This is a genomic window from Methylobacterium currus (genome assembly GCF_003058325.1).
GTDB classification, from domain to species: domain Bacteria; phylum Pseudomonadota; class Alphaproteobacteria; order Rhizobiales; family Beijerinckiaceae; genus Methylobacterium; species Methylobacterium currus.
This window is the reverse complement of record NZ_CP028843.1, coordinates 4190001-4304366: the sequence shown is the minus strand read 5'-3', so window position 1 is coordinate 4304366 and position 114366 is coordinate 4190001. Positions and strand designations below refer to the sequence as shown.

At 71.5% G+C, this 114366-nt stretch carries 98 protein-coding genes and 1 CRISPR repeat array (1 of these 99 cut by a window edge); of the genes, 59 read left to right on the top strand and 39 right to left on the bottom strand.

Annotation, left to right across the window (positions count from 1 at the left end):
* From DA075_RS20010 to DA075_RS20000, 3 genes are all read right to left on the bottom strand, one after another.
* A protein-coding gene (locus DA075_RS20010) for an ABC transporter ATP-binding protein (RefSeq protein WP_099954706.1) crosses the window boundary here: on the bottom strand, positions 1–408 show its 5' end (the start). The gene continues 699 nt to the left of window position 1, outside the view; 408 of the gene's 1107 nt are visible here — the first part of the coding sequence; it begins with the start codon at positions 406–408; its stop codon lies off the left edge, out of view.
* Between the two features lie 393 nt (positions 409–801).
* Positions 802–2364 (bottom strand): DHA2 family efflux MFS transporter permease subunit, encoded by a 1563-nt coding sequence (locus DA075_RS20005; RefSeq protein ID WP_099954705.1) that lies wholly within the window; start codon positions 2362–2364, stop codon positions 802–804.
* A 174-nt stretch (positions 2365–2538) separates the two neighbouring features.
* Complete coding sequence (locus DA075_RS20000; protein WP_420813063.1) at positions 2539–3717, bottom strand: HlyD family secretion protein; 1179 nt, start codon at positions 3715–3717, stop codon at positions 2539–2541.
* A 266-nt stretch (positions 3718–3983) separates the two neighbouring features.
* On the opposite strand from DA075_RS20000, the gene DA075_RS19995 reads away from it, so the two are divergent.
* Entirely contained in the window at positions 3984–4616 is a 633-nt protein-coding gene (locus DA075_RS19995) for a TetR/AcrR family transcriptional regulator (RefSeq protein ID WP_244936236.1), read from the top strand.
* Here the strand turns inward: DA075_RS19995 and DA075_RS19990 are convergent.
* The 3 genes from DA075_RS19990 to DA075_RS19985 form a co-directional block, all read right to left on the bottom strand.
* Positions 4595–5290, bottom strand: a complete 696-nt coding sequence (locus DA075_RS19990; RefSeq protein ID WP_244936234.1) for a Rossmann-fold NAD(P)-binding domain-containing protein — start codon at positions 5288–5290, stop codon at positions 4595–4597. The genes DA075_RS19995 and DA075_RS19990 overlap by 22 nt on opposite strands.
* A 6-nt stretch (positions 5291–5296) precedes the next feature.
* Complete coding sequence (locus tag DA075_RS37615) at positions 5297–5566, bottom strand: Rossmann-fold NAD(P)-binding domain-containing protein (RefSeq protein WP_244936232.1); 270 nt, start codon at positions 5564–5566, stop codon at positions 5297–5299.
* Positions 5567–5665: 99 nt separating this feature from the next.
* On the bottom strand, positions 5666–6121 hold the full coding sequence (locus DA075_RS19985) for an Lrp/AsnC family transcriptional regulator (RefSeq protein ID WP_099954702.1): 456 nt from the start codon (positions 6119–6121) through the stop codon (positions 5666–5668).
* An 84-nt stretch (positions 6122–6205) separates the two neighbouring features.
* Here DA075_RS19985 and DA075_RS19980 point away from each other — a divergent pair, with 84 nt between their 5' ends.
* Genes DA075_RS19980 through DA075_RS19970 form a run of 3 tightly spaced genes read left to right on the top strand, consistent with a single transcriptional unit; the run spans position 6206 to position 9682 of the window.
* The gene (locus DA075_RS19980) at positions 6206–7279 is read left to right on the top strand and encodes a pyridoxal-phosphate dependent enzyme (protein ID WP_099954701.1); all 1074 of its coding nucleotides are present in this window, start codon (positions 6206–6208) and stop codon (positions 7277–7279) included.
* A complete protein-coding gene (locus tag DA075_RS19975; RefSeq protein WP_099954700.1) occupies positions 7276–8448 on the top strand; it encodes an amidohydrolase in 1173 nt (390 codons plus the stop codon). The genes DA075_RS19980 and DA075_RS19975 overlap by 4 nt, the downstream gene beginning before the upstream one ends.
* Before the next feature lie 7 nt (positions 8449–8455).
* Positions 8456–9682 (top strand): Zn-dependent hydrolase, encoded by a 1227-nt coding sequence (locus DA075_RS19970; RefSeq protein WP_099954699.1) that lies wholly within the window; start codon positions 8456–8458, stop codon positions 9680–9682.
* Positions 9683–9716: 34 nt separating this feature from the next.
* Here DA075_RS19970 and DA075_RS19965 read toward each other — a convergent pair whose 3' ends face one another.
* Together DA075_RS19965 and DA075_RS19960 are read right to left on the bottom strand one after the other, a co-directional pair.
* Positions 9717–10403, bottom strand: coding sequence for a Crp/Fnr family transcriptional regulator (locus tag DA075_RS19965; RefSeq protein ID WP_099954698.1), 687 nt, complete (start codon positions 10401–10403; stop codon positions 9717–9719).
* A 143-nt stretch (positions 10404–10546) separates the two neighbouring features.
* Entirely contained in the window at positions 10547–11923 is a 1377-nt protein-coding gene (locus tag DA075_RS19960; RefSeq protein WP_099954697.1) for a nucleotide sugar dehydrogenase, read from the bottom strand.
* 122 nt (positions 11924–12045) lie between these two features.
* Here DA075_RS19960 and DA075_RS19955 point away from each other — a divergent pair, with 122 nt between their 5' ends.
* The 10 genes from DA075_RS19955 to DA075_RS19910 all read left to right on the top strand — a co-directional run bounded on the left by DA075_RS19955 (position 12046) and on the right by DA075_RS19910 (position 23096).
* Positions 12046–13914, top strand: coding sequence for an ABC-F family ATP-binding cassette domain-containing protein (locus DA075_RS19955; protein WP_099954696.1), 1869 nt, complete (start codon positions 12046–12048; stop codon positions 13912–13914).
* On the top strand, positions 13911–14564 hold the full coding sequence (locus DA075_RS19950) for a class I SAM-dependent methyltransferase (RefSeq protein WP_099954695.1): 654 nt from the start codon (positions 13911–13913) through the stop codon (positions 14562–14564). The genes DA075_RS19955 and DA075_RS19950 overlap by 4 nt, the downstream gene beginning before the upstream one ends.
* Before the next feature lie 36 nt (positions 14565–14600).
* Positions 14601–15464, top strand: coding sequence for a formyltetrahydrofolate deformylase (gene purU / locus DA075_RS19945; protein WP_099954694.1), 864 nt, complete (start codon positions 14601–14603; stop codon positions 15462–15464).
* 212 nt (positions 15465–15676) lie between these two features.
* On the top strand, positions 15677–16111 hold the full coding sequence (locus DA075_RS19940) for a GlcG/HbpS family heme-binding protein (protein WP_099956687.1): 435 nt from the start codon (positions 15677–15679) through the stop codon (positions 16109–16111).
* 8 nt (positions 16112–16119) lie between these two features.
* On the top strand, positions 16120–17730 hold the full coding sequence (locus DA075_RS19935; RefSeq protein ID WP_174800103.1) for a peptide ABC transporter substrate-binding protein: 1611 nt from the start codon (positions 16120–16122) through the stop codon (positions 17728–17730).
* The gene (locus DA075_RS19930) at positions 17727–18650 is read left to right on the top strand and encodes an ABC transporter permease (protein ID WP_099954693.1); all 924 of its coding nucleotides are present in this window, start codon (positions 17727–17729) and stop codon (positions 18648–18650) included. The genes DA075_RS19935 and DA075_RS19930 overlap by 4 nt, the downstream gene beginning before the upstream one ends.
* A complete protein-coding gene (locus DA075_RS19925; RefSeq protein WP_099954692.1) occupies positions 18647–19774 on the top strand; it encodes an ABC transporter permease in 1128 nt (375 codons plus the stop codon). Before DA075_RS19930 ends, DA075_RS19925 begins: the two co-directional genes overlap by 4 nt.
* 11 nt (positions 19775–19785) lie before the next feature.
* The gene (locus DA075_RS19920; RefSeq protein ID WP_244936230.1) at positions 19786–21384 is read left to right on the top strand and encodes an ABC transporter ATP-binding protein; all 1599 of its coding nucleotides are present in this window, start codon (positions 19786–19788) and stop codon (positions 21382–21384) included.
* An 80-nt stretch (positions 21385–21464) separates the two neighbouring features.
* A complete protein-coding gene (locus DA075_RS19915; RefSeq protein ID WP_099954690.1) occupies positions 21465–21971 on the top strand; it encodes a hypothetical protein in 507 nt (168 codons plus the stop codon).
* Positions 21972–22379: 408 nt separating this feature from the next.
* Positions 22380–23096, top strand: coding sequence for a ribonuclease activity regulator RraA (locus DA075_RS19910; protein WP_210206994.1), 717 nt, complete (start codon positions 22380–22382; stop codon positions 23094–23096).
* 10 nt (positions 23097–23106) lie between these two features.
* Here DA075_RS19910 and DA075_RS19905 read toward each other — a convergent pair whose 3' ends face one another.
* From DA075_RS19905 to ada, 3 genes are all read right to left on the bottom strand, one after another.
* Positions 23107–23337 carry a hypothetical protein gene (locus DA075_RS19905; protein WP_123834367.1) on the bottom strand — a complete coding sequence of 77 codons (231 nt, stop codon included), beginning with the start codon at positions 23335–23337 and terminating at the stop codon, positions 23107–23109.
* A gap of 178 nt (positions 23338–23515) precedes the next feature.
* A complete protein-coding gene (locus DA075_RS19900) occupies positions 23516–24220 on the bottom strand; it encodes a DUF4142 domain-containing protein (RefSeq protein WP_099954688.1) in 705 nt (234 codons plus the stop codon).
* A gap of 122 nt (positions 24221–24342) precedes the next feature.
* Positions 24343–25437, bottom strand: coding sequence for a bifunctional DNA-binding transcriptional regulator/O6-methylguanine-DNA methyltransferase Ada (gene ada / locus DA075_RS19895; protein ID WP_414468109.1), 1095 nt, complete (start codon positions 25435–25437; stop codon positions 24343–24345).
* Positions 25438–25933: 496 nt separating this feature from the next.
* On the opposite strand from ada, the gene DA075_RS19890 reads away from it, so the two are divergent.
* The 3 genes from DA075_RS19890 (at position 25934) to DA075_RS19880 (ending at position 29145) form a co-directional block, all read left to right on the top strand.
* Entirely contained in the window at positions 25934–26827 is an 894-nt protein-coding gene (locus DA075_RS19890) for a 3'-5' exonuclease (protein WP_099954687.1), read from the top strand.
* A gap of 318 nt (positions 26828–27145) precedes the next feature.
* Positions 27146–28684 (top strand): UbiA family prenyltransferase, encoded by a 1539-nt coding sequence (locus tag DA075_RS19885; RefSeq protein ID WP_099954686.1) that lies wholly within the window; start codon positions 27146–27148, stop codon positions 28682–28684.
* Positions 28684–29145, top strand: a complete 462-nt coding sequence (locus DA075_RS19880; RefSeq protein WP_099954685.1) for a GtrA family protein — start codon at positions 28684–28686, stop codon at positions 29143–29145. Before DA075_RS19885 ends, DA075_RS19880 begins: the two co-directional genes overlap by 1 nt.
* On the opposite strand, the gene DA075_RS19875 is transcribed toward DA075_RS19880, so the two are convergent.
* A complete protein-coding gene (locus tag DA075_RS19875) occupies positions 29114–30364 on the bottom strand; it encodes a hypothetical protein (RefSeq protein WP_099954684.1) in 1251 nt (416 codons plus the stop codon). The genes DA075_RS19880 and DA075_RS19875 overlap by 32 nt on opposite strands.
* A 273-nt stretch (positions 30365–30637) precedes the next feature.
* Between DA075_RS19875 and DA075_RS19870 the strand changes: the two genes are divergently transcribed.
* Positions 30638–31393, top strand: a complete 756-nt coding sequence (locus tag DA075_RS19870; RefSeq protein WP_099954683.1) for a phosphorylase — start codon at positions 30638–30640, stop codon at positions 31391–31393.
* On the opposite strand, the gene hpnH is transcribed toward DA075_RS19870, so the two are convergent.
* Positions 31316–32470 carry an adenosyl-hopene transferase HpnH gene (gene hpnH, locus DA075_RS19865; protein ID WP_099954682.1) on the bottom strand — a complete coding sequence of 385 codons (1155 nt, stop codon included), beginning with the start codon at positions 32468–32470 and terminating at the stop codon, positions 31316–31318. The two genes, DA075_RS19870 and hpnH, sit on opposite strands and share 78 nt — an antisense overlap.
* Positions 32471–32592: 122 nt before the next feature.
* Positions 32593–33543, bottom strand: coding sequence for a 4-hydroxy-3-methylbut-2-enyl diphosphate reductase (gene ispH, locus DA075_RS19860; RefSeq protein WP_099954681.1), 951 nt, complete (start codon positions 33541–33543; stop codon positions 32593–32595).
* 411 nt (positions 33544–33954) lie between these two features.
* Here ispH and DA075_RS19855 point away from each other — a divergent pair, with 411 nt between their 5' ends.
* Both DA075_RS19855 and DA075_RS19850 read left to right on the top strand, forming a co-directional pair.
* A complete protein-coding gene (locus DA075_RS19855; RefSeq protein ID WP_099954680.1) occupies positions 33955–36600 on the top strand; it encodes an MMPL family transporter in 2646 nt (881 codons plus the stop codon).
* A 364-nt stretch (positions 36601–36964) separates the two neighbouring features.
* Positions 36965–38440, top strand: coding sequence for a SulP family inorganic anion transporter (locus tag DA075_RS19850; RefSeq protein ID WP_099954679.1), 1476 nt, complete (start codon positions 36965–36967; stop codon positions 38438–38440).
* 217 nt (positions 38441–38657) lie between these two features.
* On the opposite strand, the gene DA075_RS19845 is transcribed toward DA075_RS19850, so the two are convergent.
* Both DA075_RS19845 and hemH read right to left on the bottom strand, forming a co-directional pair.
* Positions 38658–39221, bottom strand: coding sequence for a methylated-DNA--[protein]-cysteine S-methyltransferase (locus DA075_RS19845; RefSeq protein ID WP_099956684.1), 564 nt, complete (start codon positions 39219–39221; stop codon positions 38658–38660).
* A 63-nt stretch (positions 39222–39284) separates the two neighbouring features.
* Positions 39285–40409: a ferrochelatase gene (gene hemH / locus DA075_RS19840; protein WP_099954678.1), complete on the bottom strand. Its 1125-nt coding sequence runs from the start codon at positions 40407–40409 to the stop codon at positions 39285–39287.
* A gap of 212 nt (positions 40410–40621) precedes the next feature.
* Between hemH and DA075_RS19835 the strand changes: the two genes are divergently transcribed.
* On the top strand, positions 40622–42127 hold the full coding sequence (locus DA075_RS19835; protein ID WP_099954677.1) for a bifunctional metallophosphatase/5'-nucleotidase: 1506 nt from the start codon (positions 40622–40624) through the stop codon (positions 42125–42127).
* Between the two features lie 26 nt (positions 42128–42153).
* Positions 42154–42858: a uracil-DNA glycosylase gene (ung, locus tag DA075_RS19830; RefSeq protein WP_099954676.1), complete on the top strand. Its 705-nt coding sequence runs from the start codon at positions 42154–42156 to the stop codon at positions 42856–42858.
* A gap of 133 nt (positions 42859–42991) precedes the next feature.
* Here ung and DA075_RS19825 read toward each other — a convergent pair whose 3' ends face one another.
* The 3 genes from DA075_RS19825 to DA075_RS19815 form a co-directional block, all read right to left on the bottom strand.
* On the bottom strand, positions 42992–43558 hold the full coding sequence (locus DA075_RS19825; protein ID WP_099954675.1) for a hypothetical protein: 567 nt from the start codon (positions 43556–43558) through the stop codon (positions 42992–42994).
* A 169-nt stretch (positions 43559–43727) separates the two neighbouring features.
* Positions 43728–44381: a DUF2155 domain-containing protein gene (locus DA075_RS19820; RefSeq protein WP_099954674.1), complete on the bottom strand. Its 654-nt coding sequence runs from the start codon at positions 44379–44381 to the stop codon at positions 43728–43730.
* A 142-nt stretch (positions 44382–44523) separates the two neighbouring features.
* Complete coding sequence (locus DA075_RS19815; protein WP_099954673.1) at positions 44524–44940, bottom strand: NADH:ubiquinone oxidoreductase subunit NDUFA12; 417 nt, start codon at positions 44938–44940, stop codon at positions 44524–44526.
* 506 nt (positions 44941–45446) lie between these two features.
* Between DA075_RS19815 and DA075_RS19810 the strand changes: the two genes are divergently transcribed.
* Positions 45447–49187: a vitamin B12-dependent ribonucleotide reductase gene (locus tag DA075_RS19810; protein WP_099954672.1), complete on the top strand. Its 3741-nt coding sequence runs from the start codon at positions 45447–45449 to the stop codon at positions 49185–49187.
* 220 nt (positions 49188–49407) lie between these two features.
* On the opposite strand, the gene DA075_RS19805 is transcribed toward DA075_RS19810, so the two are convergent.
* Entirely contained in the window at positions 49408–50073 is a 666-nt protein-coding gene (locus DA075_RS19805; protein WP_099956683.1) for a hypothetical protein, read from the bottom strand.
* Between the two features lie 215 nt (positions 50074–50288).
* Here DA075_RS19805 and DA075_RS19800 point away from each other — a divergent pair, with 215 nt between their 5' ends.
* The 8 genes from DA075_RS19800 to DA075_RS19765 all read left to right on the top strand — a co-directional run bounded on the left by DA075_RS19800 (position 50289) and on the right by DA075_RS19765 (position 60658).
* Positions 50289–51809 carry a sensor histidine kinase gene (locus DA075_RS19800; protein ID WP_099954671.1) on the top strand — a complete coding sequence of 507 codons (1521 nt, stop codon included), beginning with the start codon at positions 50289–50291 and terminating at the stop codon, positions 51807–51809.
* Positions 51752–53185, top strand: a complete 1434-nt coding sequence (locus DA075_RS19795) for a sigma-54-dependent transcriptional regulator (RefSeq protein WP_099954670.1) — start codon at positions 51752–51754, stop codon at positions 53183–53185. Before DA075_RS19800 ends, DA075_RS19795 begins: the two co-directional genes overlap by 58 nt.
* 99 nt (positions 53186–53284) lie before the next feature.
* Positions 53285–54040: an OB-fold nucleic acid binding domain-containing protein gene (locus DA075_RS19790; protein WP_099954669.1), complete on the top strand. Its 756-nt coding sequence runs from the start codon at positions 53285–53287 to the stop codon at positions 54038–54040.
* Positions 54041–54175: 135 nt separating this feature from the next.
* Complete coding sequence (locus tag DA075_RS19785; protein WP_099954668.1) at positions 54176–55501, top strand: MFS transporter; 1326 nt, start codon at positions 54176–54178, stop codon at positions 55499–55501.
* A gap of 11 nt (positions 55502–55512) precedes the next feature.
* Positions 55513–56649 carry a metallophosphoesterase family protein gene (locus tag DA075_RS19780; RefSeq protein WP_099954667.1) on the top strand — a complete coding sequence of 379 codons (1137 nt, stop codon included), beginning with the start codon at positions 55513–55515 and terminating at the stop codon, positions 56647–56649.
* A 376-nt stretch (positions 56650–57025) separates the two neighbouring features.
* Positions 57026–58297, top strand: a complete 1272-nt coding sequence (locus DA075_RS19775; RefSeq protein ID WP_099954666.1) for an arsenic transporter — start codon at positions 57026–57028, stop codon at positions 58295–58297.
* Between the two features lie 26 nt (positions 58298–58323).
* Positions 58324–59250 (top strand): DMT family transporter, encoded by a 927-nt coding sequence (locus tag DA075_RS19770; RefSeq protein WP_244936228.1) that lies wholly within the window; start codon positions 58324–58326, stop codon positions 59248–59250.
* Between the two features lie 19 nt (positions 59251–59269).
* Positions 59270–60658 carry a TAXI family TRAP transporter solute-binding subunit gene (locus DA075_RS19765; RefSeq protein WP_099954665.1) on the top strand — a complete coding sequence of 463 codons (1389 nt, stop codon included), beginning with the start codon at positions 59270–59272 and terminating at the stop codon, positions 60656–60658.
* Positions 60659–60768: 110 nt separating this feature from the next.
* Here the strand turns inward: DA075_RS19765 and glcF are convergent, their stop codons facing one another.
* Positions 60769–62112, bottom strand: coding sequence for a glycolate oxidase subunit GlcF (glcF, locus tag DA075_RS19760; RefSeq protein ID WP_099954664.1), 1344 nt, complete (start codon positions 62110–62112; stop codon positions 60769–60771).
* Between the two features lie 128 nt (positions 62113–62240).
* Positions 62241–63209 (bottom strand): iron exporter MbfA, encoded by a 969-nt coding sequence (gene mbfA / locus DA075_RS19755; protein ID WP_099954663.1) that lies wholly within the window; start codon positions 63207–63209, stop codon positions 62241–62243.
* A 244-nt stretch (positions 63210–63453) separates the two neighbouring features.
* Positions 63454–65556: a CRISPR direct-repeat array (repeat unit 29 nt; unit sequence GGCTCCCCCGCCTACGCGGGGATCGACCC).
* Between the two features lie 231 nt (positions 65557–65787).
* Between mbfA and DA075_RS19750 the strand changes: the two genes are divergently transcribed.
* From DA075_RS19750 to lpxK, 3 genes are read left to right on the top strand one after another with little or no spacing between them, the layout of a single operon-like run.
* Complete coding sequence (locus DA075_RS19750; protein WP_099954662.1) at positions 65788–66519, top strand: lysophospholipid acyltransferase family protein; 732 nt, start codon at positions 65788–65790, stop codon at positions 66517–66519.
* Positions 66516–67820, top strand: a complete 1305-nt coding sequence (locus tag DA075_RS19745; protein ID WP_099954661.1) for a 3-deoxy-D-manno-octulosonic acid transferase — start codon at positions 66516–66518, stop codon at positions 67818–67820. Before DA075_RS19750 ends, DA075_RS19745 begins: the two co-directional genes overlap by 4 nt.
* Positions 67820–68791 carry a tetraacyldisaccharide 4'-kinase gene (gene lpxK, locus DA075_RS19740; protein ID WP_099956681.1) on the top strand — a complete coding sequence of 324 codons (972 nt, stop codon included), beginning with the start codon at positions 67820–67822 and terminating at the stop codon, positions 68789–68791. Before DA075_RS19745 ends, lpxK begins: the two co-directional genes overlap by 1 nt.
* On the opposite strand, the gene DA075_RS19735 is transcribed toward lpxK, so the two are convergent.
* The gene (locus DA075_RS19735) at positions 68777–69013 is read right to left on the bottom strand and encodes a DUF2093 domain-containing protein (RefSeq protein WP_099954660.1); all 237 of its coding nucleotides are present in this window, start codon (positions 69011–69013) and stop codon (positions 68777–68779) included. The two genes, lpxK and DA075_RS19735, sit on opposite strands and share 15 nt — an antisense overlap.
* A 128-nt stretch (positions 69014–69141) precedes the next feature.
* Here DA075_RS19735 and cdd point away from each other — a divergent pair, with 128 nt between their 5' ends.
* Genes cdd through deoA form a run of 3 tightly spaced genes read left to right on the top strand, consistent with a single transcriptional unit; the run spans position 69142 to position 71724 of the window.
* The gene (cdd, locus tag DA075_RS19730) at positions 69142–69555 is read left to right on the top strand and encodes a cytidine deaminase (RefSeq protein WP_099956680.1); all 414 of its coding nucleotides are present in this window, start codon (positions 69142–69144) and stop codon (positions 69553–69555) included.
* Positions 69552–70388 (top strand): purine-nucleoside phosphorylase, encoded by an 837-nt coding sequence (locus tag DA075_RS19725; RefSeq protein WP_099954659.1) that lies wholly within the window; start codon positions 69552–69554, stop codon positions 70386–70388. The genes cdd and DA075_RS19725 overlap by 4 nt, the downstream gene beginning before the upstream one ends.
* A gap of 22 nt (positions 70389–70410) precedes the next feature.
* Positions 70411–71724 (top strand): thymidine phosphorylase, encoded by a 1314-nt coding sequence (gene deoA / locus DA075_RS19720; protein ID WP_099954658.1) that lies wholly within the window; start codon positions 70411–70413, stop codon positions 71722–71724.
* A gap of 142 nt (positions 71725–71866) precedes the next feature.
* Here deoA and DA075_RS19715 read toward each other — a convergent pair whose 3' ends face one another.
* Complete coding sequence (locus DA075_RS19715; RefSeq protein ID WP_099954657.1) at positions 71867–72079, bottom strand: hypothetical protein; 213 nt, start codon at positions 72077–72079, stop codon at positions 71867–71869.
* Positions 72080–72418: 339 nt separating this feature from the next.
* Between DA075_RS19715 and DA075_RS19710 the strand changes: the two genes are divergently transcribed.
* The 4 genes from DA075_RS19710 (at position 72419) to DA075_RS19695 (ending at position 76304) form a co-directional block, all read left to right on the top strand.
* A complete protein-coding gene (locus DA075_RS19710) occupies positions 72419–73852 on the top strand; it encodes a homospermidine synthase (RefSeq protein ID WP_099954656.1) in 1434 nt (477 codons plus the stop codon).
* A gap of 110 nt (positions 73853–73962) precedes the next feature.
* Positions 73963–74529: a Uma2 family endonuclease gene (locus tag DA075_RS19705; RefSeq protein WP_099954655.1), complete on the top strand. Its 567-nt coding sequence runs from the start codon at positions 73963–73965 to the stop codon at positions 74527–74529.
* 13 nt (positions 74530–74542) lie between these two features.
* Positions 74543–74890 (top strand): hypothetical protein, encoded by a 348-nt coding sequence (locus tag DA075_RS19700; RefSeq protein ID WP_099954654.1) that lies wholly within the window; start codon positions 74543–74545, stop codon positions 74888–74890.
* A gap of 4 nt (positions 74891–74894) precedes the next feature.
* Positions 74895–76304 carry an amidase gene (locus DA075_RS19695; protein WP_099954653.1) on the top strand — a complete coding sequence of 470 codons (1410 nt, stop codon included), beginning with the start codon at positions 74895–74897 and terminating at the stop codon, positions 76302–76304.
* Between the two features lie 166 nt (positions 76305–76470).
* Here the strand turns inward: DA075_RS19695 and gltX are convergent, their stop codons facing one another.
* Positions 76471–77817, bottom strand: coding sequence for a glutamate--tRNA ligase (gene gltX / locus DA075_RS19690; protein WP_099954652.1), 1347 nt, complete (start codon positions 77815–77817; stop codon positions 76471–76473).
* Between the two features lie 84 nt (positions 77818–77901).
* On the opposite strand from gltX, the gene DA075_RS19685 reads away from it, so the two are divergent.
* The 8 genes from DA075_RS19685 (at position 77902) to DA075_RS19650 (ending at position 86673) form a co-directional block, all read left to right on the top strand.
* A complete protein-coding gene (locus DA075_RS19685; protein WP_244936226.1) occupies positions 77902–78924 on the top strand; it encodes a mitochondrial fission ELM1 family protein in 1023 nt (340 codons plus the stop codon).
* 31 nt (positions 78925–78955) lie between these two features.
* Entirely contained in the window at positions 78956–79948 is a 993-nt protein-coding gene (trxB, locus tag DA075_RS19680) for a thioredoxin-disulfide reductase (protein WP_099954650.1), read from the top strand.
* A 112-nt stretch (positions 79949–80060) separates the two neighbouring features.
* On the top strand, positions 80061–80951 hold the full coding sequence (locus tag DA075_RS19675; protein WP_099956679.1) for a LysR family transcriptional regulator: 891 nt from the start codon (positions 80061–80063) through the stop codon (positions 80949–80951).
* A 172-nt stretch (positions 80952–81123) separates the two neighbouring features.
* Positions 81124–81603 carry a nucleoside deaminase gene (locus tag DA075_RS19670; protein WP_099954649.1) on the top strand — a complete coding sequence of 160 codons (480 nt, stop codon included), beginning with the start codon at positions 81124–81126 and terminating at the stop codon, positions 81601–81603.
* A 340-nt stretch (positions 81604–81943) separates the two neighbouring features.
* A complete protein-coding gene (locus tag DA075_RS19665; protein WP_099954648.1) occupies positions 81944–82210 on the top strand; it encodes a hypothetical protein in 267 nt (88 codons plus the stop codon).
* Positions 82211–82357: 147 nt separating this feature from the next.
* Positions 82358–84307 (top strand): acetate--CoA ligase, encoded by a 1950-nt coding sequence (acs, locus tag DA075_RS19660; RefSeq protein WP_099954647.1) that lies wholly within the window; start codon positions 82358–82360, stop codon positions 84305–84307.
* Positions 84308–84649: 342 nt separating this feature from the next.
* The gene (locus DA075_RS19655) at positions 84650–84955 is read left to right on the top strand and encodes a DUF485 domain-containing protein (RefSeq protein ID WP_099954646.1); all 306 of its coding nucleotides are present in this window, start codon (positions 84650–84652) and stop codon (positions 84953–84955) included.
* A gap of 11 nt (positions 84956–84966) precedes the next feature.
* Entirely contained in the window at positions 84967–86673 is a 1707-nt protein-coding gene (locus DA075_RS19650; RefSeq protein ID WP_164712552.1) for a cation acetate symporter, read from the top strand.
* A 359-nt stretch (positions 86674–87032) separates the two neighbouring features.
* On the opposite strand, the gene DA075_RS19645 is transcribed toward DA075_RS19650, so the two are convergent.
* Together DA075_RS19645 and purH are read right to left on the bottom strand one after the other, a co-directional pair.
* Positions 87033–88316 carry a DUF3422 family protein gene (locus tag DA075_RS19645; protein ID WP_099954645.1) on the bottom strand — a complete coding sequence of 428 codons (1284 nt, stop codon included), beginning with the start codon at positions 88314–88316 and terminating at the stop codon, positions 87033–87035.
* 152 nt (positions 88317–88468) lie between these two features.
* On the bottom strand, positions 88469–90085 hold the full coding sequence (gene purH, locus DA075_RS19640) for a bifunctional phosphoribosylaminoimidazolecarboxamide formyltransferase/IMP cyclohydrolase (protein WP_099954644.1): 1617 nt from the start codon (positions 90083–90085) through the stop codon (positions 88469–88471).
* 383 nt (positions 90086–90468) lie between these two features.
* Here purH and DA075_RS19635 point away from each other — a divergent pair, with 383 nt between their 5' ends.
* Both DA075_RS19635 and DA075_RS19630 read left to right on the top strand, forming a co-directional pair.
* Entirely contained in the window at positions 90469–91791 is a 1323-nt protein-coding gene (locus DA075_RS19635; RefSeq protein WP_099954643.1) for a hemolysin family protein, read from the top strand.
* A 164-nt stretch (positions 91792–91955) separates the two neighbouring features.
* Positions 91956–92363: a penta-EF hand family protein gene (locus tag DA075_RS19630; RefSeq protein ID WP_099954642.1), complete on the top strand. Its 408-nt coding sequence runs from the start codon at positions 91956–91958 to the stop codon at positions 92361–92363.
* Positions 92364–92415: 52 nt separating this feature from the next.
* Here DA075_RS19630 and DA075_RS19625 read toward each other — a convergent pair whose 3' ends face one another.
* Positions 92416–92649, bottom strand: coding sequence for a hypothetical protein (locus tag DA075_RS19625; RefSeq protein ID WP_099954641.1), 234 nt, complete (start codon positions 92647–92649; stop codon positions 92416–92418).
* Between the two features lie 337 nt (positions 92650–92986).
* Between DA075_RS19625 and DA075_RS19620 the strand changes: the two genes are divergently transcribed.
* Together DA075_RS19620 and DA075_RS19615 are read left to right on the top strand one after the other, a co-directional pair.
* Positions 92987–94027, top strand: a complete 1041-nt coding sequence (locus tag DA075_RS19620) for an adenylate/guanylate cyclase domain-containing protein (RefSeq protein WP_232388563.1) — start codon at positions 92987–92989, stop codon at positions 94025–94027.
* Between the two features lie 662 nt (positions 94028–94689).
* Positions 94690–95148: a Ros/MucR family transcriptional regulator gene (locus DA075_RS19615; protein ID WP_099956677.1), complete on the top strand. Its 459-nt coding sequence runs from the start codon at positions 94690–94692 to the stop codon at positions 95146–95148.
* A 60-nt stretch (positions 95149–95208) separates the two neighbouring features.
* Here the strand turns inward: DA075_RS19615 and DA075_RS19610 are convergent, their stop codons facing one another.
* Complete coding sequence (locus DA075_RS19610; RefSeq protein ID WP_099954639.1) at positions 95209–96003, bottom strand: DUF1194 domain-containing protein; 795 nt, start codon at positions 96001–96003, stop codon at positions 95209–95211.
* 275 nt (positions 96004–96278) lie between these two features.
* Here DA075_RS19610 and DA075_RS19605 point away from each other — a divergent pair, with 275 nt between their 5' ends.
* Both DA075_RS19605 and DA075_RS19600 read left to right on the top strand, forming a co-directional pair.
* Complete coding sequence (locus DA075_RS19605) at positions 96279–97049, top strand: restriction endonuclease (protein WP_099954638.1); 771 nt, start codon at positions 96279–96281, stop codon at positions 97047–97049.
* A gap of 519 nt (positions 97050–97568) precedes the next feature.
* Positions 97569–98405, top strand: a complete 837-nt coding sequence (locus DA075_RS19600; RefSeq protein ID WP_099954637.1) for a ComF family protein — start codon at positions 97569–97571, stop codon at positions 98403–98405.
* Position 98406: 1 nt separating this feature from the next.
* Here DA075_RS19600 and DA075_RS19595 read toward each other — a convergent pair whose 3' ends face one another.
* The 10 genes from DA075_RS19595 to DA075_RS19550 all read right to left on the bottom strand — a co-directional run bounded on the left by DA075_RS19595 (position 98407) and on the right by DA075_RS19550 (position 111401).
* Positions 98407–99672 carry an MFS transporter gene (locus tag DA075_RS19595; protein ID WP_099954636.1) on the bottom strand — a complete coding sequence of 422 codons (1266 nt, stop codon included), beginning with the start codon at positions 99670–99672 and terminating at the stop codon, positions 98407–98409.
* A gap of 365 nt (positions 99673–100037) precedes the next feature.
* Positions 100038–100244, bottom strand: a complete 207-nt coding sequence (locus DA075_RS19590; RefSeq protein ID WP_099954635.1) for a hypothetical protein — start codon at positions 100242–100244, stop codon at positions 100038–100040.
* 42 nt (positions 100245–100286) lie between these two features.
* Positions 100287–100952: an invasion associated locus B family protein gene (locus DA075_RS19585; RefSeq protein WP_099954634.1), complete on the bottom strand. Its 666-nt coding sequence runs from the start codon at positions 100950–100952 to the stop codon at positions 100287–100289.
* A gap of 189 nt (positions 100953–101141) precedes the next feature.
* Positions 101142–102617, bottom strand: coding sequence for a glucose-6-phosphate dehydrogenase (gene zwf / locus DA075_RS19580; RefSeq protein WP_099954633.1), 1476 nt, complete (start codon positions 102615–102617; stop codon positions 101142–101144).
* A gap of 324 nt (positions 102618–102941) precedes the next feature.
* Positions 102942–103859 (bottom strand): SDR family NAD(P)-dependent oxidoreductase, encoded by a 918-nt coding sequence (locus DA075_RS19575; protein WP_099954632.1) that lies wholly within the window; start codon positions 103857–103859, stop codon positions 102942–102944.
* Between the two features lie 169 nt (positions 103860–104028).
* Complete coding sequence (locus DA075_RS19570) at positions 104029–105093, bottom strand: DUF4167 domain-containing protein (RefSeq protein WP_099954631.1); 1065 nt, start codon at positions 105091–105093, stop codon at positions 104029–104031.
* A 463-nt stretch (positions 105094–105556) separates the two neighbouring features.
* Positions 105557–106423, bottom strand: a complete 867-nt coding sequence (gene prmC, locus DA075_RS19565; RefSeq protein WP_099954630.1) for a peptide chain release factor N(5)-glutamine methyltransferase — start codon at positions 106421–106423, stop codon at positions 105557–105559.
* Positions 106420–107499: a peptide chain release factor 1 gene (prfA, locus tag DA075_RS19560; RefSeq protein ID WP_099954629.1), complete on the bottom strand. Its 1080-nt coding sequence runs from the start codon at positions 107497–107499 to the stop codon at positions 106420–106422. Before prfA ends, prmC begins: the two co-directional genes overlap by 4 nt.
* Before the next feature lie 156 nt (positions 107500–107655).
* Entirely contained in the window at positions 107656–109917 is a 2262-nt protein-coding gene (gene ptsP / locus DA075_RS19555) for a phosphoenolpyruvate--protein phosphotransferase (RefSeq protein WP_099954628.1), read from the bottom strand.
* 248 nt (positions 109918–110165) lie between these two features.
* On the bottom strand, positions 110166–111401 hold the full coding sequence (locus DA075_RS19550; protein ID WP_099954627.1) for an aspartate kinase: 1236 nt from the start codon (positions 111399–111401) through the stop codon (positions 110166–110168).
* Positions 111402–111623: 222 nt separating this feature from the next.
* Here DA075_RS19550 and ubiG point away from each other — a divergent pair, with 222 nt between their 5' ends.
* The 4 genes from ubiG to DA075_RS19530 all read left to right on the top strand — a co-directional run bounded on the left by ubiG (position 111624) and on the right by DA075_RS19530 (position 114350).
* Positions 111624–112373, top strand: coding sequence for a bifunctional 2-polyprenyl-6-hydroxyphenol methylase/3-demethylubiquinol 3-O-methyltransferase UbiG (ubiG, locus tag DA075_RS19545; RefSeq protein ID WP_099954626.1), 750 nt, complete (start codon positions 111624–111626; stop codon positions 112371–112373).
* Positions 112374–112433: 60 nt separating this feature from the next.
* Positions 112434–113006 (top strand): YbhB/YbcL family Raf kinase inhibitor-like protein, encoded by a 573-nt coding sequence (locus DA075_RS19540; RefSeq protein ID WP_099954625.1) that lies wholly within the window; start codon positions 112434–112436, stop codon positions 113004–113006.
* Positions 113007–113090: 84 nt separating this feature from the next.
* On the top strand, positions 113091–114065 hold the full coding sequence (locus DA075_RS19535) for an NADPH:quinone oxidoreductase family protein (protein ID WP_099954624.1): 975 nt from the start codon (positions 113091–113093) through the stop codon (positions 114063–114065).
* A gap of 117 nt (positions 114066–114182) precedes the next feature.
* Entirely contained in the window at positions 114183–114350 is a 168-nt protein-coding gene (locus tag DA075_RS19530; protein ID WP_099954623.1) for a YqaE/Pmp3 family membrane protein, read from the top strand.
* Positions 114351–114366 lie beyond the last annotated feature (16 nt).

Below are 114366 nucleotides of genomic sequence, written 5' to 3'. Positions count from 1 at the left end.
GTCGAGCTGCACCAGGCGCAGCATCTTGGCGACACGGGCGGCGACCTCGGATTTGGCCAAGCCTTCCCGCTCCAGCCCGTAGGCGACGTTCCCCGCCACGTCCCGGTGCGGAAACAGGGCGTAGGACTGGAACATCATGTTGATTGGCCGGCGATGCGGCGGCACCCCGGCGAGGTCCTGCCCGTCGAGCAGGATGCGTCCGGTGCTCGGCTCCTCGAATCCGGCGGTCATGCGCAGGAGCGTGGATTTGCCGCAGCCGGAGGGCCCGAGCAGGCAGAACACCGCGCCGGGCGCGAGATCGAGGTCGACGCCGTCGACGGCGAGATGGTCGCCGAAGCGCTTCGACACCGCCTCGAAGCGGAGGCGGCCGGTGGCGGGCGGGGTCGTGGAGGGAACGGGCGTCGTCACGTCGTCCGGGCGGCGCGGGCGGGCGGGAGGCCGACATCTAGCCCGGGAAGGCCATGCCCGGGAAGGGCTTCGCGCGGGGCGGCATGCGTCCCGGGCGGGGCGGGACTGGCCCGGTGCCCGGGACCGCTCTTTTTACCGCAAGCGATCGGTTCGTACCCGAGATGTCCTTGGACCAACGTCGATGACGCAGGGTCTTGGAGATGTCGGCGACCGCGTGTATTGTTCTCGACGACACGCGTGATGCCGTCCGCCGCGTCCATCGACCCGGATGGCGTCCGCATCTCCTCCCGAGACGTGTCGCAGACTTGGCGTCTCTCTCCATCCGGAGGGAGGCGCTTTTCTGTGTGGCGGGTGCGAGCCTCTGCCCCGCAGCCTGGGAGCGCGCGAGGCTCCTCAATGCGCGTCGGCTCCCGCCCCGCCCGGGCGCGGCCGGCGGATCATCGGCGTGGCGCAGGCCATCAGGACGAACAGCACCGTCAGGATCAGGAACACGTCGGAGAAGCTCATCAGCAGCCCCTGCACGCGCACGGTGTTCATCATCGCCTTCAGAGCCATGGCGTCCGGGTTGCCGGCAAGCCCCGAGAAGCCCTTGGCCATGCTGTCGAGGCGCTCCAGCACCATCGGGTTGGTCCAGGTGAAGCGCTCGTGCAGGCGCGCGAGATGCAGGTCCCAGCGGTCGTTCAACGCCGTGTTGATCAGCGCCAGGCCCACCGCGCCGCCGAGGTTGCGGGTGAGGTTGTAGAGGCCCGAGGCGTTCTTCATCCGGGCCGGCGGCAGGGTGCCGAGCGCGATGTTGTTGATCGGGATCATGCACAGCATCAGCGAGCAGCCGCGCAGAACCTGCGGCAGCAGGAGCTCGTAGAAATCCCAGTCCTTGGTGATGCCGGTCACGATCCAGGTGCCGGCGGCGAAGCCCGTGAAGCCGATCGCCATCATGATCCGCGGATCGACCTTGGCCGAGAGGCGCCCGGCGATGGGAGCGGTGGCGAACATGCACAGGCCGGAGACGAACATCGTCTCGCCGATCTGCAGGGCCGAGTAGCCGCGCACCCGGCCGAGATAGACCGGATAGAGGTAGGTCAGGCCGTAGAGGCCGATGCCCATGACGAAGCTGAACAGGCAGCCGCCGGCGAAGTTGCGGTCCGAGAAGGCGCGCAGGTCGACGATCGGCTGCTCGGCGGTGAAGGCCCGCCAGAAGAAGCCGATGCAGGCGATGCCGCACACGATCGCGGCGGCGAAGATCGCCTCCTCCTGGAACCAGTCGTGGGTCGGTCCCTCCTCCAGCACGTATTCGAGGCAGCCGAGGAACGCCGCCATCAGGCCGAGGCCGGTCCAGTCGAAGCGCTTGAGCAGGTCGAGGTTCGGCTTGTCGAAATCGACCAGCAGGTAGGTTGAGATCGTGACGAAGATGCCCGGCACGATGTTGACGAGAAAGAGCCAGTGCCAGTCGAACAGGTCGGTGAGGTAGCCGCCGACCGTCGGGCCGATGGTGGGGGCGAGCGTCGCCACGAGGCCGATCATCGGCGAGACGATGCTGCGCTTGGAGGCCGGGAAGATCGTGAAGGCCGAGGCGAACACCGTCGGGATCATGCCGCCACCGATGAAGCCTTGGGCGGCGCGCCAGACGATCATCTCGCCGATCGACGACGAGGTGGCGCACATCAAGCTCATCAGGGTGAAGCCGCCGGCCGAGATCACGAACATCCAGCGGGTCGAGAGCACCCGCGACAGGGTGCCCGAGAGCGGGATCGAGATCACCTCGGCGATGAGGTAGCTCGTCTGCACCCACGGGATCTCGTCGGCCGAGGCCGAGAGGCCGGCCTGGATCTCGGCGAGGGAAGCCGAGACGATCTGGATGTCCAGGATCGCCATGAACATCCCGAACACCATGCAGACGAACGCCACCATGCGGCGGCGGTCGATCGGTGCGTCGGCGGGCGCGGGGGTCGCGGCCATGTCTTCGGTGCCTGCGTCAGGGAGAGATGGACGAGTCTGCGTGGCTCGTCCCGACGATGCTGAAGCGCCTCTCCCCTCCCCCACATCGGAGAGGGAATCCCGCGCTCGGATCCTGTCAGGATGGATCAGCGTAATCGTTGCGAGCCGGCCCGAGGGCCCGCAGTCACGTCGGCCTCAACGGCCCGCCGTGCGCACCGACGCCGGGGCGGCCCTCTCCGACACCGCCTGGTGCGGCTCGATCGGGGCCGGCGGCTGCGACTCGTCGAGGCCGCGGGTGTCGACCCGCACCACCACCGAGAGGCCCGGCCGCAGCAGGCCCTCGCGGGCGACCGCCTCCGGCACCCGCACCCGGACGGGGAGGCGCTGGACGATCTTGGTGAAGTTGCCGGTGGCGTTGTCCGGCGGCAGCAGGCTGAACACCGAGCCGGAGGCCGGCGACAGGCTCTCGACCGTGCCGACGATGTCGCGGTCGGGCCAGGCATCGACCCGGATATGGACCGGCTGGCCGACCCGGACCCGGCCGAGCTGGGTCTCCTTGAAGTTGGCGTCGACCCGGGCGCTCTGGAGCGGCACCAGCGCGGCGATGCGCGAGCCCGGCGCCACATAGGCCCCGGCCTCCGTCGCCTTGTTGCCGATCACCCCGTCGAAGGGCGCGCGCAGGACCGTGAAGGACAGGTCGCGCTTCGCCCGGTCGACCGCGGTGCGCAATTCGGCGGCCAGGTTCTCGGCCTCCTTCGTCTGCGCCTCCAGCACCGCGACGTTGGCCTGGAGGGCGATCAGGTTGGCCTCGGCGCCCTTCACGGTGGCGTCCGAGCGGTCGCGGTCGGCGCGCGACTGCTCCAGCCGCGCCTTGGCGGCGAACTCGGACTGCGCCAGCTGCTGCTGACGCTGGTAGTCGGCCGCGGCCCGGACCTGATCGGCCTTGGCGGCGTCGATCTGGGCCCGGCCCTGGAGCACCTGGGCACGGGCGGCCTCCGCCTGCCGGGCGATGCGCGCGATGGTGCTGGCTTGGGTCGCCAGCTTGTCCTCGGCGGCCTTCAAGGCGAGGCGGTAATCGCCGTCTTCGATCCGCGCGATGACGTCCCCGGCCTTGACCGCCTGACCGTTCACCACCGGCACCGCCTCGAGATAGCCCGAAACCTTGGCGGCGAGCGTCGAGATGTCGGCCTGGACGTAGGCATCGTCGGTCGAGACGAAGAAGCGGCCGGTCGTCCACCATTCATGGCCCGCGTAAGCCCCGTAGGCGCCGCCGCCGAGGACGAGCGCAGCCAGGATCAGACGGCGCAAGGGGCGCTTGCGCTTGGCGGAGGGAGCGGCCGGAGGGGCGCTGACGGGCGGCGCGGCTTCGGCCATGGGGGCGCCCTTCGCAGGACCTGCCTTCTGGGGCGCCTCACCGGCGGGCCGGCCCTGCGCGTAATCGTCTCGGAACGCCATCGTCAGTCACCCGTCCTCGGGGATCCCCCCGCCACCATCGACCGAATCGGTTGACGGCTCTCGAACAGCCGGGATACTACGTTGACCGAACCGTTCGGTCAATCGATCCTGTGTGCGATGCACAAGCCCGATTGATCGCCGCCGCCGCACTCCCCACATTGGCCTTCGACCCTATGGCCCCGACGATGAGCGACGCTTCCCTGAGCCCCCCGCCCGCCGACACCGACAAGCGCCGCCAGATCCTGGACGGGGCCCGCGAGGTCTTTCTCGCCAGCGGCTTCGACGGGGCCAGCATGGGGGCGATCGCCAAGGCGGCGGGCGTCTCGAAGGGCACGCTCTACGTCTATTTCGAGAGCAAGGAGGCCCTGTTCGAGGCGCTGACGATCGAGGAGAAGCGGACGCTCGCCGAGAACATCTGCCGGCTCGACCACGACGACCCCGACGTCGCCGCCGTGCTGCGCCGCCTCGGCACCAGCCTGATGGAGGCCATGGTGCGGCCCGACCACATCGCCTCGGTGCGGATGGTGATCGGCGCGGCGGAGAAGTTTCCGCGCTTCGGCCGGGCCTTCTACGAGGCGGGACCGCTGCTCGGCCGGGCGCGCTTGCGCGCCTATCTCGACGCCCAGGTCGACGCCGGCCGCCTGCGCCCGATGGATTCCGACCTCGCCGCCCGCCACTTCTTCGACCTCTGCGCCGCCACCACGATGCGCCGGCTGCTGTTCTCCGTCGGCGACCCGCCGACCGAGGCCGAGACGACCTACTGGATCGCCGAGGCGGTGCGGGTGTTTCTCGCGGCCTACGGGCCGGAGGGGCGGTAGCCCCGCTCCGCGTGCCAGGCGGCCAGCAGCGCCGCTTCCTCGCCGATCGCCAGGCCGGTGACCGGGCCACCGCCGGCCTCCAGCCCGCGCAGCGTGTCGCGGGCGGTCGCCTCCAGCGGCCGCACCGTCAGCCCTGCCGCGAGCGTCGCCGAGACGTCGCGGGAGGCCTCGCCGATCGTGTCCGGCAGCGGAAGCGGCAGGGAGAACGGACCGGGGTCACGACCGACGCCGTGACGGCCGAGGACATCCGGATCGACCCAGGTCGCGGTGTATGGTGCGCCGAGGGCGGCGGCGCAGCGATCGAGGAAGGCGCGGCGGGTGCAGTCAGGGCCGACGGCGTCGAACCGCCCGACGAGGCCGGTTTTCGCCGCGCGGACGATCCAGCCCGCGAGGTCGCGCCCATCGATGACCTGCACCGGGTCCCCGGGCTCGGCCGGCGCCAGCGCCTCGCCGCCCCGGGAGAGCCGCGCGATCCAGTACGAGAACCGCCCGGTCGGATCGCCCGGGCCGACGATCAGCCCGGCGCGGCAGATCAGGGCGTCGCGGCCGAAGGCCCGCTCGCAGGCGACCGTGGCGGCGCCATAGGGGCCGTCTTCCGCAGGTGCCAGGAGCGGCGCCGTATCGGTCCGCTGTCCCCTCGTCGTGGTGTCGGCGTAGACGCTGGTCGTCGACACGGAGGTTCAGTGTCCGACGTGCCCGTCGAGCGCCGCCCGCGCCCGCCGGACCTGATCGGGACGGCGCGCCACGTCCACGGCCGCGTCGAACCGCTCCCGCCCGAGCCCTGCCACTCCGTCCGGCCGGTCGCGGTCGATGGCGACGAAGCGGGCGCCCGGCGGAGCCGATCCCGAGAGGCCGCGCGCGGCGCAGGTCACGGCGTGGCCGAGCCCGGTCGCGGACGCGGCGATCGCCCGTCCGAGGAACTGCGTGCCGCCGAGCACCAGCAACCGCATCCGCCGCGCCCATCCGGCCACCCGGGCCGTCGGACCCCGATCGTCAGACCCCGATCGTCAGGCCCCGATCGTCAGACCCCGATCGTCAGGCCCCGATCGTCAGACCCCGATCACCTGCCGCATCGCCACCAGCGTCCGGAACGCGCGCACGTTCGGGTCGTCGTGGAACACCGCCCGGGTGAAGGCCTCGTACTCCGCCATGTCCCGCAGGCGCAGCTCCAGCACGAAATCGGCCTCGCCGGTCACGTACCACGCCGCCCGGACCTCCGGACGCTCGCGCAGGCGGCGCACGAACGCGTCGAGCCGGTCGGAGGTCTCGCGCTCCAGCGAGACGAGCACGTGCAGGCAGAGCGGGGTGCCGAGGATTGCCGGATGCACCAATGCCACGTCGGCGACGATGACGCCGTCCTGGCGGAGCCGCCGCAGGCGCCGCAGCACCGCGCTCTCCGACAGGCCGACGCGCTCGGCCAGGATTCGCGCCGGCGTCAGGTTGTCGGCCTGGACCGCCGCGAGCAGGGCGTGGTCGAACCGGTCGAGGGTGGCGCTTTCCGGCATGGATCGCTCGCGAATGGCGAAAACCGCCGCACGCTAGCACGATTTCGGCGCCAATCGTCGTGCGGTTCCGGCATCCTCCCGGTCATGACGAACTCCGCCCCTCCCCTGCCCGCCGCGGCGATCGCCTCCGCCCTGCGCGATCTTGATCCGGCCTATGCGCCGACGCCCCTCCTCGCGCTGCCGGCCCTGGCGCAGCGGCTCGGCGTCGCGCAGGTCCTCGCCAAGGACGAGGGGCGCCGGATGCTCGGCAGCTTCAAGTCGCTGGGTGGCACCTATGCGGGCCTGACGGCGCTCGCCCGCGCCGCCGGGATGGACCTGCCCGCGCTGCTGGCGGCCCGGCCTTCCGGCCTTCCGGCCCTGGTCTGCGCCAGCGACGGCAATCACGGCCTGGCGGTGGCCGCGGCGGCGCGGTTCGCCGGCGCGCCGGCGCGGGTCTTCCTGCATGCGGGCGTGCCGCCGGCGCGGGCGCGGCGCATCGCCGACGAGGGCGCCGAGATCGTCCGGATCGCCGGCACCTACGACGACGCGGTCGAGGCCGCGGCGGCGGCGGCCCGGGCGGGCGCCGGCCTGCTCGTCGCCGACACCACCGACGATCCCGAGGACGGCATCGTGCGCGACGTCATGGCCGGCTACGGCGTGATGGCGGCGGAGATCCGCGACCAGACTGGGGCCCGATCGCGCCCGACCCATCTCTTCGTCCAGGCCGGCGTCGGCGGCCTCGCCGCCGCGATGGCCGAGGGGCTGGCCGGCTGGCTCGAGCCCCCCGGCCTCGTCGTGGCGGTGGAGCCCGAGCGGGCGGCCTGTCTCGCCCCGGCGCTGGCCGCCGGCCGGCCGGTCCGGGTGCCGGGGGACCTCCACACGGCCGCCGAGATGCTGTCCTGCGGCGAGGCCAGCGCTCCGGCGCTCACGGTCTTGCGGCGCCACGGCGTCCGGGTCGCGACCGTGACCGAGGCCGAGCTGATGGATGCCCCGCAGGTTCTCGCCGAGGCGGGCGGCCCCGCGACGACGCCCTCCGGCGCCGCGGGCCTCGCCGGTGCCCTGGCGATCCTCGCCGATCCGGCCCGGGCGGCGGAGTTCCACCTCGATCGGGACAGTCGTCTCCTCGTCCTCGTCACAGAGGGCACCCTGCCGGAGGATGCGTCGGAGGAGCCGCGATGACGACCGATTCCGCCCACTCGCCCCCCCTCTTGCATGATGTGGTCGCCTGGCGGCGCGACCTGCACGCCCATCCCGAATTCGGCTTCGAGGAGCGGCGCACCAGCGCCTTCGTGGCGGCAAAGCTGCGGGACTTCGGCCTCGACGAGGTCGTCGAGGGAATCGGTGGGACGGGCGTCGTCGGCACGCTCCGGCGCGGCAGCGGCAAACGGTCGATCGCGTTGCGCGCCGACATGGACGCCTTGCGCATCCTCGAGCAAGGTGCGCACCCCCACCGCTCGCGCAACCCAGGCACCATGCATGCCTGCGGCCATGACGGCCACACGGCGATGCTGCTCGCCGCCGCCCGGCAGCTCGCCACGGAGGGCGGCTTCGACGGCACGGTGCGCTTCCTGTTCCAGCCCGCCGAGGAATGGGGCCGCGGCGCCCTTGCGATGCTCGAGGACGGGCTGATGGAGCGGTTCCCCTTCGACGAGATCCACGGTCTCCACAATCTGCCGGGTCTCGGGCTCGGCCGTCTCGAGACGCGTCCCGGCCCGATCATGTCGGCGGAGGACAATTTCGAGATCGTCCTGCGGGGCGTCGGCGGTCACGCCGCCCGGCCGCATGCGGCCAACGAGGTGCTGGTCGCGGCCTGCGCCACCGTCATGAGCCTCCAGACCATCGTGTCGCGCCGCCTCGATCCGACGGAGATCGGGATCGTCTCGGTGACGGAGCTGATCACCGACGGCACCCGCAACGCCCTGCCGGGGCAGGCGCGCATCCTCGGCGACGCGCGCAGCTTCCGGCCCGATATCAGCACCGAGATCGAGCGGCAGATGCGTGTGGTCGCGGAGGGCACCGCCCGGGCCTATGGCGTCGCAGCCGAGGTCGCCTATACCCGCGAATTCGTGCCCCTCCTGAACGATCCGGCCCTCACGGAAGAGGCCCTGGCCGCCGCCGCCGCCGCGCTCGGGGCGAAAGCCGTCGCCGTCGCGGGGGCGCCGATGACCGGATCGGAGGATTTCGCCCGCTTCCTCGCCCATGTGCCCGGCTGCTTCGTCTTCCTCGGCAACGGCGAGGCCTCGGCGCCGCTCCACAACCCGACCTACGATTTCGACGATGCCGCCCTGCCCTTCGGTGTGGCCTACCACGTCGCCCTCGTCCGCCGCCGCCTGCCCGTTTCTCCCTGAGGCCCCGATGCTGTCCATCGACGCCGCCCGCTTCCTCGGCCGCCTCGCCGCCCTCGCCGAAATCGGCCGCGACGGGCAGGGCCGGCGGACCCGCCTCGCCGCCTCGGACGCGGACCGGGCCGGGCGCGACCTCGTCACGGGCTGGATGCGCGAGGCCGGGCTCGACGTGCGGGTCGACCGGATCGGCAACCTGATCGGCCTGTGGGACCCGTCCGGCACCGGCTCGGGCCCGGTGATGATGGGCTCGCACATCGACACGGTGATCGATGCGGGAGCCTATGACGGCTGCACCGGGGTGCTCGCCGGCCTCGCGGTGATCGAGGCCCTGCGCGCGGCGGGCGACGTCCCGACGCGCCCCCTGGCGCTCGCCGCCTTCACCAACGAGGAGGGCGTGCGCTACGCCCCCGACATGCTGGGCTCGCTGGTCTATGCCGGCGGCCTCTCCGTCGAGGCGGCGCTCGCGACCGTGGGCACCGACGGCACGGTGCTCGGCGAGGAGCTGGCGCGGATCGGCTATGCCGGCTCCGAGGCGCCGGGGACCTTGCGCCCGCACGCCTATCTCGAGCTCCATGTCGAGCAGGGGCCGGTGCTGGAGCGGGAGGGCGTCGCGATCGGCGCGGTCGAGGACCTGCAGGGCATCTCCTGGCAGGAGGTCACGATCGAGGGGGCGGCGAACCATGCCGGCACCACGCCGATGGACTTGCGCCGGGATGCCGGCGTCGCCGCGGCGCTCCTGGTGGCGTGGCTGCGCGAGCGCGCAGGAGCCGGCAACGGCCGCAGCGTCGCCACGGTCGGGCGCCTGCGCCTGGAGCCCGACGCGATCAACGTCATCCCGGCCCGCGCCGTCCTCACGATCGACCTGCGCGATCCGGATGCGGGCCGCCTCGCCGCCTTCGAGGCCGATCTCAGGCAGCGGCTCGACGGCCTGGCGCGTCGCGAGAACGTGACCGTGACGGTCCGGCGGCTCGCCCGGTTCGACCCGGTGACCTTCGATTCCGGGATCGTCCGGAGGATCGAGGCGGCGGCGCGGGCCCGTGGCCTGTCGGTCCGGCGCATGACCTCCGGCGCCGGCCACGACGCCCAGATGATGGCCCGGCTCTGCCCCGCCGCGATGATCTTCGTGCCGAGCATCGGAGGGATCAGCCACAGCCCGGCCGAGCGCACGGCGGATGCCGACCTCGTGGCGGGCGCCGCGGTGATGCTCGACGTGGTACGGGACTTGTGCGGGACCTGAGCGTCAGCAGGACGCCGCTACGCGTCCGCGGCGCTCACGCGTCCTCCCTCAGCGCCTCCGCCACCCGGGCCTCCAGGATGTCGGGCCGGCGCAGGATGAGGGCGCCGCGGGTGCGGTCGACGAGGCCTTCCTGGGCCATCACGGTGAATTCCCGCGTCACCTGCTCGCGGCGGCAGCCGATGCGGGCGGCGAGCACGTGGTGGTAGGGCGGCGGGCTCACCGCGCGCTCGCCGTCGGTGCCGGGCCGGGGCGCGGAGAGGCGCAGGAGCTCGGCGTAGAGGCGGTGGCGCAGGTCGAGGACCGCGTGCTCCATCAGCCGGGCGTTGAGCATCCGCACCCGCTTGGCGAGGAGCCGCAGCAGCCGGTCGGCGATCGGCGGTGCCGCGAACACGATCTCGCGGAAGACCGCCGCCGGCACCACGCAGAGTTCGCCCCGGGTGAGCGCCGTGACGTTGGCCGAGCGGCTGACCCCGTCGATCGCCGCGAGCTCGCCGAAGAACTCCCCGGCCCGCATCTCGCCCAGGATCACCTCCTTGCCCGACTGGGTCCGGTTGAGGATCCGCACCTCGCCGGAGGCGAGCAGGTAGACGTCGGTCGAGGCGTCGTCGAAATCGACCAGGATCTCGTTGGCGTCGAAACGGCGCCAGATGCAGCGCGATTCGTACGAGATCAGGTCGATGCCCGCGTCCTTGAAGAAGGGAAACCCTGCGAGCCGACCCATCTGCTGCCCTCGACCCCGCGCGTGCGGGACTGCCAACCCAAAATCCCGCCCGCGCGTTCTTAGCCCGGCGCGGCCGCGCTCGCCAGGGTGCGGCAGGGCTTGCGCGCGGTCATGTGTCAGTCGGCCCGCGATTTTCTCGGGTTTTACGCCTTCACGATCGTCGCACCTGTTAGTCCATGCCGCGCCATCACGTTGCGGGTGTCGACCACCAGCCGGGTATGCCTCGCAACCAGGGCATAATCGACGCCGTCATGGTCTGTGGCGATCAGCACCGCGTCGACGGCCCGCAGGGTCTCGGGCGTCAGGGGCTCCGAACGCCGCCCGGCGAGCTCCGGATGCTCGCGGGTCGCCGGCAGGACCGGCACCAGGGGGTCGTGGTAGAGCGCGGCCGCACCGCGCGCCTCGATCAGCCGGATCAGCTTCAGGGCCGGACTCTCGCGGGTATCCTCGACGTTGCGCTTGTAGGAGAGCCCCAGCACCAGCACCCGGGCGCCCGAGAAGGCGCGCCCGGTGCGATCGACGGCGGCGGCCAGGCGCTCGACCACGTGGTAGGGCATGCGCGTGTTGACCTCGCCGGCCAGTTCCACGAAGCGGGCCGGCACGTCGAATTCCCGCGCCTTCCAGGCGAGATAGAATGGGTCGATCGGGATGCAGTGGCCCCCGAGACCCGGGCCGGGCTGGAACGGCATGAAGCCGAAGGGCTTGGTGGCCGCCGCCTGGATCACCTCCCAGACGTCGATGCCCATCGCGTCGTAGACGAGCTTCAACTCGTTCACGAGGGCGATGTTGACCGAGCGGAAGATGTTTTCCGTGAGCTTCACCGCCTCGGCGGCGGCGGCCGACGAGACCGGCACCGTGCGCACCACCAGCGCCCCGTACAGCGCTTCCGCCAGGCTCCGGGCGGCGGCGTCGTCCGCCCCCACCACCTTGGGGATGCGGGCGGTGTCGAACTCCCCGTTGCCCGGATCCTCGCGCTCCGGCGAGTAGGCGAGGAAGAAGTCGCGTCCGGAGCGCAGGCCGCCGGCCTCCAGGATCGGCCGCATCACCTCGGCGGTGGTACCCGGATAGGTGGTCGATTCGAGCACCACGAGCTGGCCCGGCCGCAAGGCCGCGGCGACGGCCCGCGCCGTGGCCTCGACATAGGACAGGTCGGGCTCGCGGTGGCGGGTGAGTGGCGTCGGCACGCAGATCAGCACCGCGTCGGGCTCGTTCAGCCGCGCCATGTCGCCGGTGGCCGCGAAGGTGCCCGCCGCCAGCGCCGGACCCAGAGCCTCGCCCGGGATGTGGTGAAACGCCCCCTCGCCCCGGTTCAAGGCCGCGACGCGGCCGGGATCGACGTCGAAGCCGAGCACGGAGAAGCCGGCCCGGAGCGCGGCGAGCGCCAGCGGCAGCCCGACATAGCCGAGGCCGACGATGCCGATCAGCGCCCGCCGCTCGGAGAGGAGCCGGCCAAGCGTCCCGGAGGGGAGCGTCTCGGAGGGAAGCGTCTCTGAGGCGAGCGTCGCGGAGGGGGACGTCATGGCGGGTCCGGGCTCGGCTGTCATCGCTCCGCTTACACGGTGCGGCGGCCCGCGCTGTCAACACGCGCCGTCCCGCTTCCCCGCCCCTTGCCTCCCGGTCGCGCCGCCCCCACAACGCCGCCATGCTCCGCGTGAACGACCTCACCTACCGGATCGGCGACCGCCTGATCCTCGACCAAGCCGGCTTCGCCTTGCCCGAACGGGCGCGGGTCGGGATCGTCGGCCGCAACGGCGCCGGCAAGACCACCCTGTTCCGCATCATCCAGGGCGAGATCCCCACGGAAGGCGGCACGATCGGGCTGCCGAAGGGCACGCGGATCGGCGGCGTGGCGCAGGAGGCGCCGGCCGGCCCCGAGACCCTGCACGCGGTGGTGCTCGCCGCCGATACCGAGCGGGCGCGGCTGCTCGCCGAGGCCGAGACCGCGGACGGCCTGCGCCGGGCCGAGATCGAGACCCGCCTCGTCGACATCGACGCCCACTCGGCCCCGGCCCGCGCCGCCGCGATCCTGCACGGCCTCGGCTTCGACGCCGAGGCGCAAGCGCGGCCCTGCTCCGACTTCTCCGGCGGCTGGCGGATGCGGGTGGCGCTCGCCGCCGTGCTCTTCTCCGAGCCGGACCTGCTCCTCCTCGACGAGCCGACCAACTACCTCGACATCGAGGGCACGCTCTGGCTCTACGACTATCTTGAGCGCTATCCCCGCACCGCGCTGATCATCAGCCACGACCGGGACCTCCTCGACACCTCGGTCGACCACATCCTCCACCTCGACCGCGGCAAGCTCACGCTCTATCGCGGCGGCTACACGTCCTTCGCCCGCCAGCTCGCCGAGAAGCGCACGCTCCAGGCCAAGGCGCGGGTGAAGCAGGAGGCCGAGCGCGCCCATCTCCAGAGCTTCGTCGATCGCTTCAAGGCCAAGGCGACCAAGGCGCGCCAGGCCCAGTCGCGGATGAAGCGGCTGGCCAAGATGGAGCCGATCGCGGCGCTCATCGAGGACGACGTGCCGGTGATCCACCTGCCGAGCCCGGAGCGCGCCCTCTCCCCGCCCCTCGTCGCGATGGAGCGGGTCCAGGCCGGCTATCCCGACCGCACGGTGCTGACGGGCCTCAACCTCACGCTCGCCCCCGACGACCGGGTGGCCCTGTTAGGGGCCAACGGCAACGGCAAGTCGACCTTCTGCAAGCTCATCGGCGGGCGGCTCGAGCCCCTGTCGGGCGAGGTGCGGCGCTGGGGCAAGATGAACGTCGCCTATTTCGCCCAGCACCAGCTCGACGAGCTGCGGCCGGCCGAGAGCGCCTATGCGCATGTCCGCGACCTGATGCCGGACGTGCCGGAGGCGAAGGCCCGGGCGGCTGCCGCCCGCCTCGGTTTCCCCGGACACAAGGCCGACACCCCGGTCTCGCAGCTCTCCGGCGGCGAGAAGGCGCGGCTGCTCATGGGCCTCGCCGCCTTCAACGGGCCGCACCTCCTGATCCTCGACGAGCCGACCAACCACCTCGATATCGAGAGCCGGCAGGCGCTGGTCGAGGCGATCAACGACTACGAGGGCGCGGTGATCCTGGTGAGCCACGACCGGTTCCTGGTCGAGGCCTGCGCCGACCGCCTCTGGCTCGTCCGCAACGGCACCGTGAAGCCCTTCGACGGCGACATGGACGATTACCGCCGCCTGGTGCTCGCCGGCCCGGAGACGGATGCCGCGAAGACCCAGGAATCCACCGGCGGCGCGAAGGCGGTGGAGCGCCGCTCCAATGCCGAGCGCCGGGCGGCCCTGGCGCCGTTGCGCCGCAAGCTCGAGACGGTGGAGGCGCGGATGGCGAAGCTCTCGGCCGCCATCGCCAAGATCGACGCCGCGCTCGCCGACGGCACCGCCTTCCGCACCGACGCCGCCAAGGCCGGCGAGCTCGCCCGCATGCGCGCGGAGGCCGCGTCGGCCTTGGGCGCCGCGGAGGAGGAGTGGCTGATGGTGAGCGGGGAACTGGAGGCGGAGGGATGACGGGCGCGAGCAGCACGGCCGGCTACGCCGCCGAGGCCGAAGCGCTGGTCTCGCGCTACGAGAGCATCGCCTTCCCGGACATCCATGCCGCGATCCTGCCGCTCCTGCCCGCGCCGCCGGCCGATCTCCTCGATATCGGCGCCGGAACCGGGCGCGACGCGGCGGGCTTCGCCGCCCTCGGCTACCGGGTGACCGCCGTCGAGCCGACGACCGAGCTGCGCCTTCGGGCAATCGCCCTGCATCCCTCGCCGCAGATCGAATGGCTGGACGACGGCCTGCCGGACCTGCCCGCGCTCGCCCGGCACGGTGAGGCCTTCGATGTCGTGATGCTCACCGCCGTCTGGATGCATCTCGACGAGGCCGAGCGGCGGCGCGCGATGCCGCGCCTCGTGGCGTTGATGCGGGCCGGGGGCGTGATGGCGCTGTCGCTGCGCCACGGTCCCGTGCCGCCCGGGCGCCGGATGTTCGACGTGTCCGCGTCCGAGACGATCGACCTCGCCCGGGAGCACGGCCTGCGCTGCATCCTGTGCCGGACGGACGAGGATGCCCAGCTCGGCCGGCCCGGCGTGACGTGGGATCGGATCGCTTTCGTGAAGGACGGCCCCGGTGCGGGCATTCCGGGGCTTCACGCGCCTGAGACGATCGCCTAGGGCGGGAGCGACTCCCGTTCCCGACCTGAAATTCCCATGACCACTCCCTCCTACGTCCTCTCCCTCTCCTGCACCAACGTCCCGGGGATCGTGGCCGGCGTGTCGGCCTACCTGTTCGAGGCCGGCTGCAACATCCTCGACGCGCAGCAATTCGACGACGTCGAGACCGGCCGCTTCTTCATGCGGATCGTGTTCAACCCCGTGCGGGCTCAGCCGGGGCGGGACGCGCTGGCCGCGGGCTTCGAGGCGGTGGCGCAGCGCTTCGGCATGGACTGGACCCTGCGCGACCGGGCCGAGCGGCGGCGCGTGATGATCCTCGTCTCGCGCTTCGACCATTGCCTCAACGACCTGCTCTATCGCTGGCGCATCGGCGAACTGGCGATGGACATCTGCGCGGTGGTGTCGAACTACCCGCGGGAGATCTACGGCGCGGCCGACCTCGCCGGGGTGCCGTTCCACCACCTGCCGATCACCCCCGACACCAAGCCGCAGCAGGAGGCCGCCCTGTGGCGGCTCGTCGAGGAGACCGGGGCCGAGCTGGTGGTGCTCGCCCGCTACATGCAGATCCTGTCGGACGACCTCTCGCACAAGCTCTCGGGGCGCTGCATCAATATCCACCACTCGTTCCTGCCGGGCTTCAAGGGCGCCAGGCCCTACCACCAGGCCCACGAGCGCGGCGTGAAGCTGATCGGCGCCACGTCTCACCTCGTCACCGGCGACCTCGACGAGGGGCCGATCATCGAGCAGGATGTCGAGCGCATCTCGCACCGGGACACCCCCGACGACCTCGTGCGCAAGGGCCGCGACATCGAGCGCCGGGTGCTGGCCCGTGCCGTGCGCTACGTGCTGGAGGACCGGGTGATCGCCAACGGCCGCAAGACGGTGGTGTTCACCGATTGAAGCGGGCGACGGGCCGCTCGCGATGACTCGCTCGGCCGCTATGGACCGCTTGGCCTCTCCCCGCCCGGCGGAGTAAGTGCACCTCACGCAACCCTCGGTGCGCCGGCGCTCCCATGTCGAGCGACGGCGGCGATCGGGAGTTGCGAGAGTGACACCAAGCCGTCCCGACCCGCGCGGGCGGCCCGCGCGACGACCCGGAGTTCAGAGAAGCCATGTCCGACCTCACCCTCGACGCCGCCTCGACGATCGTCGCGAGCGCCCTCAAGGCCGGCCGCGAGCTCGGGCTGAAGCCCCTGGCGGTGGTGGTGCTCGACGCCCGCGGCGCCCTCAAGGCGGCTTCCGTCGAGGACGGCACCAGCCTCAAGCGCGCCGAGATCGCCATGGGCAAGGCCAACGGCGCTCTCGCGCTCGGCATCGGCTCGCGGGCCATCGCCAAGCGGGCCGAGGAACAGGCCTATTTCGTCGCCGCCGTGACCCATGTGGCGGGCCCGGCCGGCCTGATCCCGGTGCCGGGCGGCGTGCTGATCAAGCGCGAGGGCAAGCTCCTCGGCGCCGTCGGCATCTCGGGCGACACCTCCGACAACGACGAGAAGGCGGCGCTCGCCGGGATCGCGGCCGCCGGGCTCCAGGCCGAGACCGGCGCCTGAGACCGGCGATGCGGCGCCGCGACCTCCTGGCAGGCCTCGGCGCCGCAGGGCTCGGTGCCGCGAGCCTGGTGCGCCCCGCCCGGGCCGCCGGCCCCCAAGTCCATCCCCAAGCCTACCGGCGGGGCAATGGCGCCGACCCGGAGACCCTCGATCCGCACAAGACCTCGACCCTGGCCGAGGCGACGATCCTCCTCGACCTCTACGAGGGCCTGAGCGCCTACGGCCCCGACGGCAGCCTGGGGCCGGGCGCCGCCGAGGGCTGGACCACCTCCGCCGACGGCCTGACCTGGACCTTCCGGTTGCGCCCCGACGGGCGCTGGTCGAACGGCGACGCGGTCGTCGCCGACGACTTCGTCCACGGCTTCCGGCGCATGCTCGACCCGGCGACGGGGGCGAAATACGCCAGCGTGCTCGCGCCGGTCCGCAACGCTCAAGCCGTCAATCGCGGGGCGATGCCGGTGGATGCGGTCGGCGTCGCCGCCCCCGACCCGCTCACCGTGGTGATCCAGCTGGAGCAGCCGACGCCCTACTTCGTCGAGCTGATGACCCACCAGGCGAGCACGCCCGTGCACCGCCCCTCGCTCGCGCGCTTCGGCGAGGCCTTCACCCGGCCCGGCAACCTCGTCTCGAACGGCGCCTATCTCCTCAGGGACTTCTCGCCGAACGACCGCATCACGGCGATCCGCAACCCGCATTACCGCGAGGCCGGCCGGGTCGCGATTCCGCAGGTCGAGTACATCCCGACCCCGGATCTCGCCGCCGCGGTGCGCCGCTTCGCCGCCGGCGAGATCGATTCCCTCGACGATCTGCCCGCCGATCAGGTGCGGAGCCTGAAATCCCGCTTCGGCGACGCCGTGGTGCTCAATCCCGCCCTCGGCGTGCTCGCGCTGATGGTGAACGTGCGAAAGCGCCCCCTCGACGATGCACGGGTGCGCCGCGCCCTGTCGCTCGCCCTCGACCGCGAGTTCCTGGCCGAGGCGGTATGGGGCGAGACGATGCTGCCGGCCTATTCCCTTACCCCCGCCGGGCTCGACAACGCGCTGCCGCCGCCGACGATGCCGGGCCGGGACCTCTCGCCGCTGGAGCGCGAGGACGCGGCGGTCGCGCTCCTGCGCGAGGCCGGTTACGGCCCCGGAGCTAAGCCGCTCGCGGTCGAGCTGCGCACCAACATCACCGACAACAACCGGAACACCATGGTGGCGATCGCCGACCTATGGCGCCCGCTCAACGTCACGACGTCGTTCGCCGCCACCGATGCCAAGACCCATTTCGCCTACCTGCGCGACGGCGGCCCGTTCGACCTCGCCCGGATGAGCTGGATCGCCGACTATGCCGATCCGCAGAACTTCCTGTTCCTGGTCGAGAGCGACAACGACGGCTTCAATTCCGGCCGCTACGCCAGCCCGGCCTACGACGCCCTGATGCGAGAGGCCGCCCGCGAGACCGACCTCGAGGCCCGGGCCCGGATCCTGTATCGGGCGGAAGAACTCTTCCTCGCCGACCTGCCCTGGATCCCGCTGCTGCATTACCGGCACAAGCACCTGATCGGGCCGCGCCTGCGCGGCTTCGTGCCGAACCTGCGCGGCGTCTCGCCGACCCGCTGGCTGTCGCTGGCATGATCCCGTTCGTCCTGCGCCGCCTCGCTCAAGGCATCCCGACGCTCTTCCTCGTCGTCACCCTGTCGTTCTTCCTGGTGCGGCTCGCGCCCGGCGGGCCGTTCGACCTGGAACGGCCGCTGCCGGCCGCCGCGATGGAGAACCTGCGCCGGGTCTACGGCCTCGACCAGCCGCTCCTCGTCCAGTACGGCCGCTACCTCGCGGCCCTGGCGCGGGGCGATCTCGGTCCCTCTTTCTCGGTGCGCGACCTCTCGGTGGCGGAACTCTTCGGCCGCGGCCTGCCGGTCTCGATGACGCTCGGCGCCCTCGCGCTGGCCGTAGCGCTCGTCCTCGGCACGCTCCTCGGCGGCCTCGCGGCCCTGCGGCGGGGCTCCGGTCTCGACCATGCCGTCACCACGTTCGGCACCTTCGCGCTGACCGTGCCGGGCTTCGTGGTGGCGCCGCTGCTCCAGATCGCCTTCGGGCTGTCCCTGCGCTGGCTGCCCGTCGGCGGCTGGGACGATGGCGCCCCGAAGAACCTCGTCCTGCCGGTCGTCACCCTGGCGTTGCCGCAGGTCGCGGTGGTGGCCCGCCTCGCCCGGGCCGGCCTCGTCGAGGTGTTCGACCGGCCGCACTGGCGCACCCTGCGGGCGCTCGGCCTGCCGCCCCGGATCCTGGCGCTCCATGCGCTTCGCGGCGCCGCTTTGCCGGTGGTGTCCTATCTCGGTCCCGCGGCGGCGGGGCTGCTGACCGGCTCGGTCGTGGTCGAGACGGTGTTCGGCCTGCCCGGAATCGGGCGCTACTTCGTCGACGGCGCCATCAACCGCGACTACACGCTGGTGCTGGGCACGGTGGTGCTGATCGCGGTGTTCGTCCTCGTGCTCAACATCCTGTCGGACCTCGCCTGCGCCCTCATCGATCCGCGTCTCAGGGATGTCGGGTGAGCCGGCCCGCTTCGAGCCACCGCCTCGCCTGGGCGGGGGCCTCGCTCCTCGGCCGCGCCCGCCGGCGCCTCCTCGGCGACCGCGTCGCGCGGGCCTGCGCGGCGCTCCTCGCCCTCGTGGCGCTCGCCTGCACCCTCGGGCCGTTCCTCACCGGCCACCCCTACGACCGGCTCTATTACGACTATCCCGGCACCCCGCCCTCGCTCTCCCTCTACCCGACCACGGACTCGGTGCGCCCGGCCCTCGACCGGCTGGCCTTCCGCATGCGGGTGCGGGCCGAAGACGTGACCGTGACGCCCGAGGCGGTCCGCCTGACGCTGGCCGCCGACCGGCCTCTGGACCCGCGGGTGCTGACCTTCTTCGCCCGCTCCGACGTCTTCGGGGAGGCCCGTCTCCTCGGGCGCTCCGAGGACGGGCGGCGGCTGACCGTCGAGGCGCCGTTGCGGCGCCTGCGCTTCCTCGCCGGCACCGACGCGCTCGGCCGCGACCTCCTCACCCGCACCCTCGTCGCCGGGCGCCTGTCCTTGGCATTGGGCCTGATGGCGAGTGCGGTGGCCCTCGGCATCGGGGTGATCTACGGGGCGCTTGCCGGCACGCTCGGCGGGCGGGTCGACGCGGCGATGATGCGCCTCGTCGACATCCTGTACTCCCTGCCCTTCGTGTTCTTCGTCATCATGCTGGTGGTGTTCTTCGGCCGCTCGGTGGCGCTGATCTTCGTCGCGGTCGGCGCCGTCGAATGGCTCGACATGGCCCGCATCGTCCGGGCCGAGGCGCAAGCGATCCGCCGGCGCGACTACGTCCGGGCGGCCGAGGCCCTCGGTCTCTCCACCGCGGCGATCCTGCGTCGGCACGTCGTGCCGAACCTGCTCGGACCCGTTGTCGCCTTCGCGGCCCTGATGGTGCCCCGCGTGATCCTGCTCGAGAGCTTCCTGTCGTTCTTGGGCCTCGGCGTGCAGGAGCCGGCGACGAGCTGGGGCGTATTGATCGCCGACGGCGCCCGCAGCCTCGAGACCACGCCGTGGATGCTGGTGGTGCCCGCCGCCTTCCTGGTCGCGACGCTCGTCGCCCTGACCTTGCTGGGCGAGCGCCTGCGCGACGCCTTCGATCCGCAAGACCGCGCATGAATCCGGGGAGCATGAGCCTCCTGTCCCTGCGCGGCCTGACGGTGCGGTACCCGCAAGCCGGCGTCACCGCGCTCGACGGCCTCGACCTCGAGCTTGCCCGCGGCGAGACCCTGGCCCTCGTCGGCGAATCCGGCTCGGGCAAGAGCCAGGTGGCCCTCGCCGTGATGGGCCTCCTGCCGCCGCAGGCGCGGGTCTCGGGATCGGTGCGCTTCGACGGGACCGAGCTGACCGGATTGAGGCGCCCCGCCCTCGACCGGGTCCGCGGCGCCCGGATCGGCCTGGTGTTCCAGGAACCGATGACCGCCCTCGACCCGCTCTTCACCATCGGCCACCAGATCGCCCTGGCGCTCCGCGCCCATCGCCGCATGGGCCGGCGCCAGGCGACGGCGCGGGTCCGCGAGCTCCTGGGCCTCGTCGGCCTGCGCGACGCCGGCTCGCGGCTCTCGGCCTATCCGCACGAACTCTCGGGCGGCGAGCGCCAGCGGGTGATGATCGCGATGGCGCTCGCCTGCGAGCCGGATCTCCTCATCGCCGACGAACCGACGACGGCCCTCGACGTCACCGTCCAGGCCCAGATCCTGGCGCTGCTCGCCGACCTCAAGGCGCGGCTCGGGCTGGCGCTCCTGTTCATCACCCACGACCTGCGGCTGGTGCGCCGCATTGCCGAGCGCACGGCGGTGCTGCGGGACGGCCGCCTCGTCGAGGCCGGGCCGACCGAGGACCTGTTTCGCGCACCCCAGGCGCCCGAGACCCGCGACCTCCTCGCCGCCGAGCCCGCCGGCCGAAAGGCGCCGGTGCCGGAGAGCGCCCCCGTGGTGCTGGAGGCGCGGGGCGTGTCGGTCGCCTATCCCGGCCGGCGGCATTTCCTGCGCGCGGAGGCTCCCCGCCTCGCCGTCGCCGGCATCGACCTGACCCTGCGGGCCGGCCAGACGCTCGGCGTCGTCGGCGAATCGGGCTCGGGCAAGTCGAGCCTCGGCCGGGCGCTCATCCGCCTCGAACCCGCCGCCCACGGCCTGGTGCGGTTCGAGGACCGCGACCTCACGGCGCTCGACCGGGCCGCCTTGCGGCCCCTGCGCCGGGGCTTCCAGCCGGTGTTCCAGGATCCGATGGGCTCGCTCTCGCCCCGCCTCACCGCCGGCGAGATCGTCACCGAGGGGTTGCGGGTCCACGCCCCCCATCTGAGCGCGTCCGAGCGCGACGCCCGGGCCGCGGAGGGGTTCCGCGAGGTGCGCCTCGATCCCGCTTGGCGCCATCGCTTCCCGCACGCCTTCTCGGGCGGGCAGCGCCAGCGCATCGCCATCGCCCGGGCGCTGGCGTTGCGCCCGCGCCTCGTCGTCCTCGACGAGCCGACCTCCGCCCTCGACCGCACGGTGCAGCGCGACATCGTCGCCCTGCTGCGCGAGCTGCAGGCGTCGCACGGCCTCGCCTACCTGTTCATCTCCCACGACCTCGCGGTGGTGCGGGCGCTGGCCGACACGGTGCTGGTCCTGCGCCACGGCCGCGAGGTCGAGCGCGGCCCGACGAGCGCCGTGCTGGAGCGCCCGCGCGAGGCCTATACGCGGGCGCTCGTGGCGGCGGCCGGACTCGATGGCGGCCTCGCGCAGGCGTGAGCCGTCCCGAGCCTTGAAGCCCCCCGGGCGCCGTGCCACTTCGCGTCGTCCGATCGGGCAATTCCTGGAGACCGAGACCCATGCGCTCTGCGCTCGCCTTCACGCTGCTCGCGCTCACGGCCGCGTTCCCGGCCGCCGCCCAGCCGGCCCCGAAGGGTCCGCCCCCGAAGGCGCCCAAGGAGGCCCCTAAGGAGGTCCCCTTGCCCAAGGAGGCTCCCGCGCCGCAGCCCGACCCGGTCGCCGCGATGCTCTTCCCCTGCCGCAACCCGGAGGAGACCTGCTATGTCGGCGTGGTCAAGAACGGCAAGGTCACGGTGCTGTTCACCAACGACCGCAAGGCCGACGAGATCGCCGGCAAGCCGGTGGCGGTGTCGGGCGACGGGCTCGACCTCGCCAAGACCGAGAACCGGACCGTGATGCTGGTCGGCGCCTTCGACCCGAAGGACGGCCTGACCAAGGCGGAATTGGTCGACGTTGCGAGCCCGCTCGTCGCCTTCGCCCTCAAGTCGACCATCGGCGGCGGCGAGGCCGACGAGGGTGGGGACGAGCCCCCGGCCCCCCCGCCGCCGGCGCCGCGCAAGAAGTGAGGCGGGCCTCCCGTCCCGGCTGAGGCTCAAGGCAACACCCTCCCCCCTCTGCGGGGGAGGGTGCCCCGCGGAATGGGGCGGGAGAGGGGACGACGCTGCCGGATGAAGCGGAACCGTCCTGTCGGGCGCCTGCCGGATCGGCGTCGCGCTGCCCTCTTGCGAACGACGCCATAGGCCACCCTTCCTCGCAGAGGGGGAGGGTCCAATTGCGCCACGTCCTGCACCATCCTGGTTGATGTACTAAAACATTAGTGCTTCAATGCGCGCGTCAACAGGCCGCCGCATGGGCGGCCGCGGAGCGGCGAAGCCGTCCGGTGCGGTTAGGGAGGAAGCGGAAGCGGGCGGCATCGCCCGCAACGGCCGGCTTCTCCCGCCGCCCCCGGCCGCGCCCCCGACCGGAGAGCCCCGATGCCCCTGAGCCCCGAGACCCGCGCGACGCTGAAGACCGTCAGCACCGCCACCCTGGCCACCGCCCTGTTCAAGCGCGGCCTGCGCAACCAGTTCATCCAGGACGTGCGCCCCCTCAACCCGAATGCCGGGACGATGGTCGGCGAGGCCTATACCCTGCGCTACATCCCGGCCCGCGAGGACCTGAACACCCTGGCGGTGTTCCGTGATCCGACCCACCCGCAACGCGTCGCCGTCGACCAGTGCCCGGAAGGTGCGGTGCTGGTGATGGACAGCCGCAAGAACCCCCGCGCGGCCTCCGCCGGCGCGATCCTGGTGACCCGGCTGATGAAGCGCGGCGCGGCGGGCGTCGTCACCGATGGGGGTTTTCGCGATTCGCCCGAGATCGGCGCCCTGCCCTTCCCGGCTTACCACAACCGCCCCTCCGCCCCGACCAACCTGACCCTGCATCAGGCCCTCGACATCAACGTGCCGATCGGCTGCGGCGACGTCGCGGTCTGGCCCGGGGACGTGGTGGTGGGCGACGCCGAGGGCGTGATCGTCATTCCGGCGGACATCGCCGACGAGATCGCCGCGGAAGCGGCCGAGATGACGGTGTTCGAGGATTTCGTGCTGGAGGAGGTCCAGAACGGCCGCGGCGTGATCGGCCTCTATCCGCTGATCGACGAGCAGGCCAAGGCCGATTTCGCGGCTTGGCGGCAGAAGACCGGTCGCTGAAGGACACGCCTCACACGATCATCCCGACGAGCAACACCGCCACCATCGTGGCGGTGGCGCCGAGCGCCGCAGCCCAGAGCCCGGCCTCGGCGGCGCTGCCCGGGCGGACGTTGTCGTTGGCCGCCTGCGGCAGCATGCGCGGGAAGCGGCGCCACTTGCGCAGGTGGGACGGCGCCGTCGCGATCAGGTGCGGCAGGGGGGCGACGGCGTTCTGGCGGCACGACATAAGGTTGCGCTCCAAGGGGGGAGGCTCGCGCGTTTGTGATGGCCTCGCCCTGCCGCAAACCTTTGCGGCAGGGACCAATGGATGAACGCGGGTCGCGGCCTCTCGATCCGTGGCCGGCGCAAATTCCGTGACGTCTTCCTTAAAGGAAGGCTGAGGCCCGCCCTCCGGGCCGTCCCGCGCTATGGCCGGCCGATCAGAACAGCGAGTCGCCGTCCGAGTAGCGGTCGGCCAGGCGGTCGGCCGCGCCGGCATCGCCGCGCAGCATCGGCTTGGCTTCGTTGGCGAAGGTGCGGCCGACCGTGCTGTCGCCGTAGCGCGAATAGGTCTCGTAGAGCTGCACCGTGTCGCCCTGCGCACGCGCCTGGTCGGCGGCGTAGAGCGCGTCGAAGCGCTTGCCGCCGGGGGCGGCCTGCAGGCGTGCCAGGCGCTGCTCACGGACCGGATCGAGGGCGACGCGGCGGCCCGGGCTGGCCGGGTTGTTGTCGATGATCGGGATGTCCGTGACCGGACGGCCCTGGAGCACGTTGCCGAAAGCCGCGATCGGCGCGGTCGCCAGCGCCAGGGGCGCGGTCAGCAGGTTGCCGGTGCCGGCATCGCCCACCACCGTGCCGGCGGGGCTGAGCGAGGTGCCGCGCGGCAGCAGCGCGTCGGTGGTCGCCCGACGGTTGACGATCGTCTGCTCGGCGTAGGTGCGGACGGCGCGGTTGTTCGACTTCTGCAGCGCGAGGCGGCTCGTCTCGATGTTGTAGGCGTCGCTGCGCAGCGCCTCGGCGCGAAACGCCTCGGTCGACTCGGCCGCCGGACGGTCGGTGGGAAAGATCACCAGGTTCTGGGCCGCCGCCGGCAGGCTGCCGGCGATCGTCAATCCGACCACGGCCAGAAGAGCAGTGCGAGACATGTCGTGAGTTCCATAGACTATCGCCTCGCCGCGCCGGATGAGGCGCTGCGCGAGGCAGGACGCCCCTTCGGCCCCATAACCTGTCCCTTGCGCGAAAGTTCCTGACGGAGAGATCTCTTCCGTTAGGTTCTGTCCCGCCGCTCCCGGTCGAGGAGCGCCCGCTTGCGGTCGACGCCCCAGCGATAGCCCGAGAGGCTACCGTCCTGCCGCACCACCCGGTGGCAGGGAATCGCCACCGCGATCGGGTTGGCGCCGCAGGCGAGCGCCACCGCCCGGGCCGCCGAGGGTGCGCCGATCGCCTGGGCGATCTCGGCATAGGTCGCCGTACGCCCCGGCGGGATCGCCCGCAGGGCCTGCCACACCCGCTGCTGGAAGGCGGTGCCGCCGATGTCGAGGGGCAGGGCCGCGCCCTGGCCGGGCGCCTCGACGAGGCCGACGACCTGCGCCACCACCGCCTCGAAATCCCGGTCGCCTCCGGTCAGCGCCGCCTTCGGGAAGCGGTCCTGGAGGTCGCGCAGGAGGGCGTCCGGATCGTCGCCGAGCAGGATTGCGCAGACTCCGGTCCCGGTCGCCGCCACCAGGACGTGGCCGAGCGAGCAGGCGCCGACCGCGAAGCGGATCGCCGCGCCCTCCCCGCCCCGGCGGTAGGCCGTGGGCGTCATGCCGAGGCGCGCCGGTGCCGCGGCGTAGAACCGGCTCGCCGCGCCGTAGCCGGCCTCGTAGAGGGCCGCGGTCACCGTTCCGGCCTGCCGCAACCCCTCCGCCGCCCGCGCCGCGCGGTGCGCCGCCGCATAGGCTCGCGGCGTCACCCCGGTGACCTGCTTGAACACACGGTGGAAGTGGTAGGGGCTCAAGGACGCCGCCGCCGCGAGGTCGGAGAGCGCGGGTGCAGTCTCCGCCGCCTCGATCATCCGGCAGGCCCGGGCCACCGCGTCGGCCTGGCGTTCGGCCAGGCTCGCCTCGTTCGGCCGGCAGCGCCGGCAGGCCCGGAAGCCCGCGGCTTCCGCCGCGGCGCAGCTCGCGTGGAAGCTGACATTCTGAGGGAGGGCCGGCCGGGCGGCGCAGCTCGGCCGGCAATACACGCCGGTGCTGCGCACCGCGTAGACGAACAGGCCGTCCGCCGACCGGTCGCGGCGGGCGATGGCGGCAAAGCGCGCGGCGTCGTCGAGCGGCGGAGGACCCCCCATGGCCGCGAGGTCGGAATCCGGGTTGCGCATGATCGTCTGCCTCCCTGTCGGGCGATGGCCCCATCCTCGCCCCGCTTGGCCTGCCCGCGCATCCCGGCGCTTGCGGCCGAATTCGCTGCTGACGGATGTCCGGCTGACGGATGTCTGGCGGCCGAATTCCGGTCGCTTCTTGCCGCAGGTTTACTCCGGATGCGTTTCCGGCGCCGCCCCCTAAACCGGGCCGGCCGCGGGATGTTGGGCTCCCGGTCGGGCGGCAGGGGCCGGCCCACCCGCCGGCTCTCTCCTCCCGTGCCGGTGCGGCGCTCCTCTCCCGGATCTCATCCATGTCCCCGCTGCCTCACGGCCGCGGGGCCTTTCGTCGTGGGCCGCCAGGCGCGGCGGCGGCCACGGTTCGTTTGCCGGATGCGAATACGGTGGAGCGTGGCGGCGGGGCTCTTGGCCCGGCGGCCGGGCCGGGGTTAATCCGGCTCTCAAGCAACGACACGCGCCGCCGCCGCGCGGCCCGCTTGGCCAGGGTGACCGCCGCTTGACCGACGCGCTCGACGACATCGCCGCCATCCTGGAGCGTACCGGCGACTACCGCGTGCTGCGGCGCTTGAGCCCCTTCGTGCCCCCGGCCGAGACGCCCGACGAGCCGACCTTCACCGGGCTGATCCTCGACACCGAGACCACCGGCATCGACGTCACCGCCGACGAGGTGATCGAGCTCGGCATCATCTCGTTCGAGTACGGCGCCAGCGGCCGGATCTACCGGGTGCTGGAGCGCTTCAACCAGCTCCACCAGCCCTCCGGGCCGATCCCCGAGGCGGTGGTGCGGCTCACCGGCATCACTGACGCCGACGTTGCCGGCCAGCGCATCGACGACGAGGCGGTCGCGGCGCTCGCCGCCGAGGCCCGCGTCGTCATCGCCCACAATGCCCGCTTCGACCGGCAGATGTGCGAGCGGCGCTGGCCGATCTTCGTCTCGCGCAACTGGGCCTGCTCCTGCCATCAGATCCCCTGGCGGGCGGAAGGCCACGAGGGGATGCGGCTCGGCCACCTGCTCGCCGATCACGGCCATTTCCACAACGGCCACCGGGCGATCGACGATTGCGAGGCGCTGCTGGCGATCCTCGCCCGCCCCTTGCGCGGCTCGGGGCGCGTGGCGCTCGGTGCCCTCCTCGAGGCGGCGCGGCGGCCGACGGTGCGGCTCTGGGCCTCCGACGCGCCGATCGCCCTCAAGGATCGGCTCAAGGACCGCAACTACCGCTGGTCGCCCCGGCGCCGCTGCTGGTACGTCGACCTCGACGAGGAGCAGATCGAGATCGAGCGCTCGTTCCTGTCGCGGGAAATCTACCGCGGCACCCTGCCCTCCGGCCTGCCGGCCGACCGCTTCACCGCCCGCGACCGCTTCTCGACCCGCGCCGACCCGGAATCGTAAGAGCCTGTTTGAGGCGGTGGACCGGGTTGCAAACCTCTTGGTCATCCCGGGCCCGCGAAAGCGGAACCCGGGATGACACGGAGAGATCGCGGCCTGTGCGGCAGATTGATCGATGCAGCTGCTCGAACAGGCTCTGAGGCGACGTCCGGCGTCATGATGACCGGAGCCTTGGCGGAGATCCGCGCAATCGTCGCGATCGCTTCAACCCGCCGGTCATCCTGACGCGCGAAGGGCCGTCGGTCTCCGATCGTTTTAAGACTTGCACCGCCCGCCCCATCGTAGCCTGCGCCGCAATCACAGCAGCGCGGGCCGCAGACGATGTCCCTGGCGAGTTCCTCTCTGGCCAGTTCCTCCCTGGCAAGCTCACCCCGGCACGAGCCCGATCCGGCTCTGGCCATCCCGGGCCGTGACGAGGGCCCGCTGGTGCCCCTCGTCGTCGACCTCGACGGGACGCTCCTGCGCACCGACCTGCTGCTCGAGGGCGTTGTGGCGATCCTGCGCCGCAACGTCCTGATGCTGTTTTCGATGCTGGCTTGGCTGCCCCGGGGCCGTGCCACCTTCAAGCGCCGGGTCGCCGAGCACGCCGCCCTCGACTTCGCCACCCTGCCGGCGAACGAGGAGCTGCTCGCCTATATCGAGCTGCAGAAGACGTTGGGGCGCGAGATCGTGCTCGCCACCGCGGCCGACGCGCTGATGGCGCGCGGCATCGTCGAGCGCTTTCCCCTGTTCGACCGGGCGGTGTCGAGCGACGGGCTCGTCAACCTGAAGGGCGAGGTCAAGGCTCAAGCCCTCGCCGCCCTGTTCCCGCGCGGGTTCGATTACGCGGGCAACGCCGCGGTCGATCTGCCGATCTGGGCCCGGGCGCAGCGGGTGATCCTGGTCGAGACCCCGGCGAGCGTCGCCCGCGCCGCCCGGGCCGGTGGGCGTCCTTCCGAGGAATTCGCCGCCGCGCCCCGCCTGCGGGCGCTCGCCAAGGGCTTGCGGCTGCACCAATGGGCCAAGAACGGCCTCGTCTTCGTGCCGCTGGTGCTCGGCGGGCTCGCCGGCAGCGCGGCCGCCTGGCTTGATGCGGCCCTCGCCTTCCTGGCGCTCGGCCTCGTCGCCTCGGCGAGCTATCTCCTCAACGACCTCTGGGACCTGCCGCACGACCGGGCGCATTGGTCGAAGCGCCACCGGCCTCTGGCGAGCGGCCGGCTGCCCCTCGCGACCGGGATCGCCGCAACCCTGGGCGGCCTCGCCCTGGGCCTCGGCCTCGCGGCGGCCGGTGGGCCGGCCCTGCTCGCCGCGATCCTGGCCTACCTCATCGGCACCCTCGCCTACTCGTTCTCGCTGAAGCGCGTGCCGATGCTCGATGCGCTGATCCTCGGCGGCCTGTTCAGCCTGCGGCTCGTCATCGGGGTCGCGGCAGTCGGCGTCGCCTGGTCGCCGTGGCTCCTCACCTTCTCGATGTTCCTGTTCACCTCGCTCTCCTTCGCCAAGCGCCACACCGAGCTGCGCGGGGCGGTGAAGCGCGGGCGCACCGGCCAGATTTCCGGCCGCGGCTACCGCCCGGCGGACGAGCCTGTGGTGCTCGCCTTCGGGATCGCGTCGGGGCTCGCCAGCATCGTCATCTTCATCCTCTACCTCGCCAACGAGGCGTTCCGGCACGCGGTGCTGTCGGCGCCGCTGGCCCTGTGGACCTTCCCGCTGGTGCTGGTGCTGTTCATGGGCCGGATCTGGCTGCTGGCAGGCCGCGACGAACTCAACGACGATCCGGTCGCCTTCGCGGTCAGGGACAGGCCCTCCTTGAGCCTCGCCGCCATCGCCGGCCTCTCCTTCGCGGTCGCGGCCTTCGGGCTACCGGGCTGGGGCGGCTGATGCGCGCCGAGGTCGCCCGTTTCCTGATCGCGGGCGGCTCGGCCGCCGCGATCAACTGGCTCGCCCGCATCCTGCTCTCGGGGGTGATGCCGTACTGGGCCTCGATGCTGGCCGCCTACGGGATCGGCATGGTGGCGGGGTTCTGGCTCTACCGGACCTTCGTGTTCCGGGGCGCCGCTACCGGCCGGCTCCCCCGCCAGGCGGCGGTCTTCCTCGCCGTCAACGCCGTCGGGGCCGGCGTGGTGCTGGGAGTGAGCATGGGGATCCTCGCAGGCCTCACCGCCCTGATCCCGGCGCTGCCCGTGCCGGTGGCGGAGGCGCTCGGCCACGGCGCCGGCATCGCGGCCGGCGCGGTGTCGAACTATTTCGGCCACCAGATCCTCACTTTCGGGATGCGCCGCACCCCGGTCGAGGCTGCGCGGCCGGAACTCACAGCCTGTGGAGGCTCGCCAGCAGCGTGACCGCCGCGTTGGCGAGGATGCCCCAGGTGACGAGGAGCGGCAGCGCCGCGAAGGCCCGGGGCCGTTCGCCGCGCAGCATCAGCACGATCAGGATCGGCAGCCAGTCCAGGGTGTATCGCTGCGTGGCGGTCTGGTCGGCGCCGTTCGAGTGATAGAACAGGGTGATGCCGGCGATGATCGCGATCACGACGGCGCCCGCCGCGAAGGCGCGGTCGAGGCGGGCGTAGAAGGCCAGCAGCAGCCACGGGCTCATCACCAGCAGGGCCGAACCCGAGCGGTCGAGGCCGGTCAGCTGCGTCAGGTACGGCCCGCCGAACTCGAAGTGGACGCCCTGCAGGAACAGGTAGAGGGTGTTGAACAGGAGGTAGTCGCGCGAGAACAGCCCGACCTCGGTGATGCGCCGCCAGATGAAGCCCGCGCTGCCGGGATTGTGGATGAAGGCGTAGCCGGTCTCGGCCGGGCTGCCGAAGCGGGCGTAGTTGTACACGAAGTAGACGATCAGCCCGACGATCACCGGGATCCCGGCGAGCAGCACCGGGCGAACGAGGTCCCGCGCGGTGTCGCGCCAGCTCTCGTGCCAGCCCTCTTGCGCATCCTGGCGCCGCGGCATCGCCAGCACGAGCAGGAACAGCGGATAGAAGATCGCCATCTGCCGGCACAGGAAGGCGAGCGCCACGAACAGCCCGGCGAGCGGCAGCGAGCGCCGGCAGATCACCGCCCACAGGCTCAGGGTGGTCATCAGGAAGCCGACCGACTGGGCGTAGAACCACACGCCCTCCGACCGCAGGGTGACCTGGAACAGCGGGCTCGCGAAGGCGATGGCCGCGAGCAGCCAGAGCGCGTCCGCATCCTCGACATCGAGCGCCCGGAAGATCCGGTGCCAGGCCCACAGGCTGAGTGCGCCGAGGGCCATCGCCAGCAGCACGAAGCCCTTGAAGCCCGGGAACCCGAACAGGGCGACGAAGGGCAGCGCCACCAGGGCCGGCAGCGGCGGGAAGATCACGTAGGTGCGGCCCTGGAACAGGGCGCAGTCGATCTCCGGGCAGCTCTCGATCCAGAGCCGCCCGTGCAGGAACGCATCGGCGAGCGCCCCGTGCGAGTTGAGGCCGGAATCGCGCAGGGTGCCGCGCAGGATCAGGAGGCCGACAAGCGCGAGGGCGCCGAGCCCGGCGAGGATGGCGAGCGCCCGGTTGCGGGTGTCCTCGGAACTGCGGTGCATGGCATCGGCCCGGTCTTCAGGTGAGAGTGTGCCGTGACCGGCGACCCTTTCTTCACGGTCAAGCTTAACCGGGTCTTTCGCGGCGGGATATCTGCATTCCCGCTCCCGCTTCCGATCGTTCTGGGACAGGTGACGAGTGACGCGGGCGGCGTCTCTCGCATCGATCGAGGTCTCGCCGCCCCCCGTGACACCCGTGCCACAGGACCGCCCCATCCGCTCTGGTATGAGGGGTGCTTCACCGCCCCTTCCCCAACGCGACTCCCCGAGCCCCGCATGATCGTCGTCGAGGACACCACCGGTCCGAACGGGCCTCATCCCGTGCTGGCCGTGACCGGCCTGGCCCGCGAGGCGCGGCTCGCCGCCGGGCCGGGCGTGGCGACGGTGGGAGCCGGGGGCAACCCGGAGCGGCTGCGGAATCTCCTGAAGGGGCGCAGCGGCCCGGGCTGCCGGGCGGTGATGAGCATCGGCATCGCCGGCGGGCTCGATCCCGACCTGGTGCCGGGCGACGTCGTGGTGGCGACCGGGGTCGTCGTGACCGGAAGCCTGGCGGGCGGGCAGCGCCTGACGGCGCACCCACAGGTCGTCGCAGCCCTCGCGCAGAGGCTGGCGGACGCGCCGTCGCGGGTGATCCAGGCCGATGTTGCGGGGGTGGAGGCGGCGGTGCTGTCGCCGCACGCCAAGGCGGTGCTCCGCGCCGAGACCGGCGCCGCGGCGGTCGACATGGAATCGCAGGTCGCGGCCGCCTTCGCCGAGGCGCACGGCCTGCCGTTCTGCGCCGTCCGGGTGGTGTGCGACCCGGCCGACCGCGCCCTGCCGGCGGCGATCGCCAAGGCCCTCAAGCCGGACGGCGAGCCCGATATCCTCGCCGTCCTGTCGGCTCTGGCGCGCCGCTCGGCCACGTTGGGCGGGCTGGTGCGCCTCGCCCGTGACTCGTCGGCGGCCTTCGACTCCCTAGGCCGCTGTCGCGCGCTTCTTGGCGTCGGCCTTGGCGTCCCGGATCTCGGAGAGCTTCTGCGCGACGTTGCGTGAGAACACGAACTCGGCCGGGCGCTGGTTCTCAAGGGAGATCTCGGGAGCCATCTCGCCCTCGGTCTTGATGCCCCGCATCGCGTAGACCAGCGGCTTCCACGGCTTCTTCACCGAGTCGACCACCGAAGAGGCCTCGTAGCCCGAGTGCACCATGCAGTCGGCGCACTTCTCGTAGTTGCCGGTGCCGTAGGCGTCCCAGTCCGTGGTCTCCATCAGCTCCTTGAAGGTCTTGGCGTAGCCCTCGCCGAGCAGGTAGCACGGCTTCTGCCAGCCGAAGACCGTCCGGGTCGGGTTGCCCCACGGCGTGCAGTGGTAGGTCTGGTTGCCGGCCAGGAAGTCCAGGAACAGGCCGGACTGCTGGAAGGTCCACTTCTCGCGGCCCTTCTCCTTGCCGAGACGGAACACGCCGCGGAACAGGTCCTTGGTGGCCCGGCGGTTGAGGAAGTGCTGCTGGTCCGGGGCGCGCTCGTAGGCGTAGCCGGGGGAGACGGTGATGCCGTCGATGCCCATCCGGGTCACGCTGTCGAAGAAGTCGGCGATCTTGTCGGCCGAGGAGTTGTTGAAGAAGGTGCAGTTGATCGTGACCCGGAAGCCCATCTCCTTGGCCTTCTGGATCGCCGCCACCGCCTTGTCGTAGACGCCGCGCTGGCAGACCGACTGGTCGTGCATCTCCTTGTCGCCATCGAGATGGATCGACCAGGTGAAATACGGGCTCGGCTTGTACTGCGCGATCTTCTTTTCGAGCAGCAGCGCGTTGGTGCAGACGATCGCAAATTTCTTCTGGGCGATGATGCCCTCGACGATCTGCGGCAGGTCCTTGTGCAGCAGCGGCTCGCCGCCTGCGATGACCACGACGGGCGCACCGCACTCACGGACCGACTCGAGAGCTTCGTCGACCGGAAGGCGCTTGTTGAGGATCTCGTCCGGATAGTCGATCTTGCCGCAGCCTGCGCAAGCGAGATTGCACCGGAACAACGGCTCCATCATCATGACAAGCGGGTAACGCTTGCGGCCGGTGAGGTGCTGCTTGAGGATGTAGCCGCCGATCTTCGCGACGTACCGTAGAGGAATGCCCAAGACCAAGGCTCCTTGTGTCGTGGTTCGTGTCGTACGCTGTGCCAAGCGGGCTGATTAGCCCGAAAAGTGGCGGATTTCCAGCAAGCTAGGTTCGAAAGGGTCCAAGCTGCGTTCGGAAGGGACTAGGTGTGGCCCAAACTCGACGGGAGCGGGAAGCTCGCGCTCTCGATAATGCCAGGAAGGGTGGAGATCCGCAGGGGGGTGCGACGCTGCAGCGCAGCAATCACCTCCGCGATCACCACCTCGGGAGTCGAGGCGCCGGCGGTGAGGCCGAGGGTGCGGGCCGCGCCGAGATCGATCCCCGCCAGATCCTCCGCCCCCTCGACGAGGTGGCTCGGCCGGCCGGCCTCGGCGGCGATCTCGCGCAGGCGGTTGCAGTTCGAGGAGTTGCGCGCCCCCACCACCAGGATCAGGTCGGCGACCTCCGCGAGGGCCCGCACGGCGGCCTGGCGGTTCTGGGTCGCGTAGCAGATGTCCCGGGTCTCGGGCCCGACGAGGTCGCGGAAGCGCCGGCTCAAGGCGGCGATGATCGCCCGCGTGTCGTCGACGCTGAGCGTCGTCTGGGTGATGTAGGCGAGCGGCGTGTCGGCGGAGAGGTCGAGGCTCTCCGCCTCGGCCACGCTGCCGACGAGGTGGACCTCGCCGTCGATCTGCCCCAGCGTCCCCTCGACCTCGGCGTGGCCGGCATGCCCCACCAGGATCACCGTGCGCCCTTGCGCGGCGTAGCGCCTCCCTTGCGCGTGCACCTTGGCGACCAGCGGGCAGGTGGCGTCGATTACGGGCAAGCCCCGGCGCGCCGCCTCCGCCTCGACCGCCCGCGACACGCCATGGGCCGAGAAGATCGTGGTGGCCCCGTCCGGCACCGCGTCGAGGCTGTCGACGAACCGTGCGCCCTTGGCCTTGAGGTCGGCGACGACGCGGCCGTTATGGACGATCTCGTGGCGGACATAGACCGGGCCGTCGCGCCGGGCGAGCACGCGCTCGACGATGTCGACCGCCCGCACCACCCCGGCGCAGAAGCCCCTGGGCTGGGCCAGCACGAGGTCGAGCCCGTTCTCCCGCGTTCCCGCCACCGGCCCTCCGTCCCTCTCGCGGCGATCCCGGTCCGGGCTCCGCCCCGGCCGGGCAAAACCCTTCCCGGTCCGTGGTGTAAGGCGCGGGCGCCGGTGGCGTAAAGCCGAGCTTGCGCGGCGGCTGTGGGCGGCGCGGACCGTCCGGATCAGGGATCCGTGTCGGCTCAATGCGTTGCAATCGCGCCTGCGGGTCATTACCTAGCGCGCCACGGAGGCGCTCCTGACGAGCGTTGCCGTGACGCATGTGCACACCGCGACCATGGGCGCCGCTGCCCCGCGCGCTAGTTTGGTCCCGGCCGGTGCGGGCTCTTCACGGGATGTCGCCGTCCCGGCGGGGCCGTCGGGCCGATCTTCAGGATTTCACCGGGCCGCCCCGTGGCCGGCCCGCGAGCTAGAGGCAGGCTTCGCATCGTGATCGAACGGCTCGTGGCGTTTTCCGTACACCGGCGCTGGCTCGTCCTCGTGGCGGCGCTGCTGCTCACCGTCGCGAGCGCCGTCACGGCGGCGCACCTCTTCCGGATCAACACCGACGTCGAGCGCCTGATCACGCCGGACGTGCCCTGGCGCCAGGACGAGATCCAGTTCGAGAAGACCTTTCCGCAGCGCAGCAACCTGCTCGTCGCCGTCATCGACGGCCGCACGCCGGAACAGGCCGAGGAAGCGGCGAACCGCCTGACCCAGGCCCTGTCCTCGCGCAAGGACCTGCTGCCGGTGGTCTACCGGCCGGATGGCGGCCCGTTCTTCGACAAGAACGGTCTGCTGCTGATGCCCCAGAAGGAGCTGGAGCAGACCACCGAGCGGCTGATCCAGCAGCAGGGCCTGCTCGGGCCGCTCGCCGCCGACCCGTCCTTGCGCGGCATCATGCAGGCGATGGTGATGGGGGCCCAGGGGGTGAAGGCCGGCCAGGCCAAGCCCGACGACCTCGTCGGCCCGATGGGCCAGATGAAGGACGTGTTCGACAAGGTTCTGAAGGGCGAGCCGGCCCAGCTCTCGTGGCAATTGCTGCTGGCGGGCGGCAAGGCGGAGCCAAGCGACCTGCGCCGCTTCGTCATCGCCCAGCCGGTGCTCGACTACGACGCCCTTCAGCCCGGCGAGAAGGCGTCCGCGCTGATCCGCGAGACCGCCCGCAACCTCGGCCTGACCGAGGCCCACGGGGTGCGGCTGCGCCTGACCGGCCAGGTCGCGGTGGCCGACGACGAATTCGCGACGCTCGCCGACGACGCGGCCCTGAACTACTCGGTCACCGGCGGCGCCATCGTGCTGTTCCTGTGGCTGGCCCTGCGCTCGGGCAGCCTCGTCGTGGCGGTGCTCGTCACCACCTTCGCGGGGCTCATCGTCACCGCCGCGCTCGGCCTCCTGATGGTGGGGGAGCTGAACCCGATCTCGGTCGCCTTCGCGGCCCTGTTCGTCGGCCTCGGCATCGATTTCGGTATCCAGTTCGCGGTGCGCTACCGCGCCGACCGCTTCGTCGAGGCAGACCTCGTCCGGGCGATCCGCTCGGCGGCCCGCGGCGTCGGCTGGTCGCTGACGCTGGCGGCGGTGTCGCTGCTCGCCGGCTTCTTCTCGTTCCTGCCGACCGATTTCCGCGGCGTGTCCGAGCTCGGCCTGATCGCCGGCGTCGGCATGATCGTCGCCTACCTGTTCTCTCTCACCGTTCTGCCGGCGCTGATCGCCGTGCTGCGGCCGCCGGGCGAGAAGCAGGAGGTCGGCACCGCCAGCATGGCCTCGGTCGACCACTGGATTCTCGCCAACCGCAAGCTGGTCCTGGTGCTCACCGGCCTCGTCACGGTGGCGGGCCTGCCCCTGCTCTACTGGCTGCCCTTCGACTCGAATCCGATGCACCTGCGCAGTGCGAAGGTGGAATCGGTCGCGACCTATCTCGACCTGACCAAGGATCCGAAGACCAGCCCCAACACCATCGACGTGGTCGTCCCGAACCGCGACGCCATCGCCCCGATGGTCAAGAAGCTGACCGAATTGCCGAGCGTCGCCGGGGCGATCGACATCGACACCTTCGTGCCCGCCGACCAGGACCAGAAGCTCGCGACCATCGAGGACGCCGCGCAGGTCCTGGGGCCGGTGCTGAGCCCGCCCCGCGTCGCGCCGGCGCCGAACGACCGCGAGGTGGTGACGGCGATCCGCAATGCGGTGACCGCGCTGCGGGGCATCTCGCAGGGCGCGCAGGGGCAAGGGCCCGCCTCCGGCCCGCTCGCGACGATCCAGGGCTTCACCGACACCCTCGACCGCCTCGCCGGCGCCGAGCCCTCGGTGCGCGAGGCCGCCGCCGCCGCTGTGGTGCCGAACCTCAAGGCCCTGCTCACCCGCCTGCGCAGCCTGCTCGCGCCGGCGAAGATCACGCTGGAGAACCTGCCGGCGCAGATCCGCTCAGACTGGATCGCCGCCGACGGCCGCGCCCGGATCGAGGTCCAGCCGAAGGGCAACTCGAACGACAACACGGTGCTGCGGCGCTTCTCCAAGGAAGTGCTCAGCGTCGCACCCCACGCCACCGGCGCGCCGGTCGCCACCACCCGGTCGAGCCACACCATCCTGGGCGCCTTCATCGAGGCGGGCCTGCTGGCGCTGGCCTCGATCTTCATCATCCTGTCGGTGGCCCTGCGCCGGCCCTGGGACGTCGCCATGGCCCTCGGGCCGCTGGTGCTCGCCACCCTGTGGACGCTCGAGGCGCTCTACCTCATCGGCATGCCGCTGAACTTCGCCAACATCATCGCGCTGCCGCTGATGCTGGCGGTGGGCGTGGCCTTCCACATCTACTACGTGATCGCCTGGCGGGCCGGCGTCGCCGACATGCTGGCCTCGAGCCTGACCCGGGCGATCTTCTTCTCGGCGCTCACCACCGGCACCGCCTTCGGCTCGCTGGTGCTGTCGAGCCACCCGGGCACCGCCAGCATGGGCAAGCTGCTGGCCCTGTCGCTGTTCTTCACCCTCGTCGCCGCCTTCTTCATCGTCCCGGCCTTCCTTGGCCCGCCGCCGAGGCAGAAGGCAAAGGACGGGGTGCCCGAGGCGGCGGCCCGGCGCGATCCGCTGATCCCGGCCTGAACGCGGATAAGCCCGGCATCGAAAAAGACCCGCTCCTCGACCGAGGGGCGGGTCTTTTCGTCGATCCATCGGGCTCCTCGCCCCGCCCCAATCGTCCTCGGCGTCGTCCCCGCCGTTCGGGAAAGGCGGTGCGTGCCTCACATCGCGACATGAAATCCACGCCGCCCGGTTGCGGTGCAGCGAAGGCCCGTGCTAAGGGGCGAGCCATGATGCAGGATCGAGCCTTACTGGTCTCGCGGCTCACGCCGCCGTAGCGCCCCGCTCTCCCGCGTCCTCTTCGCACGTCCGTTCTTCCGTGCCCGTCCGCTGCCTGCGGCCGGCCGTCCTCGCGCGCCTCGTCGCGCCTCCCTGAAAGCTCTCCCTCATGAACCTCGTCCGCCTGCGGCGCGAATGGGCGCCCGACGTCACGCGCGAAATCCTGGCCGGCACCGTCGTGGCGCTCGCCCTCATTCCGGAGGCGATCGCGTTCTCGATCATCGCCGGGGTCGACCCGAAGGTCGGGCTCTATGCCTCGTTCTGCATCGCGGTGGTCACCGCGATCGCGGGCGGGCGCCCGGCGATGATCTCGGCCGCCACCGGCGCGATGGCGCTGGTGATGACGACACTGGTCAAGGATCACGGCCTCGGCCACCTCTTCGCCGCCACGATCCTCACCGGCCTGATCCAGATCGCCGCCGGGGCCCTCAAGCTCGGCAACCTGATGCGCTTCGTCTCGCGCTCGGTCGTCACCGGCTTCGTCAACGCGCTCGCGATCCTGATCTTCCTCGCCCAGATGCCGGAGCTGATCGGCCGCGGGCCGGTCGTCTACGCTATGACCGCCGCCGGCCTCGCGCTGATCTACGGCCTGCCCTACCTGACCAAGGCCGTGCCCTCGGCGCTGGTCACCATCGTGCTGCTCACTGCAATCTCAATCGGATTCGGTCTCGGCATCCGCACCGTCGGCGACATGGGAGCCCTGCCGAGCGAGCTGCCGAGCTTCGCCCTGCCCTCCGTGCCGCTCACCCTCGAGACCCTGCGGATCATCCTGCCGTATTCGCTGACGCTGGCCATGGTCGGCCTGCTCGAGAGCCTGATGACCGCCGCGATCGTCGACGAGCGCACCGACACCACCTCGAACAAGAACCGCGAATGTGCCGGCCAGGGCCTGGCCAACGTCACGGCCGGCCTGTTCGGCGGCATGGCCGGGTGCGCGATGATCGGCCAGTCGGTGATCAACGTCTCATCGGGCGGCCGCGGCCGGCTCTCGACCCTGTGGGCCGGCGCCTTCCTGCTGTTCCTGATCGTGGTGCTCGGGCCTTACGTCGCGCGGATCCCGATGGCGGCCCTCGTCGCGGTGATGGTCATGGTGTCGATCAACACTTTCCAGTGGCGCTCGATCCGCACCCTCGTCACCCATCCGACCACGTCGAGCATCGTGATGCTCGGCACCGTTGCGGTGGTGGTCGCGACCCACGACCTCGCCAAGGGCGTGCTGTTCGGCGTGGTCCTGAGCGGGCTGTTCTTCGCCCACAAGGTCACCCGGTTCTTCTCCGTCGCGTCGGCGCGCGAGGGTTCCGTCCGGACCTACCGGGTCACCGGCCAGATCTTCTTCGCGACGGCCGAGGCCTTCCATGCCGGCTTCGACTTCCGCGAGGAGGATCTGACGGGCGTGGTGATCGACCTGACGCAGGCCCATTTCTGGGATCTGACCGCCGTCAACGCCCTCGACCGCGTGGTCCTGAAGTTCCGCCATCACGGCGTGCCGGTGGAGATCGCCGGGCTCAACGCGGCCTCGGCCACCCTGGTCGAGACGCTCGGCACCCACGACAAGCCGGGCGCGGCGCTCGCTTCGGGACATTGAGAGCGCGCTCGACCGGGAAACCCTGAAGGGGTCGGCGATCGGAGATCGACTGGACGCGAAGGCCGACGCCGCTCCGCTCCGGTGCGATCGTCGATCGCCGGTACCCAGGATGGAACCAAAGGTGGGGGGACGCCGATACGCTGCGCCTGCTGTCACGCTTGCGGATGATCGGCCAAGCCGGCCGTGACGGGAAGGCGCGTCCGTCGGCCAACTCGCCTCACCCGAGATCCAGCATTCCCTGCCGGCCCCCGACCGCTCCCCTTTCAAGCGCCACCCCCTCATGGGCGAGGAGCCAGCGCTTGCGTTCGAGGCCGCCGCCGTAGCCTGTGAGGCTCGCATTCGCCCCGATCACCCGATGGCACGGCACCACGAGGCCGACCGGGTTGGCACCGTTGGCGAGCCCGACCGCCCGCACCGCCTTGTCCCGCCCGAGACGCTGCGCGAGGGCGCCGTAGCTCAGTGTGGTGCCGGCCGGGATGTGCCGCAGCGCGGCCCAGACCTCGCGCTGGAAGACGGTGCCGTTGTGACGGACCGCAACGCCGTCGATGGCCCCGAGATCGCCGGCGAAATAGGCGTCGATCGGATCACGAAGCACCGCCGGCGGCGGGGCTTCGTGGAGAGCGAAGGCGGTGCCGTAATGCAGCCGCAGCAGGCGCCGCATCCGGTCCTCGTGGTCCGACCAGTCGAGGGCGCGCAAGGCCGCGTCCTCGTCGAAGACCAGCAGCATCGTGCCGATCGGGGTCGGGAGGGTGCCGAGGAGGAAGGGGACGGGCGCGGGCATGACGGCCAGAGGATAGGCCGGGGACGGGGCCGGCGGGATGGCCGCGTCGGCCCCGTCCACCGCTCAGTCGAGCCAGCCCTTCAGCTCGCGGGCGACGACGTGCTCGATCACCCGCATCCCCTCCGGGCCGTCATTGAGGCAGGGCAGGTAGGCGAAATGCTCGCCGCCGCCTTCCTCGAAATAGTGCCGGTTCTCGCCGTCGAGCTCTTCCAGCGTCTCGAGGCAGTCGGCGGTGAAGCCCGGTGCCACGATGGCGAGGCGCTTCACGCCCTTAGCCGCCAGCTCCTTCACGGTCTCGTCGGTATAGGGCTTCAGCCATTCCTCGTTGCCGAAACGCGACTGGAACGTCACCCGCATCCGCTCCGGCGAGTAGCCCAGAGCCTCGCGGATCAGCCGACCGGTCTTCACGCACTGGCAGTGATAGGGGTCGCCCTTCAGCAGGTAGGATTTCGGCACGCCGTGGAACGAGGTGAGAATGACCTCGGGCTCGAAGTCGAGGGCGGCGAGGTCGCGCCGGATCGCGCTCGCCACCGCCTCGATATAGACCGGGTCGTCGTGATAGGGCGGCGAGACGCGCACGGTGGGCTGCCAGCGCATCTTCATCAGCGCACGGAACGCCTGGTCGCAGGCGGTGGCCGAGGTCGCGGCGGCGTATTGCGGATAGAGCGGCACCAGCAGGATGCGGTCGCAGCCCTGCTCGAGCAGGGCCTGGATGCGCTGGTCGACCTCGGGCTTGCCGTAGCGCATCGCCCAGTCGACCACGACCTTGTCACCCATCGCCGCCTGGAGCTTCTCGGCCTGGCCGCGGGTGATAGTCTTGAGCGGGCCCTCGTCGCGCTCGGTGTTCCAGACCGAGGCGTAATCGCGCCCCTTGGGGCCCGGGCGCTTGGTCAGGATCACCAGATTGAGGAGCGGCCACCAGATCGCGCGCGGCACCTCGATCACCCGCCGGTCGGACAGGAACTCCTTGAGGTAGCGGCGCATCGGCCAGTAGCTCGTGCCCTCCGGCGTGCCGAGATTCATCAGGAGCACGCCGATCCGGCCCCAGCGCACGGCCGGGTGGTCGGCCGGCAAGGTACCGGCTCCGCCGACGGACTTGGCTCCGGCCTGGCCGGCGGCGCTGGCGCCCGCTTGTCCGACAGGAGTGGCGCCGCGGGCGAGCGCGGCGTTCGGAGTCACCTCGTTCATGGTCGTCCGGTCTGCTGGTCGGCCCGGAGGATGGCGCGCCCGGGCCCGTCTGTCTTCGCGTCGGGTGGCCGTCTACATAGCGCAAAGGCAGCCCGAACCAACGCGTCGTGACGCTGCACCGCTTTGCGCGCGAGACATTCACCGGTCAAGAAGCCCGTGTGACATTGGCGTCCTCGATCCCAGGGCGCCGTCGACGCCCGCCGGAGCTCCGCATGACCTCGCCCAGCCGCCGCCAGACCCTCGCCCTCGGCCTCGGGGCCGGACTTGCCGGCCTGGCGGGAGGACAGGCCGGCGCGCGGGCGCCGGACGTCGACTTCACCCTGGTCCTCGTCAACGACATCTACCGGATGGGCGCGGTCGACGGCCGCGGCGGCTTCCCGAAGCTCGCCGCCGTGGTCAAGGCCGAGCGGGCGAGGGGCCGGCCGGTCCTGGTCTGCCACGCCGGCGACACCCTCTCGCCCTCGCTGATGTCGGGCATCGACAAGGGGCGCCACATCATCGAGCTGACCAACCTGATCAAGCCCGACGTGTTCGTGCCGGGCAACCACGAGTTCGATTTCGGGCAGGACATCTATCTGGAGCGGATGCGGGCCGCGACTTTTCCGGTCTTCGCCGCCAACCTGCGCCGGCCCGACGGCACGCCGGTGCCGGGCACGAGCGAGTCGACGATCCTCACCCTCGGCGGGATCAAGCTCGGCGTGGTCGGCATCGCGCTGCCCGAGACGCCGGCCAAGTCGCAATCGGGCGACTGGCGGTTCGGGCCGGCCGTCGCCACGCTCGCCCGGGAGGCGACGGCCCTGCGAGCGGCGGGCGCCGAGATGGTGCTGGCGGTCTGCCACACCGACCGGGCGACCGACGAGGCCCTGGTGGCGAGCCGCCACGCCGACATCGTCCTTTCGGGCCACGACCACGACCTGGCGCTCCGCTACGACGGCCGCACGGCCTTCGCCGAATCCGGCCACGATGCCGAATACGTCACCGCCATCGACGTGAAGGCGGAAGGGACCGGCAAGGCCCTGACCTGGACCGCCGCCTTCCGCATCCACGACACCGCCGAGGTCGAGCCGGACCCGGAGGTGCTGGCGGTGGTCGAGCGCCAGGAGGGCGACCTCGCCCGCGAGCTGGACGTGCCGCTCGGCCGGGTGACCAACGCCCTCGACACCCGCACGGAGGCGGTGCGCCGGAGCGAGACTGCCTTCGGCGACCTCGTCGCCGATGCCCTGCGATCCGCCGCCGGGGCCGAGATCGGCCTGATGAATGGCGGCGGCATCCGCGGCAACCGGACCTACCCGGCCGATACCGCGCTGACCCGCCGCGACGTGCTGACCGAGCTGCCCTTCGGCAACACCTCGGTGCTGGTCAGGATCACCGGTGCCCAGGTGCTCGCCGCCCTCGAGAACGGGTTCTCCGAGATCGGCCGCTCCGCCGGGCGCTTCCCGCAGGTCTCGGGGATCGCGGTCACGGTCGATCCCGCCGCGCCGGCGGGCAAGCGGGTCGTCTCGGTCCGCGTCGGCGACGCGCTCCTCGATCCGGCCCGGACCTATCTGGTCGCAGCCAACAACTTCATGCTCGCCGGCGGCAACGATTACGGGATGCTGGCCGAAGGCAGGACCCTGGTCGGCGCCACCGACGGCACGCTCGTCGCCAACGTGGTCATGTCCTACATCCGCGCCTACGCGCCGCTGACGATCGAGACGGGGCGCCTGACCTTCCGCTGACCCCCGTTCGTTGACCTCGAGGTCCGATGCCGACAGACGAAACCGTAGCAGGCGCCCTCGCCCGCTTCCGTGCCTCCGGGTCCCCCTGGCTCGCCCTGCCGTTCTTCCAGGACGGCAGCGCCGAGCGGGTGGCGGGGGCCGTCGATGCCCGCCGGGAGGCCGGTGCCCGGGTGCTGCCGGCGCCCGAGAACATCTTCAACGCCCTGACGCTGACGCCGCTCGATCAGGTGCGGGCGGTGATCCTCGGGCAGGACCCCTATCCGACCCCGGGCGATGCCCACGGCCTCGCCTTCTCGTATGTCGGCGGGCGCCGGCTGCCGGCCTCGCTGAAGGTGATCCTGGCCGAGATGGCGGAGGAGACCGGCACGCCTGTGCCGAAAACCGGGGACCTCAGCCCCTGGGCACGCCAGGGCGTGCTGCTCCTCAATGCGGCGCTGACCGTCGAGGCGGGCCGATCCGGTGCGCATATGAAGCTCGGCTGGTCGACACTGACCGACCAGGCGGTCTCGGCGGTCTCGGCCGAGCGCCCGGCGGTCGCTTTCCTGCTCTGGGGCGCGCCGGCCCGCCAGCGCGCCGCCCTGATCGACCGGGAGAAGCACCTGGTGCTGGAGGCCGGTCACCCCTCGCCCCTCAACCGCAAGGCGGATTTCCGCGGCAGCCGGCCGTTCGGGCAGGCCAATGCGTGGCTGGAGGAGAAGGGGCTGGCGACGATCGACTGGCGCTTGAAGTAAGACCGTCTTCACCGCCACGGACAGGATCGCTGTCCATGCCGTCATGCCGGGTCTCGCTGCGCGACCCCGGGATGCGCTCGAGAGTCTCGAGGAGGCTTCGTGCCTGTCACAAAGCTCCCGGTGCGCGCCGCTCTCACCCCTCCTCGTCGGGCTCGGGCGGCACGCCATGGACCCGGGTGTAGAGCGCTGCCGTCGGCTCGACCTCGACCGCTCCGGTTTCGCCGGGGCCATAAGCCCCCTCGACCGCGAAGTGCCAGGCTTCCTCGAAACCGACCACGTCGATGTGCAAGGCGGGAAAGCGCCGGTGCAGCGCCTCGAAGACCGGAGCCGGGAAGCTCCACGCCGTCGCCAGGAAAAATTCCAGCGAGGCGCCGCCCCCGGCATCGTCGCCCCGTGCCGTTTCCTCGTAGGCGTCCGCGTTGCGCTGCGTGCCCCAGTGCTCCAGGGCCCACGCGGCTTGCTCGGGGCCGTCCGCCAGCGTGTCCGGCATCGGCAGGATGCGATTGAAGTCGAGCGTCGCATGCGCCGGTGCCGTGGAGGGCGCCGGTGCCGTCCGACCCATCAGGCCCCGCAGCCACGCCATGATGCCCGCGGCCGGGGCCGACGCGGGGCGCGGCTCCTCGACCATCAGCGCCCGGAACGCCGCCACGTCGGCCGAGGATCCGCGGACCGTGCAGCGCGTCGTCACGTGGTTGGTCATCGCCGGGACTCCTGTCGGGGCAGCGCCGCCCGCATCCCGATGCCCGCCCCCGCCCCGCTGCGAATCCCGCGGCGCCCCCCGCCTCCGCGCGACCGAGGCGCGGGCGTCCGGAGTCACGGGGCGGTCAGGTTCGAGCCGAGCCGCCCCCTCCCCTCGGGCCGTCCGCGCCTCAGCGCGGGTTCGGGTTCATCGGGTCGGCGCCGGCCGGCATCGGGCCGTCATTGGTCGGGAAGAAGCGCCGCGACGGCGACTGGCGCGGCTGGACCGGCGTGCCGCGCAACGGCTCGACGTCGACCTGGCCCTGGCGGTTGACCTGGCGCGAGCGAGGCGCCTCCTCGCCGCGGGCCTGCTCGCGGCGCTTCCTGCCCTCGGGCTTGGCGGCGGCCACCGGCGCGTCCTCCTGCTCCTTCGGCTCGGCCACGATGTCGGTGCCGCCTTTGCAGTCGACCAGCCACACGTCGTAGATCGGATGCTCGATCGCGTGCAGGCCCGGGCTCGCGGCGAACATCCAGCCGGTGAAGATCCGGCGGTACTTGTTCTCGAGGGTGACCTCGTCGACCTCCAGGAAGGCGGTGGTCTTGGCGCTCTCGGTCGGCGGGCGGGTGTAGCAGACCCGCGGGGTGAGCTGGAGCGCGCCGAACTGCACCGTCTCGTCCACCGCCACCTCGAAGGAGACGATGCGGCCGGTGATCTTGTCGAGGCCGGAGAACACCGCGGTCGGGTTGCGGATCTTGTCGGCCTGGGCCGGCGCGGACGCGCCCAGCAGGACACCGCCGAGGAGCAGGAAAGCGCCCGCGGCGCGGCGTGCGGTCATGCGGCTCAAAACCCAGTCGCTCCCGGCTCGAAGTTCGGCGGCTCTCGCCAGGCCTCTCGAGCCCGGCCTCTCGCGCCCGAATCGGCCGGGCGCGCGGGCCCCGTCGGCCCGCCCGCGATAGACACAAGGAGGATGGTGGAAAAAGGGCGGGCTACTCGCCCGGCACCCACGGCACGTAGTCGCCGGTCGCCGCCGGCCGCTGGCCGTAGGAGAGCTGCGAGCCCCGCGGCCGGTAGGCCGCCACCGTGCCGGTCAGGTTCTCCTCGTGCGGCTTCTGCCACTCGCGCGGGACGTAGGTCTCCTCGGAGGGCGGCACGTCGGTGGCGTGGCAGAGCCAGCCGCGCCAGCCGGGCGGCACCTTCGAGGCGTCGGCATAGCCGTTATAGATCACCCAGCGCCGCTCCGAGCCGACCGAGGCGTCGATCAGCGGGCCTTGCGCCCGGTAGTAGCGGTTGCCGAACTCGTCCTCGCCCACGAAGCGGCCGTGACGCTTGGTGGAGACGTTCAGGCTGACGGTCGAGCCGCTCCACCAGGTGAAGATCCGAAGCAGGGTGTCTTTCAGCGCCATCGCGACCGTCTCTGGGACCTGAGGCCCTCGGGAATGGGAGGAAGCCCCCCTGAACTCGCGCGGGACTATGGTGAGATGACCCCCGGATGTCCAGCGTGTCCCGCGCCGCAGCACGAATCCTGTGCGCGGGGCGCTCTCGCCTCAAGCGGGGGGCCCCGATCCGCAACGACCTGTGAACAAATCGGTGGTCGGATGCTGCGCCGGCTGTGCAACGGCCGGGGCATCGGGGCGATTCCGCCAAGCCGGGCGCGAGCTTAGGCGGCGGTTCGCCGCCATCCACAGGATTCCGCCCTCCACCACAACATCTAGCGAGGAACGGAGTCCGTCGACACTAGTTATTGACGTGGGGCTGCCATCGTCGGTAGTTTCCAGGTCGACAGGACGGGCGCTCCCCGAGGGGACGGAAGCTCGTCCACCGAATCCGAAGCGTCCCCGCCCTTCCTGTAACCGGCGGCCCCCGTCGTCATGCGGGCGGTCCCCGGCTGTTCGTGACCGGAGAGTATCCCATGCGGTTCGAGCGTCGCATCACCACCGCGGGGCAATCGCCCTATGCCAGCATCCCGTTCCGCAAGGCCGTGAGCGAGATCCGCAACCCGGACGGCTCGGTGGTGTTTCGCCTCGACGGCATCGACGTGCCGGAGGCCTGGAGCCAGGTCGCCTGCGACGTGCTGGCCCAGAAGTACTTTCGCAAGGCCGGCGTCCCGGCGGCGCTGAAGAAGGTCGAGGAGAACGGCGTCCCGTCCTTCCTATGGCGCTCGGTGCCGGACGAGGCGGCGCTCGCCGCCCTCCCCGAGGGTGAGCGGTACGGCTCCGAGACCTCGGCCGTGCAGGTCTTCGACCGGCTGGCCGGCTGCTGGACCTACTGGGGCTGGAAGGGCGGCTACTTCTCCGGCGAGGAGGACGCGGCGTCGTTCCACGACGAATTGCGCGCCATGCTCGCCCGCCAGATGGTGGCGCCGAACTCGCCGCAATGGTTCAACACCGGCCTGCACTGGGCCTACGGCATCGACGGGCCGGCGCAAGGCCACTTCTACGTCGACTACCGGACCGGCGAGCTGGTCCAGTCGGCGACGGCCTACGAGCACCCGCAGCCCCATGCCTGCTTCATCCAGTCCGTCGCCGACGACCTCGTCAACGAGGGCGGCATCATGGACCTGTGGGTGCGCGAGGCGCGCCTGTTCAAGTACGGCTCGGGCACCGGCTCGAACTTCTCCCGCCTGCGCGGTGAGAACGAGAAGCTCGCCGGCGGCGGCAAGTCCTCGGGCCTGATGAGCTTCCTCAAGATCGGCGATCGGGCCGCCGGCGCGATCAAGTCCGGCGGCACGACCCGCCGCGCCGCCAAGATGGTGATCGTCGACATCGACCATCCGGACGTCGAGGCCTTCATCGACTGGAAGGTCAAGGAGGAGCAGAAGGTCGCCGCCCTCGTCACCGGCTCCAAGGTGGTGTCCAAGCACCTCAAGGCGGTGATGAAGGCCTGCGTCAACTGCGAGGCTGCCGGCGACGCCTGCTTCGATCCCGACCGCAACCCGGCGCTCAAGCGCGAGGTGAAGGCCGCCCGCAAGGCGATGGTGCCGGATGCCGCGATCAAGCGGGTGATCCAGTATGCCCGCCAGGGCTACACCGACATCTCGTTCCCGATCTACGACACCGACTGGGATTCCGAGGCCTACCTCACCGTCGCCGGCCAGAACTCCAACAACTCGGTCTCGCTCACCGACGACTTCCTGCGCGCCGTCGATCGGGACGCGGACTGGACGCTGACCCACCGCACCACCGGCAAGGTGGCGAAGACCGTCAAGGCCGCCGAGCTGTGGGACAAGATCGCGGAGGCCGCCTGGGCCTCGGCCGATCCGGGCCTGCACTTCAACACCACGATGAACGATTGGCACACCTGCCCGTCGGGCGGGCGGATCCGGGCCTCGAACCCGTGCTCCGAGTACATGTTCCTCGACGACACCGCCTGCAACCTCGCCTCGGCGAACCTGCTGGCGCTCTACGACCGCGGCTCCAAGCGCTTCGACGTCGAGGGCTACGAGCATCTGTGCCGGCTCTGGACCGTGGTCCTCGAGATCTCGGTGCTGATGGCGCAGTTCCCGAGCCGCGAGATCGCCGACCTCTCCTACAAGTACCGCACGCTGGGCCTCGGCTACGCCAATATCGGCGGCCTGCTGATGACCATGGGCCTGCCTTACGATTCCCGTGAGGGCCGGGCGCTGGCCGGCGCGCTCACCGCCATCATGACCGGCGTGTCCTACGCCACCTCGGCCGAGATGGCGCGCGAGCTCGGGCCCTTCCCGGCCTACGAGGAGAATGCCGACGCGATGCTGCGGGTGATCCGCAACCATCGTCGGGCGGCCCACGGCGACGCCGAGGGCTACGAGTTCCTCAACACCAACCCGGTGCCGCTCGACCATGCCGGCTGCCCGCAGGGCGAGCTGGTGGAGCATGCGCGTGCGGCCTGGGACCGGGCGCTGGCGCTCGGCGAGGAGCACGGCTACCGCAATGCCCAGGCCACCGTCATCGCGCCGACCGGCACGATCGGCCTCGTCATGGATTGCGACACCACCGGCATCGAGCCCGACTTCGCCCTGGTGAAGTTCAAGAAGCTGGCCGGCGGCGGCTACTTCAAGATCATCAACCGGGCGGTGCCGGACGCCCTGCGCACCCTCGGCTACCGCGAGGCCGAGATCGCCGAGATCGAGGCCTACGCCGTCGGCCACGGCTCGCTCGGCCAGGCCCCGGCGATCAACCCGGGCACGTTGCGCGCCAAGGGCTTCACAGACGAGAAGATCGCGGCGGTCGAGGCCGGGCTGAAATCGGCCTTCGACATCAAGTTCGTGTTCAACCGCTGGACCCTGGGCGAGGATTTCCTGACCCAGACCCTCGGCGTTCCGGCGGACAAGCTCGCCGACCCGTCCTTCGACCTGCTGACCTTCCTCGGCTTCAGCCGCAAGGAGATCGAGGCCGCCAACGTCCATGTCTGCGGGGCGATGACGCTCGAGGGCGCGCCGCACCTCAAGGTCGAGCACTACCCAGTCTTCGACTGCGCCAACCCGTGCGGCCGGATCGGCAAGCGCTACCTCTCGGTCGAGAGCCACATCCGCATGATGGCGGCGGCGCAGCCCTTCATCTCGGGGGCGATCTCCAAGACCATCAACATGCCGAACGACGCGACGGTCGAGGATTGCAAGAACGCCTACCGGCTGTCCTGGACCCTGGCGCTGAAGGCCAACGCCCTCTACCGCGACGGCTCGAAGCTGTCGCAGCCCCTCAACTCGGCCCTCATCAGCGACGAGAACGACGACGAGGAGGATGCGGTCGAGGCGCTGCTGGCGCAGCCGGCGGTGGCCAAGACAGTCGCGGTCACGGAGAAGATCGTCGAGCGGATCGTGGAGCGCGTCGAGCGCCTGCGCTCCCAGGAGAAGCTGCCGAGCCGCCGCAAGGGCTACACCCAGAAGGCGAAGATCGGCGGTCACACCATCTTCCTGCGCACCGGCGAGTACGACGACGGGCGCCTCGGCGAGATCTTCCTCGACATGAACAAGGAGGGCTCAGCGCTGCGGGCCTTCATCAACAACTTCGCGATCTCGGTCTCGCTCGGCCTGCAATACGGCGTGCCGCTGGAGGAGTACGTCGACGCCTTCACCTTCACGCGGTTCGAGCCGGCCGGCTTCGTGCAGGGCAACGATGCGATCAAGAACGCCACCTCGGTGCTCGACTACGTGTTCCGCGAGCTGGCGATCTCGTATCTCGGCCGCAACGACCTCGCCCATGTCGATCTCTCCGAGATCGGCACCACGGTGACCGGCGGCGTCGCCCCGGCGAAGCCCGCAGCCTCGGACGCGGTTCCGGCGAACAACGCCGTGTCGCGCGGCCTGCTGCGCGGCTCGGGCGACCGCCTCACCCTGATCCATGGCGGTCCGTCCGGCGCCACCTCCGGCGTCGCGGCCCCGACCACTGGCCAGAGTGCGGCGGCCGGCGGCACCGTTCACGCGGTGCGGGGATCGGTGGCGCTCAAGACCGAGCCGACCCTTGCCGGCCGGGTCGAGGCGCTGGCCGAGTCCCTCCCCTTCGCCAAGCCGGACCCGGCGGCGGCCGGCCGCAGCGTCTCCGACCGGCGGGCCGAGGCGAAGATGAAGGGCTATGTCGGCGAGGCCTGCCCGGAATGCGCGAACTTCACGCTGGTGCGGAACGGGACATGCCTGAAGTGCGACACCTGCGGCTCTACGACCGGGTGCAGCTGAAGTCCCGTCGGCTCTCGCATAGCGACGCCGTCGACCGCGATCCTCGTGCTGCGATGAAGGTCTACGAGGATCATCGGGCACGACGTCCCTGAACAAAGCCAGGCAGGCGGCCCAGGATGGGCCGCCTGTTTCTTTTTGGGGATGCGGGAGGCACGGATCGACCAATGCCCGCTCTCACGCACGACCCGGTGCGATCCTTCGCCCCTGCACGCACCATCCGTCACACGAAGCCCTCGGCGACGAGACGGGCGCCCGCCGAGGTGATCGAGTGGCGCTGCCCCGAGCCTTCGACGACCCGGCACCAGCTTTCCGCGACGAGGGTCGCGTCGACCCCATCTTGCTTCAGGTGGTAGGCGAAACCGCCATACATGCCTGCAACGGCAAACCAGACCGGCCTCGTCTCCGGCGGCATCTCCAGCAATGGCGCCAGCGGCGGCAAGCGGAGCCCGGCCTCCCGGACCTGTCGGTCGGCGCGCTCCCGGATCACGGCGTGGAAGTGCGACTGGATCATGCGGAGAATGCCGTCGGGGACGTGCCTTACCAGCTTGGGGCGCAGCACCCCGATCGCTCGCCGATGCCCATACCGCTCCGCGACGTCGAGCGGGCGTTCGCCCCGCGCATTCTCCAGCATCCGCCACCCTCCGAGCTCGACGAGCTCCTCGCAGACGCTCTCCGGCGCGTTGCCATGGGCTGCTTGATGCAGGGGTGAGAACCACGAGGCGCCGCCCGGCCGTGCGGTGTTGACGAGATCGCGGTGTTCGCGAACGATCGCGAGGACATGGGCCCAGTCGTACGACTTCGCGGCATCCGCCAGTCGATGGCGCAATGCAACGGCGCCGTCGCTCAAGACGCGCCCATTCGTGACTCCGTCCCAGATGATGGTCATGATATCCTGTCCAAGACTTTCCATCCGACGGATGCTCTTTCCCGCCAGCCGCGCGCCGGCCCTCGAAGCGGGGCGCAGGAGCTTCACAGCGGACGGTTGACGGTCAACGTCGCGATTGTCCCGCTGGGATCGGCCAACCGGGCCGCACCGAAACGAGGATGCTCCGCCGATCGACGGCACGTTCTCCCCCCCGTCCCGCCTTGCCCGATCCTGCCATGCTCCCCCGCCTCCCCTCCCTCCGCGCCCACCTCCTCACCCTCTGGATCCTGCTCCTCGCCTCGGCTGCCGCCACCGCCTACCTGCTCACCGAGTTCTACACCCAGTCCGCCGCCGTGCAGGTCGCACAGGTCGAGCTCCAGGCCGCCCGCGCCTGCCGCGAGATCGGCGACCGGTTCGCGTTCTTCGGCAGCGGCTGGACCGGCAGCGTCGCCGAGCCGGACGACACCCTGAAGAGCCAGCTCACCGACGTGGTAGTGACGGCGCTCGCCAGCCATCCGGGGGTCGAGGGCGGGATCTGGACCGCGTCGGCCGGCTCGGCGGCCTACGCCTTCCCGACCTACGAGGGCACGGGACCGAAGACCGACCTGCCCGCGGCCGAGATCGACACGATCCGCCGCGTCAACGCCGAGGCCCTGAGCGCCGAGCGGCCGGTGGCGACGCGGCGCGTGTCCCGGACCCAGACCCTGGTGGTCCAGGGCTGCCCCTTGCGCGGGCCGATCCAGGGGGCGACGGCCTGGACCATGGCGCGGGTCCACACCGACCAGGGCCGGGCCTACGGCCAGCTCCTCGCCGGATTCGGCTTCCTCGCCGCCACCGTGCTGGGCTCGGCATTGCTCCTCGGGCGGCTCCTGCTGCTGCTCGGCCGGCGCATCGCCCGGCTGGAGGGCCAGCTCGGGCGCGAGACCGCCGAGGGCGACCTGCCCCATCTGGCCCCGACCGGCTTGCGCGAGCTCGACCGGCTGGTCGAGGCGCTGAACGCCGCCGGCACCCGCCTCGCCGCCGCCCGTCACCGCGCCGCGGAGGCCGAGCGGCTGGCGGCCCTCGGCCAGCTCGCGGCCGGCATCGCCCACGAGATCCGCAATCCCCTGGCGGCGATCCGGCTCAAGGCCGAGAACGCGCTGGCGAGCGCCGATCCGGCGCGGGGCCGCGCCGCCCTCGACCTCGTGCTCGACCAGGTCGCCCGCCTCGACCGGCTGCTGCGCGACCTCCTGAGCCTGACCCAGCCGCGGCGGCCGGTGCCGACGCCCACCGATCTCGGCCTTCTCCTGCAGGACTGCGCCCATCTCCACGACGACTTCGCCCGGGCGCAAGGAGCGGCGATCACGGTGGCAGAAGCGACGACCGAGCGCCCGCACCTCGACCCAGACCAGATCCGCCGCGCCCTCGACAACCTCCTGCTCAACGCGATCCAGCACAGCCCGGCCGGGGGCATCGTGCGGCTCTCAGGCGTACGGGAGGGCGACCGGCTGCGGATCCGCGTGACGGATCAGGGGCCGGGCGTCCCAGAATCCCTGCGGGCTCGCCTGTTCGATCCCTTCGTCACCGGCCGCCCGGACGGGACCGGGCTCGGCCTCGCGATCGTGCGCGAGATCGCCCGCGCCCATGGTGGACAGGCGCGGCTCGCCGCCCCACCTCCTGACGCATCGGGTCCCGGCGCGACCTTCGAGCTCGATCTGCCATGGACCGCATCCCAGCCGACCTCTCGCCCGCCGACCTCTCGCCCGCCCGCATCCTGATCGTCGACGACGAGCCCGCCCTGCGCGAGGGTCTGGCCGAGACGGTGAGCGATCTCGGCCACCGCCCGGTCCTCGCCGCCTCCGGCGCCGAGGCCCTGGCGCGGGTCGCGGCCGACCCGGCGATCGCCGCCGTGCTCCTCGACCTGCGCATGCCCGGCGACCTCGACGGGATGGCGGTGCTCCAGCGCCTGCGCGCCGGTCCGCACCCGCCGCCGGTGGCGGTGCTGACGGCCTTCGCCAGCGCCGAGAATACCATCGAGGCGATGCGGCTCGGCGCCTACGACCACCTGACGAAGCCGGTCGGCCGGGCCGAGCTGGCCGGGTTGCTAGGCGGCATGCTGGCCGTCTCCGCTGCCGCGGCGCCGGGCGCCCCCTCCCCGGCGGGAGCCGCGTCGCTGATCGGCTCCAGCGAGGCGATGCGGCGGGTGCAGAAGGCGGTCGGCCTCGCCGCCGACAGCGACGCGACGGTGCTGCTCCAGGGCGAGACCGGCACCGGCAAGGAGGTCGCGGCCCGCGCCCTCCACGCCCATGGTCGCCGGCGGGCCGGTCCCTTCGTGCCGGTGAACTGCGCGGCGATTCCCGCCGACCTCCTCGAGAGCGAGCTGTTCGGCCACCTGCGCGGCGCCTTCACGGGGGCGACCCAGGACCGGCCCGGGGCCTTCCGCGAGGCGAATGGCGGCACGCTCTTCCTCGACGAGATCGGCGACATGCCCCCGTCGATGCAGGCCAAGATCCTGCGGGCGCTCCAGGAGCGGGTGGTGACGCCGGTCGGCGGCCGGCCCGCGCCGGTCGATGTCCGGGTGGTGGCGGCGACCCATCGCGACCTGCCGCGGCTCGTGGCGGAAGGCGGCTTCCGCCAGGACCTTTTCTACCGCCTCAACGTGGTGCCGATCACCCTGCCGCCCTTGCGCGAGCGCCTGGCCGACATCCTGCCCCTGGCCGAGCATTTCCTGTGCGCGAGCGGCGCGGGGCAGAAGCGCCTCGGGCCCGAGGCCGCCGCGGCGCTGATGCGCCATTCCTGGCCCGGCAACGTGCGCGAGCTGCGCAACGTGATCGAGCGGGCGGCGGTGCTGGCCCGCGGGGCGGTGATCGGGTCTGCGGATCTCGGCCTGTCGGAGGCGGCGTCGGAGCCCGGCGCGGCCCTGCCGGCCTGGCTCGACGGCGACCTGCCGGGCGCCGTGGCCCGCCTCGAGGAGGCGATGATCCGCCGGGCCCTGCGCGAGAGCAGCGGCAACCGCGCCCGGGCCGCCAAGAGCCTCGGCATCCAGCGCCAGCTCCTCTACGCCAAGATCGAGCGCTACGGCCTGCGCGACGCGGACCTGTCGGAAAACCCGACGGGGGATGTCGGGAATCCCGACGGCCGGTCGATCGACTGACGCCGGGTTTTGCTGGTTCTGCAAGGACTTGGCGTTTGGCACGGGAGTTGACAGGGGCTCGTTGAGCCGGCTGCCCGCCGGCGCAGACGAGCGACCTCCATGACGATGGCTCAGCATCGCCGCCTCGCGGCGAGCCTCGCGGCCGTGATCCTCGGCGCGATCCCGGCCGCGGCGCAGGACAATTCGGTCTGGGATCCCGGCACGCTGCCGGAGACCAAGGGAACGGTGAAGCAGTACACGCTCACCCCCCGGGGCGACGTCGACGGGCTGATCCTCACCGACGGCACCGAGGTGAAGCTGCCGCCGCGCATGTCCGGCGCGGTGGTGTTCACGGTCCGCCCGGGCGACCCGATCTCGGTGCGCGGCATGCGGGCCCGGGCGCTGCCCCTCGTCGACGGCGCCTCAATCCGCAACGAGGCGAGCGGCGCCACGCTCACGACCCTCGGGCCGCCGGATCCGGCCGCCGACGAGACGAGCTTGAGCGGGCGCATCGCGGCTCTGCTGCACGGGCGCCGGGGCGAGGTGAACGGGGCGCTCCTCGACGACGGCACCACCCTGCGGTTGCCGCCGCCCGAGGCGGCGCGCTTGAGCGCGACCCTGCGGGCCGGCCAGAGCGTCAGCGTCCGCGGGACGGTAGCGAGGAGCCCGCTCGGCACGGTGGTGGAGGTGCGCGCCCTCGGGACGAGCCCGGACAGCCTGGTCGCGGTCGGCGGGCGCCCGCCGCGTCCCCCGGGACCGCGCGGCGAGGCCGGGCCGCCCGGCGGCCCCGACGCTCCGCCTCCTCCGCCGCCCGGTCCCGGCTCCGCTCCTCCCCCGCCTCCGCCGCCCGGCGGCGCGCCTCCGCGTCGGTTCTGAACCCGACACTCTTCTCGGACCCGCGGAGCGATACGGCGCCCTCCCGCAGACTAATCCCTCTTGAATAGCAACTTTTGGCGATCTCGCCGGTTCTCGGCTCCGGATCGGCCGGTCCTTCCTCAAGGAGACATCACGGTGAGCACCGCACCCTCCGCCCCTGTCTCTGCGTCCGGACTCCCCGATCGGCAGCCGTCGACGCGCGCCCTGCGCGGGCTCGACGCGCTCAACTTCACCCTGGCGGATGTGCGAGACGGCCTCGGCCCCTACCTCGCCATCTACCTCATCGCCGTGCGCGGCCCCGACCAGGGCTGGAACGAGGCGACCACCGGCATGATCATGACGATCGCCGGCATCGCCGGCCTCATCGCCCAGACCCCCGCCGGCGCACTGATCGATCGCTCACGACACAAGCGCGCCATCGTGATCGCAGCGGCGCTCGCCGTCACCCTGAGCTGCCTCGCCCTGCCCTTCATCTCGAATTTCTACGCCGTCGCCGCCACCCAGTCGCTCGCCGGCATCGCGGGGGCGATCTTCCCGCCGGCGCTCGCCGCCATCACCCTCGGGGTCGTGGGCCCGAAACTCTTTTCCAAGCGCATCGGCCGCAACGAGGGCTTCAACCATGCCGGCAACGCCGTCTCGGCGGCGCTCGCAGGCGGGCTCGCCTACCTGTTCGGGCCGATCGTGGTGTTCTGGCTCATGGGCGTGCTCGCCGCCCTGTCGATCGGCGCGATGCTGATGGTGCCGGACGAGGCCATCGACAACGACCTCGCCCGCGGCCTCGACTGCGCCGAGGAGGAATCCTGCGAGCAGCCCTCCGGCCTGACGGCTCTGCTACAGAACAAGCACCTGATGCTGTTCGCGCTGCTCGCCGCGATCTTCCACCTCTCCAACGCCGCGATGCTGACCTCCGTCGGCCAGCTCCTCACCCACCTGTCGGGCAAGGACAACGCCACCTCGCTGATCGCGATCTGCATCGTGGCGGCGCAATGCGTGATGGTCCCGGTGGCGATGTTCGTCGGCCACAAGGCCGATGCGATCGGCCGCAAGCCGATCTTCCTCGCCGCCTTCGGCGTGCTGGCCCTGCGCGGCGTGCTCTACACCTTCTCGAACAACCCGTTCTACCTCGTGGCGGTGCAGCTCCTCGACGGCATCGGCGCCGGCGTCTACGGCGCGCTCTTTCCGATCGTGGTCGCCGACCTGACCCGGGGCACCGGCCGGTTCAACGTCAGCCAGGGCGCGGTGGCGACGGCGCAGAGCCTCGGCGCCTCGTTGAGCGCCACGCTCGCCGGCCTCATCATCGTCTCGGCCGGCTACTCGGCGGCCTTCCTGACGCTCGCGGGCATCGCGGGCCTGGGCTTCGCCCTCTACCTCCTGGCGATGCCCGAGACCCGCGGCTTCGAGCCGGCCCAGGCCGGCACGCCCTCGGATCCCACCGGCCGCCCGGCCCTGGCCACCGCCTGAAGGCCTCGCCCATGATCGCCCCGCCCAAGACCGCTCCGCCCAAGACCGCCCCGCCCAAGACCGCCCCGCTGGCCTTCGCGCATATCGGCGACCTTCACCTGACCGGCGCGGAGGCCGGGAACGCGCGCGACTATCAGGCGATCGTCGCGCAAATCGGCGAGATCGAGGGACTCGACTTCGTCTTCCTGCCCGGGGACAACGCCGACAATGGCCGCCCCGAGCAATACGCCCTGGTGCGGGCGGGCCTCGATCGGCTCCACCTGCCGGTCCACGTCATCACGGGCGACCACGACAGGGAGGGCGGCAGCCTCGACGCCTTCTATGCCGGGCTGGACGTTCCGCGCCTGCCCTACGCCGTCGACGTCCGGGGCGTGCGCTGCCTGTTCCTCGACATGTGCGGGCCTGGCACGGGCGGACCGGATTTCCGCCTGGGGCCCGACCAGGTCGCGTGGCTCGCGGCGGAGCTGGCGGGCGCGCAGGGCAGAGACTGCATCCTGTTCATGCACAGCTACCCGGCGGATCTCAAGGGCGAGGGCGAGGCCGCGCGCGTCGCCGACCTCGTCCATCGCGGGCCGGTGCGCCTCGTCGAGATGGGCCACACCCACTACAACGAGCTCGCCAATGACGGCCGCACCGTGTACGCGGCGACCCGCTCCACCGGCCAGATCGAAGAGGGGCCGGTCGGCTACGCGGTCGCCGCGCTCGATGGCGGCGTGGTAAGCTGGCGCTTCAAGGACCTCGGCCGGCCCTGGCCGTTCGTGCTGATCACAGCCCCCGCCGACCGGCGCCTTGCCCACGAATCCGGCCACGCGGTCGGCGAGCGTTTCATCCTGCGTGCCCTGGTGCTGGGCTCCGCCGAACGCGTGGAGTACCGGATCGACGAGGGGCCGTGGCAGGCGATGGCGCGGGAGGACGGGGCGCGCTGCTACGCGGCCGACGTGGTCTGGCCGGCAGGCGCTCAGGTCGTCGCCGTGCGGGCGACGGGCCGGGGTTCCGAGGATAGCGACGCGATCGAGCCGGCGACCGATCCGACCAGCCTACCGATCTCCCGCGGCATCGGCAGCGACGCGGACGCGCTCGGGGCGTGGCCGGAGCGGGGCTTGCTCGGGACCCAGCTCGGGCCGAACCGCAACGGGCGGCAATGGTGAGGACAGGCCTCCCGGTCCTCGGAGACCTTATCCACGACCTTTACCATCGCGCCGTCGCATCGCCACGTCGATGCGAAAGCGTCCGGCGCATCAGCGCCGAAGCCCGTCCGGGCTTAGCCAGCGCCTTCGAACGAGTCCGTTCGAAGGCGCTGCGGTATTACACGTCCCATCCACGACCTCCTCCCGAGGTGGTGCCGCGTGCGGCAGCCTCGACGGACGGCTCCAGAAGTCTCGCGATCCCTGGAGGCCTCCTTCGAGGCCCGTTTCACCCGCACCTCAGGAGGAGGTCGCGGGTGGGACGAGCCGGTGACCGGCGAAGCCGTCCAGCGGCTCGGATCATGCTCTCCTCGACACCGACGACAGGACTTCTCCCTCCATGGCCGCGCTGACGCTCAGCCCCAACCTCGCGACCTGGGCGATCGCCGCCCTCGCCACGCTCGGCGTGATCGTGCGCCCGTTCTCCTGGCCGGAGGCGATCTGGGCGGTGGCCGGCGCCCTCGCCCTGGTGCTCCTCGGCCTGCTCCCGGCCGGCACCGCCTGGGCGGGCGTGCTCAAGGGCACCGACGTCTACCTCTTCCTCGTCGGCATGATGCTGATGTCCGAGGTCGCCCGGAAGGAGGGCCTGTTCGACTGGCTCGCCGGCATCGCGGTGCGCGCCGCCAAGGGCTCGGCGACGCGGCTGTTCACCCTCGTCTACCTCGTCGGCACGGTGGTCACGGTCTTCCTCTCGAACGATGCCTGCGCGGTGGTGCTGACCCCGGCGGTCTACGCCGCCACCCGCGCCGCCAAGGTCGAGAACCCTCTGCCCTACCTGTTCATCTGCGCTTTCATCGCCAATGCCGCCTCGTTCGTGCTGCCGATCTCGAACCCGGCGAATCTCGTGGTCTTCGCGGAAGCCATGCCGCCGCTGACGCGCTGGCTCGCCCTGTTCACCCTGCCGTCGCTCCTCGCGATCCTGGCGACCTACCTCGTCCTGCGGCTGACCCAGAACGGGACGCTGCGGCAGCAGCAGGTCGCCACCGAGGTCGAGACGGCGTCCTTGTCCCGCACCGGCCTCGTCGCGGGCCTCGGCATCGTGGCGACCGGCGCGGTGCTGATCGGCGCTTCGGCCTATGGGAAGGATCTCGGCCTGCCGACCTTCGTCGCCGGCCTCGCCACCACGCTCATCGTGATCGCCTTGCGGCGCGGCAGCGGTGCCGCCGAGGTGGTCAAGGACGTGTCGTGGAGCGTGCTGCCCCTCGTCGCCGGCCTGTTCGTGCTGGTCGAGGCGCTGGAGAAGACCGGCGTGCTGGCGATTATCGCCGCGGAGCTGCAACGGGCGGCGAGCACGGCGCCCGCCGAGACGGCCTGGGGCGCCGGCGCGTTGATCGCCGTCGCCTGCAACCTCGTCAACAACCTGCCGGCCGGCCTGATCGCCGGGGCCGCGGTGCAGGCCGCCCACGTGCCGGAGAAGGTCGCGGGCGCGGTGCTGATCGGCGTCGATCTCGGGCCGAACCTCTCGGTCACCGGCTCGCTCGCCACCATCCTGTGGCTCACCGCGATCCGCCGCGAGGGCCAGGACGTGAGCTTCTGGAGCTTCCTCAAGCTCGGCGCCCTGGTGATGCCGCCGGCCCTCGGGCTGGCGCTGGCGGGCCTCCTCCTCGTCTGACCCCCTCCCACAGGAAGGTATCCCCGGTGTCGATCGCCGCGCTCCTCTATCCCTTCATCCTGGTCGCCGGTGCGGTCCAGGCGCTCGGCAACGCGATGAACGCGCAGCTGCGCGGCCGGATGGTCAATCCGTGGCTCGCCGCCACGGTGTCGTTCCTGCCGATCGTGTTCGTCTTCGTCACCCTGTTCCTGGTGATGCCGACGCCGCTGCCGAGCCTCGAGAGCTTGGGCAAGATGCCCTGGTACGCCCCCCTCGGGGGGCTCGCCGGGGCGGTCGCGGTGTTCGGCGGGCTCGCCTTCATCGACAAGGTCGGGGCCGGTCCGTTCAACGGCCTGACGCTGACCGCCAACATCATCACCTCGCTCGCCCTGGACACCTTCGGGCTGTTCGGGCTCCAGGCCTCCGGCTTCAAGCCGCTGCCCTGGCTCGGCGGTCTGCTGATGGCGGTCGGCGTGGTGTTCATCGCCCGCAGCGCCGGCAAGAAGGACGAGGGCGAGAGCCACGGCGTCGGCGGCAAGCTGCTCTACCCGTTCATCCTGGTCGCCGGCGCCCTAATGGCGATCGGCGTGGTGTGGAACGCGCAGCTGCGCGGCGCGCTGGTCAATCCGTGGCTCGCCGCCACGGTGTCGTTCCTGCCCGTCGTCTTCGCCTTCGCGCTGCTGACCCTGCTGAAGCCCACGCCGCTGCCGACCCGCGAGGATCTGGCCGGTGTTCGCTGGTGGATGCCGCTCGCCGGCCTCACCGGGGCGGTCGCGGTGTTCGCCGGCCTCCTCTTCGTCGACAAGGTCGGGGCCGGCGCCCTCAACGGCCTGCTCATCACCGCCAACCTGCTGACCTCGGTGGCGCTCGACCATTTCGGCTGGCTCGGCATGCGCCAGGTCAAGGCCGGCCCGCCGCGCCTGCTGGGCGCCGCCCTGATGATCGGCGGGATCGTGCTGATCTCGGCGTTCTGACCCCCCGGCTGGAGGTCCCATGCCCACCCTCCCCGACTGGGTCCTGCGGCGCGAGACCTTCGCCGCCGTGCTCGTCGCGGCCCTCGCCGCGGGGATCGCGGCCGCCCTGTATGTCAGCCAGGCGACCACGCTCACCATCGCGGTCGCCCCGCGGGACGGGACCGAGCCGGCCCTGATCAAGGCCTATGCCGATGCCCTGGCGGCGGACCGTGCCAATATCCGGCTCAGGATCCTGTCCTTCGAGGACGTGCGCGAGAGCGCGGCGGCGCTCCAGGACGGCCGGGCCGACCTCGCGGTGGTGCGGCCGGACGTGCTCCTGCCGAAGAACGGGCTGACCCTCGCGATCCTGCGCGACCAGGCGATGCTGATCGTCTCGCCCGAGGGGTCCGGCATCACGAGCTTCCCGAAGCTCGCGGGGCGACGCCTCGGCATCGCGGCCCATCGCAGCGCCGATTTCTGGCTTCTGAAGAACATCCTCGCCTACTACACCCTGACCCTCGAGGGGCCGGAGGCGACGCCCGCGATCGGGCCGGTGCCGGCCGGCGCGGTCCGCCTCGTCGCCATCGACGGGGCCGAGGCGGCGGCCGCGATCCGCGACCGGCGGATCGACGCCTTCGCCAGCATCATCGCGGCCTCCGCCCCGAAGGCGCGCGCCCTCGTCGAATCGGTGCGGGGGATCGGCCGCACCGGCAAGGTCGACCTCGTCGACGTGCCGGACAGCGACGCGGTGATCGAGCGCTTCCCCCGCCTCCAGGCCGTCACCGTGCCGGCCGGGCTGTTCGGCGGCCGGCCGAAGCTGCCGGCGGAGGACGTGAAGACCGTTGGCGCCTCGTACCGGCTGATGGCGCGCACCTCGCTCAGCCGCGCCGTCGCCGCGGACGTGACCCAGCACCTGTTCGAGATGCGCACCGCCGCCGCCGAGCAGACCGACGCGGCGGAATACGTCCAGGCCCCGTCCTACGAGACCACGGTGGCGGCGACGAGCGCCCGCATTCCGATCCATCCCGGCGCGATCGACTATTTCGAGCGCGAGCAGCACGGCTTCGTCGAGCGCTACGGCGACACGCTCTACCTCCTGGCGGCGCTCGCCGGCGGCCTCGCCTCGGCGGTGGCCTGGCTGCGCCAGCGCCTGGCGAGCCTGCGGCGCGAGCGGATCGACGAGGTGACCGACCGGCTCGTCGAGATCACCGACCAGGCCCGCTCCTTGCGCGACCCGGCCGCCATCGCCGCCCTGTCGGTCGAGATCGACAAGCTCGCCATCGAGGTCGTACGCGACCTCCGCCGGCGCGAGCTGGATGCGCGGACGATGGCGGCGGTGTCGATCGCGATCGAGACCGCGCGGGCGACGGTCGCGGATTGCCGGATGGCGGCCGGGGGGAAGGTGGAGGCTGCGGCGTCGGCGTCGTGAGGCGGACGGTCGCCGCCGGGCTGCCCGGAGCAAGACGAGTCGCGGATCTTTCCCACTCCCCGCGCCGGGGGACAGGGAGAAGACCCGCGCGTCGTCGTGTCGCCTGCGGCCTACTCCGCCGCCGCCAGCGCCGGCCGCCTCTCCGCCACCCCGTCCAGAGCCGCGGGCCGCGGGCCGCCCGTCGCCCAGTCGAGGAGCTCCACCGTATGGACGATCGGGATGGCGGTGCCCTTCCCGATCTGGGTGGCGCAGCCGATATTGCCGGTGGCGATCACGTCCGGCCGGACGCGCTCGATGTTGGCGACCTTGCGGGCGCGTAAGTGCGCGGCCAGCTCCGGCTGCAGGATGTTGTAGGTGCCGGCCGAGCCGCAGCAGATATGGCCCTCGGGCACGTCCTTCACGGTGAAGCCGGCCCGCGCCAGCAGCGCCTTCGGCTCGGTGCGCAGGCCTTGCCCGTGCTGCATCGAGCAGGCGGAGTGGTAGGCGACGACGAGGTCGGTCTCGACCACCGGCTCGGACAGGCCGAGGCTCGTCACATACTCGGTGACGTCGCGGGCGATCCCCGCCACCCGGGCGGCCTTGTCCGCATAGGCCGGGTCGTCGCGGAACATGAAGCCGTAATCCTTGATCGTCGTGCCGCAGCCCGAGGCCGTGACCACGATCGCGTCGAGCCCCTCGCCGTCCATCTCGGCGATCCAGGCGTCGATGGTGCGCTTGGCCAGCGCGTGCGACGAATCCTCGTGGCCCATATGGTGGGTGAGCGCGCCGCAGCAGCCCTCGCCCCTGGCCTGGACCACCTCGACGCCGTGGCGGTTGAGGAGCCGGATCGCCGCCTCGTTGAAGTCCGGCCGCAGCACGCTCTGGGCGCAGCCGCGCAGGAGTGCGACCCGGCCCCGGCGCGGGCCGGCGGGCGGGAAGCGGCCGGGCTTGTCCTGCGCCGAGCGGTTCGGCAGCGCGGCGGGGGCGAGGTCGAGCATGGCGGCCAGCCGGTTGCCGACCTTCGGCATCTTCGCGGCGATCCCCCGGAACGGCCGGCCGAGCGTGGCGCCGAGAAGCGCCAGGCGGAAGCGGTTCGGGTAGGGCAGCACCCGCGCCAGCACCGCGCGCAGGAACCGGTCCTCCGCCGGGCGCGAATAGGTCTTCTCGATATGGGCGCGCGCATGGTCGACGAGGTGCATGTAATGCACCCCCGACGGGCAGGTCGTCATGCAGGACAGGCAGGACAGGCAGCGGTCGACGTGCTTGACCACCTCCGGACTCGCGGGCTTGCCCCCCTCCAGCATGTCCTTGATCAGGTAGATGCGCCCGCGCGGCGAATCGAGTTCGTCGCCGAGCAGCAGGTAGGTCGGGCAGGTGGCGGTGCAGAAGCCGCAATGCACGCAGGTGCGCAGGATCTTCTCCGAGGCCGCCATGGCCGGGTCGGCGAGCTGCGCGGGGGTGAAGCTGGTCTGCACGGCGGTTCCTCGGGGCACTCGTTCGGGGGCGATCTTTCGCTGCCTTCGGGCCGTTTCTAGACCATTTTCAAGGTGGCGGGAGCGGCTTTCGGGGCCGCCGCCCGCGCACGGTGCCGCATGACGCCATCTCAGGCGCTGCCGATCGCCACGCCGGCGAGCAGCACCAGCACCCCGCCCAGCACCACCTGAAGGGCGGCGCGCCAGAACGGCGTCTCCATGTAGCGGGTGCGGATGGCCGAGATCGCCAGCAGCTCCACCGTCACCACCAGAGCGGCGAGCACCGTCGCGATCGCGAAGGCGTTCGACCAGGAATCCGGCACCAGGTAGGGCAGCGTGTGGCCCAGGCCCCCGACCGCCGTCATGACCCCGCAGACGAGGCCGCGCAGCCAGGGCGAGCCGCGCCCGGTGATGCTGCCGTCGTCGGACAGCGCTTCGGTGAAGCCCATGCTGATCCCGGCGCCGATCGAGGCGGCGAGGCCGACGAGGAACGTCTGCCAGTTGTTGTGGGTGGCGAAGGCGGCGGCGAAGAGCGGCGCCAGGGTCGAGACCGAGCCGTCGATCAGTCCGGCGAGGCCCGGCTGCACGTAGCGCAGCACGAACAGCCGGTGGGCGGCCCGGGCCTCCTCGGCGGCGGCGTCCCCGGTCTCCTGCTCGGCGGTCAGCGCCTCGGCCCGGCGGCCGTGGCCGCGCTCGATCTCGGCGAGCCGGGTGAAGAGCTGGCGCACCCCGAGGTCGCGGGTGAGCGTCGCCGCCTGCTCGTAGAAGCCGGCGGCCTGCTCCTCCATGGCCTGCGCCTCCCGCCGCATCCGGGCGGCATCGAGTCCCTGCCACCAGAACGGGCGGCGGCGGGGAAAACCGCGCACGTCCTCGCGCCGCAGGGGCGGCAGGTGCTCGCCGAAGCGCGCGCGATAGGCCGCATAGAGGTCGTCGCGGTGGCCCCGCTCCTCGTCGGCCATCGCCTCGAACAGGCCGGCGGAGCCCGGCAGGTCGGCCCGCAGGCTCTCGGCGAAGCTGCGATAGATGCGGGAATCCTCCTCCTCGCTGGCGATGGCGAGGGCCAGCACCTCGCGCTCGGTGAGATCGGTCAGGGCCTTCATGCGAACGTTCCTGTTTGGAATGGCTCCAATCTATAGATTGGAGCCATTCCAAACAAGTCGCGATCGGGCATCGGGATCTGTCAGCGCCTGCTGCCGGATCAAAGCGGATGCCGCCGAGCCCTCCCCGCCCCTGGACGACCTAGTCCGCACCCGGCATTCTCGGGGACTGCGACGGGCCCGCTTCGCACCTGCGAAAGGTGGCGTTCTTTGACATTGTGAATGGCACCAGCTACTTAACTGGAAGGGCTCCCCCGCCTACGCGGGGATCGACCCCCCACCGCAGGGGAAATCCGTGTCGGCCCCTCGGCTCCCCCGCCTACGCGGGGATCGACCCCTGAAGCTCACCGCTGACCTCAACACGGCGCGGGCTCCCCCGCCTACGCGGGGATCGACCCGTGATTGGCGGAGATCCCGCGCATCACGCCATGGCTCCCCCGCCTACGCGGGGATCGACCGCAGCCGTTGCCAAAAACAACGACCAGAGGAGCGGCTCCCCCGCCTACGCGGGGATCGACCCGCGGCCAGCCTGATCTATTCGTGTGCTCCGCCGGCTCCCCCGCCTACGCGGGGATCGACCCCTTGAGGAAGCGGACCGCATCATGCAGATGCCGGCTCCCCCGCCTACGCGGGGATCGACCCGAGGTTGAGCATCGGCGCCGGCCCGGTGAGAAGGCTCCCCCGCCTACGCGGGGATCGACCCCCGAGCGTGCTGACGCCGCCGGACACGTGCTGGGCTCCCCCGCCTACGCGGGGATCGACCCCGCACGAACGGCGCCAGGATGAACCCGAAGGTGGCTCCCCCGCCTACGCGGGGATCGACCCCAGTCATCAAGCACGCCAAGAAGCTCGGCTTTGGCTCCCCCGCCTACGCGGGGATCGACCCAAAGCGTTAGAGCTTGCGTTAGATGCCCGAGCGGCTCCCCCGCCTACGCGGGGATCGACCCGGTACCCGTTCACCAGCTCCGCAGGCAGGCTTGGCTCCCCCGCCTACGCGGGGATCGACCCCGCTTGATGCCGCGGTAGCCGATCTCCTTCTGGGCTCCCCCGCCTACGCGGGGATCGACCGTTTATGGAGTGACCATTGACCGTGTATTGGGGGGCTCCCCCGCCTACGCGGGGATCGACCCTCATACACTGCTATACAATCCTGCCGACATGAGGCTCCCCCGCCTACGCGGGGATCGACCCCTCCTCGCGACGCAGCTCGCGGACCTGGTGGAGGCTCCCCCGCCTACGCGGGGATCGACCCCGCCGATGTCGATCGTCATCTTGAGGATGGCGGGCTCCCCCGCCTACGCGGGGATCGACCCCGGGTCTATGTGACCTGCATCTACGAGACGCCGGCTCCCCCGCCTACGCGGGGATCGACCCGCAAGATGACGCCTGAGGAGCGCCGACAAGCTGGCTCCCCCGCCTACGCGGGGATCGACCGCTGGCCGGGCCGAAGGTAGCCTACGGGGTGATGGCTCCCCCGCCTACGCGGGGATCGACCCCTCGGTTTCGCTCTCGGCCAACACCTCGACGCGGCTCCCCCGCCTACGCGGGGATCGACCCTGAACGACGCGCGGCTGTCCGCCGATCCGGCCGGCTCCCCCGCCTACGCGGGGATCGAGCCGCCGAGACGAGGCCTGACCCGATCCAGCCGAAGGCTCCCCCGCCTACGCGGGGATCGACCGACGCCTATTGCGGTGACCTTCGTAAGCATCCCGGCTCCCCCGCCTACGCGGGGATCGACCCCCGTGAAAGGGCGCCGGCTGTCTGATTAGCCGGGCTCCCCCGCCTACGCGGGGATCGACCCCGCTCGGTTTTCGTCCTGGCGCGCACACGATCGGCTCCCCCGCCTACGCGGGGATCGACCCTACGCCGCATATCGGGCCAAGTGGGATGCTGAGGCTCCCCCGCCTACGCGGGGATCGACCCATCACGCCGCAGAACGGGCGCCCGGCCGGCGTGGCTCCCCCGCCTACGCGGGGATCGACCCCGGGGAGGGTTATCCCTTCCTCCCCCTCCACCGGCTCCCCCGCCTACGCGGGGATCGACCCGCCGACCTGTCCAGCCTGGGGGAGGCCTTGTGGGCTCCCCCGCCTACGCGGGGATCGACCCCGCATCTCGCCGGTCCAGACCGGGCCGGCCTTGGCTCCCCCGCCTACGCGGGGATCGACCCCCGTCGGGGGCTTCTGCCCTCTACGGCGAGCGGGCTCCCCCGCCTACGCGGGGATCGACCCGCCACCGGCTACAAGGACCAGGCCATCACGATGGCTCCCCCGCCTACGCGGGGATCGACTCGGATGGGCGCCTCCCTGGCGGGACCGGGCTTTGGCTCCCCCGTCTATGCGGGGATCGCCCGGTGCTCGACGGGATAGGCCGAGGCGAGAACTCCGCTTCCCCGCCCGCGCGGGGATCTCTCCACAAGCACCCCGCGGGTGCGGTGCCGCACGCAACGGCACGGGCGTGCAACGTGGCGGCGGTTGCCTCGCGGGCCCGAACGGAGCATGACGGCGCCCGGATTCGCGGAGCCGGGCCGGGCCGGATTCACCGCGTCCCTCACGCAAGCGTTTCTCCTCCACGAAGTGGCCGAATGAGCGTCGTCACCCGCATCGCCCGCAGCCGGGCGGCCCAGGAGAGCCTCGGCTTCCTCGGCGCGAGCTACCTGAAGCTGGTGCGCGGCACGAACCGCTTCACCCTCGATCCGCCCGGCGCCTATGACTGGCTGTCGCCCCTGCGGCCGTTCATCATCGCGATGTGGCACGGGCAGCACCTGCTGGTGCCCTTCATGCGCCGGCCCGAGGACCGGGCCGCCACCATGGTGTCGCGCTCGTTCGACGGCGGGGTGAACACCGCCGTGCTGGAGCGGATGGGCGTGCGGGTCATCCGCGGCTCCGGCGCCCGGAGGGCGAGCGACATCTGGGCCAAGGGCGGGGTGCAGGCCCTGCGCGGCTGCCTGAAGGCGCTGGAGGACGGCGAGAACGTGGCGTTCAGCGCCGACGTGCCGAAGGTGTCGCGGCGCTGCGGCGAAGGCATCGTGATGCTGGCGCGCCTCTCCGGCAGGCCGGTGGTGCCGACCGCCGTGGTGACGAGCCGCTACCTGCAATTCGACAGCTGGGACCGGGCGAGCCTCGGCCTGCCCTTCGGCCGCGGCGTGATGGCCTTCGGCGAGCCGATCACCGTCGCCCGCGACCTCGACGCAGGCGGAATCGAGGCGGCGCGCCTGCGCATCGAGGCCGATCTCGACGCCGTGCATGCCCGCGCCTTCGCGCAGGTCGGCCGGACCGATCCGGTGCTGACCGGACGACGGACCTCCCCCCGATGAGGCGCGGGAATGTGCCGGCGCTGCTGCGCGCCTATCATTACGGCCTGATCGCCGGCGAGCCGGCGCTCGCCGGCCTGCTCGCCTGGCGGCGCCAGCGCGGCAAGGAGGATCCGGTGCGCCTGCCCGAGCGCACCGGGCGGCCCGGCAAGCCGCGGCCCGCCGGGCCCCTTGTCTGGGCCCACGGCGCCAGCATCGGCGAGGCCCTGTCGCTCATCGGCCTCGTCGAGCGCCTGACCCGGCGCGGCTTCACCGTGCTCGTCACCTCCGGCACCCGCACCTCGGCGGAGCTGCTGGCGCGGCGGCTGCCCCGGGGCGCCCTGCACCAGTTCGCGCCCCTCGACGCGCCACGCTACCTCGCCCGTTTCCTCGACCATTGGCAGCCGGACCTGGCGCTGGTCGCCGAATCGGAGCTGTGGCCCAACACCATCCTGGCCCTGCACGAGCGCGAGGTGCCGCTGATCCTGGTCAACGGGCGGATGTCCGAGCGCTCGGCCCGCGGCTGGGCGCGCACCCCGACGGTGGCCCGCGCCCTCCTGTCGCGCATCGCCCTCTGCCTCGCCCAGACGCAGGACGAGGCCGAGCGCTTCGCGCGGCTGGGCGCCCCCCGGGTCGAGCTCGGCGGCAACCTGAAATTCGATGCCGAGGCCCCGCCGGCGGATCCCGAGCCCCTGCGCCAGCTCGCGGGCGTGATGGCCGGGCGCCCGGTCTGGCTCGCGGCCTCGACCCATCCGGGCGAGGAGGCGGCCGCGACGGCGGCCCACCGGGCCCTGGCGCGGCGCTATCCCGGCCTCCTCACCATCGTGGTGCCGCGCCACCCCGACCGCGGGCCGGCCATCGCCGCCGACGCGGTGTCGGCGGGCCTGCGCGTCGGGCGCCGGTCGACCGGCGGGCAGCCGCACGACAAGGTCGATCTCTACGTCGCCGACACGGTGGGCGAGCTCGGCCTGTTCTACCGCCTCTGCCCGGTCGTCTTCGTCGGCGGCTCGCTCGCCCGCCACGGCGGCCAGAACCCGATCGAGCCGGCCCGGCTCGGCGCCGCGATCCTGTACGGGCCGCATGTGCGCAACTTCGCCCCGGTCTACGGCACGCTCGACCGGGCCGGCGGCGCCCGGATCGTGCGCGACGGGCAGGAGCTGATCGCGGCGATCGACCAGCTCCTCGCCGATCCCGCCGGCCGCCGGGCGATGGCCCGGGCGGGGGCCGCCGCGATCGAGAGCGCCGGCGGCGCGACCGACCGGGCGATGGCGGCGATCGAGCCCTTCATCTGCCAGTTGAAGATCGCCGGGCGGTTCGCCTCGTGATCCAGGCGCCGGGCTTCTGGTGGCGGGACGAAGCGACCCTGACGGCCCGGCTGCTCGCCCCCTTGGGGGCGATCTACGGGGGCCTCGCCGCCCGCCGGATGGCGCGGGCCGGCGCCGAGGCGCCCTGCCCGGTGGTCTGCATCGGCAATTTCACCCTCGGCGGCGCCGGCAAGACGCCGACCGCCCTGGCGGTGGCCGGCCTCCTCCGCGGTCTCGGCCGGCGCCCGGTCTTCCTGAGCCGGGGCTATGGCGGGCGCCTGACCGGGCCGGTGCGGGTCGACCCCGCGCGGCACGGGGCGGCGGAGGTCGGCGACGAGCCGTTGCTCCTCGCCCGCGCCGCCCCGGCGATCGTGTCCCGCGACCGGGTGGCGGGCGCGCGGGCCTGCCGCGAGGCCGGCGCCGACGTGGTGGTGATGGATGACGGGTTGCAGAACCCGAGCCTCGCCAAGACTTTAGTGATCGCGGTGGTCGACGGCGCGGTGGGCCTCGGCAACCGGCGGGTGTTTCCGGCCGGCCCGCTGCGGGCGCCCGCGGAGGCGCAGTGGGGCCAAGTCCACGCCGCCCTGGTGATCGGCGACGGCGCGCCCGGCGCGCGGGTGCTGGCGGAGGCGGAACGCCGCGGCCTGCCGGCCCTGCGCGGCCGGCTCCTGCCCGATCCGGCGGCGGCCGGACGGTTGCGCGGGCGCCCGGTCCTGGCCTTCGCGGGGATCGGACGGCCCGAAAAGTTCTTCGCGACCCTGCGCGAGATCGGGGCCGACCTGCGCGCGACCCGCGCCTTCCCGGACCACCACGCCTTCACCGCCGTCGAGGCCGAGTCCCTCGCGGCGGAGGCCGCCGCCCAGGACCTCCTGCTGGTGACGACCGAGAAGGACCGGGTGCGGCTTCCCGCCGCGCTGCCGGTGGCGACCCTGCCGGTGAGGCTGGCGCTCGAGGAGCCCGACGCGGTGAGCGCCCTGCTACGCGGTCTTTGAATCCTGATGCGGAGGGGCTTGGCGCAGGCGCACCATCACGGCGTCGGGATCGGCATAGGCCTCCTGGCGCTCGACGCTCCAGTAGCGCAGGGCGTCGAGGGGGATCTCGACCCCGGTCACCGCGCAGCGCACGAACCGGCCGGGCCGCACGACTCGCAGGTTGCTGTCGCCATATTCCACGACGGCCTCGCCGGACCCGCCGCGCTCGAACCGTCCGAGCATCGACCCATTCCTTTTCGGTGGAAAGAATGCGGGTGTAGGGCCCGCGGCGCGGCTTGTCGACGGGCTCGACGGCGGGCGCTCAGGCAGCCATGATCCGGGACTTCCCCGAGGCGGCCAGCGGGACGCGGATGAGCTCGACCGACACCCTGTTCTCCGATGCCTTGTTCTCGGCGGCTCTTGCGGCTCAGGCGCGGGCCCACGCGCCCTATTCGCGGTTCCGCGTCGGCGCCGCGCTCCGCGACGAGGCGGGGGCGGTCCATGCCGGCTGCAACGTCGAGAACGCCGCCTACCCGGTCGGCACCTGCGCCGAGGCCGGCGCCATCGCGGCGATGGTCGCGGCCGGCGGCCGGCGCATCGCGGCGATCCTGGTGCTGGGGGACGGCGAGGCCCTGGTCACCCCCTGCGGCGCCTGCCGCCAGCGCATCCGCGAATTCGCCGCGCCGCACACGCCGATCCACGTCGCGGGGCCGCAGGGGGTGAGGAGAACCTTCACCCTGGACGAGCTGCTGCCCGCCTCGTTCGGGCCGGACAACCTCGCGTGAGCGTCCCGCCCGACGACGCCTTCGTCGCCGAGGCTGCCGCTTTCCTGCGCGCGCGCGGATTCGGCGGCGCCTACGCGCTCGCCCTCGTCACCGGCACCGGCCTCGGACCCCTGGCGGACAGGATCGAGGATCCGGTCTCCCTGCCCTACGGCGAGATTCCGCATTTCCCGGCCTCCGGCGTCTCCGGCCATGCCGGGCGGCTGGTGGCGGGCCGTCTCGGCGGGCGGCTTGTGCTGCTGTTCCAGGGCCGCGCCCACCCCTACGAGCAGGGTGATGCCGCCACGATGCGGGTGCCGGTCGGCGTGGTGGCGGCGCTCGGCGCTCCACCCCTCCTCCTCACCAATGCCGCCGGCTCGCTCCTCCCGGAGGCCGGCCCCGGCTGCCTCGCGCTGATCACCGACCACGTCAACCTGTCGGGGATGAACCCGCTCTACGGCGAGCCCTCCGATGCCCGCTTCGTGCCGATGGTCGATGCCTACGATCCCGCTCTACGGGCCGCGCTGAAGGCCGCCGCCGCCGCGAGCGGCGTGCCGCTGCATGAAGGCGTCTATGCCTGGTTCTCGGGTCCGAGCTTCGAGACCCCGACGGAGATCCGCATGGCAAAGACCCTCGGCGCCGATCTCGTCGGCATGTCGACGGTGCCGGAGGTGATCCTCGCCCGCTTCTTCGGCCTCAGGGTCGCGGCGCTCTCGCTCGTGACGAACTACGCCGCGGGGTTCGCAGCCGGCGCCGAGATCGGCGCCCCGCATCACGCCGAGACCAAGCGGGTGGCGGCGCGGGCGGCGCAGGATGTCGGGCGCCTCGTGACCGCCCTGCTCTCCGGCGACCTCTGATTCCTCTTCCCGGGACACCCTCATGACGCTGCTGCCGCAGGAACTGATCCGCCTCAAGCGCGACGGCCACGCATTGCCGCCGGAGGCGATCGAGGCCTTCATCGCGGGCCTGACCGACGGACGGGTCACCGAAGGGCAGGCGGCGGCCTTCGCCATGGCGGTGTTCTTCCGCGGCCTGTCGCTGCCGGAGCGGGTGGCGCTGACCCGGGCGATGATGCGCTCGGGCACGGTGCTCGACTGGGACCTGCCCGGCCCGGTCGTCGACAAGCACTCGACCGGCGGCGTCGGCGACACGGTGAGCCTGCCCCTCGCCCCGATGGTCGCCGCCTGCGGCGGCTACGTGCCGATGATCGCGGGCCGCGGCCTCGGCCATACCGGCGGCACCCTCGACAAGCTCGACAGCATCCCGGGCTACGTCTCGCAGCCGGAGGTCGACCTCTTTCGGCGCGTCACCCGCGAGGTCGGCTGCGCGGTGATCGGGCAGACCCCGGACCTCGCCCCCGCCGACCGGCGGCTCTACGCCATCCGCGACGTCACCGGCACGGTCGAATCCCTCGACCTGATCACCGCCTCGATCCTGGCGAAGAAGCTCGCCGCCGGCCTGCAGGGCCTCGTGATGGACGTGAAGGCGGGATCCGGCGCCTTCATGGCGCGCACGGAGGAAGCCTATGGCCTCGCCGAGAGCCTGGTCACGGTCGCGAACGGCGCCGGCCTACCGACCCGCGCCCTCCTGACCGACATGGACCAGCCGCTCGCGTCCGTCGCCGGCAATGCCGGCGAGGTGGCCTACGCCGTCGACTACCTGACCGGCCGCCGGCGCGAGCCGCGCTTCCACGCCGTCACCCTGGCGCTCGGCGCCGAGATGCTGGTCCTCGGAGGCTTGAGCCCCGACATCCCGTCCGCAACCGCGCGCCTGGAGGAGGCCCTGGCCTCGGGCCGCGCCGCCGAGACCTTCTCGCGCATGGTGGCGGCCCTCGGCGGGCCGTCCGACCTCGTCGCGCATCCGGAGCGCCACCTGCCGGCCGCCCCCGTGACGCGCCGGGTCTTGCCGCCTCGGGGGGGCCATGTCGCCGCCATCGCCACGCGGGCGATCGGCGTCGCGGTGATCGGCCTCGGCGGTGGCCGCACCCGACCGGAGGACCGGATCGACCACGCCGTCGGCCTCACCGACCTCGCGCCGGTCGGCGCCGAAGTCGGGCCGGAGAGACCCCTCGCGGTGGTGCATGCCCGCAGCGAGGCGGCGGCCGCGCGAGCGGAGGCCGAGGTTCTGGCAGCCTACCAGGTTGGGCTGGAGGCGGTGGCGGGACGGCACGTGATCCTGGGGCGTGTCGAGTGAGGCACCGGCCTCACGACGAGGCCGTGGCCCTCGGCGTGCCGGAACCCCCGACACGAAGAAGGCGCCTGAGGGGCGTTTGCCTCGCCCCCGGCGCCTGCTTGAATGTCCGAGTGCGTCGCCCCGGCGCGCCGGGGCGGAGCGATCAGCAGAAGTACTGACCGATCTGGCGCTCGAGATCGTCGGTGATGCGGCCGCCGCGGGTCTCCACGAACTCGCCGATGCGCTGCTCCTGGCGGCGCTGGTTGGCGGCGTGGACCGCATGGACGATGCGGCTGACGAGCGTGAGGATGCCGGGCTCCATGTCGGAGCGCTCCTCGGCGGGGGTGATGAGCGAGTGAGTGATGACCGCGAGCATGGGGATCTCCTCGAGAGATTGCGCGCGGGCGTTTCCAATGTTCTTGTTGCAACGCAATATGGACTCTGCCGCGCCGCACACAAGCGTCGCCGGTGCAGCGGCGCCATGCGAATCCGGCATGCCGAATCCGCCGCCGCCGTTAAGCCGGCGGTGACGCTTGCGCGTGGCGGACCAACGGGTTGACCGGGGTTGACCCGGGGGACCCGACGCGTCAATCACCCGGACGCTGGCCCCGTCGCCCGCGCGTCATGCTGGCCTGCTAGGCGAGCCGACCGGCTCGGGGGGCATCGCCCCGCAGGCGGGGCACACAGCGAACACTATCCGGAGACTTTGAGCGCCATGACCGACTGGCCCGTCCACGGCCGCATCAGCGGCCCCATCGTGATGATCGGCTTCGGCTCGATCGGCCGGGGCACCCTGCCCCTGATCGAGCGCCACTTCACCTACGACAAGGCCCGGTTCACGGTGGTGGAGCCGTCGGACGCCCACAAGGCGCTCGCCGACAAGCACGGCCTGCGCTTTGAGCAGGTGGCGCTGACCAAGGACAATTATCGCGAGGTTCTGACGCCCCTGCTCACCGAGGGCGGCGGCCAGGGCTTCTGCGTCAACCTCTCGGTCGACACGTCCTCGCGGGACATCATGGAGCTGTGCCGCGAGATCGGCGCGCTCTACATCGACACCGTCGCCGAGCCGTGGCCGGGCTTCTACTTCGACAAGAATGCCGGGCCGGCCGACCGCACCAACTACGCCCTGCGCGAGCAGGTCCTCGACGCCCGCCGCCGCAAGCCCGGCGGCCCGACCGCGGTGTCGTGCTGCGGCGCCAATCCCGGCATGGTGTCGTGGTTCGTCAAGCAGGCGCTCCTCAACGTCGCGGCCGATCTCGGCCTGCAGACGCCCGAGCCGAAGACCCGCGAGGAATGGGCCGCGCTGATGCGCGAGACCGGCGTCAAGGGCATCCACATCGCCGAGCGCGACACCCAGCGCGCCAAGTCGGAGAAGCCGCAGGGCGTCTTCGTCAACACCTGGTCGGTCGAGGGCTTCGTGTCCGAGGGCAACCAGCCGGCGGAGCTGGGCTGGGGCACCCACGAGACCTGGATGCCCGAGAACGGCCGCACGCTCCCGAACGACGCGCCGGCGATCTACCTGCTCCAGCCCGGCGCCGACACCCGGGTGCGCTCCTGGACCCCGACCGCGCAGGCGCAGTTCGGCTTCCTCGTCACCCACAACGAGGCGATCTCGATCGCCGACTACTACACGGTGCGCCAGGACGGTAAGCCGGTCTACCGGCCGACCTGCCACTACGCCTACCATCCCTGCAACGAGGCGGTGCTGTCGCTGCACGAGATGTGGGGCCAGGCCGGCAAGGTGCAGGAGAAGCAGCACATCCTCGACGAGAACGAGATCGTCGACGGCATCGACGAGCTCGGCGTGCTGCTCTACGGCCACGGCAAGAACGCCTACTGGTACGGCTCGCAGCTCTCCATCGAGGAGACCCGCCGCATCGCCCCCTACCAGAACGCCACCGGCCTGCAGGTGACCTCCGCCGTGCTCGCCGGGATGGTCTGGGCACTGGAGAACCCCGAGGCCGGCATCGTCGAGGCCGACGAGGTCGATTTCCGCCGCTGCCTCGAGGTGCAGACGCCGTATCTCGGTCCGGTGATCGGGGTCTACACCGACTGGACCCCGCTCGCGGGCCGCCCGGGCCTCTTCCCGGAGGACATCGACGAGAGCGATCCCTGGCAGTTCCGCAACGTGCTGGTGCACGGGGCTTAAAGCAGGGATCTGCGGCACCGCGCCCGATCTTCGGGCGCGGTGCCTCACCGCCGCAGGCTGTCGCCCGTCCCCGCCCGGTGCTACGATCGGGGCGGTGACAGGGAGCCGTCATGTCGCTCGCGCTGCGGCGCGCCCCGCGGATGCGGGTCGCCGAATTCATCGAGATGATCCGCGACCGCCCGGACGAGGAGCGCTGGGAGCTTCTCGACGGTGAGGCGGTGCTGATGGCGCCGCCGGGCGAGCGCCATCAGCAGATCGTCAGCAACCTGATTTCTGCGCTGCGACCGCTCGCGGCGAAGTTCGGATGCCGGGCCCTGCCCGGGCTCGGGCTGCGGAACGACTTCGTCGACGATTACGCGCCGATCCCCGATGTCGTCGTCCGCTGCGGCCCGCTCCTCCCCGACGGCTATGCCCGCGACCCGATCCTCATCGCCGAGGTGTTGTCGCCCTCGACCATGAACAACGACCGGGGCCGCAAGGCGGCTTTCTACCAGGGCCTTCAGACGCTGCGGGCCTACCTGATCGTCTATTCCGACGAAGCCCGGGTCGAGCTGTGGTCGCGGGGGAATGGCCCTGATGCGACCGTGCGCGTCCTCGGCCGGGACGACGTGATCCCGCTGCCGGATCTCGACGGGGCAATTCCGGTCGCCGCCCTCTACGAAGACATCCCCCTCTGATCCCGAGCCGCCCTTGCCCCATTTCGATGAATTCTACGCCAACAAGCTGCGCGGCTCCCTCGGGGTGACCGACGCCGAATCGGTGCTCGACCTGCGCGGCGCGCCCCGGCCGCAGGCCGAGGCCTCGCTCGCCGACATGCTGGAGCGCAGCCGCTTCGCCAAGGGCAAGACCGTGGCGGTGCGCCTCGACGGACCGACCCCCGGCGGCGGCGAGACCCTGTTCCAACCGGTCGGCCGCCAGCTCCTCGACGCCAAGCGCCGCGGCTGGGTCGAGCGGCTCCAGACCCTGCCGGCCCAGGACGGCCTCGGCTTCTACGTCGCCCTGGCCGGGCGCCCCGACAAGACGCCCGAGGCGCGCTGAGACGATGGCGACCCCGCCCTCCGCCACGAACCCCGCCGACCTGACCGCCACCGCGCTCCTGAGCCTCTACGCGAGCCGCGCCCTCTCGCCGGTCGCGGTGACTCAGGCCGTGATCGCCCGGGCCGAGGCCGCCGAGCCGCAGTTGCACGCGCTCTACGCCTTCGCGCCGGAGGCGGCCCTGGCGGCGGCCCGCGCCTCCGAGGCGCGGTGGATGAAGGGCGAGGCCCTGCCCCTCGACGGGGTGCCGGTCACCATCAAGGAGAACATCGCCGTCGCGGGCGTGCCGATGCCGCTCGGCACCGCCGCCCGGGACGACGCGCCGCCGAGCCCGCGCGACGCGCCCGCCACCGCCCGCCTGCGCGAGGACGGGGCGGTGATCGTCGCCTGCACCACCATGCCGGATTACGGCATGCTGTCCTCAGGGCTGTCGAGCTTCCACCCCCTCGCCCGCAACCCCTGGGACCTGACCAAGGGCCCGGGCGGCTCCTCGGCCGGCGCGGGCGCCGCTGCGGCGGCGGGCTACGGACCGATCCATCTCGGCACCGATATCGGCGGCTCGATCCGGCTGCCCGCCTCCTGGTGCGGCATTGTCGGCCACAAGCCGAGCCACGGCCGGGTGCCCCTCGACAACGCATTCTACGGCCGCTGCGCCGGCCCCCTCACCCGCAGCGTCGCGGATGCGGCGCTGGCGATGCGCAGCATCAGCCGCCCGGACGACCGCGACCCCACCGCCCTGCCGCCGGCCGCCCTGCCCTGGCTCGACCTCGACGGCCTGGAGCTGAAGGGCCTGCGCCTCGGGCTGGTGATGGAGAGTGCGGCGGGCCTTCCCCTCGACCCGGCGAACCGCGCGGTGGTGGAGGCGGCGGTCCGGCTGCTCGCCGAGGCCGGCGCGATCGTCGATCCGGTCCCGGCCTTCCTCAGCCAGGCGATGCTCGACGGGCTCGACCTGTTCTGGCGCCAGCGCGCCTCCCTCGACATCGAGGCGCTGGACGAGGCGCGGCGCGCCCGCGTGCTGCCGTTCATCCGCGACTGGGCGGCGGGCGGGCGCGGTTTGAGCGGCGCGGCGGTCTTCCACGGCATGAGCCAGATGGCGGCGATGCGCGACGCCGCGCTCGCGGCGGTCCGGCCGTTCGACTTCCTGATCGGCCCGGTCTCACCGAACCCGCCCTTCCCGGCCGAGCACGCTTCGCCGACCAACGACCCGGCCCGGGCGATGGCCCACATCGCCTACACGGTGCCGTTCAACATGTCGGAGCAGCCGGCGATCTCGGTCCCGGCGGGCTTCACGCCGGACGGGCTGCCGGTCGGCCTGCAGATCGCCGGGAAGCGCTTCGACGATGTCGGGGTGCTGCGGCTGGCGCGGGCGTTCGAGCGGATCCGGCCGGCGTTGAGGCCGTGGCCGGTGGTGGGTTAGGTCGAACTCGGTCGGGATCGGGGGAGATCGAATGGCGACCGCGCGAAGGACGACGGTCGCAAGCCGGTCTTGATTTCCTTCGTCCTGGAGCTCGCACAGGCGAGAGCCCCAGGACGAAGGGAAGAGGTGTCGGCGTGATGCTTCTGCAACGTGCAGAAGCCAAGGCTCACGCCACCTCCCCCTTCAACCGCGCCAGCGCCCGCTCCCGGCCGATCAGCGGCAGCAGGCCGGCGAGGTCCGGGCCGTGGTCGAGGCCGGTGAGCGCGAGGCGCAGGGGCAGGAACAGCGCCTTGCCCTTGAGGCCGGTGGCGGTGCGCACGGCCTCCGTCACTTGCTTCCAGGTGCCGGCATCCCATGGCTCCGGCGGCAGCGACTCGCGGGCGACGGTAAGGAGATCCGGCGTCTCGCCGGTCACCGGCGTCACCGGGCCCTGCACCACGCGCCACCACTCGGCGGCATCCGACACCCGGTTGAGGTTCGCCCGCACCACCTCCCAGAAGGCTTGGGCCCGCTCCGGCGCGACCCCGAGGGCGGTGAGCCGGTCGGCCACCGCCGCGTAGGACAGGCCGTGGACGACGCGGGCGTTGAGTCCGTCGAGCTCGTGCTCGTCGAACTTCGCCGGGGCCCGCGAGACATGGGCGAGATCGACGAGGGCGGCCAGCTCGTCGAGATCGGCCACCGGCCGCACCGCCTCGGCCGAGCCGGTCAGGACCGCCAGCGCCGCGACGGCCATGGGCTCGTAGCCGGAGGCGCGCAGGCCCCGCAGGGAGAGGTGGCCGAGGCGCTTCGACAGCCCCTCGCCGCTCGCCGTGGTGAGGAGGTTGTGGTGGGCGAAGACCGGCACCGGAGCCCCCAGCGCCGAAAAGATCTGGATCTGGACCGCCGTGTTGGTGACATGGTCCTCGCCGCGGATCACGTGGGTGACGCCGGTCTCGGCATCGTCAACGACAGAAGGCAGGGTGTAGAGGTAGCTGCCGTCCTCGCGGATCAGGACCGGGTCGGAGAGGCTGTCGGCCTCGACGTGGCAGGGCCCGCGCACCAGGTCGTCCCAGGTCACCGTGCCGGGATCGAGGCGGAAGCGCCAATGCGGCCGGCGCCCTTCCGCCTCGAAGGCGGCGCGCTCCTCCGGCGTCAGCTTCAGGGCGGCGCGGTCGTAGACCGGCGGCAGGCCGCGGCCGAGCTGGCGCCGGCGACGACGCTCCAGCTCCTCGGCGGTCTCGTAGGCCGGGTAGAGCCGGCCCGCCGCCCTCAACCGCTCGGCAGCCGCGTCGTAGATCGCCAGGCGCTCCGACTGGCGAAACATCCCGTCCGGCACGATGCCGAGCCAGCCGAGATCCTCCTCGATCGCCGCAGCGAACTCGGCCGTCGAGCGCGCCGTGTCGGTGTCGTCGAGGCGCAGCCAGAACCGGCCGCCCTCCCGGCGGGCGAACAGCGCGTTGAACAGGGCCGGCCGGGCATTGCCGATATGGAGGAAGCCGGTGGGCGAGGGAGCGAAGCGAACGACGGGTGCCATGCCGGCCCTCGTAGAGCATCGGCGGAGCGGGGCGCAATCGGGTGATGGCCCGAACCCTTGAAGACCTGGCGGAAGACCTGGCGCTTGACAGATCTTGTCCCGGCGCCGCATCGCGGGCCCGTGGCCTCCCTCTCACCCCTTCTGCCGGCCGGTACCACGGCCTGGCTGATCACCGACGGCAAGGCCGGCGACCTCGCGCCCTGCCGCGGCCTCGCCGAGGCCCTCGGGGTCATGGCGGAGGAGCGGGTGATCGCGCCGCGCCCGCCCTTCTCCTGGCTCGCCCCCCGCGGTCCGGCCGATCCGCGGGAGCGAGCGCTGACAGCACCCTGGCCCGACCTCGCCATCGCGACCGGGCGCCGGGCGGTGCCGGCACTGCGCGCGGTCAAAAGCCGCTCGGGGGCCAGGACCTTCACCGTGTTCCTGCGCGACCCCCGGATCGGCGCGCGGGCGGCCGACCTGATCTGGGTGCCGTCCCACGACCGCTTGCGCGCCCCCAACGTGGTCGTCACCGAGACCGGCCCGCACCCCGTCTCCCCCACCCGCCTCGCCGCCGCGCGAGCCGATCCCGACCCGCGTCTCGCCGGCCTGCCCTCCCCCCGGGCCGCGGTGCTGGTCGGCGGCGACAGCCGGCACGGGCGCTTCCCGGAGGAAGACGCGCGAGCCCTGCTCGCCGGGCTGGAGCGCCTGGCCGGCGAGGCGAGCCTGATGATCACCGCCTCCCGGCGCACGCCCGACCGCTTGCGGGCGGGACTGGCCGACCTGGCCCGGGGTCGCGGCGGCTTCTTCTGGGACGGCAGCGGCGCGAATCCCTACCTGGCGATGCTGGCGCTGGCCGACACGATCGTGGCGACGGCCGATTCGGCCAACATGGTGACGGAGGCCTGCGCCGCCGGCGTCCCGGTGCTGCTGTTCGAGCCGCGGAACCTCTACGCCCGCCACCGGCCGCTGTTCGAGGCGCTGAAACGGCACGGAACTGTGCATGTCTTCGACGGACGGGTTGAGTCGTTGCCGTCCAAGCCCTTAGACATGACACTCGCGATCGCGCAGGCTGTGGCGAATGCCTATATCGGGCATCGCGACGCGCTCGCCCGCCGAACGGCTCGTTAGAGCCTGCTTGGCGGCAGCCCCGGAGATCCGTATGTCCACCACCAAGCAGGCTCCCCAGCACGAGAAGCTCGTGATCGTCGGCTCCGGCCCCGCCGGGTACACCGCCGCGATCTACGCCGCCCGCGCCATGGTCGAGCCGCTGCTGATCTCGGGCTTTCAGCCCGGCGGCCAGCTGATGATCACCACCGACGTCGAGAACTATCCGGGCTTTGCCGAGGCGATCCAGGGCCCGTGGCTGATGGAGCAGATGCGGCTCCAGGCCGAGCATGTCGGCACCCGGATCGTCTCGGAATACATCGCCAAGGTCGACCTGGCGCAAAGGCCGTTCCGGCTCGAGGCCGATTCCGGCGCGGTCTTCACCTGCGACGCGCTGATCATCGCCACCGGCGCCCAGGCGAAATGGCTCGGCCTGCCCTCCGAGGCGAAGTTCCAGGGCTTCGGCGTCTCGGCCTGCGCCACCTGCGACGGGTTCTTCTTCCGGGGCAAGGAGGTCGTGGTGGTCGGCGGCGGCAACACCGCGGTCGAGGAGGCGCTCTACCTCGCCAACCTCGCCTCGAAGGTCACGGTCGTGCACCGGCGCGACACCTTCCGCGCCGAGCGCATCCTGCAGGAGCGCCTGTTCAAGCACCCGAATGTCGAGGTGGTGTGGAACCACGCGGTGGACGAGATCTGCGGCCGCGACAAGCCGGCCCCCTCGGTTACCCATGTCCGCCTGCGCGACACCGTCACCGGGGCGATCACCGAGCGCAAGGCCGACGGCGTGTTCGTCGCCATCGGCCACCAGCCGGCGACCGCCGTGTTCGAGGGGCAGCTGCCCTTCCGGGCCGGCGGCTACCTCGAGGTGACGCCCGGCACCGCCATGACGGCGATTCCCGGCGTGTTCGCGGCGGGCGACGTGACCGACGACGTCTACCGGCAGGCGATCACCGCCGCCGGGATGGGCTGCATGGCTGCCCTCGAAGCGGAGAAGTACCTGGCCAACCTGGCTGTCGGCGAAGAGCCGTGCCAGGCCGCGGCCGAGTAGGCGAGTTGTACCGGGGCCGGGGATGCGCCCCGGTCCCGGCCTTTGGCGTTCGCTCTGAACTCACCGGCTCCTCTTCAGGCCGGCCGGGGCTCTGGCGAGGGGTTTGACGGCCGTGGACTGGGACAAGATCCGGATTTTCCTCAACGTCGCCGAAGCCGGCAGCTTCACCAAGGCGGGCGACGACATCGGGCTCAGCCAGTCGGCCGTCAGCCGCCAGATCAGCGCGCTGGAGCGCGAGCTGAAGGCGCCGCTGTTCCACCGCCACGCCCGCGGGCTGATCCTGACCGAGCAGGGCGACCTGCTGTTCCGGGCCGCCCGGGACATGAAGATGCGGCTGGAGACCACCCGGGCCCGCCTCGTCGAGACCAGCGAGCGGCCCTCGGGCGACCTCAAGGTGACGACGACCGTCGGCCTCGGCACCGCCTGGCTGTCGCAGCGGGTGGCCGAGTTCCTCGACCTGCACCCGGACGTGCGCGTCGAGCTGATCCTGACCAACGAAGAGCTCGACCTCGCCATGCGCGAGGCCGACGTGGCGATCCGCCTGCGCCGCCCGGCCCAGCCGGACCTGATCCAGCGCCGGCTGTTCACCGTGCACTACCACGTGTTCGCCTCGCTCGAATACGTGAAGCGCTTCGGGGAGCCGAAGACGATCGACGACCTCGACAAGCACCGCCTGGTCTCGTTCGGCGGCGATCAGCCCTCCTACCTGATGGCGACCCACTGGCTCTCCACCGTCGGCCGCGAGGGCCGCGAGCACCGCACCATCCACTTCACGGTCAACAACATCTCGGCGCTCCAGCTCGCGGTCGAGACCGGCGCCGGCATCGGCATCCTGCCGGACTACGTGGCGGACGGGAACGAGCAGCTGGTGCAGGTCCTGCGCGACTACGAGATGCCGAACCTCGAGAGCTACCTCGTGTATGCCGAGGAGATGCGGACGGTGGCCCGCGTCCAGGCCTTCCGGGATTTTCTCGTCGCGAAGGCGCAGCGCTGGACGTATTGAGGGCCGGACACCCCTTGCTCCGCTCTCCCACCCGGAACCTCGGGAGGAGGTTTCCGGTGGGAGGGCGCGTTTCGCCGCGTCCGGCCCGCACGGCGCACCTCCCCGCTTGCCTTTCCGCCCGCTGGCGCCATGCTCCCACCGGCAGCCGCAAGGTCAGCCGAGAGGAGCCCCGATGACCGACGACGAGACCTTCATGGCGCGCGCCATCGCGCTGTCGGAGCGCACCGCGCTCGTCGAGAGCGCCGGCGGCGCCTTCGGTGCGGTGATCGTGCGCGACGGTGAGATCGTCGGCGAGGGCGCCAACCGGGTCGTCGCCGAGAACGATCCGACCTGGCATGCCGAGATGGCGGCGATCCGCGACGCCTGCAAGAAGGAGGGCAATTTCAAGCTGCCCGGCGCCACCCTCTATACGTCCGCCGAACCCTGCCCGATGTGCATGGCGGCCGCTTACTGGGCCGGCATCTCGCGGATCTTCTACGCCTCGACCAACGAGGACGCGCTTCGCCACGGCAATTTCGACGACAGCATGATCTACGAGGAGATCCGCAAGCCGGCGGACCAGCGCAAGATCCCGATCCGGCAGATCATGCGCGCCGAGGCGATCGAGGTCTGGGAGCGCTACGAGGCCAAGGCCGACCGGGTGCCCTACTGACGAGCGGACATCCCGAGCCTGAGCGATCGGAGCGGCCAGTCGAGCCGGCAGTCACGTCGACACCCGTCTCCGTCATCCCGGGACTCCTCCAAGACGAGCGCCCGGGATCCATAAACGCTGACGCTGGAGAACGAAACGGACCGCCTCCCCCTTCGTCTTGCCTCGTCAGCGGCTCTGAAGCCTGGCTTCCGCCGCGCGGACCCGGGATGATGCAGGGCGGCATCCGGAGATGTCGAAGCCTCGAACGGATCCGGAAACCAGAGCCTTCACAGCACGTTCTCATTTCGGACATCTTGGGCATCGATCCGGTGTGCCAGCCTGAACCCTGGAAGGAGGTCCCATGCGCCGCACGCATCGTCTCGCCGTCCTCCTGGCGGCAGCCCTCGCTCCCGCTCCGCTTCTCGCGCAAGAAATGCCGCCCGCGCGGGATCCCGGGATCACCGGCTCGCTCGGCCCCGCCACCCGCGAGACCACCGGCGTCGGCCAGACCAAGCCGCCTGGCGCGGCGCTGGGCCCCGACGCCGGTCTGACGCCGGACTTGCAGCAGCGTGACCGGGCGATTCAGCGCAAGATCGATACCGGGATCTGCGCGGGCTGCACCGAGTAGAACTGACACGGCCGATCGGGCGCATTAATCCGGTCTGCATTAGACGGAATGATCGGTTGCAGACGCAGCGAGCAGGCGCCTAAACCGACCGCAATCGGCCCGGTCGCCGCGCCTGCGGCCGGAGCGACCAGACAGGGGAGGAGCGCCATGAACCAGCGGGTCGTCGAGGTCACCCAGGATGCGCGCGCGCGGGCGCATATCGACGAGGCGAAGTATCGGGCCTGGTACGAGGCCTCGATTCGCGATCCGGAGGCGTTCTGGCGCGAGCACGGCAAGCGGATCGACTGGTTCACGCCCTACGCCAAGGTCAAGGAGACGTCGTTCGGCCCCGGCGACGTCTCGATCAAGTGGTTCTCGGACGGCGTCACCAATGCCGCCCACAATTGCATCGACCGTCACCTCGCCACGCGCGGCGACCAGGTCGCGATCATCTGGGAGGGCGACGACCCGTCGGAATCGCGCCACATTACCTACCGCGAGTTGCACGCGGAAGTGTGCCGGATGGCCAACGTCCTTCGCAACCGTGGCGTCTCCAAGGGCGACCGGGTCACGATCTACCTGCCGATGATCCCCGAGGCCGCGTTCGCGATGCTGGCCTGCGCCCGGCTCGGCGCCATCCACTCGGTGGTGTTCGGCGGCTTCTCGCCCGATTCCCTCGCCGGCCGCATCCAGGGCTGCGACTCAAAGCTCGTCATCACCGCCGACGAGGGCCTGCGCGGCGGCCGCAAGGTGCCGCTGAAGGCCAATGTCGACGCGGCGATCCAGCGTCTGCCCGCCGACAGCGTCGACCACGTCATCGTGGTGCGCCGCACCGGCGGCGCCGTCGAGATGGATCCCGTCCGCGACGTCTATTACGACGACGCCGCTGCCCAGGTCACGGACGAGTGCCCGGTCGCCCATGTCGAGGCCGAGCACCCGCTGTTCCTGCTCTACACCTCGGGCTCGACCGGCCAGCCGAAGGGTGTCGTTCACACCACCGGCGGCTATCTCGTCTACGCCGCGATGACGCACCAATACGTCTTCGACTATCACGAGGGCGACATCTACTGGTGCACCGCCGATGTGGGCTGGGTCACCGGTCATTCCTACATCCTGTACGGGCCGCTGGCGAACGGCGCCACGACCCTGATGTTCGAGGGCATCCCGACCTATCCGTCGATCTCCCGGTTCTGGGAAGTCGTCGACAAGCACAAGGTCAACATCTTCTACACCGCCCCGACCGCGATCCGCTCGCTGATGGGCGCCGGCGAGGAGCCGGTGAAGAAGACGTCCCGCAAGACCCTGCGCGTGCTCGGCTCGGTCGGCGAGCCGATCAACCCGGAGGCCTGGGAGTGGTACTACCGGGTCGTCGGCGACGAGCGCTGCCCGATCGTCGACACCTGGTGGCAGACCGAGACCGGCGGCATCCTGATCACCCCGCTGCCCGGCGCCACGCCGCTCAAGCCCGGCTCGGCGACGCGGCCGTTCTTCGGCGTCAAGCCGGTGGTGGTCGATGCCGACAACAAGGTGCTGGAGGGGGCCTGCGAGGGCAATCTCTGCATCGACGATTCCTGGCCGGGCCAGATGCGCACGGTGTGGGGCGACCACGAGCGCTTCGTGCAGACCTACTTCTCGACCTTCCCGGGCCGGTACTTCTCGGGCGACGGCTGCCGGCGCGACGCGGATGGCTATTACTGGATCACCGGCCGGGTCGACGACGTCATCAACGTCTCGGGCCACCGGATGGGCACCGCGGAGGTCGAGTCCTCGCTGGTCGCTCACCCGAAGGTGTCGGAAGCCGCGGTGGTGGGCTATCCCCACGACATCAAGGGCCAGGGCATCTACGCCTACGTCACCCTGATGCAGGGCGAGGAGCCTTCGGACGCACTTCGCAAGGAGCTGGTGGCCTGGGTGCGCAAGGATATCGGGCCGATCGCCTCGCCCGATCTGATCCAGTTCGCCCCGGGCCTGCCCAAGACCCGCTCCGGCAAGATCATGCGCCGCATCCTGCGCAAGATCGCCGAGGACGAGTTCTCCTCGCTCGGCGACACCTCGACGCTCGCCGAGCCCGCGGTGGTCGACGACCTGATCGAGAACCGTCAGAACCGCACCAAGTGACCGTGAGCACGTGGCGCTGACGAGGTGATCGTGACGCCGGGACCCACGAACGGGCCCCGGCTTGTCATCCGGACGAAAAGCGCCGCGCTTATCAGACCTTCGTCGTAGGAAGAGCTTTCTCAGTCTCTTTATGCTGGCATTCGCAGCAATTTCAGGTCATCCGATTATTGCGTCGCATCATGCACACTCGGCTTGAGTCGGCCGTGCAAGACGTCGGCCCGGCGAGAGCGGGCGAAAGCATAGTAATGACCGGAGCATGAGCTTCGCGGCCCGACACTCTACGAGCCGGGGCGGGGCAGAATCGTGTCCGGCCGCAAAAGCGAGACAAAGGGAGGCCCGCCGATGGCAGAGGCAGACACCGCACGGGTTCTGGCGAGCCCGCGATTCCGCGAGCTGGTCCATGAGCGCACCCGCTTCGCCTGGATCCTGTCCGGCACGATGCTGGCGATCTACCTGGTCTTCATCCTGCTCATCGCCTTCGCGCACGGCCTGATGGCGACGAAGGTCAGCGGCACGATCTCGCTCGGCCTGGTGCTCGGCATCGGGGTGATCCTGATCGCCTTCCTGCTCACCGGGATCTACGTCTTCCGCGCCAATGGCCGTTTTGACGACCTCACCCGCGATCTGAACCGGGAGCTCGGCCGATGAGCCGCCTCGCCATGCACCGTCCCATCTCGCGCCGTCTCGTCTTGGGAGCCCTCGCGCTCCTCGCCCCCACGGCCGTCCTCGCGGCCGGTCCCGACCTCGGCGCCGTGCAGCAGCAGGCCACGAACTGGCCGGCCATCGGCATGTTCCTGTTCTTCGTTCTGTTCACCCTCGGCATCACCTACCGGGCGGCCAAGGGCTCGAAGTCGGCCGCCGACTTCTACGCCGCCGGCGGCGGCATCTCGGCCGGCACCAACGCGCTGGCGATTGCCGGCGACTACATGTCGGCGGCGTCGTTCCTCGGCATCTCCGGCATGGTCTACAGCTTCGGCTTCGACGGGCTGATCTACTCGACCGGCTTCCTGGTCGGCTGGCCGATCGTGCTGTTCCTGATCGCCGAGCGCCTGCGCAACCTCGGCAAGTTCACCTTCGCCGACGTGGCGAGTTTCCGCCTCGACCAGACCCGGATCCGCATCCTGTCGGCGACCGGCACCCTGGTGGTGGTGGCGTTCTACCTGATCGCCCAGATGGTCGGCGCCGGCAAGCTGATCCAGCTCCTGTTCGGCCTGCCCTACCTCTACGCGGTGGTGATCGTCGGCCTCCTGATGATCGTCTACGTCGCCTTCGGCGGCATGAAGGCGACGACCTGGGTGCAGGTGATCAAGGCCTGCCTGCTCCTGTTCGGCGCGACCTTCATGGCGGGCGCCGTGCTCTACAAGTACGGCTTCAGCCCCGAGAAGCTGTTTGCCGCCGCCACCCGCGTCCACCCCAACGGCGACGCGATCATGGGCCCGAGCGGAAGTCCCAAGAGCCCGGTGGCGAACCCGATCGACACGATCTCCCTCGGCATCGGCCTGATGTTCGGCACGGCCGGCCTGCCGCACATCCTGATGCGCTTCTTCACCGTCTCGGATGCGCAGGCGGCCCGCAAGTCGGTGTTCTACGCCACCGGCCTGATCGGCTACTTCTACATCCTCACCTTCATCATCGGCTTCGGCGGCATCGCCCTGCTGATGTCGGATCCGAGCTACTTCAAGCTCGCGGCCGACGGCACCTACGACAAGATCGCCGGGATGAACGGCTCGACCAACATGGTGGCGGTGAACCTCGCCAACGCGGTGGCCGGCCCGTACTTCCTCGGCTTCATCTCGGCGGTGGCCTTCGCGACCATTCTGGCGGTGGTGGCCGGCCTGACGCTCGCCGGGGCCTCGGCGGTGAGCCACGACCTCTACGCCCAGGTCTTCGCCCGCGGCCGCACCACGGAGCGCACCGAGGTCAACCTGTCCAAGGGGGCCGCGGTGGTGATCGGCCTCGTGGCGATCTATCTCGGCTACGTGTTCGAGAACCAGAACGTCGCCTTCATGGTCGGCCTCGCCTTCTCGGTGGCGGCGAGCTGCAACTTCCCGGTCCTGGCGATGTCGATCCTGTGGAAGGGCACCACGACGCGCGGCGCCCTGGTCGGCGGCCTCGTCGGCCTCGTCACCGCGGTCGTCATGGTGGTGCTGTCGAAGGCGGTGTGGGTCACCACCTTCGGCCATCCGGCCGCGCTCTTCCCCTACGACAACCCGGCCCTGTTCTCGATGCCGATCGCCTTCCTCGGCATCTGGCTCGTGTCGAAAATGGACAACAGCGCCCGGGCGAAGCGCGAGCGGGCGGCTTTCGAGGCGCAGTACGTGCGATCCGAGACCGGCATCGGGGCGACCGGGGCGCACGCCCATTGATGGGATGAGGGCGGCGGCCTTGGCTGCCGCCCTTCTCTGCCGCCGGGTAAGGCTTGCGGCAGTGATCGCCGGATGCATCCTCGGACCGGGGAGAGGCTCGATGAGCATGACGAATGAGGACGACGTCTGTCCCGGTGCATGGCGGTCTGTCTGACAGCGATGACGAGCAGGGCCCTCGGGTGATCCACCTCTCACCGGGAAGCCTAGGCGCACTTCACGGCGATCCTGTCCGCTCCTGCGACTCTCGTGCCTGAAATCGTGAACATCGCCGCGCGCACGCCGCCCTGGGGGACTGGTGACGCATAGTATCGCCGGCAGACTCCCCGAGGCTTCTTATTCGTTCGACAGTTCTCTGCCCCTCAATGCCCGCCCGGCTCCGCATGCATCCGCCGGATCCGCCGCACCGTCCACCACACGCCCACCAGCACCAGCGGCACCGCCACCGCGGTCCCGATCGTCGCGTCGACCGGTATCCCGGCATGGTGCGCGCCCTCCAGCACATGGTGGACGAGGCTCGCCACGTAGTAGGTGATCGCCGCGACCGAGAGGCCTTCGACGGTCTGCTGGAGGCGCAATTGCAGCCGAACCCGGTCGTTCATCGCCTGGAGCTGGGCCTGGTTCTGGCGCTCCAGCTCGATGTCGACCCGGGTGCGCAGCATCTGCGCGGCGCGGGCGAGGCGGCGGGAGAGCAGGTCCTGGCGGTCGGCGGTGACCAGGCAGGTGCGGATCGCCGGATTGTAGCGCCGTGCGAGGAACATCGACCAGCTCGTCTGTCCGGGCAGCGCGTGCTCGCCCGCCGCCGAGAGGCGCAACCGCACCAGTTCGTCATAGGCCCGCGTCGCGCCGAAGCGGAACATCGTGCGGGACGACCCGGCTTCCAGCTCGGCGGCGAGGGCGATCAGCCGGTCGAGCAGGGCGTGGTTCTCGGCGAAGCCCTCGCTGGTGCGCATCGCCTCCATCAGGGTGGGCAGCTCGGTCTCGATCCGCCGGATCGTGGGCCCCAGGCTCTGCGCCTCCGGCAGGCCGAGGAGCGCCAGCGTGCGGTAGGTCTCGATCTCGAGCAGGCGCTGGATCAGGGCGCCGGCCCCGAGCCGGCTGAGCCGCCGGTCGGCGACGACGATGCGGACATAGCCGTAGGGATCGGGCTGGAAGTCGGTGGCGATCACCGCCGCTCCGCCCTCGGCCTCCGCCATGGCCAGCGAGGCGGCGTTGAAGGTCGAGACGATCTCGGACGGCAGCCCGCCCTCGACCGCCGGCAGGAGGTGCAGGTCGACCGCGACGAGGAGCGGGCCGGGCTGCGTCACCTCCCCCATCGCGCCTTCCAGCGCGTCGGGCTGGGGCTGGAAGGCGTGGCCGAGGGCGTCGCCGTATTCCCAGGTATAGGTGGTGAACTCGCTGTGGCTCTCCCACCGCAGGACGGCGCCGGAGAAGACCACCCGGTGCTGCTTGGCCCCCGGCGCCGGGCCGGGATGGCCGAGGCCGGCGCAATAGGACTCCAGCGCGTCGCGGTCGGAGGCGGCCGCCTCGCCATCGGTCAGGAAAGCGTAGTGCAGGAAGCGGCGCGGCGTCTTGACCGGGGTGAACGGCCGGGCGTGAACCTCCGCCAGCACCCGGGCCCGCAGGGGATGTTCGTCCAGCCGCATCCTCGAAAGCCCCCGCCCGTCGTCACGCTCCGGCGAGGCTTGGCCGAGGCCGGCCCGTCGGTCAACGGGCCGGGTGGCCGAGGCCGGCCCGTCGGTCAACGGGCCGGGTGGCAGAGGCCGGCCCGCCGGTCAACGGGCCGGCCTCGATGGGGTCAGTGCCGGAAGTGGCGGAAGCCGGTGAGGACCATGGCGAGGCCGGCCTCGTCGGCGGCGCGGATCACCTCGTCGTCGCGCATCGAGCCGCCGGGCTGGATCACCGCCGTGGCGCCGGCCTCGGCCGCGGCGAGCAGGCCGTCGGCGAAGGGGAAGAACGCGTCGGAGGCCACCACCGCGCCGCGGGCGAGGCTCTCAGGGAGCCCGGCGGCCTTGGCGGCCTCGGCCGCCTTCCAGGCGGCGATGCGCGAGGAATCGACCCGGGACATCTGACCGGCACCGATCCCCACCGTGGCGCCGTCCTTCGCGTACACGATGGCGTTCGACTTCACGTGCTTGGCGACCCGGAAGGCGAAGCGCAGGTCCGACAACTCGGCCTCGCTCGGTGCCCGCTTGGTCACGACCTTGAGCGGCATGTCGTCCACGACGGCGTTGTCGCGGTCCTGCACCAGGAAGCCGCCCGCCACCGTGCGCCAGGCCTGACCCGGGGCACGGGGATCGGCGAGGCCGCCGGCGGTGAGCAGGCGCAGGTTCTTCTTGGCGGCGACGATCGCGACCGCCTCCTCGGTGGCGTCCGGGGCGATGATCACCTCCGTGAAGACCTCGACGATCTTCCGCGCCGCCTCGGCGTCGAGGGTGCGGTTGAGCGCCACGATGCCGCCGAAGGCCGAGACCGGATCGCAGCGCAGGGCCCGCTCATAGGCCTCGAGCAGGTTCGCGCCCTCCGCGACGCCGCAGGGATTGGCGTGCTTGACGATGACCACGGCCGCCGTGCGGGCCGGGTCGAACTCGCTCACCGCCTCGTAGGCGGCGTCGGTGTCGTTGAGGTTGTTGTAGGATAGCTCCTTGCCCTGGAGCTGGCGCGCGGTCGCGACGCCCGGGCGCGGGGCGCCGGCGGTGCGGTAGAACGCAGCCTTCATATGCGGGTTCTCGCCGTAGCGCAGCCCTTGCGCGAGCGTCCCGCCAAGTGCCTGAAATGCTGGCGCCCGGACGGTCTGGCTCTCGGGCGCGGCCTCGATCTCGCCGGCGAGCCAGGTCGCGATGGCGGCGTCGTAGGAGGCGGTGCGGGCATAGGCCTTCTGGGCCAGGCGCCGGCGGGTCGCGAAGGTGACGGCGCCGTCATGGGCGTCGAGGTCGGCGAGCACCGCGTCGTAATCGGCGACGTCGACCACGACCGCGACGTCCTTGTGGTTCTTGGCGGCGGCGCGGATCATCGCCGGGCCGCCGATATCGATGTTCTCGATGCACTCCGCCGCCGGCTTTCCGGCCGCGAGCGTCGCCTCGAACGGGTAGAGGTTGACGACCAGGAGGTCGATCGCCGCGATGCCGTGGGCCAGCATGGCGGCCTGGTGCTCCGGGTTGTCGCGGATCGCGAGCAGGCCGCCATGCACCCCCGGATGCAGGGTCTTGACCCGCCCGTCCATCATCTCGGGGAAGCCGGTGAGGTCGGAGACCTCTGTCACGGTCAGCCCCGCCTCGGTGAGGGCCCGGTGGGTGCCGCCGGTCGAGACCAGGGTGACGCCGCGGGCGGCCAGCGCGCGCGCGAACTCCACCAGCCCGGTCTTGTCCGAGACGGAGAGGAGCGCGCGGGAGATGCGGGAGAGGTCGCTCGCCATGATGACACCGGGTCTTTCGGTCGTGGGGGCAGGCCCGGGACAGACACCGAGCCGGCGCAGGAATTTCGGGCGCGCCTAGCAGAATCCGCCGGTCGAGGCCAGATGTTGCGCCGCGAAACGAGGGAAAACGCCCTCCGCTTATCCCGCAGCGCCTTCGGGCGGACTTGTTCGACGGCGCCGGCTGAGCCCGAAGGGGCGCCGATGCGCCGAACGCTCATGCATCGACGTGCCGAGGCGTGAGCGCGCCGATATTCCTCGACGGCATCGGCCGTGGAGGAGCGCGCCCCCGCGCCGTCTGACGGATAGGCTCCGGGGGACAGACTTGCTATGAGGGAGCCGGCCGCGCCCCAGCCCGGGAGCGGCCGGTTACGCCACGGGAGGCGGTGATTTTCTCCGACAGTCCCTGGGGGACGGGCCTCGGCCTGTTCGCCATCGTGTTCCTGGTCTTCGCGAACGGGTTCTTCGTCGCGGCCGAGTTCGCCCTGGTGGCGGTCCGGCGCAGTCGGGTCCAGGAGCTCGTAGCCGAGAAGCGGGCCCATGCGGGCGCCCTGCAGCAGGCGGTCGAGAGCCTGGATTCGCACCTGGCGGCCACGCAGCTCGGCATCACCATCTCGTCGCTCGCCCTCGGCTGGGTCGGCGAGCCGGCCCTGGCCCATCTGATCGAGCCTTTGCTCGCCTTCCTGCCGCAGGGCACGAGCACGGCCGGGGCCCATGCCGTCGCGGTGGTGGTCTCCTTCGTGATCATCACCTCGCTGCACATCGTGCTGGGCGAGCTGGCGCCGAAGAGCCTCGCGCTCCAGCGCAGCGAGCGCACGGCGCTCGCCATCGTGCGGCCCCTGCGGCTGTTCCTGATGGTCTTCCGTCCGGCGATCGCGTGCCTCAACGGCCTCGGCAACGGCGTGCTGCGCCTGTGCGGGCTGCAGCCGGGCTCCGGCGAGGGCTCGCTGCATTCCACCGCCGAGCTGTCGCTCCTGGTGGCGGCGAGCCAGGAGGCCGGCCTGATTCAGGAGGCGCAGCAGGCGGCGGTGCAGCGCATCTTCGGCATCGGCGAGCGGCGGGTCCGGGACATCATGACTCCGCGCCACGAGGTCGACTGGATCGACGTCGACGATCCGCGCGAGGCGGTGCTGGAGACGATCCGCGCCTGCCGGCACGAGCAGCTGGTGGCGAGCCGGGGCGAGATCCACGAGATCGTCGGCGTGCTGCGCAAGCAGGACGTGCTCAACCAGCTCCTCGACGGGGCGCCGATCACCCTCGACGCGATCATCCGCGAGCCGATCGTCGTGCACGAGGGCATGCCGATCCTGCGGGTGCTCGAGACCTTCAAGGCGAAGCCCGTCCGCATGGCGATCGTCGTCGACGAGTACGGCGACCTCGAGGGCATCGTCACCCAGACCGACCTCCTCGAGGCGATCGCCGGCGACATCCCGGACACCGACGACGAGGAGCCGATGGTGGTCGAGCGCCAGGACGGCTCGCTGCTGATCGACGGGATGATGCCGGCAGTCGACGCCTTCGACCGCCTCGGCTTCATCGATCGGCCCGACACCGACGATTTCTCGACACTGGCCGGCTACGTCATCTTCCAGCTCGGCCGCATCCCCACCGCCGGCGACGGGTTCGAGCGCAACGGCTGGCGCTTCGAGGTCGTCGACATGGACGGGCGCCGGGTCGACAAGGTCCTGGCCGAGCGGGTGGAGGCATGAGCCGCTCCCCGGCCCGAATGTGCTCCCGAAGCCCGATCCTTCCCCAACGTGAATCGGGCTTGCAAACCTTCGCCGTCCGGTTAGCTATCCTCCTGCCGGATTATCCCGGGTCGGGCCGGCCGGACAGGATCGGGCGCCCGGCCTTCAGCGACGGAGTTCTCACCATGACCCTCAACCGGACCCTTTTGCTCGCCGCTCTCCTGGCCGCGCCGCTCGCCCTGCCCGTCTCGGCCGAGGCGAAGCCGAAGGCCGACCGCACCATCGCGGCCGTCGACACCGATTCGGACGGCACGATCGACCTCGCCGAGGCCAAGGCCGCGGCCGGCGCGGTGTTCGACAAGCTCGAGAAGGATGCCGACGGCACCCTCGACACCAAGGAGCTGCAGGGCCGCGTCAGCCGCAAGGACATGAAGCAGGCCGACCCGGACAATGACGGCACCCTCGACAAGAACGAGTACCTCGCCCTGGTCGAAGCCCGCTTCAAGCTCGCCGACCCGGATAACGACGGCACCCTCGACGCCAAGGAGATGCGGACGCCGGCCGGCAAGGCCCTGGCCCGTCTCCTGAAGTAAGAGCCTCGCATCGACGGGGCGGCCCGTCCCGGGCCGCCCCTTCCTCGTGACGTCAGTCGCAGCGCTCGCTGTGGACGGTCTTGCTGTCGCCGAGTTCGTTGGTCTTCTTGACGGTCTTGGTCTCGCAGCCGCCGACCGAGCCGGTCGATTCGACCGAGCGCTTCTCGATCACGGTGCTGCGCTCCACCGGAGCGGTATCGCGACGGATCACCGTCACGTCCTCGGCAAGGGCCGGAACCGTGACGAGGGCGGCAAGCGTCGCGAGGGTGGCAAGGCGGACGGACATTCCAGTCTCCAGGCTTGAGCGTTGAGTCGTGCTGAAAACGCCATGGTCAAGCCGGCGGTTCCGTCGATTTCGCGAAGGTCCTCACCCAGTCCCGCGGAAGTCCGGCGGAAGTCACGGCCATGTCCGTGGCCTCGCCCGTTTCGGCCTCGCCGATGCCCTCAAATCGGCGCGAATGGCGGTTGAATTGCCTCAGCGCCGCGGGCCGGACCCCGAGCCGCGCCGGCCGCAGGAGACCACCACCGTGCCCGCAGCCGGCCCCGTCGACCGCAGCTCATCCGGAGAGGCGGCGCAAGCCGGCTTCCCGGCGCGCCTCGCCGATTTCTGGCGGACGGCCGGGCTGCCGATCCCGCAGCACGCCTGGTTCTGGATCGGCATCCTGCTTCTCAGCGCCGGGGCGGGCCTGCTCTACGACGCGCTGTTCCAGAACGGCATCCCCCTGGTCGCGGCGATCCATGGCATCTTCATCGGCGCCTGCGCGCTCCTGATGGAGCGCGGCACCCTGCTGCCGCGGCTCCAGGCGCGCCTGCGCCGCCTGCCGACCTTCCTCTACGTGCCGATCGCCGAGCTGGCCTATGTGGGGATGATCACGCTGGGCCACGCCACCGGCGGCGTGATCGTCTGGGGCACCGGCCTGAGCCCCGAGCCCTTCGCAGTGGCGGTGGTGCCCTCGCTGCGGGTGCTCGTCTACGCGCTCGCTGTCTCGGCGCTCCTCGTCTTCGTGGTGCGGATGCGCGACCTCATCGGCGCCGAGGTCTTCGTCAACCTGCTGGTCGGTCGCTACCACCGGCCGGTGGAGGAGGAGCGCATCTTCCTGTTCGTCGACGTCGTCGGCTCGACCGCCTATGCCGAGACGCACGGAGCCCTCAAGACCCAGGCCTTCCTCGGCGCGGTCTTCGCGACCCTGGCCGAGCCGGTGCGGCGCTGCCAGGGCTCGACCGACGACTTCATCGGCGACATGGCGATGATCACCTGGCCGATGGCCCGTGGGCTGCAAGGCGCCCGCTGCGTCGCCTGCGTGCTGGCGATCCAGGAGAGCCTGACGCGGGACGCCGCGGCCTGGCAGGAGCGGTTCGGCGCCGTGCCGCGCATCCGCGCCGCCCTCCATGGCGGGCCCGTGGTCACCGCCGAGGTCGGGGTCGACCGGCACAAGATCGCGTATTTCGGCGATGCGGTGAACGTCACCGCCCGGCTGGAAGCCCTGTGCCGCACCCTCGACGCGCCGGTTCTAATCTCGGGCGATCTCCTGGCCAAGCTGCCGCGGCTGCCCGACGGCGTGCGGGCGCGGCCGCTCGGCGAGCACGCCGTGCGCGGGCGCGACCAGGTACTGGCCGTCGCCGCTCTGGAGCACGCTCCGCGCGCAGGCCGCGCCGCCGCCTGAGGCCGAAACCAGGCCGTTTTGCGCAGGCAGGTTCGCCCCTCCCCGGAGCGGGCGGGCCGTCAGGGCTCAGTCATCAGCAGGATTCGTGCCGAACGATCCCGGCGTCCTTCCGGCCTCACGGCCACGCTTGTAAAATTTCTTGCGCGCAGATCCACGCGATGACCGTGGACCATGAAAGCCGTCGCATCGGGATCGCGATTCATGGCCGATCGGGTCGCGCGTGATGAAATCGCGAAGCATTTTATGCATCGGTAACCATCAGCGGACATCATACCATCTCACGGTTGCTGCCGCAGCGGCGCCTCCTGCTGCCTGACGCCCGGCATGAACGATGTATGTTCTTCCTCTCGTCCGAAAGGTGCTGTCGTCTCGTGCGAGACATGAGCCAAAGAGGATGGCGCCGAGGCCGCGGCGTCAATCGAGTTGGGTGGTGCTTCCGCCAACGGTGAGTTCAGCACAACCGCACACTGCAACCGGCCTCAACAAGAAAATCGCCCACCGATTGACCGAGGCCCGGCGTTGCTTCTTTTTCCCTTGCGATCCTGGCGCTGACACCATAGTTGCACCGCTAAGCAAAGACAGGCCAGCCCAGCGGCATCTGAGTCCAGAGGGGGGAATGTCGAAGCGTCTTGCGGAACAACCTTGAGCAGAGGGTCGATCTGATGAATGAGAGCGAGGCGTCGACGGACCATATCGGGCTCGCCGCGGATATCGTGGCGGCTTTCGTGAGCAACAATTCGGTTCCAGTCGCCGATCTACCGGGCTTGATCATCTCGGTCCATTCCGCGCTGGGAGGCCTCGGCCGCAGCGCCGCGGCCATGCCGGCCGAGCCTCTCACCCCGGCCGTGCCGATCAAGAAGTCGATCATGCCGGATTATCTCGTCTGTCTCGAGGACGGCAAGAAGTTCAAGTCGCTCAAAAGGCACCTGCGCAGCCGCTACGGCCTGTCGCCCGAGGATTACCGGGCGCGCTGGAATCTCTCCCCCGACTATCCGATGGTGGCGCCCAATTATGCGGCGGCCCGCTCGGAACTGGCAAAGACCATGGGCCTCGGGCAGCAGCGGCGCAAATCGTATCGCGGCGGCGCGGGTAACGAACACGACTCGGACGCCGAGGACTGATCGGCGCGCGGGCCCGGGCGGCGTCCGGGACTCACGCCTGGATTGTATAGGCTGGACGTGCTAATCCCAGTCGGGGTTGGGGCGTTCGCCGATGAGGCAGTTGGCGCGGGGCTCGCCCTGCGCCCGTTGCAGCAGCGGCTCGGTCTCGCGGCCCGCCACCTCGCGGATGATCTTGGTGCGGATTGCCGCCGCGAACTGGTCGCGCTCGCGCACCGGAACCATGAAGCTGCCGCTGCCGCCGATCACGCAGTCGCGGTAATAGAGATCGAGATCCTTGATGTCCCAGGGCCCGCTGGGCTCACGGATCATCAGCGGCAGGCCGTTGATCACGATGCCCTGGCCGACGGCGTCGTCCCGCGCCTTGGTGACCGCGCGGCCCTGGTTGTTGGGACCGTCGCCCGAGACGTCGATCACCCGCCGGGTCGCCTCGAAGCCGCTTCCGGCGAGCAGGCCGGCCGAGAAGTCGATGGCGCTGGCGATCGAGGTCCAGGTCGAGCGCCGGGGCGGGCTCCGGCCCAGCGTCTCGGCGAAGCCGGTCGCCTCCTCGGGTCCGGCGATCACGGTCCAGGGCACCACCACACGCTGGTTGCCGACGCCCGCCCACTCGACATAGGTGACGGCGATGCGCCCGACCATGCCCTGGCGGATCGCCTGGTGCACCGCCGGATTGCGGAACGCCTCGACATAGCCCTCGCGCTGAACCGCCTGCTCGTCGCCGGTCATCGACAGGGAGACATCGACGGCGAGCACCAGGGCGACGTCGACCTCGACCGGGTCGCCCCCCGCCCGGACGGGGGGCCCGGCCGCGCCGGTGGCGAGCAGGCAGGCGAGAAGCGCGACGACGCGTGATCTCATCCGGGGACTCCCCTGCGCCGGCCCGTGCGGGGCCCCGGCGAAATGCCAGGATCGGATGCGCGGCGGCCCGAATGCAAGCGCCGCGAAGGTCTTGCCTCGACACGCTCCCGTGAGGCGCGGCCGCCGCCCCGCCGTGGGTCGGCACGGAGCCCGTCCGGCTGTGCGTTCTCCTGTGGATGAGGCCCGGGACAGACGGCGCCTTAGGCTGGGGACAACGCGGTCTCGCGAGAGTCCGGACCGTCCGGCCGCGTCGCGCGGCGCGAGAGTTTGTCCCGATGCGCCGCAGCTCCAGCCTCGCCGACCGCCTGTTCTGGCCCATCGTGGCCGGGGGTGCGGCGAGCCTGTGGGTCGGCCCCAAGGCGCTGGCCGTGGCCGGCCTGGTAGTGCTGGGACTGGTCATGCACCGGCTCGGACGCGGCGGCCGCTTCCGGCGGCGGGTCCGGGCGATCGCCCGCCGGCACCGCGAGACCCTGGCCCTGCGCCGCCGGCAGGAGAGCTACGTCGATCCGTACGGCAACGAGATCCTCGACGGCTGGCTGCGCGAGCGCAGCTACTTCGCCGAGCGCACTCTGCTGCCGCGGCTGGAGGCCGAGGGCTATGGCGACCTGGTCGAGGCGCGCTGGGACGAGATCCTGGACATCGTCGAGGCCGCCTCCTTGAGCGTCGCGGCTCCGGACGAGGCCGCGGCACTGCCGGAGGACGGAATCGCCTATGAGCGCTACTGCGCGGCCCTGCTCGAACAGGCCGGCTGGGACGCACGCACCACGAAGGCCGCGGGCGACCAGGGCGCCGACGTGGTGGCGGAGCGCGACGGGCTGCGGCTGGTCGTGCAGTGCAAGCGCTATGCGAAACCGGTCGGCAACGGCGCGGTGCAGGAGGTGGTGGCGGCGCGCAGCTACTGGGGTGCCGATTGCGCCGCCGTGGTCTCGAATGCCGGGTTCACGCCGGCAGCCCGCAAGCTGGCGGCGGCGACCGACGTGCTGCTGCTGCACCACGATTCGCTCGCCGCCCTCGGGACGCGGCCGGGGGGTCGTCCACCGCGCTGAGCGGTCGCGTGAAACCGGCCCGGAGCGGCGACCGAGCCCGATTCCGGGCTTTCGCTGTCGCCCCATGATCGATGATGTACCGGGATCCGCGTCGTCGAGCGAGGCGTCGATGGGTGAGCGTGGAGCGATTCCAGATCTGCTTGAACTCCCGCAGGGAGCGCTCCCGCTGGTCCTTGATCGGCAGGAAAGCGGGACGGTAGATCGGACGATCGGCGCAAGCGCCCCGCTTGATGGCAGTCCCGGCGCCATCGACGCGGTCGCGTGCATCGAGACGGTCGGGAAGGGACCGGTAACGGGGATCGTGCTGCGAGAGGGATTCGTGACGCACCGTGAGCGGCCGGGACGGAGTCCGGGCCAGCGTAATCATCGGTTCCTCGAGGTTTCCCTCGTTTTGCCCGATCTCGCGGCCCTCCCTGTCGCAATTCAAATCTTCCCGCCCGAGACATGGTCTTGGCTGAGCGTCAGACCCTCGCTGTTCCCGCCTGGACACAGCCGGCCGGTCCGGTGGGCACCTGATTCATGCCGTCGGACCCGGCAAATCTCGTCGATCGAGCGAGCAGACCGCGAACCGGAAGAGCAGAGGCCGTGACCGGTCTGCGCCGCCTCGCCGGACTGCCCGGCCTCGCGCTGCACGGGCTCGTCGGGCTGGTCTATCCGCCGAGCTGCATCGCCTGCGGGGCCGCCACGGCCGTGCCGCACGCCCTCTGCGCCGGCTGCTGGAGCGAGATGCGCTTCATCGAGCGGCCCTATTGCGAGCGGCTCGGCACGCCGTTCTCGGTCGATCTCGGGGCGCCGGGCTTGCTCTCGCCGGCCGCGCTCGCGGATCCGCCGGTCTATCAGCGCGCCCGGGCGGTGGCGCGCTACGACGCCACGGCGCGACGGTTGGTACAGCGGCTGAAATACGAGGACCGCCTCGACCTCGCAGGCGCCCTCGGGGCGATGATGGCGCAGACGGGCGCCGAGCTCCTGGCCCAGGCCGACGTGGCGGTGCCGGTGCCGCTCTGGCGCTGGCGGCTGTGGTGGCGGCGCTTCAACCAGGCCGCCCTGCTCGCCCGGGTGGCCGCGCGCCGCAGCGGCGTGCCGGTGGCCCCCGAGCTGCTGGCCCGGGTGCGGCGCACCCGGGCGCAGATGGGCCTGAGCCGCGCCGCCCGGGCCGAGAACCTGCAGGGTGCCTTCCGGGTGCCGGACGGAGCCCGGCCGCGCCTGCAGGGCAAGCGGGTCCTCCTCGTCGATGACGTGCTGACCACGGGCGCGACGGCGAACGCTGCCGCCAGGGCGCTCCTGCGCGGCGGGGCGGCGGCGGTCGACGTGCTGGTCTTCGCCCGCGTGGTGAGCGACGGGCGCGACGGGATCTGAATCAGGCGCGCTGCACGGTTCCGATCGGGCTCCCGGTCGCGGCCGGAACCGCGCCCTCGGCCGCGGTCAGCACCTTGCCGCGGGGGCCGACCCAGGCACCGACCCATTTGCGCGACCACAAGGCGAGGCAGCCGAGCACGACGGCCGTGAAGGCGGCGTAGACCAGGAAGCCCGCCGCGAAGCCGCCGGTATACTGCTTCGACAGGCCCATGGCGTTGGGCAGGATGGCGCCGCCGAGGGCCCCGACCTCGCCGATCATCGAGCCGGCCACCGCGGTGTTGGTCGGCCAGCGCAGGGGCACGAGCTGGAACAGCGCCCCGTTGCCCGCGCCGAGCGCCGCGAAGCAGACCATGAACAGCATCGTGGTGACGAGCAGCGTCGGCGCCGCGGTGAGCATCAGGAACGAGCCGACGGCGGCCAGCAGCACCACGGTCAGCACCAGGATGCCGCCGATCCGGTCGGCGAAGTAGCCGCCGAGGATGCGGATGCCGGAGCCCATCAGGGCTGCCAGCATGGTCAGCCGCCCGGCCTCGATCTTGGTGACGGCGAACTGCTCGTAAAAGAAGGTCGGCAGGAAGTTCGACAGGCCGATGAAGCCGCCGAAGGTGATGACGTAGATCAGGTTGAAGGCCCAGCCGTCCTTCTCGAACAGGCAGGCGACGTGCTGCTTGAAGGTCTGGTGCTCGCGATCCGGCGGCTCCTTGGCGAAGACGACCATCACGGCGAGCGGGATCAGCATGAACACGCCGGCAAAGCCGTAGACGGCCTGCCAGCCATAGGCCTGGGCGAGCGGCGGCGCGAACAGCACGGCCAGCACGGTGCCGGAATTGCCGGCGCCGGCGATGCCCATCGCCAGGCCCTTGTGCTCGGCCGGGAACCAGCCCGAGCCGAGGGAGAGCGCCACGCCGAACGAGGCCCCGGCGATGCCGAGCAGCACGCCCATGGCGAGCACGTCGGTGAAGCCGTGCACCAGGAAGAAGCCGTAGGCCATCGCCAGGACGATCAGCGACATCTCGGTGATCGCCGCGTTCTTGCGCCCGATATACTGGGCGAGCACGCCGAGGGGGAAGCGCATGATCGCACCGGCGAGGATCGGGAGCGAGATCATGAAGCCGGTCTGGGCCGGCGTGAGCTTGTAGTGCTCGGTGATGAACGGGCCCATGGCGCCGTTGAGCACCCAGATCGCGAAGCAGAAATCGAAATAGAGGAATGCAGCGAACAGGGTCGGGGGATGACCCGACTTCATGACGGTCTTGAAACTGGCCATATCGGAGCCTCACGCAGCCCCCGCGGGGGGGCTTCGACGCGCTTCAGGGTGAGGATCGCGAGGCCGGTGCATCCCGGTCCCGTTCCTCAGTCTGTCGGACATCCGTGTCCAAGGCTCGGGCGTCTTTGCCCCGCGGGCCGTGCGGCCAGCCTGCGCGGGACTTTGCAGGTCTCGTGCCAAGCGTGCACGAGGACGGCTCGCCCGTCGCGTCCCGCAGCCTGCCTCAAAGGCAGGCAAGTCTTGATGCGGCGGAGGGCAGCCAACGCCAAAATCCCACCCGATCGCGCGGCGATCGTTTGGGGCTCTGGAGTGTCGATCTTGCAGCCTTGTCCGACGAACGGGCATCCGCGTCGTCGGACGATGCTCTAGACGCGTATGTCGAGGCGCTGACCCTGTCCGGACGGAGCCGGGGCACTGGCGGTCGGGGCATTCGCCGTCTCGGCCACGAGGCCGGCGACGGAGCGCTCGGCGTCGATCTGGCGGCGCATCGCCAGGGTCGCGACCTGCTGGCTGAAGGCGGCGCTCTGCTGCGAGACGGCGCCGGCGGAGAGGGAGGCGGAATCGATGCTCATGCGGTCATCCTGCGCCCAATCCCTCATCAGCTGGTGAAGACGTCAGCTCAAAAGCTGCGACATCCGGGCGAGGGCTGCGGCGAATCCGGCGAGCGGCACCGTGATGGTCTCGGCCTCGCCGTTGGGCTTGGTGCCGGTGACGCGCAGGTTCACGGCGGTCTTCATCGCCTCGGTGGCGACGGTCGGGAAGCTGATCGGCACGACGCAGCCGGCCTGGACGCAGGAGGTGTAGGGGGCACCCTTGCCGAGCGTCGCGTCATCGAGCTTGAAGGTCACGCCAGGCTCGATCGACAGGCCGAGCGGCATCAGCAGCAGGCCGTTGCTGCGCCCGTCCTGGGGGGCGTTGAGCTCGATGCTGAAGCGGCGCTGCCCGGTCTGCGCCACCCCTTGCGCCTGCGAGAGCTGGCACTGGCGCTTGTCGTTCTCGCGGGTGCAGCTGATGGTCCAGTCGCCGTAGACCTCGCTCACCGCGCTCGCGCCGTTCGGCCAGGCGCCGGTCGGGGCCGCCACCGGAGCGGGTTCCGGCTTCGGAGCCGCCGCCGCGGGCTTGGGGGCGGGGCGGCGGGGCGCCGGCTTGGGCGCAGGCTTGTGGGCCGGGGCCTCGGCCGCAGGCGCCTCGCCGGCCGGCTCCTCCTGGGCGCGGGCGGGTCCAGCGAGGAACGCGGCGAGGACCAGGAGGCTGGCGAGGGACGAGCGGCAGGGCGACATGATGCAATCCTCGGCGCCCGCCCGCGCCGGAGCGCGAGGCGGGCTCTTGTCTCGCGGCTCCTCTAGAGCGGGGAGCGCCGGAAGGAAAGCCGCCGCGGGCGCGATCCTGCCGTCATCCCCTTGAGACAACTTGGATTTATTCCAATGAGGCGCCGCTGCGTCAGCCGATGTCCTCGTGCCGGATCGGCGTCAGCCGATGTCTTCATGCCAAGTGCGGCCATCGCGCTCGATCAGCGCGATCGCGGCGGTGGGTCCCCAGGTGCCGGCCGGATAGGGGCGCGGCGGCTCCGGGCGGTCGGCCCAGGCGTTGAGCAGGGTGTCGGCCCAGGCCCAGGCGGCCTCGACCTCGTCGCGGCGCATGAACAGGGTGGCGTTGCCCCGCACCACGTCCATCAGCAGGCGCTCGTAGGCGTCCGGGTAGCGCTGGTTGAAGGTCTCCTCGAAGGAGATGTCGAGGCCCGTCGCCCGCAGGCGCATGCCGCCGGGGCCCGGCTCCTTCGTCATCACCTCGAGCTTGATGCCTTCCTGAGGCTGCAGCCGGATCACCAGGCGGTTCGGCTCGCGGGCGAACTCGTCCGAGAAGATGCTGAACGGCGAGGAGCGGAACTGCACCACGATCTCGGAGACCTTCTGGGGCAGCCTCTTGCCGGTGCGCAGGTAGAACGGCACCCCGGCCCAGCGCGGCGTCATCAGCTCGAGCTTCAGCGCCACGAAGGTCTCGGTGAGGCTCGCGCGATCCTCACCGAGATCCGTGACGTAGCCCGGGACCGGCTGGCCGTTCACGGCGCCGGCGACGTACTGGCCGCGCACGGTGCGCATCGGCACCTCGTGGGCGGGGATCGGCCTCAAGGCCCGCAGCACCTTCAGCTTCTCGTCGCGCACCGCGTCGGCGTCGAGGGAGAGCGGGCTCTCCATGCCGAGCAGGCAGAGGAGCTGCAACATGTGGTTCTGCAGCATGTCGCGCAGCGCCCCGGATGTGTCGTAATAGCCGCCGCGGCCCTCGACCCCCACCGTCTCCGCCACCGTGATCTGCACGTGGTCGATCACGTCGGCGTTCCACAGCCGCTCGAAGATCGTGTTGGCGAAGCGCAAGGCCAGCAGGTTCTGCACCGTCTCCTTCCCGAGATAGTGGTCGATGCGGAAGATCTGGCTCTCGGGAAAGACCTTGCCGACCTGATCGTTGATCGCCCGGGCCGAGGCGAGGTCGTGGCCGATCGGCTTCTCCAGCACGACGCGGGAGCGTTCGCCGATCAGCCCGTGGGCGCTCAGATTGCGGCAGATCGCGCCGTAGAGGCTCGGCGAGGTGGCGAGATAGTAGGGCCGGACGTGGTCCGGATGCTCGGCGAGCAGGTTCGCCAGATCCTCCCAGCCCGCCTCGCCGGCCCCGTCCACCGCCACGTAAGCCAGATGGTCGAGGAAGCGCGTCACCGTGTCGGGCTCGCGATCGGCCGCCGGCACGTGGCGCTCCAGGGCCGCGGCGGCGAGATCCCGGTACTCCGCCGTCCCGAGATGGCTGCGCGCCGCCGCAACGATGCGGCTCTCCTCCGGAATCTGCCGGTCGCGAAACCGGTAGTAGAGCGCCGGCAGCAGCTTGCGCATCGTCAGGTCGCCGGTGGCGCCGAACACGACGGCATCGAAGGCGGCGACGGGGATGATCTTGTGCATCGGGTGACGGGTCTCCCGCTGGTGCCGGCCGGCCCTGCACGGGCGCGGCCTGCCACTGTGTCTGGCGGACGTGGCGTTGCGTCCGGCCTGGTCTCGCGCCGATCGAGCGCGGTGTGACGCGCCTCTCGCGACGGCCCTCCCCTTCTCCGCATCGTTCCGGGTTTCGCCTTCGCGGCTCCGGGATGACGCGGAGGGTGTCACATCGTCGGGTCGGACACGCTCTTCGGCCAACCTGCTTTGGCAGGCGAACGCGTCATCCTCCGAGGTTCTCGTTGTGTCGCCGGGTGCCGTCGCAAAACCGGCAACCGCTTCGGCGAAATCTGTCTAGAACGACGCCGGCGTCGCCGCCGCCGCCTTCACGCCCTGGTCCGCCCCGGTGCCGCCGCCCTCCAGCGGCGCCTCCATATGGGCCGCGAAGGCCGCCTTGTGGTCGGGGTGCCAGCGCGACAGGGCCGGGCGGTTGCGGATCACGTCGTCGGCCGCCCAGCGCATCCGCTTCTCGTCCATCTCCCGGGTGGTCTCGTTGTCCGGGCAGAGGATGTAGAAGTCGCCGGCACTCATCGCCTGAAGCATGAAGTCGACGGTTTCCTCCGGCGTCCAGGCGCCGGCCGGCTTCTCGGTCGCGCCGCGGGCCCGGGTGAGGCCGGTATAGACGAAGCCCGGGATCAGCAGATGGGCGGTGATGGGCGAGCCTGTCTCGCGCAGCTCGTGCGCCAGAGCCTCGGCCGTCACCTTCACGCCCGCCTTGCTGACGTTGTAGGGCGTGTTGCCGGGCGGCGTGGTGATGCCCTGCTTCGAGCCGGTGACGATCACCGCCCCGGGCCTGCCTGCCTCGATCATCCCCGGCACGAAAGCCTGGATGGCATTGATGACGCCCCAGAGGTTGGTGTCGAGGATGCGGTGCCAGGTAGCGGCATCGGAGAAGAATCGCCCGCCGGCCTCGATGCCGGCATTGGCCATCAGCAGCGCGACGGGCCCGAGGGAATCGGCCTCCCGGCGCAACGCGTCCAGCGCCTCCGGCTTCCCCACGTCGGTCGGAACCGTCCGGATATCCGCCGCGCCGCCCGGCGCTGCGGCTGCGACGGTGCGGCCGGCCTGATCCAGGGCCTCGCCCGGAAGATCGGCCAGCACCACCCGCATGCCCGCCCGGGCGAAGGCCGTGGCGGCCGCGAGGCCGATGCCGCTCGCCGCACCGGTGACGACCGCGACGCGGCCCTTCGCGAGTGCCGGATGGTGGGTCATGGTGCGCTCCGCCTGGACAAGGGTTCGTTTCAGGGCGGCAGGTAGGCAGCCGCACGGGAAACGCCACATGCGGCGGCGCAAAAATCGTCCGGCGTGGTGATCGTCCGGGCCCGATGGCGGATCGCCCGGCCTCCGCTTCGGAGACCGGGCGAACCATCGCTCGGACGGCCTATTCGCCCGACGATTCGGCGGGCTTTGGGAAGAGTTCGCCGGCGGGCTCCCCTCCGCCCTCGGTCCCCTCGAACCGGGTGCGGCGGCGGCGGCGCGGACGCGGCGCCGGAGCGTCGGCCTCCGCCTCGACCGGCGCGGCGGGGGGCGCCGGCGGCGCCTCCTCGACCGGGGCCGGCGCGGGGGCCGCGGGACGCACCGGGGTGGTCAGGAAGGCCGGCAGACCGGTCGGCTCGTCGGCGGCCAGGACCGGCTCGGAGCGGGGCTCCTCGCGGCGGCGCTCGCGGCGGAACTCGGAGCGGGCCCCCTCGCGATAGCCGTCCTGACGCACGGATTCCTGCCGAACGGGCTCCTGGCGTACCGGTTCCTGGCGCGGCTGCTCGGCGCGGGAGAGATCCTGACGCTCGCCGCCCTGGCGTTCGGGCCGGTCCTGACGCTCGGGGCGATCCTGGCGCTCGGAACGCTCCGCGCGTTCCTGGCGCTGGCGCTCCTGGCGGTTCTGGAAGCGCTCGCGGCGGTCCTGCCGGTCGGGCCGGGGCTGATCCTGCCGCGGCTGGTCCTGCCGGTCCTGCCGGTCGAAGCGGGACGGGCGGTCCTCGCCGCGGGTGTCGTAGGGCTGCGGCTGCTGGCCAGGATCGCCGTACTCGTCGGCGGCGCCGTAGCCGCCGGCCTGGGCGTAGCCGTTGACGCCGCGCTCGTTCAGGCCGCGGTCTTGCAGGCCGCGGTCTTGCAGGCCGCGCTCCTGCGGGGCGTAGCCGTTGGCCGGCGCGGCCTCGTCGTCGCCGTCATCCTCGTCGTCGTAGCCCTGGCGGCCATAGGTGCCGCCGTATTGCTGGCGATACTGCTCGTTCGCGGCGGCGATGATGCGGAAATAGTGCTCACCGTGCTGGAAGTAGTTCTCGGCCATCACGGGGTCGCCGCTCGCCTGGGCGTCGCGGGCGAGCTGGGCGTATTTCTCGGCGATGTGCTGGGCGGTACCGCGGATCTTCACGTCGGGGCCGTTCGACTCGTAGGCCCGGGTCAGCGGGTTCGGCCCCTTGTTGTTGCTGCGGTTGCGGCCACGCATACGCCTGTTCTGGTTCGGTCTCATCGGCCTCGACTGACCCTCTTCGACGACTTGAAGGGCGGGACTTCACGCGCGCGGCGGGTCTTCGTCCGCGGAGCCGGGCGGCCTCTACCGGGCCATGTTCCGTCTCCGCAGCGATGTCCGCCTTGCCCTGTGCGACCGCGGGCCGTCTCACGGTCCGGCCGCCGTCGATCCACAGATGCGGGGCACCGGACCGCCTACGCGCTCATTGGTCTGCCCGGTGGTGGAAGATCGTCCAAAGGTCCGCGCTCAATGTCGCGCCCGAGAACTGAGCCTGGCTGTCTTGTCCGGACCGTTCACGATCTGCCCCGGGACGTTAGCGGGTTCGGCCGGCGGCGCCAAGTGACCTCGCACAGTTTTTTGACCTCGCACAGTTTTTTACCGCACGCGGTCTTCGGGCCGATTTTACGCACAGGGGTCGCGGACACCCGAAGGATCCCCGTCAGGATCCGGCCGTCGCCGTCATGACGACGACCCGCGGGTGCCCCGCGAGGTCGCGCCGCATCTGCGCGCTTAAGCCCTGGGCGGTGGCGAGCCGGCAGAGCGCCTCCTCCTGATCGTAGCCGATCTCGACCAGGAGATGCCCGCCCGGCGCGAGAAGCCGCGGCACCTGGGCCAGGATGGTGCGGTAGGCGTCGAGCCCGTCGGGACCGCCGTCGAGGGCGAGGCGGGGGTCGTGGTCGCGCACCTCCCCGGACAGGCCGGCGATGACCGCGCTGGCAATATAGGGTGGATTCGCCACCACGACATCGAACGGCCCGGCGAGCGCCGCAGCCCAATCTCCGGCCACGAAGGCGGCGCGGTCGGCGACGCCGTTGCGGGCGGCATTGGAACGGGCGGTGCGCAGGGCGCCGCAGGACCGGTCGAGGCCCACGCCGAAGGCACGCGGCCATTCGGTGAGCAGGGCCACTAGGATGCAGCCGGAACCGGTGCCGAGATCGGCGAGGCGGTGCGGGCCCTCGGGCCTCAGGCCGAGGGCGGCCTCGACCAGGGTCTCGGTATCGGGGCGCGGCACCAGGGTCTCGGGCGAAAGCCCGAACGGCAGACCCCAGAACTCCCAGGCGCCGATGATCCGGGCCACCGGCTCGCCGGCGGCGCGGCGGGCGAGATACGAGGCCAGGCGCTCGGCGCCTGCCGGCCCGACCGGCTCGGACCCGCGCAAGGCCAGGTCGGTCGCGGTGATCCCCAGCGCCTCCTCGACCAGGATGCGGGCGTCGAGGGCGGCGGTCTCGACGCCGCTGGCGGCGAGTTCGTCCGCCGCCCTGGCCCGGGCGGCGATGCGGCTCGTCTCCGGGGGTATCGCGATCACGCCATCCCCTCGGCGGCGAGCAGCGCCGCCTGGTGCTCGGTGATCAGCGCATCCACCACCTCGTCGAGCGCGGTGCCGGCCATCACCTCCTCGAGCCTGTAGAGCGTCAGGTTGATGCGGTGGTCGGTCACCCGCCCTTGCGGGAAGTTGTAGGTGCGGATCCGCTCCGAGCGGTCGCCGCTGCCGACCTGGGCGCGGCGGTCCGCCGCCCGGGCGGCGTCCTTCTGGCTGCGCTCCTGGTCGTAGAGCTTGGCCCGCAGCAGAGCCATGGCGCGGGCCCGGTTCTTGTGCTGCGAGCGCTCTTCCTGGACGAAGATCACGATGCCGCTCGGCACGTGGGTGATGCGGATCGCCGACTCGGTCTTGTTGACGTGCTGGCCACCGGCGCCTTGCGCCCGCATCGTGTCGATCTTCAGGTCGGCGTCGTTGACCTGGATGTCGACCTCTTCCGCCTCCGGCAGCACCGCCACGGTGGCGGCGGAGGTGTGGATGCGCCCTTGCGTCTCGGTATCGGGTACGCGCTGCACCCGGTGGGCGCCGCTCTCGAACTTGAGCCGGGCGAAGACGCCGCGCCCCTTCACCTCGGCCACGACCTCGCGGTAGCCGCCCATCGTGCCGGGGCTCTCGGAGATGACCTCGACCCGCCAGCCCTTCAGGTCGGCATAGCGCGAATACATCCGGAACAGGTCGCCGGCGAAGAGTGCCGCCTCGTCGCCGCCGGTGCCGGCGCGCACCTCGAGGATGGCGCTCTTCTCGTCGGCGGCGTCCTTGGGGAGGAGCAGGAGCTGGAGCGCCCGGGCGGCGGCGTCGCGGGCGGCCTCGGCCTCCGGCTTCTCCTCGGCGGCGAGCGCCCGCATCTCCGGGTCGCCCTCCTCGATCATCTCCTCGACGCCGCGGAGCGCGCGCTCGGCGGCCCGGAAGGCGCGGATCGCCTCCACCACGGAATCGAGGTCGGAGAGCTCGCGGGAGAGCTGCACGAAGCTCTCCGCGTCGGACTCGCCGGCGCTCAAGGTGGCGGTGACGATGTCGTGGCGGGCCAGGATGGCGTCGAGACGGTCGGACGGGATCGCGATCATGAACGGGATATGGCCATTACGATAAGCCGGGTCATCCGGGGCGGCCCGCGCCCGGTGCCGGTGATGGTGCCGCGTATAGCAGGTCTGCGGAGGTTGGGGAGTCGGCGCGGACCCGCGCGGCGCTTGCACCCCCGTCCGGATGGTGCACGCAGACCGTCAGACCGGAACGCCGTGCTCCTCCGCGAAGGCCGCGAGCGCCGGGCGCAGCGAGGCCCCGTCGCGGGTCCGCGCCATCTCCCGCTCCAGGAAGGCCGAGACGGCGCCGGCATCGAGCCCCAGCACCATCGCCTTTACGGGGCCGATCGAGGCCGGCGACATCGACAGCGCGCGGAAGCCGAGCCCGATCAGCGCCATCGCCTCGAGCGGACGCCCGCCGATCTCGCCGCAGACAGTGGCCGGGGTGCCGGCGGCGTTGGCCCGCTCGGCGATCAGCCGGAAGGCACGGAGCGCCGCGGCGCTCAATGGGTCGAAGCGGTTGGCGACCTGGCGGTTCTCGCGGTCGACCGCGAACAGGAACTGCATCAGGTCGTTCGAGCCGACGGAGAGGAAATCGGCCTCCGCCGCGATCTCGTCCATCTGGAACAGGAGCGAGGGCACCTCGACCATCACGCCGAGGCGGCAATCCGCCGGCAGCGGGTGGCCGTGGCGGGTGAGATGTGCCTTCTCCCGCTCGACGATCGCCCGGGCCTGGACGAACTCGTCGACCGTCGCGACCATCGGGAACATGATCTTGAGCGGCCGCCCGCGGGCGGCCTTGAGCAGCGCGCGCAGCTGCATCCGCAGGAGGCCCGGCCGGTCGAGGCCGATGCGGATCGCGCGCCAGCCGAGGGCCGGGTTCTCCTCCTCCAGCGCCTTCATGTAGGGCAGCACCTTGTCGCCGCCGATATCGAGGGTCCGGATCGTCACCGGCAGGTCGCCGACGGCGTCGAACACCGCCTCGTACAGGACCTGCTGCTCGGCCGCCGTCGGCATCCGCTCGGCGACCATGAACTGCAACTCGGTGCGGAACAGCCCGACGCCCTCGGCCCCGGTCTCGTGCAGGTGCGACAGGTCGACGATGAGGCCGGCATTGAGCTGCAGCCCGACCGCGACGCCGTCGCGGGTCACCGCCGGCAGGTCGCGCAGGGAGCGGTACTGCTCCTGGCGCCGGGCGCGCAGGCGCGCCTTCTCGGCATAGGCCGCCTCGATCTCGGGACCTGGCCGGATCTGGACCTCGCCGGTCCCGCCATCGACGATGATCGCATCCCCGGTCTCGACGAGGGCCGTGGCATTGGCCACCTCGCCCACGGCCGGGATGCCGAGCGCGCGGGCCACGATGGCGATGTGGCTCGTCGGCCCGCCCTCCTCCAGCACCACGCCGCGCAGGCGGGCGCGGTCGTAGTCGAGGAGTGCCGCCGGGCCCATCGAGCGGGCTACCAGGATGGCGTTCTCGGGCATCGCGTCCGGCCCGACGGTCTCGCGGCCGACCAGCTGGCGCAGGAGCCGGTTGGCGAGATCGTCGAGGTCGTGCAGGCGCTCGCGCAGGTAGGGGTCGCTCTGTCGCAGCATCCGGGCGCGGTTGTCCGACTGCACCCGCTCCACCGCCGCTTCCGCGGTGAGGCCCGAGAGAACCGCCTCGCGCATCCGCCGGAGCCAGCCCTGGTCGTGGGCGAACATCCGCACGGTCTCGAGCACCTCGCGGTGCTCGCCGGCCCCCGCCACGTCGCCGCGCTCGACGAGGTCGTCGATGGCGGCGCGCACCTCCGCGATGGCGGTGTCGAGGCGCGAGGCCTCGCGCTCGACATTCTCGGCGATCAGGTTGCGCACCACGATGCGCGGCTCATGCAGCACGACGTGGCCCAGGCCCACGCCGTCGGCGAGGGCCACGCCGCACTGGCTGAGGGGCCGGCGCGAGGCGCTGACCGTGCCGGGCGACAGGGCCTGCAGCTCGCCGGAGGCGATCATCTCCGCCAGCACCATGGCGGTGGTCTGGAGCGCCTCGATCTCCTCCTCGGAATAGACCCGGTAGGTGCGGTTCTGCACCACCATCACGCCGAGCGTGTTGCCGGCTCGCAGGAGCGGCACGCCCAGGAAGGCGTGGTAGACCTCCTCGCCGGTCTCCGGCCGGTACGAGAAGGCCGGGTGCGACTGGGCGTCGGAGAGGGAGAGCGGCTCGGCGGTGGCGGCGATCAGGCCGACCAGGCCCTCGCCGGCCCGCATGGTGGTGAGGTGCACCGCCTCGCGGTTGAGGCCCTCGGTGGCGAACAGTTCGAGGTTGCCGTCGTCGCGAAGGACGTAGACCGAGCAGACCTCCGCGACCATGTTGGACGCGATCAGGACGACGATGCGGTCGAGGCGCGCCTGCGGGCCGACGGGCTCCGCCATGGCCTCGCGAAGGCGGCGCAGTAGCAGGCGCGGGCCTCCAGGCGCTGCGGGCATCGTGTCGTGTTCCACCCTTTAGCGAGCCGGACCCTGCGCGGTGCAACCGTGAGGCCCGACTGCGCGGGCCTCATGCATCGGCCCCGTCATCGCCGTATAGCGAGTTCGGCGCCCGGCGGGCAAGCGACCTTTCCGGGGGAGCGGCGCTGGCCACCGCTCCAGAGAGGAACACCCCGCCGGCGAAGCGTCGCGGACGGGGCGTTGCGAGGCTAAGCCGCTCGGGCCTGCATCGGCGTCGGACCGGACGCTCAGGCCTTATCGAGGCCGTAGAGCGAGTGGAGCGTACGCACCGCGAGCTCCGTGTAGGCGGCGTCGATCAGCACCGAGAACTTGATCTCGGACGTGGTGATCGCCCGGATGTTGATGCCCTTCTCGGCCAGCGCCCGGAACGCCTTGGCGGCGACGCCGGCATGGCTGCGCATGCCGACACCGATCGCCGAGACCTTGACCACGTCGGTGGCGCCCTCGATCCGCTCGAACTCGACGGCGTGGCGCTGCGCGTCGAGGATCGCGCGCGAGCGCTCGTAATCCGCCGCCGGCACCGTGAAGGTCATGTCGGTGGCCGCGCCGTCGCCCGACACGACCTGGATGATCATGTCGACGTTGATGTTGGCGTCGGCCAGCGGGCCGAAGATGGCGGCGGCGATGCCGGGCTTGTCCTTCACCCGGCGAAGCGTGATCTGCGCCTCGTCCTTGGAGAAGGCGATGCCCGTGATGATCTGCTGTTCCACGATATCGTCCTCGTCGCAGATGAGGGTGCCGGGGCGGGCGTCGTCGGGGTCGTCGAAGGAGGAGCGCACGGTGGTCGGCACCCGGTGCACCATGGCGAGCTCGACCGAGCGCACCTGCAGCACCTTGGCCCCGAGCGAGGCCATCTCCAGCATCTCCTCGAAGGCCACCCGCTCGAGGCGCTGGGCCTTCGGCACCACCCGCGGGTCGGTGGTGTAGACGCCGTCGACGTCGGTGTAGATGTCGCAGCGCTCGGCGCCGATCGCCGCCGCGACCGCGACCGCGCTGGTGTCCGAGCCGCCGCGCCCGAGGGTCGTCAGGCGGCCGGTCTCGGGATGGATGCCCTGGAAGCCGGCGATGACCGCGACCTCGCCGCACCGGAAGCCGGCATCGAGGCGGGCGCCGTCGATATTCTGGATCCGGGCCGAGCCGTGCTGGTCGGAGGTCTCGATCGGGATCTGCCAGCCCTGCCAGGACCGGGCCTTGAGGCCCATCTCGTTGAGCACGATGGCGAGGAGGCCCGAGGTGACCTGCTCGCCCGAGGCGACGACCGCGTCGTACTCGGACTGGGCGTAGAGGGCCGAGGCGTCCTTGCACCAGGCCACCAGCTCGTTGGTCTTGCCGGACATCGCCGAGACGACGACCGCCACCTCGTAGCCGGCCCGCACCTCGCGGGCGACGTGGCGGGCGACGTTGCGGATGCGGTCGACCGTGGCGACGGAGGTGCCGCCGAATTTCATCACCAGGCGGGGCATGGGGATCCGATCGAACAATCTTCTCGATGCCGCAGCGCGAGGCCGCGGGCGTCCGGCGGGTACAAGCGGGCCGGGGCGGTGTCAACTTCGCGACCGGAGCGCCGGTCCGGCGCACGACGTCCCCGGCGCATGACGTCTCACCGCGGTTGGCCCGGGGCGGCGGCTGCGCTACCTCGACGGTCGAGACGACACTTCCATTCCCTGCACGAAAGCCTGGCGCCGATGAGCGAACCGACCGGACCCTCGATCGACCGCGACGAGGTCGCCCGCTTCGATCGCCTGGCCGCGACCTGGTGGGACGAGGCCGGGCCGATGCGGGTGCTGCACCGCTTCAACCCGGTGCGCCTGACCTATCTCCGCGACACGATCTGCCGCCATCTCGGCCGCGACCCGCAGGCGCCGTCCCCTCTCTCGGGCCTCAGCCTCGTCGATGTCGGCTGCGGCGGCGGCGTCCTGTCGGAGCCGCTGGCCCGCCTCGGCGCCGACGTGACCGGCCTCGACCCGGCCGTCACCAACATCAGGATCGCACAGGCGCATGCCGACGAGGCCGGGGTCCCGGTGCGTTACCGGGCGGAGACGATCGAGGCGGTGGTGGAGGCCGGCGAGCGCTTCGACGTGGTCTGCGCCATGGAGGTGGTCGAGCACGTCACCGACATGCCGGCCTTCGTGCGCAGTGCCTGCGCGGCGGTGAAGCCCGGCGGCCTGTTCTTCGCCGCCACGATCAACCGGACGATGCGCTCCTTCGCGCTGGCCATCGTGGGCGCGGAATACGTCCTCAACTGGCTGCCGAAGGGCACCCATGACTGGGAGAGGTTCGTCACCCCGGACGAGCTGCGCGACGCCGTGGAGGCCGGCGGCCTCACGCTCACCGACACGACCGGCGTCGTCTTCAACCCGCTCACCGGGCGCTGGAGCGCCGCACGCGATACGGCAGTGAACTACATGATCGCGGCCGAGAAACGCCTCCCCTGACGACGCAACCCAGGCCCGTCTCCCCGGTTTGTCCGCCAGACCACACGAGGAGACGGGTCCATGCTGGAAAAGATTCCCCACGCCGTGGGCGAGGCGCTGTCGGGGCTCCGGGCTGGCCTCGAGAAGACCGCCTGTCAGGCCGAGTTCGAGGCGGTGCCCGCCATCGTCCGGGTGACGAGCCGGGCCTTCGCGGATGGCGCGGCGCTGCCGGCCCGCTTCACCCAGGACGGGGCCAAGCTCTCGCCGCCGCTCGCCTGGAGCGGGCTCCCGGCCGGCACCGCCGCCCTGGTCCTCCTGGTGGAGGATGCCGATAGCCCGACGCCGAAGCCGATCGTCCACGCCATCGCGTGGGACCTCGACCCGGCGGGCGAGGGCCTGCCCGAGGGCGCGCTGGCGAGCCCGGGCTCCGACGGCACGGTCGAGGAGATCGGCAAGAACACCTTCCTCAAGGCTGGCTACCTGCCGCCCGATCCGCCGACCGGCCACGGCCCGCACCGCTACCTGTTCCAGGTCTACGCCCTCAACCGGCATCTCGGGCTCGACGGCGTCCCCGGCCGCGGCGCCCTGCTGGAGGCCATGCACGGCCATGTTCTCGCCAAGGGCGTACTCGTCGGCACTTACGAACGGCGCTGACGCGGTCCCGGCTTGCCAGCGGGCACGGCCTGGCCCACGACTCCCCATCAGGCCGCCGATGTGCGGCGGGGAGGATGTTCGGCGATGAAGGCACTCCTGTGCAAGGCGCTCGGCGGCCCGGAGGATCTGGTGATCGAGGAGGTGCCGGATCCGGTGCCTGGCCCGGGCGAGGCCCTGGTGCGGGTGACGGTCGCGGCGCTCAATTTCTTCGACACGCTGATCATCGCCGGCCGCTACCAGGTGAAGCCGGAGCTGCCGTTCTCGCCGGGCGCCGAGGCCTGCGGGGTGATCGAGGCGCTCGGACCGGGGGTCGAGGCCTTCCGGGTCGGCGAGCGCGTCATCGTCCATCTGGGCTACGGCGCCTGCCGCGAGCGGGTCGTCGCTCCGGTCTCCGGCCTGACCCGGGTGCCGGAGGGCGTCAGCGACGAGCAGGCGGCGGGCCTCTCCGTCACCTACGGCACCTCGCTGCACGCGCTGCAGGATCGTGCCAAGCTGCAGCCCGGCGAGACCCTGGCGGTCCTCGGCGCCACGGGCGGCGTCGGGCTGGCGGCGGTGGAACTCGGCCACGCGATGGGCGCGCGGGTGATCGCCTGCGCTTCCTCGGCCGAGAAGCTCGATCTCGCGAAGGCGCACGGCGCCGACCTCACCCTCGACTACAGCCAGGAACCGCTTCGCGGCGGGCTGAAGCGGCTCGGAGGAGAGGCCGGCATCGACGTCGTCTACGATCCCGTCGGCGGCGCCTATTCGGAGCCGGCCCTGCGCTCGCTCAACTGGAAGGGCCGCTTCCTGGTCGTCGGCTTCGCGGCCGGGGAGATCCCGAAAATCCCGCTCAACCTGGCGCTCCTGAAGGGCATCGACATCCAGGGCGTGTTCTGGGGCGCCTTCCTCAGGCGCGAGCCCGAGGGCCACGCCGCCAACCAGGCCCGCCTGCTGGCGCTGGTGAGCGAGGGACGGCTCTCCGCGAAGGTCCACGGCGTCTACCCGCTGGAGGAAGCGGCGGCCGCCCTCGGCATCCTGGCGCGCCGCGAGGCGATGGGGAAGGTGCTGCTGCGCCCCTGAAGCCCCCTCCCCTCCCGCGCCGCGCGGGAGGGGTTTCGCCGCCCGGTCGGGAACAGTTCGCGGGCCTCGCCGTTCACAGCGTAGCTTTTCATCCCCAAGCGTCAGGACGGAGACACCGTGGGCGACATCATCCGCATCATCCTGCTCGTCGTGATCCCGCCGGTCGGCGTGCTGTTCACCGTCGGATTCGGCCTGCAATTCCTGCTCAACGTGGTGCTGACGCTGTTCGGCTATATCCCGGGCCTGATCCACGCCATCTGGGTTGTGACGCGACGCAACTACTGAGGCGAGTGAACGCGAA

Excerpts from the sequence above, each read along its gene's own strand:
- DA075_RS20005 (WP_099954705.1), bottom strand. The coding sequence starts at position 2,364 with ATGGCCGCGACCCCCGCGCCCGCCGACGCACCGATCGACCGCCGCCGC.
- DA075_RS20000 (WP_420813063.1), bottom strand. The coding sequence starts at position 3,717 with ATGGCCGAAGCCGCGCCGCCCGTCAGCGCCCCTCCGGCCGCTCCCTCC.
- DA075_RS19995 (WP_244936236.1), top strand. The coding sequence starts at position 3,984 with ATGAGCGACGCTTCCCTGAGCCCCCCGCCCGCCGACACCGACAAGCGC.
- DA075_RS37615 (WP_244936232.1), bottom strand. The coding sequence starts at position 5,566 with ATGCGGTTGCTGGTGCTCGGCGGCACGCAGTTCCTCGGACGGGCGATC.
- DA075_RS19985 (WP_099954702.1), bottom strand. The coding sequence starts at position 6,121 with ATGCCGGAAAGCGCCACCCTCGACCGGTTCGACCACGCCCTGCTCGCG.
- DA075_RS19980 (WP_099954701.1), top strand. The coding sequence starts at position 6,206 with ATGACGAACTCCGCCCCTCCCCTGCCCGCCGCGGCGATCGCCTCCGCC.
- DA075_RS19975 (WP_099954700.1), top strand. The coding sequence starts at position 7,276 with ATGACGACCGATTCCGCCCACTCGCCCCCCCTCTTGCATGATGTGGTC.
- DA075_RS19970 (WP_099954699.1), top strand. The coding sequence starts at position 8,456 with ATGCTGTCCATCGACGCCGCCCGCTTCCTCGGCCGCCTCGCCGCCCTC.
- DA075_RS19965 (WP_099954698.1), bottom strand. The coding sequence starts at position 10,403 with ATGGGTCGGCTCGCAGGGTTTCCCTTCTTCAAGGACGCGGGCATCGAC.
- DA075_RS19960 (WP_099954697.1), bottom strand. The coding sequence starts at position 11,923 with ATGACGTCCCCCTCCGCGACGCTCGCCTCAGAGACGCTTCCCTCCGAG.
- DA075_RS19955 (WP_099954696.1), top strand. The coding sequence starts at position 12,046 with ATGCTCCGCGTGAACGACCTCACCTACCGGATCGGCGACCGCCTGATC.
- DA075_RS19950 (WP_099954695.1), top strand. The coding sequence starts at position 13,911 with ATGACGGGCGCGAGCAGCACGGCCGGCTACGCCGCCGAGGCCGAAGCG.
- purU (WP_099954694.1), top strand. The coding sequence starts at position 14,601 with ATGACCACTCCCTCCTACGTCCTCTCCCTCTCCTGCACCAACGTCCCG.
- DA075_RS19940 (WP_099956687.1), top strand. The coding sequence starts at position 15,677 with ATGTCCGACCTCACCCTCGACGCCGCCTCGACGATCGTCGCGAGCGCC.
- DA075_RS19935 (WP_174800103.1), top strand. The coding sequence starts at position 16,120 with ATGCGGCGCCGCGACCTCCTGGCAGGCCTCGGCGCCGCAGGGCTCGGT.
- DA075_RS19930 (WP_099954693.1), top strand. The coding sequence starts at position 17,727 with ATGATCCCGTTCGTCCTGCGCCGCCTCGCTCAAGGCATCCCGACGCTC.
- DA075_RS19920 (WP_244936230.1), top strand. The coding sequence starts at position 19,786 with ATGAGCCTCCTGTCCCTGCGCGGCCTGACGGTGCGGTACCCGCAAGCC.
- DA075_RS19915 (WP_099954690.1), top strand. The coding sequence starts at position 21,465 with ATGCGCTCTGCGCTCGCCTTCACGCTGCTCGCGCTCACGGCCGCGTTC.
- DA075_RS19910 (WP_210206994.1), top strand. The coding sequence starts at position 22,380 with ATGCCCCTGAGCCCCGAGACCCGCGCGACGCTGAAGACCGTCAGCACC.
- DA075_RS19900 (WP_099954688.1), bottom strand. The coding sequence starts at position 24,220 with ATGTCTCGCACTGCTCTTCTGGCCGTGGTCGGATTGACGATCGCCGGC.
- ada (WP_414468109.1), bottom strand. The coding sequence starts at position 25,437 with ATGCGCAACCCGGATTCCGACCTCGCGGCCATGGGGGGTCCTCCGCCG.
- DA075_RS19885 (WP_099954686.1), top strand. The coding sequence starts at position 27,146 with ATGTCCCTGGCGAGTTCCTCTCTGGCCAGTTCCTCCCTGGCAAGCTCA.
- DA075_RS19880 (WP_099954685.1), top strand. The coding sequence starts at position 28,684 with ATGCGCGCCGAGGTCGCCCGTTTCCTGATCGCGGGCGGCTCGGCCGCC.
- DA075_RS19875 (WP_099954684.1), bottom strand. The coding sequence starts at position 30,364 with ATGCACCGCAGTTCCGAGGACACCCGCAACCGGGCGCTCGCCATCCTC.
- DA075_RS19870 (WP_099954683.1), top strand. The coding sequence starts at position 30,638 with ATGATCGTCGTCGAGGACACCACCGGTCCGAACGGGCCTCATCCCGTG.
- DA075_RS19850 (WP_099954679.1), top strand. The coding sequence starts at position 36,965 with ATGAACCTCGTCCGCCTGCGGCGCGAATGGGCGCCCGACGTCACGCGC.
- DA075_RS19845 (WP_099956684.1), bottom strand. The coding sequence starts at position 39,221 with ATGCCCGCGCCCGTCCCCTTCCTCCTCGGCACCCTCCCGACCCCGATC.
- hemH (WP_099954678.1), bottom strand. The coding sequence starts at position 40,409 with ATGAACGAGGTGACTCCGAACGCCGCGCTCGCCCGCGGCGCCACTCCT.
- DA075_RS19835 (WP_099954677.1), top strand. The coding sequence starts at position 40,622 with ATGACCTCGCCCAGCCGCCGCCAGACCCTCGCCCTCGGCCTCGGGGCC.
- ung (WP_099954676.1), top strand. The coding sequence starts at position 42,154 with ATGCCGACAGACGAAACCGTAGCAGGCGCCCTCGCCCGCTTCCGTGCC.
- DA075_RS19825 (WP_099954675.1), bottom strand. The coding sequence starts at position 43,558 with ATGACCAACCACGTGACGACGCGCTGCACGGTCCGCGGATCCTCGGCC.
- DA075_RS19815 (WP_099954673.1), bottom strand. The coding sequence starts at position 44,940 with ATGGCGCTGAAAGACACCCTGCTTCGGATCTTCACCTGGTGGAGCGGC.
- DA075_RS19810 (WP_099954672.1), top strand. The coding sequence starts at position 45,447 with ATGCGGTTCGAGCGTCGCATCACCACCGCGGGGCAATCGCCCTATGCC.
- DA075_RS19805 (WP_099956683.1), bottom strand. The coding sequence starts at position 50,073 with ATGACCATCATCTGGGACGGAGTCACGAATGGGCGCGTCTTGAGCGAC.
- DA075_RS19800 (WP_099954671.1), top strand. The coding sequence starts at position 50,289 with ATGCTCCCCCGCCTCCCCTCCCTCCGCGCCCACCTCCTCACCCTCTGG.
- DA075_RS19795 (WP_099954670.1), top strand. The coding sequence starts at position 51,752 with ATGGACCGCATCCCAGCCGACCTCTCGCCCGCCGACCTCTCGCCCGCC.
- DA075_RS19790 (WP_099954669.1), top strand. The coding sequence starts at position 53,285 with ATGACGATGGCTCAGCATCGCCGCCTCGCGGCGAGCCTCGCGGCCGTG.
- DA075_RS19780 (WP_099954667.1), top strand. The coding sequence starts at position 55,513 with ATGATCGCCCCGCCCAAGACCGCTCCGCCCAAGACCGCCCCGCCCAAG.
- DA075_RS19775 (WP_099954666.1), top strand. The coding sequence starts at position 57,026 with ATGGCCGCGCTGACGCTCAGCCCCAACCTCGCGACCTGGGCGATCGCC.
- DA075_RS19765 (WP_099954665.1), top strand. The coding sequence starts at position 59,270 with ATGCCCACCCTCCCCGACTGGGTCCTGCGGCGCGAGACCTTCGCCGCC.
- mbfA (WP_099954663.1), bottom strand. The coding sequence starts at position 63,209 with ATGAAGGCCCTGACCGATCTCACCGAGCGCGAGGTGCTGGCCCTCGCC.
- DA075_RS19750 (WP_099954662.1), top strand. The coding sequence starts at position 65,788 with ATGAGCGTCGTCACCCGCATCGCCCGCAGCCGGGCGGCCCAGGAGAGC.
- DA075_RS19745 (WP_099954661.1), top strand. The coding sequence starts at position 66,516 with ATGAGGCGCGGGAATGTGCCGGCGCTGCTGCGCGCCTATCATTACGGC.
- DA075_RS19735 (WP_099954660.1), bottom strand. The coding sequence starts at position 69,013 with ATGCTCGGACGGTTCGAGCGCGGCGGGTCCGGCGAGGCCGTCGTGGAA.
- cdd (WP_099956680.1), top strand. The coding sequence starts at position 69,142 with ATGAGCTCGACCGACACCCTGTTCTCCGATGCCTTGTTCTCGGCGGCT.
- deoA (WP_099954658.1), top strand. The coding sequence starts at position 70,411 with ATGACGCTGCTGCCGCAGGAACTGATCCGCCTCAAGCGCGACGGCCAC.
- DA075_RS19715 (WP_099954657.1), bottom strand. The coding sequence starts at position 72,079 with ATGCTCGCGGTCATCACTCACTCGCTCATCACCCCCGCCGAGGAGCGC.
- DA075_RS19710 (WP_099954656.1), top strand. The coding sequence starts at position 72,419 with ATGACCGACTGGCCCGTCCACGGCCGCATCAGCGGCCCCATCGTGATG.
- DA075_RS19705 (WP_099954655.1), top strand. The coding sequence starts at position 73,963 with ATGTCGCTCGCGCTGCGGCGCGCCCCGCGGATGCGGGTCGCCGAATTC.
- DA075_RS19695 (WP_099954653.1), top strand. The coding sequence starts at position 74,895 with ATGGCGACCCCGCCCTCCGCCACGAACCCCGCCGACCTGACCGCCACC.
- gltX (WP_099954652.1), bottom strand. The coding sequence starts at position 77,817 with ATGGCACCCGTCGTTCGCTTCGCTCCCTCGCCCACCGGCTTCCTCCAT.
- trxB (WP_099954650.1), top strand. The coding sequence starts at position 78,956 with ATGTCCACCACCAAGCAGGCTCCCCAGCACGAGAAGCTCGTGATCGTC.
- DA075_RS19670 (WP_099954649.1), top strand. The coding sequence starts at position 81,124 with ATGACCGACGACGAGACCTTCATGGCGCGCGCCATCGCGCTGTCGGAG.
- DA075_RS19665 (WP_099954648.1), top strand. The coding sequence starts at position 81,944 with ATGCGCCGCACGCATCGTCTCGCCGTCCTCCTGGCGGCAGCCCTCGCT.
- acs (WP_099954647.1), top strand. The coding sequence starts at position 82,358 with ATGAACCAGCGGGTCGTCGAGGTCACCCAGGATGCGCGCGCGCGGGCG.
- DA075_RS19655 (WP_099954646.1), top strand. The coding sequence starts at position 84,650 with ATGGCAGAGGCAGACACCGCACGGGTTCTGGCGAGCCCGCGATTCCGC.
- DA075_RS19650 (WP_164712552.1), top strand. The coding sequence starts at position 84,967 with ATGCACCGTCCCATCTCGCGCCGTCTCGTCTTGGGAGCCCTCGCGCTC.
- DA075_RS19645 (WP_099954645.1), bottom strand. The coding sequence starts at position 88,316 with ATGCGGCTGGACGAACATCCCCTGCGGGCCCGGGTGCTGGCGGAGGTT.
- purH (WP_099954644.1), bottom strand. The coding sequence starts at position 90,085 with ATGGCGAGCGACCTCTCCCGCATCTCCCGCGCGCTCCTCTCCGTCTCG.
- DA075_RS19630 (WP_099954642.1), top strand. The coding sequence starts at position 91,956 with ATGACCCTCAACCGGACCCTTTTGCTCGCCGCTCTCCTGGCCGCGCCG.
- DA075_RS19625 (WP_099954641.1), bottom strand. The coding sequence starts at position 92,649 with ATGTCCGTCCGCCTTGCCACCCTCGCGACGCTTGCCGCCCTCGTCACG.
- DA075_RS19615 (WP_099956677.1), top strand. The coding sequence starts at position 94,690 with ATGAATGAGAGCGAGGCGTCGACGGACCATATCGGGCTCGCCGCGGAT.
- DA075_RS19610 (WP_099954639.1), bottom strand. The coding sequence starts at position 96,003 with ATGAGATCACGCGTCGTCGCGCTTCTCGCCTGCCTGCTCGCCACCGGC.
- DA075_RS19605 (WP_099954638.1), top strand. The coding sequence starts at position 96,279 with ATGCGCCGCAGCTCCAGCCTCGCCGACCGCCTGTTCTGGCCCATCGTG.
- DA075_RS19600 (WP_099954637.1), top strand. The coding sequence starts at position 97,569 with ATGCCGTCGGACCCGGCAAATCTCGTCGATCGAGCGAGCAGACCGCGA.
- DA075_RS19595 (WP_099954636.1), bottom strand. The coding sequence starts at position 99,672 with ATGGCCAGTTTCAAGACCGTCATGAAGTCGGGTCATCCCCCGACCCTG.
- DA075_RS19590 (WP_099954635.1), bottom strand. The coding sequence starts at position 100,244 with ATGAGCATCGATTCCGCCTCCCTCTCCGCCGGCGCCGTCTCGCAGCAG.
- DA075_RS19585 (WP_099954634.1), bottom strand. The coding sequence starts at position 100,952 with ATGTCGCCCTGCCGCTCGTCCCTCGCCAGCCTCCTGGTCCTCGCCGCG.
- zwf (WP_099954633.1), bottom strand. The coding sequence starts at position 102,617 with ATGCACAAGATCATCCCCGTCGCCGCCTTCGATGCCGTCGTGTTCGGC.
- DA075_RS19575 (WP_099954632.1), bottom strand. The coding sequence starts at position 103,859 with ATGACCCACCATCCGGCACTCGCGAAGGGCCGCGTCGCGGTCGTCACC.
- DA075_RS19570 (WP_099954631.1), bottom strand. The coding sequence starts at position 105,093 with ATGCGTGGCCGCAACCGCAGCAACAACAAGGGGCCGAACCCGCTGACC.
- prfA (WP_099954629.1), bottom strand. The coding sequence starts at position 107,499 with ATGATCGCGATCCCGTCCGACCGTCTCGACGCCATCCTGGCCCGCCAC.
- ptsP (WP_099954628.1), bottom strand. The coding sequence starts at position 109,917 with ATGCCCGCAGCGCCTGGAGGCCCGCGCCTGCTACTGCGCCGCCTTCGC.
- DA075_RS19550 (WP_099954627.1), bottom strand. The coding sequence starts at position 111,401 with ATGCCCCGCCTGGTGATGAAATTCGGCGGCACCTCCGTCGCCACGGTC.
- ubiG (WP_099954626.1), top strand. The coding sequence starts at position 111,624 with ATGAGCGAACCGACCGGACCCTCGATCGACCGCGACGAGGTCGCCCGC.
- DA075_RS19540 (WP_099954625.1), top strand. The coding sequence starts at position 112,434 with ATGCTGGAAAAGATTCCCCACGCCGTGGGCGAGGCGCTGTCGGGGCTC.
- DA075_RS19535 (WP_099954624.1), top strand. The coding sequence starts at position 113,091 with ATGAAGGCACTCCTGTGCAAGGCGCTCGGCGGCCCGGAGGATCTGGTG.